This window comes from Streptomyces zingiberis (assembly GCF_012034935.1).
GTDB classification, from domain to species: Bacteria; Actinomycetota; Actinomycetes; order Streptomycetales; family Streptomycetaceae; genus Streptomyces; species Streptomyces zingiberis.
Genome location: NZ_JAATEN010000008.1, coordinates 115,343 through 230,685, shown reverse-complemented (window position 1 = coordinate 230,685; position 115,343 = coordinate 115,343). Strand labels below are relative to the sequence as shown.

At 75.2% G+C, this 115,343-nt stretch carries 93 protein-coding genes, 5 tRNA genes and 1 pseudogene (1 of these 99 cut by a window edge); 29 read left to right on the top strand and 70 right to left on the bottom strand.

Annotated elements, in window-relative coordinates:
- Positions 1-63 precede the first annotated feature (63 nt).
- Positions 64-555: a hypothetical protein gene (locus tag HCK00_RS13345; protein ID WP_168102093.1), complete on the bottom strand. Its 492-nt coding sequence runs from the start codon at positions 553-555 to the stop codon at positions 64-66.
- Between the two features lie 248 nt (positions 556-803).
- On the opposite strand from HCK00_RS13345, the gene HCK00_RS13340 reads away from it, so the two are divergent.
- Entirely contained in the window at positions 804-1,394 is a 591-nt protein-coding gene (locus tag HCK00_RS13340) for a DsbA family protein (protein ID WP_168102092.1), read from the top strand.
- Between the two features lie 262 nt (positions 1,395-1,656).
- Here HCK00_RS13340 and HCK00_RS13335 read toward each other — a convergent pair whose 3' ends face one another.
- The 3 genes from HCK00_RS13335 to HCK00_RS13325 all read right to left on the bottom strand — a co-directional run bounded on the left by HCK00_RS13335 (position 1,657) and on the right by HCK00_RS13325 (position 4,574).
- Entirely contained in the window at positions 1,657-2,496 is an 840-nt protein-coding gene (locus HCK00_RS13335; RefSeq protein WP_168102091.1) for a GNAT family N-acetyltransferase, read from the bottom strand.
- Positions 2,497-2,634: 138 nt separating this feature from the next.
- Entirely contained in the window at positions 2,635-3,459 is an 825-nt protein-coding gene (locus HCK00_RS13330) for an aminotransferase class IV (protein ID WP_168102090.1), read from the bottom strand.
- Positions 3,456-4,574, bottom strand: coding sequence for a chorismate-binding protein (locus HCK00_RS13325; protein ID WP_168102089.1), 1,119 nt, complete (start codon positions 4,572-4,574; stop codon positions 3,456-3,458). Before HCK00_RS13325 ends, HCK00_RS13330 begins: the two co-directional genes overlap by 4 nt.
- 286 nt (positions 4,575-4,860) lie before the next feature.
- Between HCK00_RS13325 and HCK00_RS13320 the strand changes: the two genes are divergently transcribed.
- The 5 genes from HCK00_RS13320 (at position 4,861) to HCK00_RS13300 (ending at position 5,358) form a co-directional block, all read left to right on the top strand.
- Positions 4,861-4,933 (top strand) — tRNA-Gly (locus tag HCK00_RS13320).
- A gap of 30 nt (positions 4,934-4,963) precedes the next feature.
- Positions 4,964-5,034: transfer RNA gene (locus HCK00_RS13315), tRNA-Cys, on the top strand.
- 1 nt (position 5,035) lies between these two features.
- Positions 5,036-5,107, top strand: a tRNA-Val gene (locus tag HCK00_RS13310).
- Between the two features lie 67 nt (positions 5,108-5,174).
- Positions 5,175-5,246 (top strand) — tRNA-Val (locus HCK00_RS13305).
- Between the two features lie 40 nt (positions 5,247-5,286).
- A tRNA-Val gene (locus tag HCK00_RS13300) sits at positions 5,287-5,358 on the top strand.
- 252 nt (positions 5,359-5,610) lie between these two features.
- Here HCK00_RS13300 and HCK00_RS13295 read toward each other — a convergent pair.
- The gene (locus HCK00_RS13295; RefSeq protein ID WP_168102088.1) at positions 5,611-5,841 is read right to left on the bottom strand and encodes a hypothetical protein; all 231 of its coding nucleotides are present in this window, start codon (positions 5,839-5,841) and stop codon (positions 5,611-5,613) included.
- 218 nt (positions 5,842-6,059) lie between these two features.
- A complete protein-coding gene (locus HCK00_RS13290; RefSeq protein ID WP_168102086.1) occupies positions 6,060-6,299 on the bottom strand; it encodes a DUF8836 family protein in 240 nt (79 codons plus the stop codon).
- Between the two features lie 202 nt (positions 6,300-6,501).
- Here HCK00_RS13290 and HCK00_RS13285 point away from each other — a divergent pair, with 202 nt between their 5' ends.
- Entirely contained in the window at positions 6,502-7,887 is a 1,386-nt protein-coding gene (locus HCK00_RS13285) for a serine/threonine-protein kinase (RefSeq protein ID WP_168102172.1), read from the top strand.
- A gap of 147 nt (positions 7,888-8,034) precedes the next feature.
- Here the strand turns inward: HCK00_RS13285 and HCK00_RS13280 are convergent, their stop codons facing one another.
- From HCK00_RS13280 to HCK00_RS13245, 8 genes are all read right to left on the bottom strand, one after another.
- Positions 8,035-8,853: a TrmH family RNA methyltransferase gene (locus tag HCK00_RS13280; protein WP_168102084.1), complete on the bottom strand. Its 819-nt coding sequence runs from the start codon at positions 8,851-8,853 to the stop codon at positions 8,035-8,037.
- A 147-nt stretch (positions 8,854-9,000) separates the two neighbouring features.
- Positions 9,001-10,281, bottom strand: a complete 1,281-nt coding sequence (gene cobA / locus HCK00_RS13275) for a uroporphyrinogen-III C-methyltransferase (RefSeq protein WP_168102083.1) — start codon at positions 10,279-10,281, stop codon at positions 9,001-9,003.
- A gap of 224 nt (positions 10,282-10,505) precedes the next feature.
- Positions 10,506-16,061, bottom strand: a complete 5,556-nt coding sequence (gene cobT, locus HCK00_RS27620) for a nicotinate-nucleotide--dimethylbenzimidazole phosphoribosyltransferase (RefSeq protein WP_311765302.1) — start codon at positions 16,059-16,061, stop codon at positions 10,506-10,508.
- 267 nt (positions 16,062-16,328) lie between these two features.
- Positions 16,329-17,549 carry a precorrin-6y C5,15-methyltransferase (decarboxylating) subunit CbiE gene (gene cbiE, locus HCK00_RS13265; RefSeq protein ID WP_168102081.1) on the bottom strand — a complete coding sequence of 407 codons (1,221 nt, stop codon included), beginning with the start codon at positions 17,547-17,549 and terminating at the stop codon, positions 16,329-16,331.
- Between the two features lie 118 nt (positions 17,550-17,667).
- The gene (locus HCK00_RS13260; protein ID WP_168102080.1) at positions 17,668-18,303 is read right to left on the bottom strand and encodes a GNAT family N-acetyltransferase; all 636 of its coding nucleotides are present in this window, start codon (positions 18,301-18,303) and stop codon (positions 17,668-17,670) included.
- Positions 18,304-18,475: 172 nt separating this feature from the next.
- On the bottom strand, positions 18,476-19,357 hold the full coding sequence (locus HCK00_RS13255) for a MetQ/NlpA family ABC transporter substrate-binding protein (RefSeq protein WP_311765301.1): 882 nt from the start codon (positions 19,355-19,357) through the stop codon (positions 18,476-18,478).
- Positions 19,358-19,566: 209 nt separating this feature from the next.
- A complete protein-coding gene (locus HCK00_RS13250) occupies positions 19,567-20,274 on the bottom strand; it encodes a methionine ABC transporter permease (RefSeq protein WP_168102078.1) in 708 nt (235 codons plus the stop codon).
- On the bottom strand, positions 20,271-21,347 hold the full coding sequence (locus HCK00_RS13245; RefSeq protein ID WP_168102077.1) for a methionine ABC transporter ATP-binding protein: 1,077 nt from the start codon (positions 21,345-21,347) through the stop codon (positions 20,271-20,273). Before HCK00_RS13245 ends, HCK00_RS13250 begins: the two co-directional genes overlap by 4 nt.
- A gap of 587 nt (positions 21,348-21,934) precedes the next feature.
- Between HCK00_RS13245 and HCK00_RS13240 the strand changes: the two genes are divergently transcribed.
- Together HCK00_RS13240 and HCK00_RS13235 are read left to right on the top strand one after the other, a co-directional pair.
- Entirely contained in the window at positions 21,935-22,306 is a 372-nt protein-coding gene (locus HCK00_RS13240; protein ID WP_168102075.1) for a hypothetical protein, read from the top strand.
- Positions 22,299-22,808, top strand: coding sequence for a hypothetical protein (locus HCK00_RS13235; protein WP_375781956.1), 510 nt, complete (start codon positions 22,299-22,301; stop codon positions 22,806-22,808). The genes HCK00_RS13240 and HCK00_RS13235 overlap by 8 nt, the downstream gene beginning before the upstream one ends.
- Positions 22,809-22,941: 133 nt before the next feature.
- On the opposite strand, the gene HCK00_RS13230 is transcribed toward HCK00_RS13235, so the two are convergent.
- From HCK00_RS13230 to HCK00_RS13220, 3 genes are all read right to left on the bottom strand, one after another.
- Positions 22,942-23,445, bottom strand: a complete 504-nt coding sequence (locus tag HCK00_RS13230; RefSeq protein ID WP_168102074.1) for a GNAT family N-acetyltransferase — start codon at positions 23,443-23,445, stop codon at positions 22,942-22,944.
- 113 nt (positions 23,446-23,558) lie between these two features.
- Positions 23,559-24,095 (bottom strand): RNA polymerase sigma factor, encoded by a 537-nt coding sequence (locus HCK00_RS13225; protein ID WP_168102072.1) that lies wholly within the window; start codon positions 24,093-24,095, stop codon positions 23,559-23,561.
- Between the two features lie 244 nt (positions 24,096-24,339).
- Positions 24,340-25,506, bottom strand: coding sequence for a glycerophosphodiester phosphodiesterase (locus HCK00_RS13220; protein ID WP_168102071.1), 1,167 nt, complete (start codon positions 25,504-25,506; stop codon positions 24,340-24,342).
- A gap of 446 nt (positions 25,507-25,952) precedes the next feature.
- Between HCK00_RS13220 and HCK00_RS13215 the strand changes: the two genes are divergently transcribed.
- Positions 25,953-26,621 carry a lysophospholipid acyltransferase family protein gene (locus HCK00_RS13215; protein ID WP_168102069.1) on the top strand — a complete coding sequence of 223 codons (669 nt, stop codon included), beginning with the start codon at positions 25,953-25,955 and terminating at the stop codon, positions 26,619-26,621.
- 262 nt (positions 26,622-26,883) lie between these two features.
- Here HCK00_RS13215 and argH read toward each other — a convergent pair whose 3' ends face one another.
- Both argH and HCK00_RS13205 read right to left on the bottom strand, forming a co-directional pair.
- Positions 26,884-28,365 carry an argininosuccinate lyase gene (gene argH, locus HCK00_RS13210; RefSeq protein WP_168102068.1) on the bottom strand — a complete coding sequence of 494 codons (1,482 nt, stop codon included), beginning with the start codon at positions 28,363-28,365 and terminating at the stop codon, positions 26,884-26,886.
- Positions 28,366-28,549: 184 nt separating this feature from the next.
- Complete coding sequence (locus HCK00_RS13205; protein WP_168102066.1) at positions 28,550-29,746, bottom strand: argininosuccinate synthase; 1,197 nt, start codon at positions 29,744-29,746, stop codon at positions 28,550-28,552.
- A 566-nt stretch (positions 29,747-30,312) separates the two neighbouring features.
- On the opposite strand from HCK00_RS13205, the gene HCK00_RS13200 reads away from it, so the two are divergent.
- The 5 genes from HCK00_RS13200 (at position 30,313) to HCK00_RS13180 (ending at position 35,088) form a co-directional block, all read left to right on the top strand.
- Complete coding sequence (locus HCK00_RS13200) at positions 30,313-31,695, top strand: ferredoxin reductase family protein (protein ID WP_375781960.1); 1,383 nt, start codon at positions 30,313-30,315, stop codon at positions 31,693-31,695.
- A 46-nt stretch (positions 31,696-31,741) separates the two neighbouring features.
- Positions 31,742-32,296, top strand: a complete 555-nt coding sequence (locus tag HCK00_RS13195; protein WP_240965543.1) for an FMN-binding protein — start codon at positions 31,742-31,744, stop codon at positions 32,294-32,296.
- Between the two features lie 31 nt (positions 32,297-32,327).
- Positions 32,328-33,059 carry an FAD:protein FMN transferase gene (locus HCK00_RS13190; protein ID WP_168102167.1) on the top strand — a complete coding sequence of 244 codons (732 nt, stop codon included), beginning with the start codon at positions 32,328-32,330 and terminating at the stop codon, positions 33,057-33,059.
- 195 nt (positions 33,060-33,254) lie between these two features.
- The gene (locus HCK00_RS13185; protein WP_311765300.1) at positions 33,255-34,331 is read left to right on the top strand and encodes a bile acid:sodium symporter family protein; all 1,077 of its coding nucleotides are present in this window, start codon (positions 33,255-33,257) and stop codon (positions 34,329-34,331) included.
- A 535-nt stretch (positions 34,332-34,866) separates the two neighbouring features.
- Positions 34,867-35,088 (top strand): DUF397 domain-containing protein, encoded by a 222-nt coding sequence (locus HCK00_RS13180; protein WP_168102062.1) that lies wholly within the window; start codon positions 34,867-34,869, stop codon positions 35,086-35,088.
- A 95-nt stretch (positions 35,089-35,183) separates the two neighbouring features.
- Here the strand turns inward: HCK00_RS13180 and HCK00_RS13175 are convergent, their stop codons facing one another.
- The 8 genes from HCK00_RS13175 to HCK00_RS13140 form a co-directional block, all read right to left on the bottom strand.
- A complete protein-coding gene (locus HCK00_RS13175) occupies positions 35,184-35,720 on the bottom strand; it encodes an arginine repressor (RefSeq protein WP_168102061.1) in 537 nt (178 codons plus the stop codon).
- 7 nt (positions 35,721-35,727) lie between these two features.
- Positions 35,728-37,005, bottom strand: coding sequence for an acetylornithine transaminase (locus tag HCK00_RS13170; RefSeq protein WP_168102059.1), 1,278 nt, complete (start codon positions 37,003-37,005; stop codon positions 35,728-35,730).
- Entirely contained in the window at positions 37,002-37,907 is a 906-nt protein-coding gene (argB, locus tag HCK00_RS13165) for an acetylglutamate kinase (protein ID WP_168102058.1), read from the bottom strand. The genes HCK00_RS13170 and argB overlap by 4 nt, the downstream gene beginning before the upstream one ends.
- On the bottom strand, positions 37,904-39,085 hold the full coding sequence (gene argJ / locus HCK00_RS13160) for a bifunctional glutamate N-acetyltransferase/amino-acid acetyltransferase ArgJ (RefSeq protein WP_168102057.1): 1,182 nt from the start codon (positions 39,083-39,085) through the stop codon (positions 37,904-37,906). The genes argB and argJ overlap by 4 nt, the downstream gene beginning before the upstream one ends.
- 199 nt (positions 39,086-39,284) lie before the next feature.
- Positions 39,285-40,313, bottom strand: coding sequence for an N-acetyl-gamma-glutamyl-phosphate reductase (argC, locus tag HCK00_RS13155; RefSeq protein ID WP_168102055.1), 1,029 nt, complete (start codon positions 40,311-40,313; stop codon positions 39,285-39,287).
- Positions 40,314-40,462: 149 nt separating this feature from the next.
- Entirely contained in the window at positions 40,463-41,149 is a 687-nt protein-coding gene (locus HCK00_RS13150) for a TMEM175 family protein (protein ID WP_311765299.1), read from the bottom strand.
- Positions 41,150-41,422: 273 nt separating this feature from the next.
- Positions 41,423-43,813, bottom strand: coding sequence for a SpoIIE family protein phosphatase (locus HCK00_RS13145; RefSeq protein ID WP_168102053.1), 2,391 nt, complete (start codon positions 43,811-43,813; stop codon positions 41,423-41,425).
- Positions 43,814-44,157: 344 nt separating this feature from the next.
- A complete protein-coding gene (locus HCK00_RS13140) occupies positions 44,158-45,660 on the bottom strand; it encodes an aminotransferase-like domain-containing protein (RefSeq protein ID WP_168102051.1) in 1,503 nt (500 codons plus the stop codon).
- Here HCK00_RS13140 and HCK00_RS28720 point away from each other — a divergent pair.
- Positions 45,659-46,993 carry a DMT family transporter gene (locus HCK00_RS28720; RefSeq protein WP_168102050.1) on the top strand — a complete coding sequence of 445 codons (1,335 nt, stop codon included), beginning with the start codon at positions 45,659-45,661 and terminating at the stop codon, positions 46,991-46,993. The genes HCK00_RS13140 and HCK00_RS28720 overlap by 2 nt on opposite strands.
- Positions 46,994-47,065: 72 nt before the next feature.
- Here HCK00_RS28720 and HCK00_RS13130 read toward each other — a convergent pair whose 3' ends face one another.
- Positions 47,066-48,316, bottom strand: a complete 1,251-nt coding sequence (locus tag HCK00_RS13130) for a glycoside hydrolase family 10-like protein (RefSeq protein WP_168102048.1) — start codon at positions 48,314-48,316, stop codon at positions 47,066-47,068.
- Between the two features lie 157 nt (positions 48,317-48,473).
- Here HCK00_RS13130 and HCK00_RS13125 point away from each other — a divergent pair, with 157 nt between their 5' ends.
- Positions 48,474-49,334, top strand: a complete 861-nt coding sequence (locus HCK00_RS13125; RefSeq protein ID WP_168102165.1) for a 3-hydroxybutyryl-CoA dehydrogenase — start codon at positions 48,474-48,476, stop codon at positions 49,332-49,334.
- A gap of 392 nt (positions 49,335-49,726) precedes the next feature.
- Here HCK00_RS13125 and HCK00_RS13120 read toward each other — a convergent pair whose 3' ends face one another.
- From HCK00_RS13120 to infC, 10 genes are all read right to left on the bottom strand, one after another.
- Complete coding sequence (locus tag HCK00_RS13120) at positions 49,727-50,266, bottom strand: NUDIX hydrolase (protein WP_168102046.1); 540 nt, start codon at positions 50,264-50,266, stop codon at positions 49,727-49,729.
- 57 nt (positions 50,267-50,323) lie between these two features.
- Positions 50,324-51,664 (bottom strand): NsdA family TPR-like regulatory protein, encoded by a 1,341-nt coding sequence (locus tag HCK00_RS13115; protein WP_168102045.1) that lies wholly within the window; start codon positions 51,662-51,664, stop codon positions 50,324-50,326.
- 133 nt (positions 51,665-51,797) lie between these two features.
- A complete protein-coding gene (locus HCK00_RS28470) occupies positions 51,798-53,390 on the bottom strand; it encodes a PP2C family protein-serine/threonine phosphatase (RefSeq protein WP_311765298.1) in 1,593 nt (530 codons plus the stop codon).
- Positions 53,391-53,848: 458 nt separating this feature from the next.
- Complete coding sequence (locus tag HCK00_RS13105; protein WP_168102044.1) at positions 53,849-56,404, bottom strand: phenylalanine--tRNA ligase subunit beta; 2,556 nt, start codon at positions 56,402-56,404, stop codon at positions 53,849-53,851.
- Complete coding sequence (pheS, locus tag HCK00_RS13100; protein WP_168102043.1) at positions 56,404-57,528, bottom strand: phenylalanine--tRNA ligase subunit alpha; 1,125 nt, start codon at positions 57,526-57,528, stop codon at positions 56,404-56,406. The genes HCK00_RS13105 and pheS overlap by 1 nt, the downstream gene beginning before the upstream one ends.
- A 126-nt stretch (positions 57,529-57,654) precedes the next feature.
- On the bottom strand, positions 57,655-58,782 hold the full coding sequence (locus HCK00_RS13095; protein WP_168102041.1) for a sensor histidine kinase: 1,128 nt from the start codon (positions 58,780-58,782) through the stop codon (positions 57,655-57,657).
- A 40-nt stretch (positions 58,783-58,822) separates the two neighbouring features.
- On the bottom strand, positions 58,823-59,677 hold the full coding sequence (locus HCK00_RS13090; RefSeq protein WP_168102039.1) for a TrmH family RNA methyltransferase: 855 nt from the start codon (positions 59,675-59,677) through the stop codon (positions 58,823-58,825).
- Positions 59,678-59,919: 242 nt separating this feature from the next.
- Positions 59,920-60,303, bottom strand: coding sequence for a 50S ribosomal protein L20 (gene rplT / locus HCK00_RS13085; protein ID WP_006141703.1), 384 nt, complete (start codon positions 60,301-60,303; stop codon positions 59,920-59,922).
- Positions 60,304-60,427: 124 nt separating this feature from the next.
- Positions 60,428-60,622 carry a 50S ribosomal protein L35 gene (gene rpmI / locus HCK00_RS13080; protein ID WP_014175142.1) on the bottom strand — a complete coding sequence of 65 codons (195 nt, stop codon included), beginning with the start codon at positions 60,620-60,622 and terminating at the stop codon, positions 60,428-60,430.
- 149 nt (positions 60,623-60,771) lie between these two features.
- Positions 60,772-61,389, bottom strand: coding sequence for a translation initiation factor IF-3 (gene infC / locus HCK00_RS13075; protein ID WP_311765305.1), 618 nt, complete (start codon positions 61,387-61,389; stop codon positions 60,772-60,774).
- Between the two features lie 453 nt (positions 61,390-61,842).
- On the opposite strand from infC, the gene HCK00_RS13070 reads away from it, so the two are divergent.
- The gene (locus HCK00_RS13070; protein WP_168102038.1) at positions 61,843-62,235 is read left to right on the top strand and encodes a DUF1844 domain-containing protein; all 393 of its coding nucleotides are present in this window, start codon (positions 61,843-61,845) and stop codon (positions 62,233-62,235) included.
- 175 nt (positions 62,236-62,410) lie between these two features.
- Here HCK00_RS13070 and HCK00_RS13065 read toward each other — a convergent pair whose 3' ends face one another.
- The 4 genes from HCK00_RS13065 to HCK00_RS28185 all read right to left on the bottom strand — a co-directional run bounded on the left by HCK00_RS13065 (position 62,411) and on the right by HCK00_RS28185 (position 66,837).
- Positions 62,411-63,166, bottom strand: a complete 756-nt coding sequence (locus HCK00_RS13065; protein WP_168102037.1) for an MIP family channel protein — start codon at positions 63,164-63,166, stop codon at positions 62,411-62,413.
- Between the two features lie 57 nt (positions 63,167-63,223).
- The gene (locus tag HCK00_RS13060; protein ID WP_311765297.1) at positions 63,224-63,973 is read right to left on the bottom strand and encodes an SseB family protein; all 750 of its coding nucleotides are present in this window, start codon (positions 63,971-63,973) and stop codon (positions 63,224-63,226) included.
- A gap of 438 nt (positions 63,974-64,411) precedes the next feature.
- Positions 64,412-65,770: a type VII secretion-associated serine protease mycosin gene (gene mycP / locus HCK00_RS13055; RefSeq protein ID WP_168102033.1), complete on the bottom strand. Its 1,359-nt coding sequence runs from the start codon at positions 65,768-65,770 to the stop codon at positions 64,412-64,414.
- Positions 65,767-66,837 (bottom strand): hypothetical protein, encoded by a 1,071-nt coding sequence (locus HCK00_RS28185; RefSeq protein ID WP_277348230.1) that lies wholly within the window; start codon positions 66,835-66,837, stop codon positions 65,767-65,769. Before HCK00_RS28185 ends, mycP begins: the two co-directional genes overlap by 4 nt.
- 601 nt (positions 66,838-67,438) lie before the next feature.
- On the opposite strand from HCK00_RS28185, the gene HCK00_RS13045 reads away from it, so the two are divergent.
- Entirely contained in the window at positions 67,439-68,644 is a 1,206-nt protein-coding gene (locus HCK00_RS13045; protein ID WP_168102031.1) for an amino acid deaminase/aldolase, read from the top strand.
- Positions 68,645-68,722: 78 nt separating this feature from the next.
- Here HCK00_RS13045 and HCK00_RS13040 read toward each other — a convergent pair whose 3' ends face one another.
- The 4 genes from HCK00_RS13040 to HCK00_RS13025 form a co-directional block, all read right to left on the bottom strand.
- Positions 68,723-69,691, bottom strand: a complete 969-nt coding sequence (locus tag HCK00_RS13040; protein WP_168102163.1) for a DUF2510 domain-containing protein — start codon at positions 69,689-69,691, stop codon at positions 68,723-68,725.
- A 78-nt stretch (positions 69,692-69,769) separates the two neighbouring features.
- The gene (locus HCK00_RS13035) at positions 69,770-70,552 is read right to left on the bottom strand and encodes a 3-oxoacyl-ACP reductase (RefSeq protein WP_168102162.1); all 783 of its coding nucleotides are present in this window, start codon (positions 70,550-70,552) and stop codon (positions 69,770-69,772) included.
- A 195-nt stretch (positions 70,553-70,747) separates the two neighbouring features.
- Positions 70,748-72,112 (bottom strand): aldehyde dehydrogenase family protein, encoded by a 1,365-nt coding sequence (locus tag HCK00_RS13030; RefSeq protein ID WP_168102029.1) that lies wholly within the window; start codon positions 72,110-72,112, stop codon positions 70,748-70,750.
- A 253-nt stretch (positions 72,113-72,365) separates the two neighbouring features.
- A complete protein-coding gene (locus HCK00_RS13025) occupies positions 72,366-73,733 on the bottom strand; it encodes a glutamine synthetase family protein (RefSeq protein WP_168102028.1) in 1,368 nt (455 codons plus the stop codon).
- A 186-nt stretch (positions 73,734-73,919) separates the two neighbouring features.
- Between HCK00_RS13025 and HCK00_RS13020 the strand changes: the two genes are divergently transcribed.
- The 4 genes from HCK00_RS13020 to HCK00_RS13005 all read left to right on the top strand — a co-directional run bounded on the left by HCK00_RS13020 (position 73,920) and on the right by HCK00_RS13005 (position 78,770).
- The gene (locus tag HCK00_RS13020) at positions 73,920-74,681 is read left to right on the top strand and encodes a FadR/GntR family transcriptional regulator (protein WP_168102026.1); all 762 of its coding nucleotides are present in this window, start codon (positions 73,920-73,922) and stop codon (positions 74,679-74,681) included.
- Positions 74,682-74,947: 266 nt separating this feature from the next.
- Entirely contained in the window at positions 74,948-76,450 is a 1,503-nt protein-coding gene (gene eat / locus HCK00_RS13015) for an ethanolamine permease (RefSeq protein ID WP_168102024.1), read from the top strand.
- Positions 76,451-76,798: 348 nt separating this feature from the next.
- Complete coding sequence (locus HCK00_RS13010) at positions 76,799-77,509, top strand: gamma-glutamyl-gamma-aminobutyrate hydrolase family protein (RefSeq protein ID WP_375781955.1); 711 nt, start codon at positions 76,799-76,801, stop codon at positions 77,507-77,509.
- Positions 77,510-77,864: 355 nt separating this feature from the next.
- Entirely contained in the window at positions 77,865-78,770 is a 906-nt protein-coding gene (locus HCK00_RS13005) for a 5'-3' exonuclease (protein ID WP_168102161.1), read from the top strand.
- Positions 78,771-78,914: 144 nt separating this feature from the next.
- Here HCK00_RS13005 and HCK00_RS13000 read toward each other — a convergent pair whose 3' ends face one another.
- The 17 genes from HCK00_RS13000 to arc form a co-directional block, all read right to left on the bottom strand.
- Positions 78,915-81,731 carry a DEAD/DEAH box helicase gene (locus tag HCK00_RS13000; RefSeq protein WP_168102022.1) on the bottom strand — a complete coding sequence of 939 codons (2,817 nt, stop codon included), beginning with the start codon at positions 81,729-81,731 and terminating at the stop codon, positions 78,915-78,917.
- Between the two features lie 126 nt (positions 81,732-81,857).
- Entirely contained in the window at positions 81,858-82,748 is an 891-nt protein-coding gene (locus HCK00_RS12995) for a diacylglycerol kinase (RefSeq protein ID WP_168102021.1), read from the bottom strand.
- 37 nt (positions 82,749-82,785) lie between these two features.
- The gene (gene tatC / locus HCK00_RS12990) at positions 82,786-83,781 is read right to left on the bottom strand and encodes a twin-arginine translocase subunit TatC (RefSeq protein ID WP_168102020.1); all 996 of its coding nucleotides are present in this window, start codon (positions 83,779-83,781) and stop codon (positions 82,786-82,788) included.
- 54 nt (positions 83,782-83,835) lie between these two features.
- Positions 83,836-84,135 carry a Sec-independent protein translocase subunit TatA gene (tatA, locus tag HCK00_RS12985; protein WP_168102019.1) on the bottom strand — a complete coding sequence of 100 codons (300 nt, stop codon included), beginning with the start codon at positions 84,133-84,135 and terminating at the stop codon, positions 83,836-83,838.
- A gap of 211 nt (positions 84,136-84,346) precedes the next feature.
- A complete protein-coding gene (locus HCK00_RS12980; protein ID WP_168102018.1) occupies positions 84,347-84,556 on the bottom strand; it encodes a hypothetical protein in 210 nt (69 codons plus the stop codon).
- A gap of 141 nt (positions 84,557-84,697) precedes the next feature.
- The gene (locus tag HCK00_RS12975) at positions 84,698-84,955 is read right to left on the bottom strand and encodes a hypothetical protein (RefSeq protein WP_168102017.1); all 258 of its coding nucleotides are present in this window, start codon (positions 84,953-84,955) and stop codon (positions 84,698-84,700) included.
- On the bottom strand, positions 84,952-85,914 hold the full coding sequence (locus tag HCK00_RS12970) for a helix-turn-helix transcriptional regulator (protein ID WP_168102016.1): 963 nt from the start codon (positions 85,912-85,914) through the stop codon (positions 84,952-84,954). The genes HCK00_RS12975 and HCK00_RS12970 overlap by 4 nt, the downstream gene beginning before the upstream one ends.
- A gap of 124 nt (positions 85,915-86,038) precedes the next feature.
- A complete protein-coding gene (locus HCK00_RS12965) occupies positions 86,039-86,989 on the bottom strand; it encodes a helix-turn-helix transcriptional regulator (RefSeq protein WP_168102015.1) in 951 nt (316 codons plus the stop codon).
- Positions 86,990-87,116: 127 nt separating this feature from the next.
- A complete protein-coding gene (locus HCK00_RS12960) occupies positions 87,117-87,491 on the bottom strand; it encodes an FKBP-type peptidyl-prolyl cis-trans isomerase (RefSeq protein WP_168102014.1) in 375 nt (124 codons plus the stop codon).
- A 60-nt stretch (positions 87,492-87,551) separates the two neighbouring features.
- Positions 87,552-88,463 (bottom strand): FKBP-type peptidyl-prolyl cis-trans isomerase, encoded by a 912-nt coding sequence (locus HCK00_RS12955; RefSeq protein WP_168102013.1) that lies wholly within the window; start codon positions 88,461-88,463, stop codon positions 87,552-87,554.
- 171 nt (positions 88,464-88,634) lie between these two features.
- Entirely contained in the window at positions 88,635-89,996 is a 1,362-nt protein-coding gene (gene pafA / locus HCK00_RS12950) for a Pup--protein ligase (RefSeq protein WP_168102012.1), read from the bottom strand.
- Positions 89,997-90,005: 9 nt separating this feature from the next.
- Entirely contained in the window at positions 90,006-91,457 is a 1,452-nt protein-coding gene (locus HCK00_RS12945; protein WP_311765296.1) for an MFS transporter, read from the bottom strand.
- A 343-nt stretch (positions 91,458-91,800) separates the two neighbouring features.
- Positions 91,801-92,556 (bottom strand): proteasome subunit alpha, encoded by a 756-nt coding sequence (prcA, locus tag HCK00_RS12940; protein WP_168102011.1) that lies wholly within the window; start codon positions 92,554-92,556, stop codon positions 91,801-91,803.
- Positions 92,557-92,613: 57 nt separating this feature from the next.
- On the bottom strand, positions 92,614-93,459 hold the full coding sequence (prcB, locus tag HCK00_RS12935; RefSeq protein ID WP_168102010.1) for a proteasome subunit beta: 846 nt from the start codon (positions 93,457-93,459) through the stop codon (positions 92,614-92,616).
- Between the two features lie 339 nt (positions 93,460-93,798).
- Positions 93,799-94,017 (bottom strand): ubiquitin-like protein Pup, encoded by a 219-nt coding sequence (locus HCK00_RS12930; protein ID WP_168102009.1) that lies wholly within the window; start codon positions 94,015-94,017, stop codon positions 93,799-93,801.
- 154 nt (positions 94,018-94,171) lie between these two features.
- Positions 94,172-95,683 carry a depupylase/deamidase Dop gene (gene dop, locus HCK00_RS12925; RefSeq protein ID WP_168102008.1) on the bottom strand — a complete coding sequence of 504 codons (1,512 nt, stop codon included), beginning with the start codon at positions 95,681-95,683 and terminating at the stop codon, positions 94,172-94,174.
- Between the two features lie 217 nt (positions 95,684-95,900).
- Complete coding sequence (arc, locus tag HCK00_RS12920; RefSeq protein WP_168102007.1) at positions 95,901-97,667, bottom strand: proteasome ATPase; 1,767 nt, start codon at positions 97,665-97,667, stop codon at positions 95,901-95,903.
- Positions 97,668-97,909: 242 nt separating this feature from the next.
- Between arc and HCK00_RS12915 the strand changes: the two genes are divergently transcribed.
- The gene (locus HCK00_RS12915) at positions 97,910-98,233 is read left to right on the top strand and encodes a ferredoxin (protein WP_168102006.1); all 324 of its coding nucleotides are present in this window, start codon (positions 97,910-97,912) and stop codon (positions 98,231-98,233) included.
- 62 nt (positions 98,234-98,295) lie between these two features.
- Here the strand turns inward: HCK00_RS12915 and HCK00_RS12910 are convergent, their stop codons facing one another.
- The 3 genes from HCK00_RS12910 to HCK00_RS12900 all read right to left on the bottom strand — a co-directional run bounded on the left by HCK00_RS12910 (position 98,296) and on the right by HCK00_RS12900 (position 101,468).
- Entirely contained in the window at positions 98,296-98,925 is a 630-nt protein-coding gene (locus tag HCK00_RS12910; RefSeq protein WP_168102005.1) for a hypothetical protein, read from the bottom strand.
- A gap of 282 nt (positions 98,926-99,207) precedes the next feature.
- Entirely contained in the window at positions 99,208-100,116 is a 909-nt protein-coding gene (locus tag HCK00_RS12905) for a tRNA (adenine-N1)-methyltransferase (RefSeq protein ID WP_168102004.1), read from the bottom strand.
- 71 nt (positions 100,117-100,187) lie between these two features.
- Positions 100,188-101,468, bottom strand: coding sequence for a site-2 protease family protein (locus tag HCK00_RS12900; RefSeq protein ID WP_375781959.1), 1,281 nt, complete (start codon positions 101,466-101,468; stop codon positions 100,188-100,190).
- Between the two features lie 248 nt (positions 101,469-101,716).
- Between HCK00_RS12900 and HCK00_RS12895 the strand changes: the two genes are divergently transcribed.
- Positions 101,717-102,814 carry a RecB family exonuclease gene (locus tag HCK00_RS12895; protein WP_168102003.1) on the top strand — a complete coding sequence of 366 codons (1,098 nt, stop codon included), beginning with the start codon at positions 101,717-101,719 and terminating at the stop codon, positions 102,812-102,814.
- Between the two features lie 18 nt (positions 102,815-102,832).
- The gene (locus HCK00_RS12890) at positions 102,833-103,504 is read left to right on the top strand and encodes a response regulator (RefSeq protein WP_168102002.1); all 672 of its coding nucleotides are present in this window, start codon (positions 102,833-102,835) and stop codon (positions 103,502-103,504) included.
- A 130-nt stretch (positions 103,505-103,634) separates the two neighbouring features.
- On the opposite strand, the gene HCK00_RS12885 is transcribed toward HCK00_RS12890, so the two are convergent.
- The 4 genes from HCK00_RS12885 to metH form a co-directional block, all read right to left on the bottom strand.
- On the bottom strand, positions 103,635-105,224 hold the full coding sequence (locus tag HCK00_RS12885; RefSeq protein WP_168102001.1) for an ABC transporter substrate-binding protein: 1,590 nt from the start codon (positions 105,222-105,224) through the stop codon (positions 103,635-103,637).
- Between the two features lie 64 nt (positions 105,225-105,288).
- Positions 105,289-106,887 carry an ABC transporter substrate-binding protein gene (locus HCK00_RS12880; RefSeq protein ID WP_168102000.1) on the bottom strand — a complete coding sequence of 533 codons (1,599 nt, stop codon included), beginning with the start codon at positions 106,885-106,887 and terminating at the stop codon, positions 105,289-105,291.
- A 427-nt stretch (positions 106,888-107,314) separates the two neighbouring features.
- Positions 107,315-108,016 carry an HAD family hydrolase gene (locus HCK00_RS12875; RefSeq protein ID WP_168101999.1) on the bottom strand — a complete coding sequence of 234 codons (702 nt, stop codon included), beginning with the start codon at positions 108,014-108,016 and terminating at the stop codon, positions 107,315-107,317.
- A 280-nt stretch (positions 108,017-108,296) separates the two neighbouring features.
- Positions 108,297-111,806, bottom strand: coding sequence for a methionine synthase (gene metH / locus HCK00_RS12870; protein WP_168101998.1), 3,510 nt, complete (start codon positions 111,804-111,806; stop codon positions 108,297-108,299).
- 247 nt (positions 111,807-112,053) lie between these two features.
- Between metH and HCK00_RS12865 the strand changes: the two genes are divergently transcribed.
- From HCK00_RS12865 to glpK, 3 genes and pseudogenes are all read left to right on the top strand, one after another.
- Entirely contained in the window at positions 112,054-112,818 is a 765-nt protein-coding gene (locus tag HCK00_RS12865; RefSeq protein ID WP_168101997.1) for an IclR family transcriptional regulator, read from the top strand.
- 243 nt (positions 112,819-113,061) lie between these two features.
- Positions 113,062-113,853: an MIP/aquaporin family protein gene (locus HCK00_RS12860; protein WP_168101996.1), complete on the top strand. Its 792-nt coding sequence runs from the start codon at positions 113,062-113,064 to the stop codon at positions 113,851-113,853.
- A 65-nt stretch (positions 113,854-113,918) separates the two neighbouring features.
- A pseudogene (glpK, locus tag HCK00_RS12855) lies at positions 113,919-115,343 on the top strand (glycerol kinase GlpK) (its annotated part continues 102 nt past the right edge of the window); the annotation flags it as partial.

The window sequence follows — 115,343 nt, the reverse complement described above, 5'->3', positions numbered from 1 at the left end:
TCCGGGACGGGGTTTCCCGGCCCGGCTCCCCGGCCGGTCCGCCGTCCCGGCTGCCCTTCCCGCTCAGATGCCGTGCTTCTTGAGGATCGCCTCGATGTCCTCGAAGTCCTCCAGCCCGGTGCCCTGGTCGCGGCCACCGCGGGGCCGCGCGGCCGGGGCGGCCCGGCCGGCCGCCCCCGCGCCCTCCCCGCTCCCGGCGGTGTGCCCGGGGCCCAGGGACGGCGCGCGGGTCCCCGGCTCCACGGCGGCGCGCCCGCCGGCCCCCCGGCGGCGCCGGCCGGCCACCCGCGCGGCGACGAACAGCACGGCCGAGACCCCGAGGACCGCGAACCCGGCCCACACGGACGGCCGCAGCACCAGACCGGCGGCCCAGTCGGCCGCCGCCACCGCGATGTCCTTCGCGAGATCCACCAGCCCGGCCATGGCCAGCCCGACCGGTACGAGGGCCAGCGCCGCGATCCGCGTCGCGGCCAGGAAGCGTCTGCGCCAGGCGGTGAGCAGGGCGGCGGCCAGGCCCGCCGCGGAGAGCGCGATACAGACGGTCGTGGTCAGCACGGCGTGCCTCCACCGGTGATCGCGGACATGCCACTCCCCTTCCCCGTGTTCCCCGTGCTGCGTGCGTGGTGCGCGCTCCGTGCCCTCCGGGCGGGTCCCACCTGCCGGTGGACGGCTCGCCCCTCCATCGTGCACCGGACACGACCGCGCGGGCCATGCCGGGGTACCGGACTCCGGGTCTTCCGGGGGCCGGGGTCCTCCCCCGGTACCGGACCGGGGCACCCGGCTCCTCCTGGGAGACTGTTCCGATGAACGACACGACCACCGGCTCCCCCGTCGTCCTCGACGTCTGGTGCGAACTCCAGTGCCCCGACTGCCGGACCGCCCTGGACGACCTCCGGGCGCTGCGGGCCGCGTACGGCGGCGCCCTCGACATCCGCCTGCGCCACTTCCCGCTGGACAAGCACCGTCACTCCCACCCGGCGGCGCAGGCCGCCGAGGAGGCGGCCGCGCAGGGCCGGGGATGGGAGTTCGCGGAGGCCGTGCTGGAGCGCGCCGAGGAGCTGGGGCGGCGCGGTGAGGCGCTGCTGGCCGAGGTGGCCGGCGGACTCGGCCTGGACGCCGGGGAGGTGGAGACCGCGCTCGTCGACGGCCGCCACATCCTGGCCGTGGACGCGGACCAGGCCGAGGGGCGGGCGATCGGTGTGACCGGCACGCCCACCTACGTGATCGGCGGCGAACGGCTGGACGGCGGGCGGAGCCAGGAGGGGCTGCGGGAGCGGATCGCGGCGCTCGCGGACGGGCTGCTCGCCGGGGACGGCCCGGCGGCCCGGCCGCCCGCCCAGGCCCCGCCCGGGCCCGGTCCGGCGGGCCCGGAGGAAACCCCCGGCGCACGGTGACCCGGGGGAGCGGGGTCCGGCGCGGCCGGCCGGACGGCCGAGGGGCGCGCCGGCGCGGTGGGGCACCTCCCGGCCGGCGGTGGGGAACCGCGGTGGCCGGAGGCGGCACCGGGACGGGCGCACCGCACCTCACGTCCCCGGCGTGATCCATCCGGGCGGGCCCTCACCGCCACCCCCGGTGCCACCCCCGGTGCCGCCGGCGGGCCGGGACCGCTCGCCCGCCGGGCGGGCCCGCCGCCGTGCCGCCGGCCCGGGCCCGCGCTCAGAGCAGGGGCTTTTCGAGGCAGTGCAGGACGGGCCGGTAGCCGAGTGAGGCGTAGAGCCGTACCGCCGGGGTGTTGTCGGCGAAGACGTGGAGGCCGAGGGTGTCCGCGCCCGCCGCCCGGGCCTCCCGCTCGGCGAGCAGCATCAGGGAGCGGCCGTGGCCGCGGCCCCGCACGTCCTCGTCGACCGCGACCTCGTAGACGTAGGCGCCGCTGCCCTCCGGGACGTGGTGGCCGGTGGCGAGCCAGACCATGCCCACGTCGCGGCCCGCGTGGGAGAGGATCCGCAGCAGGGCCCCGGGGGTGCGGGCCCCGTCCGGCAGATACCGCGCCCAGTCGGCCTCGGCCTTGGCGCGCGCCCGTTCCCCGTCCATCCCGCGCGTGGCCCAGGAGTGGGCGAACCGGGTGACGGCGCCGGGCCGCCAGGCGGCGAACTCCGCCTCGTCCATCGGGCGTGCGGCGCTGCCGGCGGGCAGGTCCGGCGGGCGGGCGGGGAGGTCCTTCCGCAGCACACGGCCGCGCTCGCGGTAACCGAGGGCCTCCGCCATCCGGAGGGCCGCGCCGCCGGTGGCGGGAACGTCGGCCGCGGCGCGTACGCAGCCCCAGCCGCGGAGCACCTCCTCGGCGGCGAGGACCGCCACGGTGCCGCGGCCGCGCCGCCGGTCGGGCACGGCGATCCGCAGCCCCTCGATCCGGCCCACCGACGGCCCGAAGCGGCGGTCCGTGGTGAGGCCGACGGTTCCCACGGGACGGTTGTTGACGCGGACCTCGTAACCGCGGGCCCGTGAGCCGTCCTGGTCGCGCCGCTCCGGCCCGGTGGGCCGCAGAGTTGTCGTCATCTCGACGTTCTACCCGGCGGGGCGGCCCGGCGTCACCCCCACCGGGCACGGGGCGCCCCGGTCACGGGGCGCGGCCGGGGCACGGCAGGGTGCGGTGACCGGGGCCGGGCGGTGGCGCGGGGTCAGCGCGGGTCGGGGTCAGCGCGGGTCGGGGTCCGCGGCGGCGCGCTCGGCGAAGACCCGCATGGCCTCCGCCGTCACCGGTCCGGGGGCGGCGGGCAGCGCGCGGCCGTCGACCCGGTGCACGGCCTGCACGTCGCGGAGGGTGGAGGTCAGGAAGATCTCCTCGGCCCGCTCCAGGACGTCCCACGGGAGTTCGGTCTCCCGGGCGCCGGTCCACTCGGCGGCCAGCGCCCGGGTGACGCCGGCCAGGCAGCCGGAGGAGAGCGGCGGGGTGTGCGCCACGCCGTCGAGGACGACGAAGACGTTGGAGCCGGTGCCCTCGCACAGCTGTCCCACCGTGTTGGCGAACAGCGCCTCGGAGGCGCCCTGTTCCCGGGCGCGGGAGAGCGCCAGCACGTTCTCCGCGTAGGAGGTGGTCTTCAGCCCGGTGAGCGCGCCGCGTTCGTTGCGGACCCACGGGACGGTGATCACAGCCGTGCTCGGGGGCGCGGGGGTGGCCTCGCCGAGGGCGACGACCAGGGTGGGCCCGGCGGCGCCCCGGTCGGAGCCGAGCGGGGAGGGACCACCGGTGTAGGTGACGCGCAGCCGCCCGAAGGGCAGCGGGTTGGCGGCCAGGACCGCGGCGCAGGCGTGGCGGACCTCGTCGCGGTCGGGTTCGGGCAGGCCGAGGCCGCGGGCGGAGGACGCCAGCCGGTCGAGATGGCGGCTGACCGCGAACGCGCGTCCGTGCTCGGCCTTGAGGGTCTCGAAGACGCCGTCGCCGACGGTCAGGCCGTGGTCGAGCACGGAGACCCGCGCGTCCGCGGCGTCCCGCAGCATGCCGTCGAGCCAGATCTTCACGGTGTGTCTCCTCGCGTTCCCCGGGCCGCGGGGCGGTCCGCGGCCGGCGGACTCCCGGGCTCCCCGGTCCCGGCGGGCGCCGGGGGATCTTCCGACGCTATCGCGAGCAGGCGGGCGGCCTTCAGCTCGGTCTCGGCCCACTCCCGTTCGGGGTCGGAACCCCAGGTGATGCCGGCGCCGGTGCCGAAGCACAGCCGGGGCCCGCCGGTGGCGGCCCGGTCGATCCAGAACGTGCGGATGCCGACGGCGAGCGCGCCGGTACCGCGGTCGGCGTCGACCCACCCGATACCGCCGCAGTAAGGGCCGCGGGGGGCCGTCTCCAGCTCCTCGATGAGGCGCAGCGCGCTCCTCTTGGGGGCGCCCGTCACGGAGCCGGGCGGGAAGGTGCGGGCCAGGAGCCCGGGCCAGCCCACGCCGCCGGCGAGTTCGCCGCGCACGGTGGAGACCAGGTGGACCAGGCCCGGGTGGCGCTCCACGGCGCACAGCGCGGGCACCGTCACCGAGCCGGTGGCGCAGACCCGGCCGAGGTCGTTGCGGACCAGGTCGACGATCATCACGTTCTCGGCGTGGTCCTTCTCCAGCAGATCGTCCGGGGTGCGGCCGGTGCCCTTGATGGGCCCGGACTCCACGGTGCGGCCGGCCCGCCGCAGATACAGCTCCGGCGAGGCACCGGCGATCTCGACGCCGTGCGCGGGAAGCCGCACGGTGGACGCGTACGGGGCCGGGTTGCCCCGGGCCAGCAGGGCCGCGAGGGCGTCGGGGTCGGCGCCGGCCGGCTCGGGCAGCGGGGCGGAGAGCACCCGGCACAGGTTGGCCTGGTAGACGTCGCCGGCCGCGATGTGCTCCCGGATGCGGCGGACGCCGGCGACGTACGCGTCCCGGCCGAGGGAGGAGCTCCACGCGCCGGGTGCCGGGCCGCGCCAGGCGCCGGCGACCGGGGCCGGGGGCCGGACGCGGCGCACGTCACCGAAGCGGGCGCAGACCAGCCGCCCCTCGAAGTCGGCCACCACGGCCCAGAAGCCGGCGGATTCCAGGGCGGCGGGATCGCCGGTGACGTCCCGCAGGTCCGTGGCGAGGAGCCCGCCGAAGCGGGCCAGAGGGGCAAGTTCGGACACAGGTGCGATTCTATGGGCACCCGCCGTGGCCGGGCGGGCCCGGGACGGACGCCGTCCCGGGCCGGCGCTCCCGGCGGGGGCTCCGGCCGCCAGGGACCGGCGGCTCCTGGCCGGCTCCCCGGCGGCTCACCGCAGTTCGGCGGGGGTCCGGCGGTGACGAGGGCAGCACGCTGGGCAAACGGAATTTGAGCTGGCCCGGTAATCCGCTAGAGTTCGGAACGTCACCGGGGCGCGGGAGCGACCCGGGGGCGAGGGTGGATCCCGGAGCGATCCGGGAGAGACCACTGCGGACGTGGCTCAGTTGGTAGAGCATCACCTTGCCAAGGTGAGGGTCGCGAGTTCGAATCTCGTCGTCCGCTCGGAGTGGGGACCCCCGTGGTCCCCACGCTGGTGGAGTGGCCGAGAGGCGAGGCAACGGCCTGCAAAGCCGTCTACACGGGTTCAAATCCCGTCTCCACCTCGGACGATTAGCTCAGCGGGAGAGCGCTTCCCTGACACGGAAGAGGTCACTGGTTCAATCCCAGTATCGTCCACCGGTCCCCATCGGACCGCGCACCATCCGCGGTTCCGCGGCCGCCCCCGGGCGGCCCGGGCCGCCCCGCGCGATTAGCTCAGCGGGAGAGCGCTTCCCTGACACGGAAGAGGTCACTGGTTCAATCCCAGTATCGCGCACGCACACCTCACCCCGGGTCTCCCGGGCGGGTGCGGCCCAGGACGATTAGCTCAGCGGGAGAGCGCTTCCCTGACACGGAAGAGGTCACTGGTTCAATCCCAGTATCGTCCACCGGTCCCCACGGGACCGCGGTCTCCGCAGTACACGGCTGAGGGCCGGAAGCGTCTCGCTTCCGGCCCTCAGCCGTTCCCCGGCCCGGTGCGCGCGGGCCGGGGCGGCGCCCGGTGGTTCCACCGGCCGGGCAACACAACGCCCGGACAGCTTCCCGCTGTCCGGGCGTCCGTGCCGTCCGCCGTACCCCCGTCCCCACGGGGTGTTGCAAGGCCGGACCACCTCCCGGGCCGCTCTCCCGGGATGGCGCGCTCAGCGCCCCAGCAGTCCGGCCACGGACGACGCCTGTGTGACGACGGCGTCCCAGCCGCCGAAGGCCACGGTCAGCAGCACCGCGCAGGGCAGCACCATCGCCGCGGCGACCAGGGGGTGGCGCGAGCCGGAACCGGCGGACCGGACCGGCGCCATCCTGAGGAGGACCCCCAGGGCGGGCGCCCTGCGCCCACCGCCGCGGCCCACCGCGCGTTCCGCCGTACCCGCCATCGCCCCCGCTCCCGTCGTGGTCGTGGGCGGCGGGCGTGTGACCTCGGGGGACGAGTGCGTCCGCCCGCCGCTTGACTTCCACGGTAGGTGCGCGGCGGGGTCCGGGGCGTCACCCCGACGTACCGGATCACGGCCTCCCGCAGGATGACCCCGGGCCCCTCCGGCTACTCCTGTGGGTGGACACCGGCCCCCGGGAGGTGCGGGTCCTCCCCCAGGGGTCAGCCCTCGCGCTCGGACTCCTCCACCGGCGGCGCCGGGTGCTCGACCAGGGCCAGCACCCGGTTCGCCATGAAGCGGGCGGTGCGCACCGGGGTGCCGTTGCGGGTGACTTCGCTCACCTCCACCACGCCCCGGCGCACCGCCGTCTCCACCCTGCGGCCGGCCCGGCCGGCCACCATCTCATACGTCCGTGTCGTGTCGCCGGCATCGACGACGATTTCCACGCGGTCACCCTTCACCGGATCAAACCCCCTTGTGCGACGGGTCGTTGGGCCGGGCGGACCCCGGCTGCCGGCCGCGCGGCGCGCGGCCCCGTCCACCCTTGAAGGATCCCACGCGGCACTGACATTTCCCGGAGCCGTGATGCGCGGCCTGTGCGCGCCCGGCGCCGTCGATCCGTAAGCTGTGCCCCGTCAGACGGCAAGGGCAGCGGGGATGGACATGGCGATGATGCGGCTCCGGCGCGAGGACCCGCGTGTCGTCGGCTCGTTCCGGATCCACCGCCGGCTGGGCGCGGGCGGCATGGGCGTGGTCTACCTCGGCTCCGACCGGCGCGGCCAGCGGGTGGCGCTGAAGGTGATCCGCCCCGACCTCGCGGAGGACCAGGAGTTCCGCTCCCGCTTCGCCCGCGAGGTGTCCGCGGCGCGGCGCATCCGCGGCGGCTGCACGGCCCGGCTGGTCGCCGCCGATCTGGAGACGGACCGGCCGTGGTTCGCCACCCAGTACGTGCCCGGGCCCTCGCTCCACGACAAGGTGGTGGAGGAGGGCCCGCTGTCCGCGGCGCGCACGGCGGCCGTGGGCGCGGCGCTCGCGGAGGGACTGCTGGCGGTGCACGAGGCGGGGGTCGTCCACCGCGACCTCAAGCCGTCGAACATCCTCCTCTCCCCCAAGGGCCCGCGCATCATCGACTTCGGCATCGCCTGGGCGACGGGGGCGAGCACTCTCACACATGTCGGCACGGCCGTGGGCTCGCCCGGCTTCCTCGCACCCGAGCAGGTACGCGGCGCCGCCGTCACACCGGCCACGGACGTCTTCGCGCTCGGTGCCACCCTCGCCTACTGCTCGACCGCCGACTCCCCCTTCGGGCAGGGCAGCTCGGAGGTCATGCTCTACCGGGTGGTGCACGAGGAGCCTCAGCTGGGCACGGTTCCGGACGCGCTGGCCCCGCTGATCCGGGCCTGCCTCGCCAAGGACCCGAAGGAACGGCCGACGACCCTTCAGCTGTCGCTGCGGCTCAAGGAGATCGCCGCGCGGGAGACGCACGGGGCGCTGCCGGACGGCCGCCCGGCGCCGCAGCAGCGGCTGCCGGCCGCGCGCCCGCACGCCGAGCCGCAGCCGCAGCGCGCGGAGCGCCCGGCCGGCTCCGGAAGCGGCCCGTCCCGGCCGCGCGCCTCCGGGACGGGGACGCCGGGCTCCCCCCGCGCGTCCCGCGACGGGCGTCCGGTGCGTCGGCCGTCCCCGTCGCGGACGCGGCGTGAGGGGGCGCCGTCCTCGCGCCCCGGATCGGGGCCGCGCCCGGCGCCGCGGACGGGACCGCGGGGCGGCGGCTCCGGCCGGCGGCCCGGACCTGACCGGCGGCTGCTGCGGCAGCGGCTGGTGGTGTTCGTGACGGTGACTCTGCTGGTGGCGCTGGGGATCGCCGCCGCCCAGGGGTGTGAGGGTCCCTCCCGCGGGCTGCACGGGCCGTCGCTCCCCTTCGGCTCCGGCCAGGTGAGCGCTCCCCTTGGCCCGAACGGCGCGGACGGCGCGGACGGTTCCCAGGCTCCGGGGGGCCCCGCGGACGCGGCCGGGCCCGGCGACGGACGCGGGGCGGGCCCGTCCCGCTGAACCCCGCGCGGGGCTCCGGCGGGGCGGGGCCGGCCCGCCGCGCCCCGTCCTCCGGTCCGGGGGCGGGCCGGTGCGGCGGCTCGCGGAGAAGCGGCCGGGGCACGGGCGGGACCGGGACCGGGGAGACCGCACCGCCCGGCGCGCGGTTCAGTCCGCCGGGCGCCCGGCCGTGACCGCGTAGAACGCGACGGCCGCCGCGGCGGCCACGTTCAGCGAGTCCACGCCGTGTGCCATCGGGATGCGCACCTGGGCGGAGGCGGCGGCGAGCGCCTGCCGGGTGAGTCCCGGCCCTTCGGCGCCCAGCATCAGTGCCACCCGCTCCCGCCGGTGCGGCGCGGCCTCGTCGAGGGTGGCCGCCTGCGCGCCGGGGGTGAGGGCGAGCAGGTCGAACCCCGCGTCCCGGACGGCCGCCAGCCCGCCCGGCCAGGGCTCCAGCCGGGCGTAGGGCACGGAGAAGACGGCGCCCATGGAGACCTTGACCGAACGCCGGTACAGCGGGTCCGCGCAGTCCGGGGAGAGCAGCACGGCGTCCATGCCGAGCGCCGCCGCGCCGCGGAAGACGGCGCCCACGTTGGTGTGGTCGTTGACGGACTCCAGGACGGCGACGCGGCGGGCGCCCGCCAGCACTTCCCCGGCCCGGGGCAAGGGCTTGCGGTGCATCGCGGCGAGCGCCCCGCGGTGCACGTGGTAACCCGTCACGCGCTCCGCCAGTTCCGGCTCCACCAGGTAGACGGGGGCCGTCGCCGTCTCGATCACGTCGCTCAGTGCCGCCGCCCACTTGGCGGTCAGCAGCAGGGAGCGCATCGGGTAGCCGGCCGCGAGCGCCCGCCGGATGACCTTCTCGCCCTCCGCGATGAACAACCCCTCGGCGGGCTCCCTGCGCCGCCGCAGGTGCACATCGGTCAGGTCCGTGTAGTCGCTCAGCCGGGGGTCGCCCGGGTCGCCGAGGGTGAGGGGTTCAGCCACCGGGTGTCGCCGCCTTGTCCGCCGTATCAGCCGTGTCCGCCGTGTCCGCCGCTTCCGGTCCGGCCGGCCGGGGCGCCGGGCCCGCGGGGCGCGCCGGCACCGCCGCCGTGCCGCCCGCCGGGCCCGTCCCCCCGCGCCTGAGCCGCGTCACCGCGGGTCCGCCCACGGGCCGACGGCGACGACCTCGCCGATCACGACGACCGCGGGGGGCCGCACGCCCTCCTCGGCGACGCGGCGCGCGACGGTCTCCAGGGTCGCGTCCACCCGCCGCTGCGCCGCCGTGGTGCCCTCCTGGACGACGGCGACGGGCGTGCCCGGCGCGCGGCCGTGCGCCATCAGCGCCCCGGCGATCGGCCCGATCTTGTCCACCGCCATCAGCAGCACCAGGGTGCCGTGCAGCCGGGCGAGCGCCGCCCAGTCCACCAGCGACCGCGGGTCGTCCGGCGCGACATGGCCGCTGACCACCGTGAACTCATGGGCGACACCCCGGTGGGTGACGGGGATCCCGGCCGCCGCCGGGACGCTGATGGAGCTGGAGATGCCGGGCACGACGGTGCAGGGGATACCGGCCTCCGCGAGCGCCTCGGCCTCCTCCATGCCCCGCCCGAAGACGTACGGATCGCCGCCCTTGAGGCGGACCACGGCGCGGCCCGCCTTGGCGTGCTCGATCAGGGCGCTGTTGATGGCCTCCTGCGCCATGGCCCGCCCGTAGGGGATCTTCGCGGCGTCGACCACCTCGACGTGCGGGGGGAGTTCGTCCAGCAGGTCGCGCGGGCCGAGCCGGTCGGCGATGACGACGTCCGCCTCGGCGAGCAGCCGCCGGCCGCGCACCGTGATGAGGTCGGGGTCGCCGGGACCGCCGCCGACCAGGGCCACGCCGGGGGTGCGCGCGCGGTGGCGGGGCGCGGCGAGCGTGCCGTCCCGCAGGCCTTCGACGATGGCGTCGCGCACGGCGGCGGAGCGGCGGGGGTCCTGGCCGGTGAGGACGGCGACGGTGACCCCCTCGCTGCGGCCGGTGGCCGGCGTCCAGGCGGTGGCCGCGGCGGCGTCGTCGCTGCGGACGCACCAGACGCGGCGGGACTCGGCCTCGGCGGAGGCGGCGGCGTTGGCCGCCGGGTCGTCGGTGGAGATCAGCGCGTACCAGGCGCCGTCGAGATCGCCCGCGCGGTAGCGGCGCCGTTCCCAGCGGACCGTGCCCGCGGTGGCCATGGCCTCCACGGAGGGGGTCGCCGAGGGCGAGATCAGCGACACGTCGGCGCCGGCCGCGACCAGGCCGGGCAGCCGCCGCTGGGCGACCTGCCCGCCGCCGAGCACCACCACGCGCCGGCCGGCGAGGCGCAGTCCGACGGGGTACGCGGTGGCGGGCGCGGACTCCTCCCGGGCGTCCGGGGCGGTGTGGTCTGCCGGGTCGGGGCTCTGTGCGGTCATGGCGGTGCGGCTCCTCGGGGCGGCAGGGGGCGTCGGGCCGCTACTGCGCTGGAGCGGCGGGCGGGGCGGCCGGGGCCGGGGGGACACGGCGGGGCGGCCGGTCCCAGCCTATGCGGTGTCCGGCCGCCCGCGGCGGGCGTCCCCCACGGGCCGGGACCGCGGTGGCCGTTTCCGGCCGGTACGGCGCCGGTCACGGGCCGGGGACGGGAACGGCCGGGCGCCCGTCAGGACTTCTCCGTGACACCGGCCGAGTCGAAGGTGGCCACCTCGTGCATCGCGCGTGCCGCGCTCTGCACCAGCGGGAGGGCCAGCAGCGCGCCCGTCCCCTCGCCGAGCCGCAGGTCGAGGTCGACCAGGGGCCGCAGGCCCAGCTTCGTCAGCGCCGCGACATGGCCGGGCTCGGCGCTGCGGTGCCCGGCGATGCAGGCGGCGAGGGCCTCGGGGGCGATCGCGCGCGCGGCCAGGGCGGCCGCCCCGGCGCTGACCCCGTCCAGGATCACCGGGGTCCGCAGCGAGGCTCCGCCGAGGATGAGCCCGGCGAGCGCGGCGTGCTCCAGCCCGCCGACCGCCGCGAGCACGCCCACGGGGTCGGCGGGGTCCGGCGCGTGCCGCTCCAGGCCCCGCCGCACGACCTCGACCTTGCGGGCGTGCGTCTCGTCGTTGACGCCCGTGCCGCGGCCGGTGACCTCGGCCGGGTCCTTGCCGGTGAAGACGGCGATCAGGGCCGCGGAGACGGTGGTGTTCGCGATCCCCATCTCGCCCGTGAGCAGTGCCTTGTTGCCGGCCGCGACGAGGTCCCGGGCGGTCTCGATACCCACTCCGATCGCGCGCAGCACCTCCTCGCGCTCCAGCGCCGGGCCGGCGGTGAAGTCCCCCGTACCGGCCCGGATCTTGCGTGGCAGCAGGCCGGGCGCGGCGGGCAGGTCCGCCGCCACGCCGATGTCGATGACGCAGATCTCGGCGCCGATCTGGCGGGCGAAGGCGTTGCAGACCGCGCCCCCGCCGAGGAAGTTGGCGACCATCTGGGCGGTGACCTCACGCGGCCAGGGCGTCACCCCCTGCTCGTGCACGCCGTGATCACCGGCGAAGACCGCCACCACGGCGGGCTCGGGCACCGGCGGCGGGCACTTGCGGGAGAGGCCGCAGAGCTGCGCGGAGATGATCTCCAGCATGCCCAGCGCGCCGGAGGGCTTGGTCATCCGCTTCTGCCGTTCCCAGGACTCCCCGAGCGCCTTGGCGTCCAGCGGGCGGATCCCGCGCAACGTCTCCGCCAGCAGGTCCTCCGGTTCCCCGCCGGGGAGCGCCCGGCGGCCGTAGGTCTCCTCGTGGACCGCCCAGGAGAGCGGGCGCCGCCTGGACCAGCCGGCCCGCGCCAGCTCCGGCTCGTCCGGGAACGCGTCGACATGGCCGACGCAGAGGTAGGCCACCACCTCCAGGTGGTCCGGCAGACCGAGGAGCCGGGCCAGTTCCCGCTCGTCGAAGAAGCTCACCCAGCCGACGCCGAGCCCCTCGGCGCGCGCGGCCAGCCAGAGGTTCTCCACGGCGAGCGCGGCCGAGTACGGCGCCATCTGCGGCTGCGTGCGGCGGCCGAGGGTGTGCCGGCCGCCGCGGGTGGGGTCCGCGGTGACCACGATGTTCACGGGCGTGTCGAGGATCGCCTCGACCTTCAGCTCCGTGAACTGCTTGGCCCGGCCCTTGGGCAGCGACTTGGCGTACTCCGCGCGCTCGTGGGCGACGAGGTCGTGGACGGCCCGGCGGGTGTCCTCGGAGCGGATGACCACGAAGTCCCAGGGCTGGGAGTGGCCGACGCTCGGCGCGGTGTGGGCCGCCTCCAGCACCCGGCGGAGCACCTCCGGCTCCACCGGGTCCTTGCGGAAGCCGTTGCGGATGTCGCGCCGCTCGCGCATCACCCGCAGGACGGCCTCGCGTTCGGCGTCGCCGTAGCCGCCGGCACGGGGGCCGGCCGGGCCGGCGGCGGCGTCCGCGGCGGAACCGGGGCCCGTCGGGGCGGGTGGGTGGTGCGGGACGGTGAGGGACGGGGCGGGTCCGGCTCCGGGGCGCGGTTCGGGTTCCTCGGCGGTCCGAGGGGGCTCGGTGGCGGTCTCCGCCACGTCAGGCGCGAGCCCGGCCTCTCCGGCTCCGGACACCTCCGGCGCGGGCTTCTCAGCCGTGGGCTCCTCCGGCGCGGACTCCTCCGGCGCGGGCTCCTCCAGCGGGGTCTCCTCCGGCGCGGCCTCCTCGGACGCGGACTCCTCCGGCGCGGTGACGGCGTCCTCGGTGGACTCGGCCTCGGTGACGGCGGTCTCCACCAGGGTCGTCTCCACCACGGTCTCCTCGGATTCGGTCTCCTCGTCCCCGGCCGTGCCGGTCCGGGCCCCGGCTTCGGGGGCTCCGGCTCCGCCGGCCACGTCCGTCCCGGCGGCGGCCCCGGCCCCGGCACTCGCCTCCGCGTCCGCGCCGGTTCCGCCGCCCGTCACGGCCTCGGCCACCGCTGCGGCTCCGGCCCGGGCGCCGGGGGCGTCCCCTGCCTCCGGTCCGGTGGCGGCACCGTCCCGGCCGGCGTCCTCCTGGCCCGCCGGCTGCTCCGCCCTGGGCCCCTCCGCCGCCGGCTGCTCCGCCGTGGGCTCCTCCGCCGTGGGCTCCCCGGGCCCGGCCGCCCCGGCTGCGGAACCGTCCGGGGCGGCGGCCGGCTCCGGGGCGGACGCCTCCGCCGACGTCTCGCCCGCGTCCTCGGCGGCCGGCGCCGCGGGGTCCTCGGGGGTGCCGGTGGTGTCCTCCGCGGCAGGTGAGGGCGCGTCACCGTCCCCGGCGGTCGCGGGCGGGACCGGCGGGGTGGTGCCGTCCTCGTCCGGCGCGCCGGACGCCGCGGCCGTCCCGTCCTGCGGCGCCACCGCCCCGTCGCCCGGCGGCTCGGTCCCGGGGGCGGGGTCCGCGGGGCCGGCCGGCGCCGGGACGGCTTCCCGTGCCGCCTCGGCGTCCGGGGGCGTTCCCGGTTCCCCCGGCTCCGGTGCCTCCGGGGCACCCGGCACCGGCTGCCCGGCGGGGGCGGGTCCGCTCTCCACGGCCGGGGCGGGGCCTCCGTCACCGGATTCCGTGGCGGCGCCGGCGGGCTCCGCGCCGTCCTCGCCGTCCTCCGGGCCCGCCGGAGCGGGCTCGCCGGCCGCGCCCTGAGCGGCCACCGTTCCCGCCGTGTCACCGGACGGTTCCGGGGCGACGGGTGCGGTGGACGGGTCCGGCGTGGCGGCGCCGTCGAGCGGTGTGGTGAGCGGGGCGGGGTCCCCGGGGCCGGACGGGCCGGTGTCCCCGGCGTCCCCGGCGTCCTGGGCGTCCTGGGCGTCCTGGGCGTCCTGGGCGTCCGCAGCGTCCTCCGCCATAGCCTCCTCGCCCGCCGGGTCCTCCGCCACGGCCTCCGCGTCTGCCGCCTCTCCGACCTGCGGCTGCCCGGTGACGGGCTGTTCGCCGGCAGGCAGCCCGGCGTCCGCGGGCTCCGCGGGGGCGGCCGATCCGTCCTCCGCCGTCGCCTCTCCCTCCGGAGCGTGCGCGGCCGCGGTGTCCGGTGCGGACGGCGCCTCGCCCTCCGCTCCGGCGGGTGCGGCAGCGGCCGGCTTGCGGCGGCGCCCGGTCCCGGGGCCGACCGGCTCGGGCCCGGCGGCCTCCGCGGGGACGGCCTGCTCGGGAGCGTCCTGCTCCGGGGCGGCCGGCGGGTTCCCGGGCCCTGCCTCCGCCTCGTCGGGCGGCTCCGCCGCGGCGCTCGCCGCGGTGTCCTCCTCCGGGGCCGCGAACGGCTGCCCGGCCTGCTCCTCCGCGCCGTCCGCCCGGGCGCCGTCCCCGGGCGCGGGCGCGGCCCTGCGCCGCCCCCGCCTCCCCGCCGCACGCCGCGGCGCGTCCTGCGGTTCCGGGTCGGCGGCGCCGGCCGTCTCCGCCACGGGGTGCGCGGCGGGCGCGTCCGGAGCCGGGACATCCGGCACCGTCACTGTCTCCTCGGCCGCGGGCTCCGCGAGGGTCTCTTCGGACGGGGCGTCAGGGCCGGGGACGGGGGTGGACGGCTCCTCCTCCCGGCCGGACGGGTCCCCGTCACCGTCCGTCCCACCGCCGCCGGACTCCTCCCCCGCGGCCGGCTCCCCCGGACCGGGGTCTTCCCCCGGCGCGGCGGAGGCCCCGTCAGTGAGGGTTTCCGGGGTGGCGGTGGAGGGCGGCACCACGTCGGCCCCGGGTGCCGTCGTCTCCTGCGGACCGGCCGGGGGCAGCGGTTCGCCGCCGCCGTCCACGGCCCCGTCGGGGGCCGTGGTGCCCCCGGCATCACCGGCTCCGGGCACGCCCGACGCGGTCCCGGGGAGGGGCGCGGAGGTCTGCTCCGGGCCGGACGCGGTCCCGGTGGGGGTCTCCCCGTCTCCGGCCGGGGCGGCGGGAGCGGCCTCGGCCGTCCCGGCGGCCGGGTTTTCTCCCTGCGGGGTCGCCACGGGGCCCGGGGACGCCGCCACGTGCTGCGCGGGGATCTCGCCGAGCTGCGGGCCGGGCAGGGTGGACGCGGGGTGCTGGGCGTACGAGGGGATGCCCGCCGACTGGTGCGGCACGCGCGGAGGCGCCGCGGCCGGTGCCACGGGCGCCTGCGCCGGTGCGGCACCCGGGAACTGACGGGCCGGCGCGCCCGCCGGGCCGCGATCGGCCAGGGAGCGGACGATCCCGCCGGTGGGGGCGTCGGGCGTCGGCGGCCCCAGGTGGAGCGGGCGCCGCGCGGGGGTGCGGCGCGGCACCGGGCCCTGGCTCCCCCGGGACGGGCCACGTCCCGGAGGGGTGGCGCGCCCCGGGGTGGCCGGCGGAGCCGGGGAGGGGGATGGGACCACCGGTTCCTGCCCGGCGGCCGCGGGAGCGGACCCGGGCGGCTCCGTGCCCGGAGCCAGCGCCTCCCCGGAGGTGTCCGGCGCGCCCACCGGGGCCGCGGCAGCGGCGCCTGCGCCGCTCCCACCGTCCCCGGTGCCCTCACCCGCGCCCTCGCGGGGCGGCTCCGCGACCGGACCGGAGACCGGACCGGACGGCACTGCCGGCGCCGGCGGTACCGGCGGCACCGCCTGTACCGCGGACGCCTCGGCGAGCGGCGGCTCCGGTGCCACCGGCCCGGGTGCCGCCCCTTCCGGTGACGGCGGCTCCGCGCCGGCGGTGGGCGCGCCGGTGTCTCCCGGGCCGGACGCCAGGACGTCCACGCCCACCGGCGGCGGCTCCGGGTACGGCTGCCCGCCCGTTGGGTGCGGGTGTGGCTGGGGTTCGCTCAGATCCGCGCCGTGCGGCGGCAGTTCCGCCCCGGCCTCCGCCGGTGCGGGGTACGCCGGGCCGCTCCCGGCCGGATCCGCCGCGTCCTGCGGCAGCCCGGGGTACGGCGGCCCGGCCGGCAGGTGTCCGGGCACCTGCGGCCCGTACGGCGGCTGTTCGTGGCCCGCGGGCGGCTGCGCCGGGTACTCCGCCGGATATCCCCCGGCTCCCACCGCTCCCCCGGCGCCTCCGGCCGTTCCCCCGGCATGGCCCTGGTAGCCGTATCCCTCGTACGGCACGGCCGGGCCGGGGGCCGGCAGCGGGCCGGTCAGCGGGTCGTGCGGGGGGTGCTCGCTCCAGGCGCCCTGGGTGGCGGGCATCAGCAGCAGGTCGTCGTCCTCGGCGGGGACGGCCGGGTCCACGGCGGAGTGGTAGGGGTAGGCGACGGGGCCCGGGTAGGGCGGGGAGCCGGGCCGCGGCCCGCCGGCGTTCTCCGGCTGTTCCTCGCCCGGGATCCGGCCGGTGTCAGTCATGCGTACCCCTCGCCCATCGGTGGTGCTCCCTGGACCCGCCCGCCCGGCGTGTCCGGCCGCGACGCGATGGCCGCCCCCCGGTGGAACGAGCGCCCCGCCCCGGCCGGTGCGTCACCGCCCGGTCCGGGCCCCCGTGCCGAGCCCTGGCACGCACGGCTCGGTCCGGTTCCCGCGAACGCGGCGTCCGGACGCCGTCGCGTCACAACGATCCGCCAGCCTACCTGCTCACAAGGTCGCGCACGTCCGGGGCGGAGCAGCCGGCACGGGTCATCCGACCCGGTGGCCGCAGAGGAAGAAGCCCACGTCACGGCCGCGTTCGTCCCAGCCGGAGGAGCGCGACGTGTCCAACTCCACAGTCTGGATCAGCGCGCACTCGACGCCGTATCCGCCGTCGGTCAGCGCCCGGCCGACGGCCTCCGCCGCGTCCCGGGTGGCGGCGTGGGTGACGATGCGCTCGGGCCGCCGCGCGGCGCACGCCGCGACGACGTCCGGGCCTCCGCCGCCGATCCGGATGGTGTCCGGTTCGGGGAGATCCTCCAGGATCTGCGGGGCGGTGCCGTGCGCGGTCTGGATCTGCACGCCGTAGCGGCGGGCGTTGTCGGTGACCCGGGCCAGCGCCCCGGGGTCGCGGTCCACGGCGATGACGGCGGCGCCGAACCGGGCCGCCTCCACCGCGGCGGCGCCGCTGCCGCAGCCGATGTCCCACACCAGGTCTCCCAGGCGCGGACCGAGCCGGGCGAGTTGGACGGCGCGCAGCTGGGCGTTCTCGGACTCGGCGAGGGCGCCGCCGTAGCCGTGTCCGGGCAGTCCCCAGCCCCGTGGGCCGGTGGCCGCCGGGATCTCCCCACCCGCCAGCCAGCCGGGCTGCCCGCCGGAGGGTGAGCTGAGTCCGCCGACGGAGAGGACGACGTTGGGGTCGCGCCAGGTGTGGTCGGCGACCTTGTCCGAGGTGAGGACGGTGACCTGTTCCCGGTCGGTGCCGAGCGCCTCGCAGATGACGAAGGTGCGGTGCACCGGGCCCAGCAGCAGGGCCAGTTCGGCGGGGCCGGCGCCGGGCGAGGTGAGCACGGCGACCTTGCCGTGGGCGCGGCAGACGTTGACCGCCCGGCGCAGGTCGCGGCTGTGCGCGGTGACGACGCGGGCGTCGTCCCAGGGCATCCCGGCGCGGGCGAAGGCGGCGGCCACGGCGGAGACGGCGGGGACCACCTCCACCTCCAGGCCGTGTTCCGGCACCCGGAGGGTGCGGACCACGCCGAAGAAGCCCGGGTCGCCGTCGGCGAGGACGACGGCGGTGCCGCGGTGGGCGACGATCCGGCGGGCGGCGAGATCGAGGCTGCCCAGCCGGATCCGCTCGGCGGCGGGCGGCACCTCGGGCAGGTCGAGGTGGTGGGCGGCGCCCGCGACGAGGGTGGCGGCCCCCAGGGCGGAGCGGGCCGCGCCGGTCAGCGGCGAGCCGTCCCATCCGATCACCGTGACCCGGTCGGCCATCGTCGTCCGTCTCCTGGGATGTTCGCGCTGGGGCGCCCGCGGGGTCGTCGGGCACCGAGAGGGTACCCCGCCCACGGCCTCTCACCCCGCGCCGGGGCCACCGGTCGGCGGCCGGGCGTCAGTTCCAGTCGGCCAGGGCGGCCCGGTCGCGGCGGTCCGCGTCCTCGTCGAGGTCGTCGAGGTCCTCCGGGAGCAGGCTCCAGACGATGAGGTCGGTGCGGATGTCGGCCCACCCGCCGTCCTCCGTGCGGGTGCGGGCTATCCAGGCGTTGCGCAGCACGCCCTCGTTGATGCAGCCGGTCTTCTGGGCGACCTGCTGGGAGGCGGTGTTGCCGGCGGCGGTGCGCAACTCCAGCCGTTCGAAACCCTGGCGGAGGAAGAGCCACCGGGCGACGGCGCGCACCGCCTCGCTGGCGTATCCCTCACCGCGGGCCCAGGGGGCGGTGACGTAGCCGATCTCGGTGGAGCGGCAGCGCCAGTTGGTGTTCCGCAGGTGGACCGAGCCGACCAGCCGCTGGGTGAGGAACTCGGTCACGGCGAAGACGACACCGCGCCCCTCGGCCCGTTCGGCGGGGGCGGCGCGGGTGATCCAGTCGGCGGCGTCCTCCCGGGTGTACGGGTGGGGTACGGACGTCCAGGCCGTGACCAGCTCGTCGTTCATCATCTCCGCGAGCGCGGGCACGTCACCCTCCTCGAACGGGCGCAGCACCAGGCGGTCGGTGCCGATCGTGATGTCCGGGAAAGTGGGGGTCATGGGCCGCTCCGGGTCCGGGGACTGCTGAAGGGCCAAGCATGCAGCATCGGCGCGGGTCGGCGCAGCGCCGGGTGGAACGGGGCGAGTCCGGCGGCGGGGCCCGTCCCGCCCCGCGGGGCGCGCCGGTCCGCCGCGGCGCCCGGTGCGCCGGGTGCCGCGGCGGACCGGGGGCTCAGGAGCCGGCGGGCCCGAAGGCGGGGAGGACGGATCCCTCGAACCGCTTCTCGATGAACTCCTTCACCGAATCGGAGGTGAGGAGCTTCGCGAGCTTCTTGATGCGCGGGTCGTCCTCGTTGCCGCGCTTCACCGCGAGGAAGTTGGCGTAGGGGTTGTTCTCCGCCTCCTCCAGCGCGAGGGCGTCCTTCGCGGGCTTGAGCCCGGAGCCGATGGCGTAGTTGCCGTTGATCACGGCGGCGTCCACGTCCCCGAGGCGGGTCGGTATCTGGGCCGCCTCCAGCTCCTTGAACTCCAGGCCCCCGGCGTCGGCGACGTCGCCGAGGGTGGCCTCGCTGCCGACGCCCTTCTTGAGGGTGATGACGCCGTTGTCCGCGAGCAGCTTCAGTGCGCGGCCCTCGTTGGTGGCGTCGTCCGGGAGCGCCACGGTGGAGCCGGACCTCAGGTCCTTCACGTCCTTCAGCTTCTCGGAGTAGAGGCCGAGGGGCTCGATCTCGACGTTCACCACGGGCACGATGTCGGTGCCCTTCTGCTCGTTGAAGTCGTCGAGGTAGGGCTGGTGCTGGAAGAAGTTGGCGTCGACCTCACCGTTCTGGGTGGCGGTGTTGGGGAGGACGTAGTCGTCGAACTCCTTGATCTCCAGCTTGAGTCCGGCGTCGGCGGCCAGTTCCTTCTTGACGTGGGCGAGGATGTCGCCGTGCGGGGTCGGCGACGCGGCCACGACCAGGGGCGCGTCGGCGTCCCCGGAGGCGCCGGAGGAGCCGGAGTCCGCGTCGGACGGGGCGGAGCAGGCGCCGAGCCCCAGGGTGAGGGCGGCGGCGGCCACGGCGACGGTGAGCCGCAGCGGGGTGCGGTGGGCGTGCTTTCCTGCGATACGCACGAAGAGTGCCTCTTTTCTCGGTTTCCTGAGGTTCCCGGCCCCCGCACGCCGCGGTGTCGGCGCGGGGTGTGACGGGGGTTCCGCCCGGCGAAGGGTCCGGGCTCCGGGGCGCCGGCCGCGCCCCCGGGAGGGTGGCGCGGCCGGGGTCGTGGGAGGGCCCCCGGCGGGGCCCGGTGGTGCCGGCGCCGGCGTGGTGTGGCGGCGCGGTGTCAGCGCGGCAGGAGGAACCGCCACCGCGCGGACGGGGTGTCGGAGGTCCGGGTGCGCCGGGCGAGCCGGCGGACGACGAGGTCGCCGGCCAGCTGCACCACGCTGACCAGCACGATCAGCAGCACCACGGTGATGATCATGAGATTGGTCTCGAACCGCTGGTAGCCGTAGGTCTTGGCGAGGTTGCCGAGTCCGCCGCCGCCGACGGCGCCGGCCATGGCCGAGTAGCCGATCAGCGCGATGACGGTGGTGGTCAGCCCCGCGACGAGCGAGGGCAGGGACTGCGGCAGCAGCACCTTGCGCACCACCGTCCAGGTGGAGCCGCCCATCGCCTGCACCGCCTCGACCAGCCCGGCGTCAACTTCACGCACGGCGGTTTCCACCAGCCGGGCGAAGAACGGTATCGCGCTGACGGCGAGCGGCACGACGGCCGCGGTGGGGCCGATGGACGTGCCCACCACCAGGGTGGAGAACGGGATCAGCGCGATCATCAGGATGAAGAAGGGCAGCGAGCGGCCGACGTTGACGACCGCCCCGATGACCTTGTTCACCGGCCCGTTGCGGAGCAGGCCCCCCTCCCCGGTCAGGACGAGGAGCACCCCCAGCGGAAGCCCGCCGAGGACGGCGTACACCGTCGACCAGCCGACCATGTAGAGGGTGTCCAGACAGGCGGCGTAGAGCAGCGGCTGCATCGCGGACCAGGTCATCGTCCACCTCCCTGGGTGAGCGCCGGCGCGGCGTCCCGTCCGTCGGTCCCCTCGGCTCCGGGCGCGCCGGGCGCCTGGACCACCTCGATCCCCAGGCCCTGTTCGCGCAGGTAGCCGATGGGGACGACGTTCTCCTCGAACGGGCCGGGGAGTTCGATCCGCATCCGGCCGACCTGGCGGCCGGCGACGGTGTCCATCGCGGCGCCGAGCACGGCGATGTCGATGGTGTAGGTGCGCGCCAGCCGGGAGATCACCGGCTGGGTCGCGGTCTCGCCGTGGAAGGTGATGTCCACGACGGTGCGGTCGTCGCCGGAGGCCTGGCCGCCCACCGGGAACAGCTCCCGGGCCAGCTCGGAGCCCGGGGTGGCGAGCAGTTCCGGCACGGTCCCGGCCTCGGTGATCCGGCCGCCCCGCATCAGGGCGGCGGAGTCGCAGACGGCCTTGACGACGTCCATCTCGTGGGTGATGAGGAGGATCGTCAGGCCGAGCTGCCGGTTGAGGTCGCGGAGCAGCTGGAGCACGGAGCGGGTGGTCTCCGGGTCGAGCGCGGAGGTCGCCTCGTCGGAGAGGAGCACCTTGGGGTCGCCGGCCAGGGCGCGGGCGATCCCGACGCGCTGCTTCTGGCCGCCGGAGAGCTGCGCCGGGTGGACCCGGGCCTTGTCGGCGAGGCCGACCAGGTCGAGCAGGTCCAGCGCCTTGCGGGCGCGTTCCCGGCCGGAGAGGCCGAGGATCTCCAGCGGGAGTTCGACGTTGTCCTGCACCGTGCGCGAGGAGAGCAGGTTGAAGTGCTGGAAGACCATGCCGATCCGGGTGCGGGCCCGGCGCAGCTCACCGCCGGCGCGGGGACCGCGACCGGCGAGGGCGGTCAGCTCCCGCCCGTCCACGATGACCGTGCCGGCGGTGGGGCGCTCCAGCAGGTTGACGCAGCGGATGAGGGTGGACTTCCCGGCGCCGCTGCGGCCGAGGACGCCGTACACCTCTCCCTCGCGGACGTGGAGGTCCACACCGTCCAGGGCGGTGATCTCCCGGCCCCGGGAACGGTAGACCTTGGTCAGGTCCTTGGTGGTGATCACAGGAAATATCCGTCACTGTCGGGTGCGCGGCGCGGCGGGCGCTCATCGCACGGGGCGTGGGTACGGGATGGGGGTGACGCGGGAGCCCTGGGCGGTTCGCGCGGCACGGCGCGGCCCAGCCCCGTCAGGTCAGGGCGGGGGCGGCGCTCAGGGCGCGGGGCGTACGCGGGCCGCGCGGGGCAACGCCGGGGCGCGGCCGGGCGGCGGTGAACTCGCTTCGGGGCGCGAGAATCCGGTCAGGGGCCCTCAGCGGCGACACATTCGACACATGCGGCGAGCACCGGGCGGCTGGATCGCCTCGGTCGCAGGGATGCGGTCGCTCGTCGTGGTCATGGCTCCCAGTTAAACAGACGCGCCCCTCGATCCGCCGGGGACATCCACATCATGGACACCTCTGCCCGCTCACCGGACGGTACGGGGCGGGGCGCGTACCGCTCCCGGGCCCGGCGGCGGCCCGGGTCCCCGCCGGTGGTCCGGGCGGGGCCGGGCGCGGGGGCCTGGATCCGGCGGACTAGAGTCGGGCCCATGCTCCTCCGTCCGCCCGGCGGCCCGCGGGCCGCTTCGCGCCACCGCCGGAGGCGGTACCGGTGATCACCGCACTGACCGTGGCGGTCTCCGCGGCCGCCCTCGCGCTCGCCGCCTGGTGCGGCCTCGCCGCCGCCCGCTCCGTCCCCACCAAGGACTGGCACTTCGCCGGGATGGCCGTGGTGACCCTGCTGGCGCTGGCCCAGCTCGCCGTCGGCGCCGTACGGCTGGCCGGTGGCGAGCGGCCCGACGGCGGTATGGGGATCTTCCTCGCCTATCTGCTGGGCGCGGCGGTCACCGTGCCGGCCGCGGGTTTCCTCTCGCTGGCGGAACGGACCCGCTGGGGCTCGGCGACGGTCGCGGCCGGGGCCGTGGTCCTCGCCGTGCTGGAGGTACGGCTGTACGACATCTGGGGAGGCGGCACCGGTGGCTGACCCGACCGGTTCACCCGGCACCACACCGCGCGCGGCCGGGGGCGGCGGCGCGGAATCCGGCACGGTCCCCCGCGGGACCACGACGCGGCCCGGGGCCGCCCCGCCCGCGGGCCGGCTGCCGCTCTCCTCCGGTCCGGGCCGGCTGCTGGTCCTGCTCTACGGGGTCTTCACGGTGGGCGCCGCCTCCCGCTCCATCGCCCAGATGATCATGAAGTTCGGCGAGGCGCCGCTCGCGTACGTCCTCTCCGCCGTCGCCGCCTGCGTCTACGCGGTGATCCTGCTCTCCCTCGTCCGGGGCGGGGAGGGCGCCCGGCGCGTCGGGCTCGTCTGCTGCGGGGTGGAGCTGGCCGGGGTGCTGGGCGTGGGGACCTGGACGCTGGTGGAGCCCTCGGCCTTCCCCGACGCCACCGTCTGGTCGGACTACGGCATGGGGTACCTCTTCCTGCCGCTGGTGCTGCCGGTGGTGGCGCTGTTCTGGCTGCGCCGGGCCCGCTCCTCCTGAGCCCGGGGCCGGTGCCGGGCGCCGCGGCGGGGCGCCACCGGGTCACCGGGCCCGAGGGGGCTCCGGCGGCCGGACGCACGCGCGGGCCCGCCGGCCCGGGTTGGTCCCGGGCGGGCGGGCCCGCCGCGTCGGGTCAGGCGCTGGCCATCAGATCGCCCAGTTCGGCGCCCTTCTCCAGGGTCACCAGGTTCAGCCCGCGCGTCACCTGCTCCGTCGAGACGGGCGCGTAGCCGCAGCGCCGGTAGAGCCGCAGATGTCCCTCGCTGCGGTGGCCGGCGAGCAGCCGGTAGCGCGTGGCCCGGGACTCCTCCGTGAGCCGGCCCTCCACCGCGGCGAGCAGCCGGCCGCCGAGACCGTGGCGCTGCATCCGGGGGTGGACGATGAGCCGGGTGATCCCGGCCGTGCCGTCCTCGTCCACGGTGCCGCGTACCGAGCCGACCACCTCCGCGCCCAGCCGGGCCACGAGGACGGTGGACCGGGCCAGTTCGGCGCGGAGGTCGGCCAGGGTCTGGGTGAGCGGTTCGATGCCGTAATCACCGTAGATCTCGGCCTCGCGCTGGTAGCAGAGGTACTGGAGTTTGAGGATCTGCTCGGCGTCCTCATCGGTCGCCGCCGAGATGGTCACGCTCATGCCCATACGCGCACGCCTCCCCTTGTGTGATCGCCCGGGCGCGGGCTGAGGGTGGGCGCCCGGGCGGGATGCCCTGACCGGTACGGCAAAAGGATTCACCGCGCCGTGGCTCCGGCCGGCTACCGCTCCCTTCCCCGAAGTTCGGGAGCCGCAACCTCCGCCGTGAGCATTCTGCGCAGACATCCCAGGCACCGGGAACGCATCGGTCCGAGACTGCCCTGTGAGATTCCCAACGTGCCCGCGATCTCACGGTAGGTCAGATCGTGGGGCGACAGCATCACCGCCAGCAGCCGGGGGCACCGGCCGGGCAGCCGGCGCACCGCCCCCCGGAGCGCGCGCCGGAGTTCGGCGTCCAGGACGCGCTCCTCGACGGCGGAGGCGGCGGGCGCGGCCGGCTCGCCCCCGCCCACGGCGGCGTACGGCACCTCGCGGCGGGCCCGGATCCTCGCCCCGCGCCCCTCGGTACGCACGGCGGCCCGCAGCCAGGCCGCCGCCGCGTGGTCCGGCAGGGGGCCGGCCCGCCGGCGGTGTTCCAGCAGCCGCAGCCAGGCGCCCTGTTCGAGATCGGCCGCCTCGGCACCGGTGCCGTGGGCCTCGGCCGCCGCCTCGGCGGCGAGCAGGGGGCGCAGCCGGAGCGGGAGATCACTCACTGTCATGCCGTCCGGGACTCCGGCGGGCGGGCCCCCGGTTTCGCGGGCCGCCGGAACTCACCCGTCCGTGTCATGAACCGCGCGGCAGTCCGGCGGGGGCGGGCCGGCCGCCGGCCGCGTCCCCCGCCGGCACGGGCGTCCGCGGGGGCGGGCCCCGCTCATCGCGCTCCCCCGCACCGGCTCCGCGCCACGGCCGTTCACCCCGGGCCCGGCGGCCGGGACCGCCTGCCCCGGCCGCCGGGCCCGCCGGTCAGCCGGCATCCGCGCCGGCGCGGGCGAGCAGCGCCGTGTCCGGCTGGTCGGTGAAGAGACCGTCGATGCCCGTGGCGAACCAGACAGCGAGGGCGCCGAAGGCGTCCCCGTAGCGGGCCGGGTCGGTGCCCTTGCGGAAGTCCGCCGGCAGGAAGGTGTTCTCGTTGCGCATGGTGTAGGGGTGGACGACCAGCCCGGCCCGGTGGGCGTCCCGCACCAGGGTGGTCGGGGAGGTCAGCCGGCCCGCCGCGTCCCGGGGGATGATCAGGTCGAGGGTGGGCCCGATCCCCTGCGCGAAGCCGGCGATCCACGCCAGCCCCTCGGGCGTGACCAGGTCCGCGACGGTCCTGGCGTCGCCGGCCTGCTCGAAGTCCCACGGCCGGGAACCGGCGTCGGAGAGCAGCACCACCCGGGGGCTGCGCACCAGCCCGGCCAGCCGGCGGATGGACCCCGGCTCGAAGGACTGCAGGAAGACGGGCGAGTCCGCCCGGTCCCGGCCGTACCGGCGCAACAGCTTCGCCAGCGGCTCCTCCAGGCCGAGGCCGAGGCCGCGGAAGTAGCTGGGGTGCTTGGTCTCCACATGGAGCCAGACGGGGCGGCCCCGGCGGCGGCCCTCCCGGTCGGCCCAGCGGAGCACCTCCTCGAAGGAGGGCACCTCCCAGCGGCCGTCGTAGAGGGTGTTGTGCGGGCGGGTGCCGGGGATCCGTTCCTTCGCGCGCAGGGTCTTGAGTTCGGCGAGGGTGAAGTCCTCGGTGAACCAGCCGGTGTAGGCGACGCCGTCCACGGTCCTGGTGGTCTTCCGGCCCGCGAACCGGGGGTGGTCGGCGACATCGGTGGTGCCGGTGATGTCGTTCTCGTGACGGCACACCAGGTGGCCGTCGCGGGTGGGGACGAGATCCTGCTCGATCACGTCCGCGCCCATGTCGAGCGCCAGCTGGTAGGCGCCGAGCGTGTGTTCGGGCCGGTAGCCGCTGGCGCCGCGGTGCGCGATCACGGCCGGCTTCGGCAGCCCCCGGGGCCCGCCGCGGCCGGACGCGGCGGCGGCTTGCCCGGGGGCGGCCGCGGCCGCCGTACCGGCCCCGGTGAGGACGGCCGCTCCGGCGCCGAGTGCCGCGGCTCCGAGGAGGGCGCGTCTGGCCGGACCGTGCTCCTGCGACTGCTCCATGGGTACCCCTGTCTCCCGTTGTCCGCCGCCACGGCGGGTCTGCCGGGCGGCAGAGCGCGATCGTAGGGGGCCGGACGGGACGCGAGGGAGACCTGCGGCCGAACGGGGGGCGAACTCGGCCCGCACACCGGCCACCTCGGCCACGGCTGCCACGGCGGCCACTGGGGCCCCCGGCCGGGGTGACCGCGTTCCCCCGTACGAGCCCGGCGTCCCGGCCTTCCCGGACGCCAGGGCCCTCCCGGAGATCACGAGGTCGCGGGGATCGCGGGGATCGCGGGGATCACCACCGCGGCATTCGCCACACGGAGCACGGCCGTCCCGGCCGCCGAGCCGGGTGTGCGTCCGCCCCGCTCCCGCGAGTACCGTACTCACCTGCAGACTCCTGGGGCGCGGCGGCGCCCGGGGGCTGTCTCGTCCGACGACCAGGACCAGGACCGGAGGGCCCGTTGTCCCGCATTGCGCTCAAGGCGTTTCTCGGATTGCTGGTGCGCGTCCTGTACCGCCCGCGGGTGGAGGGTGCGGAGCACGTCCCCGCGAGCGGGCCGGTGATCCTCGCCGGGAACCACGTCACCTTCATCGACTCGCTCTTCCTCGCCCTGGTGATGAAGCGCCAGGTGTTCTTCATCGGCAAGGACGAGTACGTCACCGGGCGGGGGGTCAAGGGCCGGCTGATGGCGTGGTTCTTCACCGTCTCCGGGATGATCCCCGTCGACCGGGACGGGGGGCACGGCGGGGTCGCCGCGCTGATGACCGGCCGCCGGCTGCTGGAGGAGGGCCGCGCCTTCGGCATCTACCCGGAGGGCACCCGCTCCCCCGACGGCCGGCTCTACCGCGGCCGGACGGGCGTCTCCCGGCTGACGCTGATGACCGGCGCGCCCGTGGTGCCGTTCGCGATGATCGGCACCGACAAGGTGCAGCCCCGCGGCAGGGGCATCCCGCGCATCGCGCCGGTGACCGTCCGCTTCGGTGAGCCGCTGGACTTCTCCCGTTACGAGGGGATGGACCGGGACCGCTACGTGCTGCGCGCGGTGGCCGACGAGGTGATGAACGAGATCATGCGCCTTTCCGGCCAGGAGTACGTGGACATGTACGCCACCAAGGCGAAGGCGGCCTGAGCCCACGCCGGGAGGGCCACCCGCTCCCGGGCCCGGCCCCACGGCCCGGGGCCCGGGGCCCGGTGAACCGAACCCCGTCCCGGCGCCCGGTTCACCGGGCCGCGCCGGCCGCCGCCGCGCCCGGAAGCCCGGCCCCCCGCCCCCGGACACGCCACGGGCCCCACGCATCCGGCCTGGGTTCAAGCGGTGCGTGGGGCCCGTGGGCCCTCGGCGGCACGCCGGGAAGGGAACCGCCGGGTCTCCGGGTCGCGGGAGCGTCCGGTCAGGCGCCCGGGGTGCGCGGCCCCGCCACCGCCGCCGCGCGGGCCGTGGCCCACTGCTGCTGCACGGCCAGGTCGGCCTTGACGCCGGCGAGCTGGACGGCGACGGCCTCGGGCGCCGTGCCGCCGCGGCCGTTGCGGGCGGCCAGCGCCCCCGGCACGTCGAGAACGGTCCGCACCTCGGGGGTCAGGTGGGGGGAGATCTTGGCGAACTGCTCGTCGGTGAGCCGGTCCAGCGTGATGCCGTTCCGCTCGCACTCCTGGACGCACTCACCCGCCGTCTCGTGCGCCTCCCGGAACGGCACCCCCTGCCGCACCAGCCACTCCGCGATGTCGGTGGCGAGGGAGAAGCCCGCCGGGGCCAGCTCCTCCATCCGCTCCCGGTGCACGGTGAGGGTGGCCATCATCCCGGTGAACGCCGGGAGCAGCACCTCCAGGGTGTCGCAGGAGTCGAAGACCGGCTCCTTGTCCTCCTGGAGGTCGCGGTTGTAGGCGAGCGGCAGGGCCTTGAGGGTGGCGAGCAGCCCGGTGAGGTTGCCGATCAGCCGGCCGCTCTTGCCGCGGGCCAGCTCGGCGACGTCCGGGTTCTTCTTCTGCGGCATGATCGACGAGCCGGTGGAGAAGGCGTCGTCCAGGGTGACGAAGGAGAACTCCTCCGTGGACCAGATGATCACTTCCTCCGCGATCCGGGAGAGGTCGATCCCGATCATCGCCGTGACGAAGGCGAACTCGGCGACGAAGTCCCGGGAGGCGGTGCCGTCGATGGAGTTGGCGGAGGACCCGTGCTCGAACCCGAGGTCCGCGGCGACCGCCTCGGGGTCCAGGCCCAGCGAGGAACCGGCCAGGGCGCCGGAGCCGTAGGGCGAGACGGCGGTGCGCGCGTCCCACTGGCGCAGCCGCTCGGCGTCCCGGGAGAGGGCCTGGACGTGCGCGAGCACGTGGTGGGCGAAGAGCACGGGCTGGGCGTGCTGCAGATGCGTCCGGCCGGGCATGGCCACCGCGGGGTGGGCCTCGGCGAGGCCGACGAGCGCCTGCTGCAACTCGGCGAGGAGCCCTCCGATGATCCTCGCGTGGTCGCGGAGGTACATGCGGAAGAGGGTGGCGATCTGGTCGTTGCGGGAGCGGCCGGCCCGCAGCTTGCCACCGAGGCCGGGCCCGAGGCGCTCCAGCAGCCCGCGCTCCAGGGCGGTGTGGACGTCCTCGTCGGCCACGGTGCCGGTGAAGCTGCCGTCGGCGACGTCCGCCTCCAGCCGGTCCAGGCCTTCCCGCATGCGGGCCAGTTCACCGTCGGTGAGCAGGCCCGCGGTGTGCAGGGCGCGGGCGTGGGCGCGGGAGCCGGCGATGTCGTAGGGGGCGAGCCGCCAGTCGAAGTGGACGGAGGCCGAGAGCTGGGCGAGCGCCTCGGCCGGCCCGGAGGCGAAGCGGCCGCCCCACAGCCGGACGCCGCCGCCTTCCGGGGTGGGATCCTGCCGGCCGTCGGTCATGGGGACTCCTCGTGTGGGGCTGGGTGTGCCGTGGTGCGGGGGCGGTACGCGCGCCGGGCCGCGCACCGGGGGACGGTGATGCGAACCGCCCCCGCGTCCCGTGGGGGCGCGGAGGCGGGGGGTCTGCACAGGCCGGTCCTGGGACCGTGCGCCCGGCCGCCGCTCGGGGCGGCCGGGCTCCACGTTACTGCGCCAGGTCCCGCTTGGCGGCGATCCGGGAGCTCATCCCGAAGATCTCGATGAAGCCCTTGGAGAGCGACTGGTCGAAGGTGTCGCCGGAGTCGTAGGTGGCGAGGTTGAAGTCGTAGAGCGACGACTGCGAGCGCCGGCCGGTCACCGTGGCCCGGCCGCCGTGCAGGGTCATCCGGATGTCGCCGGAGACATGCTCGTTCGCCTGCTCGATGAAGCCGTCCAGGGCGCGCTTCAGCGGGGAGAACCACAGGCCGTCGTAGACCAGTTCGCCCCAGCGCTGCTCGACCTGCCGCTTGTACCGGGCGAGTTCCCGCTCGACGGTGACGCTCTCCAGCTCCTGGTGGGCGGTGATCAGCGCGATGGCGCCGGGGGCCTCGTAGACCTCCCGGGACTTGATGCCGACGAGACGGTCCTCGACCATGTCGATCCGGCCGACGCCCTGGGCGCCCGCCCGCTCGTTGAGCTGCTGGACGGCCTGGAGGACGGTGACGGGCCGGCCGTCGAGGGCGACGGGCACGCCGCGCTCGAAGGTGATGACGACCTCGTCCGCCGCACGGGGCTGCGCGGGGTCGGAGGTGTACTCGTAGACGTCCTCGATGGGTGCGTTCCAGATGTCCTCCAGGAAGCCGGTCTCCACGGCCCGCCCGAAGACGTTCTGGTCGATGGAGTAGGGCGACTTCTTGGTGGTCGCGATCGGGAGGTTCTTCTCCTCGCAGAAGGCGATGCACTTGTCCCGGGTCATGGCGTAGTCGCGGACCGGGGCGATGCAGGTGAGGTCGGGGGCGAGGGAGGAGATGCCGGCCTCGAAGCGGACCTGGTCGTTGCCCTTGCCGGTGCAGCCGTGGGCGACGGTGGTGGCGCCGTGCTTCCGCGCGGCGGCGACCAGGTGCTTGACGATGGTCGGCCGGGAGAGGGCGGAGACCAGCGGGTAGCGGTCCATGTAGAGGGCGTTGGCCTTGATCGCCGGGAGGCAGTACTCGTCGGCGAACTCGTCCTTGGCGTCGGCGACCTCGGCCTCCACGGCGCCGCAGGCCAGCGCACGCTTGCGGATGACGTCCAGGTCCTCACCGCCCTGGCCGACATCCACGGCGACGGCGATGACCTCGGCGCCCGTCTCCTCGGCGATCCAGCCGATGGCGACGGAGGTGTCCAGGCCGCCCGAGTAGGCGAGTACGACGCGCTCGGTCACGGGATTCTCCTTACGATGCATGCGCTGACTGGCATAAGTATGCACTCCCTCGTATGTTTCGTCAACGCGCTCCCGGGGGAAGTGGGGACGCCACTCGCCAGGAGCGGGGCCATGACGGCGCCCCGGCGGGGAGAGGCGGCGGCCGGTGACCGCCACCCCGCCCTCCGCGGCCCGCGGCGGCTGCCCCGCTCACCCCGGGCGCCGCTCCCGCGGGCCGCCCGGCCGTACCCGGTGCCGGGCACTGCGCCACCCCCGGTGCGCGGGGAGGCCCGGCGGTCGTCCCCCGGCCGGCCCCTGCCCCGTGTTCCCGCCCCGTTCCCGCCCCATCGGAGTCCCGCCGCCCGTGCCCGGTGACGTGCGGGGCGGCGCCCTCCGCCCCGGAAACCCCCGCCGGGATCGCCGCCGGCCTGAGCACACCCGGGTTTTTCCCCGTATCTCTGGTCGAGCCCTGGAACCACTGCCGAGCGGCGCATCAGGGGAAGGACGGGGACGTGAGCATCACCACCGAGACACAGGGCACGGCGGCGCCGCCGGCACAGGCCGCCGGGCCGGACCGGGCCACGGCGATCCAGACGATGGCCGACATCGGCCGCGCGGCGCGGCGGCGTGCGGAGATCCGGATGCGCCCCCGGCGCACCCAGGCCGCCCCCGTGCTGACCCTGCTGTGGGGCGGGGCACTCGCGGTGCTCGGCCTCTGGTGGTACAACACCGGGCTGATCACGGCGACCTCCGGGTGGATCATCGGGGCCGGGCGGATCACCGGGCTGCTGGCCGGCTACGCCACCGCCGTGGTGGTGCTGCTGATGGCCCGGGTGCCGATCCTGGAGCGGCGGATCGGCTCGGACCGGGTGGCGCGCTGGCACGCGATGGCCGGCCGCTACGCGATCTGCCTGATGGTCGCGCACACGCTGCTGATCGTGTGGGGGTACGCCCGGCAGTCCGGCACGGACCTGGTGGGCCAGTTCCTCACCGTCGTCCAGGACTTCCCCGACATGGTCGAGGCCCTGATCGGCACCGTGCTGCTGGTCGTCATCGGGCTGGTCTCGGCGAACGCCGCGCGCCGCAAGCTGCGCTACGAGGTCTGGTACTACCTGCACCTGCTCACGTACGCGGCGGTCTTCCTCGCCTTCTGGCACCAGCTCTCCACCGGCGCCGAGTTCGCCGCCCTGCCGGCCGCGAAGACCGCCTGGTACGCGCTGTACGGCGGGGTGACCGCGCTGATCGTCTGGTACCGGTTCATCACGCCCGTCCGGCTCAACCTGCGCCACCGGCTCCGGGTGGAGGCGACCATCGAGGAGGCGCCCGGCGTCACCTCGGTGATCATGAGCGGGCGGCGGCTGGAGGCCCTGGACGCCGAGGCCGGGCAGTTCTTCCGGTGGCGGTTCCTCGCCCCGAAGCTGCGCTGGACGTCCAATCCGTACTCCCTGTCGGCCACGCCGCGCGGCGACCGGCTGCGCATCACCGTGAAGGCGGCGGGCGACCACAGCGCGGCGCTGGTCGCCCTCCGGCCCGGCACCCGGGTGTGGGCCGAGGGGCCCTACGGGGCGATGACGGCCGCCCGGCGGCAGCGGGGACGCGGCAACAAGGTGCTGCTGATCGCGGGCGGGGCGGGGATCACCCCGATGCGCGCGCTGTTCGAGACGATTCCCGCCGCTCCCGGCGGCCTGACCCTGCTGTACCGGGCCCGTGCCGCGGAGGACCTGGTGCTCTGGGAGGAGCTTCAGGTCATCGCCGAGCGCCGGCAGGCCCGGCTGTTCTCCGCGGTGAACGAGCCGGACGGCACCCGGCCGCAGATCACCGCGGAGGGCCTGGCGCGGGTGATGCCGGACATCGACAAGCACGACGTCTACCTCTGCGGGCCCCCCGGGCTGGCCGGGGAGTTCCAGGCCCTGCTGCGCAAGGCCGGGGTACCGGCCCGCCGCATCCACCACGAGTCCTTCGAGCTGTGAGCCACCACGAGAGCGAGCCGGAGCCGAACCCATGAGGAAACACCCGATGCGCCGCATCCTGCTGAGCAGTGCCGCCACCGTCTCCGGTGTCGTCCTGCTCCTCGCCCTCAAGGCGCCGGCGCCCCCCTGGGCACCGCAGCAGACGGCCGGGGACAACCCGGTCGCCGCCGCGCCGCCCGCGCCGCAGGCCCCACCGGCGGCCGGCGGGGAGACGGCGGGCGGCGGGCAGCCCCCGCAGGGGGGCGGACAGGACGGCCAGGGCGCGCAGGAAGACCAGGGGGGCCAGGGAGACCAGGCAGACCAGGGCGGCCAGGGCGCCGCCCGGACCCGGACCGTCATGGGTGACGTGGTCCGCACCCAGTACGGCCCCGTCCAGGCGCGGATCACCCTCACCGGCGGCCGGATCACCGCGGCCGACGCCGCCCAGGCGCCGTCCGGGGACGCCCAGACGGACTCCGTCACCGCGCGGGCCGTGCCGGAGCTGGGCAAGCGGGCGGTGCAGGCGCAGAACGCCGACATCGACACCGTCTCCGGTGCCACCTTCACCAGCGAGGGGTACAAGACGTCCCTGCAGAGCGCCCTGGACCGGGCCGGTGGCTGACCCCCCGGGGCTCCGCCGCGCCGAGGAGGCGATGGGCACGGTCTTCTCCTTCGACCTGCGCGGGGCGGGCGCCCGGGAGGCAGGACCCGCGGTGGCGGAGGCGGTGGCGTGGCTGCACCGGGTGGACGAGCTGTTCTCCCCGTTCCGCCCGGAGAGCGAGCTGAGCCGGCTGGTGCGCGGCGAACTCTCCCCCGGTGACTGCGACCCGCTGGTCACGGAGGTGCTGATGCTCTGCGAGGGCGCGGAGGAGATGAGCGACGGCTGGTTCTCCCCCCGCTTCGGGGGCGTCACCGACCCGACCGGGCTGGTCAAGGGGTGGGCGGTGGAGCGCGCCTCGGAGCTGCTCGCCGACGCCGGAGCGGTGGACAGCTGTGTGAACGGGGGCGGCGACGTCCAGCTCCGGGGCCGCGCCGGCCCCGGGCGGCCCTGGCGCACCGGCGTCGGCGACCCGCTGCGGCCGGGCCGCGTCGCCGTCGTCGTGGAGGGTGAGGGACGGCTGGCGGTGGCCACCAGCGGCACCGCGGAGCGCGGCTGCCACATCGTCGACCCGCACACCGGGGCGGCGCCGCGCCACGGGCTGGTGTCGGTCACCGTGCTGGCGGAGGGGCTGACCGCGGCGGACGCGTGGGCGACGGCCGCCTTCGCCCGCGGCGACGGAGCACGTGACTGGCTGGAGAGCCTGCCCGAGGTGGAGGGGTTCGCGATCGCCGCCGACGGCACGACGTGGAGCACCACCGGGTTCGGGAAGTTCACCGCCGGCTGAGCGGGCGGGCCGGTCCCGGCCTCCCGTCCGGGCATGGCCGGCCACCCACCGCGGTCCTCTCCCGTCCGCGCGCCCGAGGTGACCCCGGCCCGGCGCCCCGCCTCACCCGCGCACGCCGCGGAGGTGGCGGCCGCGTGTTTCCGCATCGCGGGACGGGACTTGCGGAACGCACCGGCCAGGGCGTTGCATCGCGGGGTGCCGAACGAACCACGGAACTCCCCCGCCCCTCCCGACCCCGGCAGCCCTTCCCCCGGCTCCCCCGGGCACGCCGGTCCCGCCCACCCGGCGTCCGGGCCCGCCGGCGCCCCGGACGCCCCGGGTGCGCCGAGTTCACCCGGCGCGCCCGGCTCCACCGCCCGGCGGGGCGCGCGGATCGCCGTCACCGTCTTCCCCGTCCTGGTGCTGGCCGCGGGCGCGACGGGGCTGCTGGCCCCCTCGGCCTTCACCGGCTGGGGGCCCGCTGTGCCGTATCTGCTCGGCGTGGTGATGTTCGGGATGGGCCTGACCCTGACACCGCCGGATCTGCGCGGTGTGGCCCGGCGCCCGTGGGTTCTGCTGCTGGGGCTGTCCGCGCAGTATCTGATCATGCCGGGGCTGGGCTGGCTGATCGCCCACGCGCTGGGGCTGCCGCCCGCTCTCGCGGCGGGTCTGGTGCTCGTCGGCTGCGCCCCGGGCGGGACGGCGTCCAACGTGGTGACGTACCTGGCGCGCGGGGACGTCGCCCTGTCCGTCTCGGTGACCAGTGTCTCCACCCTGCTCTCCCCGCTGGTGACACCGCCCCTGGCGCTGCTGCTGGCCGGGGAGTTCCTGCCGGTGGACGCCGGTTCGATGGTGACGGACATCCTGCGCACCGTGCTGCTGCCGGTGCTCGCCGGGCTCGCCGTGCGGCTGCTGGCCGGGCGGCGGGTGGAACGGGCGCTGGGCGTACTGCCCTGGCTGTCGGTGGCCGCCATCGGGGTCATCGTGGCCGTCGTGGTCGCGGGCAGCGCGGACGCGATCGGGGCCGCCGCCGGGACCGTGGTCCTCGCCGTCATCCTCCACAACGGGCTGGGGCTGGCGCTCGGCTGGGCCGCGGGGCGCGCGGCGCGGCTGGACGCGCCGGCGGGACGGGCACTGGCGTTCGAGGTGGGGATGCAGAACTCGGGACTCGCCGCGTCCCTCGCCGCGGGCCACTTCGGGGCGGTCGCGGCACTGCCCGCGGCGGTCTTCTCGGTCTGGCACAACGTCTCCGGCGCCCTGCTCGCCACCTGGTTCTCCCGCCGCCCCCGGTGACGGGCGGCGGGATTCCGCGCCTGCCCGGCCGGTGACCGCCGGTCCCGTTCCCCCGGCTGGGGCGGCGCGGGAGCGCTCGCGTCTCCTCCGCCCCCACGGGGTGACCGTGCCGGGCACGGCATGAGCGGCCGCCCCGGCGCTCCCGGCGCGGCGGGTCACCGGCCCGCGCCGGGTCCGCCGCAGCTCCGTCCCGCGGTCCCACCGCCCGGCGGCCCCCACGGGCCCGGGACGGAGCGGGCCGGTCCGGCAAGCCCACGCGGCGGCGCCCGTCCCGCCCACCACGGGCGAGGCGGATCCGCCTCCGCCCTCCGCCGGCGGGACGCGCGGCACGGCGACGCGGGCCCGGGGGTGGAGATCCCTCCCGGAAGCAATGTGGACCGGAGCATTCTGGTCCGTCCTCCCCGCGGGTAGCCTCTCAGCAGACGGCCCGCGCGGGGCGGCCGCCGCCGGGCGGCCCGTCGACCGGCTCCTGGTCAGGCCGGGTTGGCCGCGCGGACTCCCGCCCATGGCCAGGGGAAGCAGGCACCCAACCCTCATGAGCTGTTTCGTCCCCGATGCCTCGGCCCTGGCGGTGCGGTGGACCGCCTCCTCGTACAGCGGTGGCGAGGACACCTGCGTCGAAGTGGCCCCGTACCAGGAGGCCACCGTGGCGGTGCGGGACTCCCAGGACCCGTCCGGGCCCGCGCTGCTGCTGCGATCGGAGGAGTGGGCGGCGTTCATCGCCGACATCCGGGCGGGCGGGTTCGACCTCCTCTAGGCGCTCCCGCCGCTTCCGCCGGGGCCCCGGCCCCGCCGCCACGCGCCCGGCGGGTCCCGTCACCGGAGCGCCCCGGCGCTCTCCGCGCGGGGCCGCTACCGCGCCCGCTGGGCGAGGCGCAGCAGGTGGTCGGCGAGCGCCTGCCCGCCGGCCGGGTCGCGGCTGATGAGCAGCACGGTGTCGTCCCCCGCGATGGTGCCGAGGATCTCGTGCACCTCGGCCTGGTCGATGGCCGAGGCGAGGAACTGGGCGGCGCCGGGCGGGGTGCGCAGCACCACGAGGTTCGCCGAGGCCTCGGCGGAGATGAGGAGTTCACCGGCGAGCCGGGCCATCCGCTGTTCCTTCGCCGACTCCCCCAGCGGCGCCCGCGGGGTGCGGAAACCGCCCTCCGAGGGGACGGCGTAGATCAGTTCGCCTCCGGCGGAGCGGATCTTCACCGCGCCGAGCTCGTCGAGGTCCCGGCTGAGGGTCGCCTGGGTGACCGTCAGCCCGTCCTCGGCGAGCAGCCGGGCGAGCTGGCTCTGCGAGCGCACCGGCTGCCGGCCGAGGATGTCGACGATCCGCCGGTGGCGGGCCGTCCGGGTCTGGGGAACGGCCGGCCCGCCGTGTTCGGTGCCCTGCGCCTGGCCCATCGTGTCGTCAGTCTCCGGATCGTCGGTCGGTGCCGTCGCCCGCGGCCTCGTCCAGGACCGCCGGGAGGGCCCCGAGCAGCGCGTCCACCTCGTCGTCACCGATGATCAGCGGGGGTACGAGGCGTACCACGCCGGGGGCGACCGCGTTGACCAGGAGCCCGGCCTCCTGCGCCGCCTGCTGGACGCGCGGGGCCACGGGTTCGGTGAGCACGATACCCAGCAGCAGCCCGGCGCCGCGCACCTGTGCGACGAGCGGGTGTCCGAGCGTTTCGATGCCGCCCCGCAGCCGCTCCCCCGTCCGCTTCACCCGGTCCGGGATGTTCTCCGCGGCGAGGGTGTCGAGTACGGCGAGCGCGGCGGCGCAGGCCACCGGGTTGCCGCCGAAGGTCGAGCCGTGCTGACCGGGCCCCATCAGCTCCGCGGCCTCGCCGAAGGCGACGGTGGCCCCGATGGGCAGCCCGCCGCCGAGCCCCTTGGCCAGGGTGACCACGTCCGGCTCCACGCCCTGTGCCTGGTGCTCGAACCAGTGCCCGGTGCGGCCGATGCCGGTCTGCACCTCGTCGACGACGAGCAGGGTGCCGGTGGCCGAGGTGATCTCGCGGGCCGCCGCGAGATAGCCGGCGGGCGGGACGACGACGCCGTTCTCCCCCTGGACCGGTTCGACGATCACCAGCGCCGTCTCCCCGGTGACGGCGGCCCGCAGCGCGTCCGCGTCTCCGTAGGGCACATGGGTGACGTCCGGGGCCAGTGGCAGGAAGGGGTCCCGCTTGGCGGGCTGCCCGGTGAGCGCGAGGGCGCCGGTGGTGCGGCCGTGGAAGCCGCCCTCGGTGGCGACCATGTGGCGCCGGCCGGTGCGCCGCCCGATCTTGAAGGCGGCCTCCACGGCCTCGGCGCCCGAGTTGGAGAAGAAGACCTTGCCGCCGGGGCGGCCGAGGAGCCGCAGCAGCCGCTCCGCGAGCGCGACCGGCGGTTCGGCGGCGAAGAGGTTCGAGACATGGCCCAGGGTGGCGACCTGCTCGCTCACCGCGCGGACGACGGCCGGGTGTGCGTGGCCGAGGGAGTTGACGGCGATCCCGCCGACGAAGTCGAGGTAGGCGCGCCCGTCGGCGTCGCGCACGGTGGCGCCGGAGCCGCTCACCAGCGGCAGGCCGGGGGTGCCGTAGGTGTTCATCACGGCGCCCTGCCAGCGGCGCGTGAGGGCCGCGTTGCCGCCCGCCTCCTGCTCCTGTGCGCCGTCGCCGCCCGGCTGCCGGCCGGTACCGGTCGTTCCGCTCGTGACGCTCATGCGGTCTCCCCCTCCGCGTCGGGCACGACCATCGTGCCGATCCCTTCGTCCGTGAAGATCTCCAGCAGGATGGAGTGCGGCACCCGGCCGTCGATGACGCGAGCGGTGCGCACCCCGTTCCGCACGGCGTGCAGACACCCCTCCATCTTGGGCACCATGCCGCTGGCCAGGTCGGGCAGGAGCTTCTCCAGCTCGGCCGCGGTGAGCCTGCTGATCACCTCGTCGCTGTGCGGCCAGTCCTCGTAGAGGCCCTCGACATCGGTGAGCACCATCAGGGTCTCCGCGTTCAGCGCGGCGGCGAGCGCGGCGGCGGCCGTGTCCGCGTTGACGTTGTAGACGTGCCCGTCGTCGGCGCTGCGGGCGACGGAGGAGACCACGGGGATACGGCCGTCGTCCAGCAGGGCCTGGATCGCGCCCGTCTCCACCCCGGTGATCTCGCCGACCCGCCCGATGTCCACGCTCTCGCCGTCGACCTCGGCGTAGCGCTTGACGGCGGTCAGGGTGTGCGCGTCCTCACCGGTGAGGCCGACGGCGAGCGGGCCGTGCCGGTTGAGCAGCCCGACCAGCTCCCGCTGCACATGCCCGGCGAGCACCATCCGGACGACGTCCATCGCCTCCGGCGTGGTGACCCGCAGCCCGGCCTTGAACTCCGAGACCAGGCCCAGCTTGTCGAGGTGCGCGGTGATCTGCGGCCCGCCGCCGTGCACGACGACGGGCTTCAGGCCGGCGTGGCGGAGGAAGACGACGTCCTGGGCGAAGGCCGCCTTCAGCTCCTCGTCGACCATGGCGTTGCCGCCGAACTTGACGACGACGGTCCTGCCGTGGTGCCGGGTGAGCCAGGGCAGCGCCTCGATGAGGATGCGCGCCTTCGGCAGGGCGGTGTGTTTCCGGGTGGCGGTCATGTGGAGTACGCGCTGTTCTCGTGGACGTAGTCGGCGGTCAGGTCGTTGGTCCAGATGACGGCCGACTCGGTGCCGGACGCCAGGTCGGCGGTGACGCGGACCTCGCGGTAGCGCATGTCCACCAGCTCGCGGTCCTCGCCCACCGCGCCGCCCTTGCAGACCCAGACGCCGTTGATGGCGACGTTCAGCCGGTCCGGCTCGAAGGCGGCGGAGGTGGTGCCGATGGCGGCGAGCACCCGCCCCCAGTTGGGGTCCTCGCCGTGGACGGCGCACTTGAAGAGGTTGTTGCGGGCGATGGAGCGGCCGACCTCCACCGCGTCGTCCTCGCTGGCGGCGCCCGTCACCTCGATCCGGATGTCCTTGGAGGCGCCCTCGGCGTCGCCGACGAGCTGCCGGGCGAGGTCGGCGCAGACGGCGTGGACGGCCTCGGCGAAGGCGTCCGGTGCGGGGGCCGTCCCGGACGCGCCGGAGGCCATCAGCAGCACCATGTCGTTGGTGGACATGCAGCCGTCGGAGTCGACCCGGTCGAAGGTGGTGCGGGTGGCCGCGCGCAGCGCCCGGTCCAGCTCGTCCGCGGCCACGTCGGCGTCGGTGGTGAGGACGACGAGCATGGTGGCGAGGCCGGGGGCGAGCATCCCCGCGCCCTTGGCCATGCCCCCGACGGTCCAGCCGCCGGGGTGCTCCACCACGGCGGTCTTGTGCACCGAGTCGGTGGTCTTGATCGCCAGGGCGGCCTTCTCGCCGCCGTGCGGGGAGAGCTGCGCGACGGCGCGGTCCACGCCCGGCCGCAGCTTGTCCATGGGCAGCCGGACGCCGATCAGCCCGGTGGAGGCAACGGCCACCATGGCGGCGCTGTGGCCGCCGGTGAGGTCGTGGCCCGCGGAGTTGAGCGACTCCGCCGTCTTCTCCGCGGTGGCGTGGGTGTCCTGGAAGCCGAGCGGGCCGGTGCAGGCGTTGGCACCGCCGGAGTTGAGGACGACGGCGGAGACCTGGCCGCCCTTCAGGACCTGCTCGGACCACAGGACGGGGGCCGCCTTGACCCGGTTGCTCGTGAACACCGCCGCGGCGGCCAGGTTCGGCCCCTCGTTGACGACGAGCGCCAGGTCCGGGTCCCCGCTCTGCTTGAGGCCGGCGGTGACCCCCGCCGCCTTGAAGCCCTTGGCTGCTGTCACGCTCACTGCGTCCTGGTCCCTTCCGTCTGCGCCGCGGCCGTGGAGCCGGCGGGGCCGCGCGTGCTGTGGTTTCCGTGCCCGCTGTGACCGCCCGCGTGATCCGGAGCGCTCCCGGCGCCGGGGTCCTCCGGACCGCGGTACCCGGGCAGCCCGCCCGGGCCGGGGGCTGACGGGGCGCCGGCCGCCTTGGTGGTGCCCGGGCGGCTCACGGGGCGGTCCCGGCCGCGGAGAGCCCCAGCTCCTCCGGGAGCCCCAGGGCGAGGTTCATGCTCTGCACGGCGCCACCGGCGGTGCCCTTGGTCAGGTTGTCGACGGCGGCGATCACGACGATCCGCCCGGCGTCCTCGTCCAGCGCGGTCTGGAGCTGGACGGCGTTGGAGCCGAGGACCGCGCCGGTGGAAGGCCACCGCCCCGCGGGCAGCAGCCGCCAGAACGGCTCCCCGGCGGTGGCCTTCTCATACGTCTCGCGCAGCGCCGCCGCGGTGACCCCGGGCCGCGCCCGGGCCGTGCAGGTGGCGAGGATGCCGCGGGGCATCGGGGCGAGGGTCGGGGTGAAGGAGACGGTGACCGGCTCCCCCGCGACGGCGGAGAGGTTCTGCACCATCTCGGGTGTGTGGCGGTGGACACCGCCGACCCCGTACGGGCTCATCGAGCCCATCACCTCGCTGCCCAGCAGGTGCGGCTTGAGCGCCCGCCCGGCGCCGGAGGTGCCGCTCGCGGCGACGACCACGGCCTCGGGCTCGGCGAGCCCGGCCGCGTAGGCGGGGGCGAGGGCGAGCGAGACGGCGGTCGGGTAGCAGCCGGGGACGGCGATCCGGCGGGCCCCGCGCAGCGCGTCGCGGGCGCCGGGGAGTTCGGGGAGGCCGTAGGGCCAGGTGCCGGCGTGCGGGGAGCCGTAGAACCGCTCCCAGGCGGCCGCGTCCCGCAGCCGGAAGTCGGCGCCGCAGTCGATGACCAGCGTCTCCTCGCCCAGTTCGGCGGCGACGGCGGCGGACTGCCCGTGCGGCAGCGCGAGGAACACCGCGTCGTGCCCGGCCAGCGCCTCGGCGGTGGTCGGCTCGAGTACCCGGTCCGCCAGCGGCAGCAGATGCGGCTGGAGCGCGCCGAGCGGCTGCCCGGCGTTCGACCCGGCGGTCAGGGCGCCGATCTCCACCTCCGGATGCCCGAGCAGCAGGCGGAGCACCTCACCGCCCGCGTACCCGCTCGCCCCCGCCACTGCAACGCGCGTCGCCATACCACTCCTCCGTTCGATGGCATGACTATACGAAGCGCCGCACTTTTATGCAAGACCGGGCCCCGGCCACCGCGCGGGGAGACCGGGTGACGCGGGCACCCCGCCGTGTCCGGCGGCGGGGGGTGGTGGCCGGGGCCGGGCCGGCGCCGTCAGCCGCCGTGCCCTCGGCCGCGCGGCAGGAAGCGGCGGAGCGGGCCGGAGAGTTCGGTGAGGCCGTGACTGGTGACCCCGTAGAAGAGCGGGAGGAAGCAGAAGACCGCCAGGGCCGTGAGCGGGTGGAGGAGCGCGCCGACGAGGCCGGCGGCGGTGTAGAGGACGATCCCGACGAGGGCGCGCACCCGCTCCAGGGAGAAGAAGTTCTCCGCCACGTGCTCCCAGGCCAGTTCCGGGTGGCGGCCGAGGTGATGGAAGAGCGCGAGCCAGGCCAGCGAGGTCAGGACGCCGACGAGCGCGTAGACCGCGACCGCCACCCGGGCGTCACTCCCGGCACCCTCGGCGATGGCCGTGGAGACCATCGCGGTGGGCCACGGCAGCAGCGCCGTGGAGAAGAGGACGGCCAGGTTGGCCCAGTGCAGGCCGCGGTCCATGACCCGGACCCGGCAGAAGGCGGCCTTGTGGTTGAGCCACACCACGGCGACGTAGAGGTAGGACGCCACATAGGCCACATAGGTGGGCCACTGGTGGAGCAGCTTCGTCAGCAGGGTCCCGGGCCGCTCCGGGGGCGGGTGGAGGTCGAGGACGAGCAGGGTGATGACGATCGCGAGCACGGCGTCGCTGAACGCCTCCGCCCGCCGGGTGTCCGGGTCGGAGATCCGCTGCTCCCACGCCTCCGTCACGGCGACCTCCGTCCGCCGGGCTCCGGCGCGGTCGCGGCGCTCCGGCAGGATCCGGCCGGGCCGGGTCCGCCGAACCGGCGCAGCTGCGGCGGAGACCGGACCGCGGCCCTATTTCTCACTCATATCCAGATTCATGGCACAGGTTCCACGTGTCCACTCCGCCGTCCGTCCCGGTGCGGCTCGCTCACGGGGTTCCGGCTCGCGGGGTTCCCGGCCCCGCCGGTCCACCCACCGGCGGGGCCGCCGCCCCGGGGCGGCGGTGCGCCGGCTCCGTCAGCCGGGGCGGTGGACCAGGAGGACGGCGATGTCGTCGGCGGCGGTCCCGGCCGCGGCGCACGCGGTGACGCGGTCGGCCAGTGTCTCAGTGGCGGTCCGGACCGCTCCGCCGGGATCCGGCGGGGCCACGCCGCCCGTGCCCGCCGCCACTCCCGCTGTGCCCGGGCCCGCCGGGGTTCCCGACCCGTCCGCCCCGCCTGCACCGCCAGAACTGTCCGCACCCTCCGCCCCGTCCGCGCCGCTCGTCTGCTCGCCCCCGGCCACCCGTTCCGCGGCCCAGGCACCGAGCGAGCCCTTCACCCGCGCCACCCCGGCGTCGAAGTCGTGGCCGGCGCCCTCGACCAGGCCGTCCGTGTAGAGCAGCAGGGTTCCGCCCGGGGGCAGTTCCCCGGCCGACACCGGGTACGGGCCTTCCTGGCCGCAGCCGAGCGGCAGCCCGCCGGCGCACTCCAGTTCGCGTACGGTGCCGTCGGCCGTCAGCAGCAGCGGGTAGGGGTGGCCGGCCCGGGCGATCCGCAGCGCCCCCGTGGCCGGGTCGAGTTCCACCACGCAGGCGGTGGCGAAGAGATCGGTGTCCAGCCCGCGGAGCATCCGGTCCCCGCGGGCCATCAGCTCGGCCGGGCCGTGCCCGTCGTCGGTGTAGGCGAGCAGCGCCGTCCGGATCTGGCCCATCACGGCGGCGGCCTCGGCGCTGTGCCCCTGGACGTCACCGATCGTGAGCCCCACGCGCCCGCCGGGAAGCCGGGCCACGTCGTACCAGTCGCCGCCGACGTCGAGCCCCTCCGAGCCCGGCAGGTAGCGCACCGCGATCTCCAGGCCGGGCACCTCCGGGAGGGTGCGCGGCAGCATCACCCGCTGGAGGGCCGTCATGTCCGTCCGGCGCCGGTCGAAGAGGCGGGCGCGGGCCAGGGACTGCGCCAGGATCGAGGCGACGGCCGTGGCCAGTACCTCGTCCTCGGCGGTGAACGTCCGGGGCCGGTCGTAGGAGAGGACGCAGGTGCCGACCGTGCCGTCGGCGGTGGCCAGCGGCAGCAGCGCCCACGCGTGGTGGCCCCCGGCGGGGAGGTACCGCTCGTCGGGGAAGGCCGCCCGGTGCTCCGCGCGGGACTCCAGGAAGAGCGGGCCGCCCGCGCGCAGCGCGGCGGACAGGGGGCTGCCCGGCTCGGCCATCGCGGCCGAGTCCAGCCGGCGGAGGACGTCCGGCGGATATCCGGCCGCCCCGGCGAGCACCACGTCCCCGTCCTCGACCAGGTGGACGGCGAGCGCGACGGCCTCCAGGGCGGGGAGCACCGTGCCGGTCATGGTGTCCACGACGTCCTGGGTGGAGAGCGCCGACCCGAACGCGCCGGTGACGTTGAGCACGAACTCCCGGCGGGCGAGCCGTCCCTCCTCGCGCTCCCGCTCCTCGGTGCGGTCCTGGACGACGCCGACGAGGCCCTGTGGGCGGCCCGCCGGGTCGGTGACGACCCGCGCCTTGGCGTCGATCCAGCGCACACCGGCGCCGGGGTGGACGACCCGGTGGACGGCCGCGTAGTGGCCGGTGCGCAGGGCGGCGCGGGCGGCCGTCCGGACGGCGGCGCGGTCCTCGGGGTGCACCAGCTCGTAGAAGGTGTCGATCCGCTCGTCCCAGGTCTCGGCGTCCACCCCGAACAGGCGGCAGGTCCGCTCGTCCCACACCAGCCGGCCAGAGGCGAAGTCCCAGTCGAAGGCACCGATGTCCGCGCTGGCCAGAGCCAGTTCGAGGCGGGCGGCGCGGGCCCGGCCCTCCACCAGCCGGACGGCCTGGTCGAGCCGGGGGACCCCGGCGGGCAGGGCCCTGACCTCCCGGGAGAGAAGGTGCTCCAGGCGCTGCCCGGCGACGGCGGCGATCAGGGTGAGGGTCCGCTCCTCGTCCGGGGAGAGCGGCCGGTCCCCGTCGAGTTCGGCGGTGACGACGGCCAGGCAGCGGTCGTCGGCCATCAGCGGCAGCGAGGCGAAGGCCCGGGGCGCGGGGAAGCGGGTGGCGTCGCCGCCGAGGCCGGTGTACTCGTGGGCGGGCCGCCACACCAGGCGGCGCGCGCGGGCGGCCTCGGCGGCCGGGAGGTCGGCCCCGGGGTCGAGGGAGCCGTAGCGCTCCACGATGTACTCCCCGTAACCGGTGGTGGTCGCCAGCCGGAGCCGGCCGTCGTCCTGCCGGATGTACACGGCGCCGGCCCGGGCTCCGAGGGTGGTGAGCGCGGCCTCCTTGGCGGCGGTGAGCAGACCGGAGGCGCTGGTCCGGTTCAGCAGGCGCATCACCGTGCCGGCGGGGTCGGCGGTGCCGTTCACTTCCGTGCCGTCCCGCCCGTCCGTCCCGCCGGTCCCGTTCGTCCCGGCGGACGCCGGCACCAGGTGCGGTTCCGCCGCCACACGCGCCCCCTTGCCTCGCCCACCGCGTCGCTGTGCCCATGGTCCGTCACGATGGCGTGAATCGCATCCATGAAGGACGGCCGGATTTCCCGGGCGGGGGTGATCCGCCCTCGTCAGCCGGTGGGGGACCGCACGGAGCGGGGTGGCGTTCCGGCCGGACGGGCGCGGGGTGGCGCCCCGGCGGGCCGCCCGCGACGGGCCTCCGGCGGCCCCGTCGTGCCGCCGCCCATACCCCGGCCTCGGCACGGCGGACGACGTACGCGCCGGGCGGCGGGCCGTCGGGGCTCCCGGCCCGATACGGTGCCGGCCCCGGTCGTGGCCCGCTCACCGCCCGGCCCGCCCCGTCAGCGGGGCGCGCCCCCGGTGGCCCGGACACTCTCCACGGCGGTCCGGAGCCGCCGCACCCCCTCGGCGATCTCCCCGGTGCTGGCGACGGCGGCGAACGCGACCCGGAGGTGCGCGCCGGGTGGTTCGGCCGCGAAGTAGTGGCGGCCCGGGGCCACGGCCACGCCGGCACGGAACGCCTCCGCCGTGACCGCCTCCTCCTCGTGATCGGCCGCGCCGGCGCCGGCGCCGCCCGTCCCGGCAAGCCGCAGCCACAGGTGGCCGCCGCCGGAGGGCACCAGCGCGGGCCGGTCCCCGGGCAGTTCCCGGGCCAGCGCGGTGGCCAGCGCCTCCCGCCGGAGCCGCAGCCCCGCGCCGACGGCCCGCAGATGGCGGCGCCAGGCCGGCGAGCCGACGAGTTCCAGCGCGGTCTCCTGGAGCGGCCGGGCGACGAAGAAGCTGTCGGTGATCTGGATGGCCCGCAGCCGCCGCAGCACCGGCCCGCGCGCGGCCAGCGCCGCGACCCGCAGGCTCGGCGAGGTGACCTTGGTGAGGGAGCGGATGTGGACCACCACGCCGTCGGGGTCCTCGGCGGCCAGCGGCGGTGGCAGCGGTCCGGCGTCCTCGTGGGCCAGGCCGCGCGCGTAGTCGTCCTCGACGACGAAGGCCCCGGCCGCGCGGGCGGCGCGCAGCACCCCGGGCCTGCGCTCCGGGGAGAGCACCGCGCCGGTGGGGTTCTGGAAGAGCGGCTGGCAGACCAGGACCCGGGCGCCGGTGGCGCGGAACGCCTCGCCGAGCAGGTCCGGCCGGATCCCGTCGCTGTCCACCGGGACGGGCACCGGCCGCAGTCCGGCGGCGCGGGCCACCGCCAGCAGCCCGGGGTAGGTCGGCGACTCCACGAGGACGGGCGCGCCGGGCGGCGCCAGCGCGCGGAGCGCGGTGGTCAGGGCGGGCTGGCCGCCCGCGGTGATCAGCACGTCGGCCGGGGTGAGCGCGGAGCCGGGCCCGCCGATCTCCCGGGCGAACCAGGCCCGCAGCTCCGGCAGCCCTTCCATCGGCGGCCGGTCCCAGGCACCGGGACGGCGGCCGGCGCGGGAGAGGGCCGCGGCGAGGGCCCGCTCGGGGGTCAGGGAGGGGTGCGGGTAGCCGCCGTTGAGCTCGATCACACCGGGCGGGGGCGCCGCGAGGGTGGCCAGCAGCCCCGAGGGGTCCACGGCGCGGGGCAGCGGCTCGCCGGCGGCGGTGGTGGCCGGTTCGGCGCTGAGCGCGACCTCCTGCCAGGAGGTGTCGGCGGGCCGGGGCGGCGGGGCGGCCGGCCGGGCGCGGAAGGCCCCGGCGCCGGGGCGGGTGGTGACGAGTCCCTCGGCGACGAGCGCGGACAGCGCCCGGGAGACGGTCACCGGGCTCACCCGGTGGCGTTCCACCAGGACCCGGCTGGACGGCAGCTTCTCCCCGGGAGAGTAGCGCTCGATCTCCTTCCGGAGAATTCCCGCCAACTCCGCCACACTGCTACTCTGCTGCATGAGAGCAGATGATAGCGCTACCGACTCCCGGACGATAGCGGCCGGCACCGGTTCCCCCACCGGCACGGCGCCGCCCACCTCCGGCCCCGCTTCCGGGGACCGGCGGCGGCCCGCGCCCTCCGCGGCGGCCGGGGCGGCTCTGGCCCTGCTCGGCGTCACCGCCTTCTCCCTGACCTTCCCGGCCACCGTCTGGGCCCTGGAAGGGCTGGGGCCCTGGACGGTCGTCACCGCCCGCGGAGTGCTCGCCGGGCTGATCGCCACGGGGTGCCTCATGGCGCTGCGCGTCCCGCCGCCCGCCCGGCGCCACTGGCCCGGCCTGCTGACCGTCGCGGCCGGCGTCGTCCTCGGCTTCCCCCTGCTCACCACGCTCGCGCTGCGCACCGCGACGGCCGCCGACGCAGCCGTGGTGGTGGGGCTGCTGCCGCTGACCACGGCCGTGTTCGCCGCGGTGCGGACGCGGACCGGGCACCCTCCGCTGTTCTGGGCCGCCGCCCTCGCCGGGGCCGCCGCGGTGACGGCCTTCGCCCTGACCCGCGGTGGCGGCGGCCCCGGTGCCGGCGAGGGGTACCTCGCCGCGTCCCTGCTGGTCTGCGCCGCGGGATACACCGAGGGCGGCCGGCTGGCCCGGCTGATGCCGGGCTGGCAGGTGACGGCCTGGGCCCTGGTGGTCAGCCTCCCGCTGACCGTACCGGGGCTCGGGATCGCGCTGGCCGTGGAACCGGCCTCGTTCACCGGGCACACGGTGGCCGGGCTCGCGTGGCTGGCCGTCGGCTCACAGTTCCTGGGCCTGGTCGTCTGGTACCGGGGGATGGCCGCGATCGGCGTGGCCCGGGCGGGTCAGTTCCAGCTGGCGCAGCCGCTGCTGACCCTGGTGTGGGCAGTGCTGCTGCTGGGCGAGCGGCCGGACGCCGCGGCACCGGTCACCGCGGCCGCCGTGCTCGTCTGCATCGCCGTCACCCAGCGGGCACACCGGGTCTCCCCCGGGCGGCGGGTCTCCCCCGGGCGGTGGCGCCTCCGCCCGCCGTCCGAATGGCGGGCGCGCGGCAGCGGTCCCGGGACCGGAGGGGAGCCGTCCGCGCCACCCCGCTCCCCGCTCCACCACGGGGGACGCCCGCCGGGTGACCCCGCCGCGACCGGCCCGCCGGTGACGCCCGGCGGAGGCGCCGGGCGGACGGACGCGGCGGCGGAGGACGGCGCGGCGCCGGACGCGGACCGCGCGAGGCCGCACCGGGCGCGGTCCGGGGGCGGCCCCGGGACACCGCTCCCGCCCCGCGGCCCGGCCTCCCCGGGGGCCGGCGGCCGGCAGGCCCCACGCGGCACCGGACCGGCGTGAGGGCCCGGGCCCGGCCACGCGGGCCCCGCACGCCTCCTGGCGCCCCGGAGCAGCCGGTGGCGCCCCGACCGCTCAGCCGCCCCGCGTCGCCGGCGAGCGGTAGTGGTCCCGGACCACGCGGTCCATCGCGCCGACGCGGTCGGCGGCCACCTCCCGGGCGGCGAAGAAGACATGCCCGCGCACCTCGGGGAAGCCCCGGGCGAAGGTCAGATGGCGGGAGAGTTCGGCCGGGTCCTGCCAGGCCGCGGGCTGGGCCGGGTCGCCGGCCTTGTAGAGCGCCTCCCCGATGTGCAGGTCGACGCCGGTGCCCCGGACCGTCCTCGCCCACCAGGGCACCAGCGCGGCGTAGTCGGCGGCCTCGAACCCCAGGTTCCAGTAGACCTGGGGCACCACGTGGTCGATCCAGCGTTCGCGGACCCACTTGCGGGTGTCGGCGTAGAGGTCGTCGTAGGTCTGCACCCCGGCGCGGGTGGCGGAGCCCTCCGGGTCGGTGGCCGCGTTGCGCCAGACGCCGAACGGGCTGATGCCGAAGCGCGTCCCGGGCCGGATCTCCCGGATCCGCGCGGCCGTCTCGCGCACCAGCCGGTCGGTGTTGTCCCGCCGCCAGGCGGCCCGGTCGGGGAACCCGCCGCCGTGCGCGGTGAAGGCCGCGTCGTCGTCGAAGCGCTCCCCCGCCACCGGGTACGGGTAGAAGTAGTCGTCCCAGTGGACGGCGTCCACCGGGTAGCGCCGCACCGCGTCGAGCATCGCGTCCTGCACGAAGCGGCGCACCTCGGGCAGCCCGGGGTTGTAGTAGAGCTTGCCGCCGTAGCGCACCACCCAGGCGGGGTTGCGGCGCGCGGGGTGCCCGGCGGCCAGCCGCCCCGGGTCGGTGTGGTTGGCGACCCGGTAGGGGTTGAACCAGGCGTGCAGGCGCAGCCCCCGCCGGTGCGCCTCCTGGACGGCGATACCCAGCGGGTCCCAGCCGGGGTCCCGGCCCTGGACACCGGTGAGGCACTCGGCCCAGGGCTCGTGCGGGGACGGCCACAGGGCGTCGGCCGTGGGGCGCACCTGGAGGATGACGGTGTTCAGCCGCCGCCGCACCGCCTCGTCGAGCACGGCGAGCAGCCCGGCCCGCTGCTCGGCCGCGGGCAGCCCCGGCCGGGCGGGCCAGTCGCGGTTGGCCACGGTCGCCACCCAGACGCCGCGGACCGGTGGCCCCGGAGCGGCGCCGCCGCCGCTCCGCGCCTCCTCCGCCAGGGCGTCGCCCGAGGTGAGCAGCGAGAGGCTGCCCGCGGCCGCCGCGGCGAAGCGCCGCCGGCTCATCCGTTCCCTGTCCCGCATGTCCGCCCCTTCCCGTCCCCGGTCCGGCGCCGGGGCCGTCTCCAGCATCCCGCCCCGGGGACCGCGACACGCCGGAGCGGCGGGTAACGTCTGGGCCGGGACCGCCGGCGGGGACCCCGGCGGCGGCCGACCGATGAGGACCAGCGAAAGGGACGATGTGACCGACATCGAACGCGTCGGCGTGGTGGGCTGCGGACAGATGGGCGCGGGGATCGCGGAGGTCTGCGCCCGGGCCGGCCTGGACGTGCTGGTCGCCGAGACCACCGGCGAAGCCCTGGAGCTCGGCCGGACCCGCCTGACCAGCTCCCTGGAGCGGGCCGCCGGGCGCGGCAAGATCACGGAGGAGGAGCGGGACGCCACCCTGGAGCGGCTGGCCTTCACCACCGATCTCGGCGCGTTCGCCGACCGCGATCTGGTCATCGAGGCCGTCGTGGAGAACGAGCAGGTGAAGACCGAGATCTTCCGGGTGCTCGACCAGGTGGTGACCCGCCCGGACGCGATCCTCGCCTCCAACACCTCCTCCATCCCGCTGGTGAAGCTGGCCGTCGCCACGTCCCGCCCGGACCAGGTCATCGGCATCCACTTCTTCAACCCGGCCCCGGTGCAGCGGCTCGTCGAGCTGATCCCGGCGCTCACCACGGGCGACGAGACGATCAAGCGCGCCGAGGAGGTGGTCTCCGCCGTCCTCGGCAAGCACGCGATCCGCGCGCAGGACCGCTCCGGGTTCGTCGTCAACGCGCTGCTGATCCCCTATCTGCTCTCCGCCATCCGCATGTTCGAGTCCGGCATCGCCAGCCGTGAGGACATCGACGACGGCATGGAGATGGGCTGCGCCCACCCGATGGGCCCGCTGAAACTGGCCGACCTGATCGGCCTGGACACCGTGGCCTCGGTGGCCGACTCGATGTACACGGAGTACAAGGAGCCGCTGTACGCCGCCCCGCCGCTGCTGCAGCGCATGGTCGACGCGGGCCGGCTGGGCCGGAAGTCGGGCTCGGGCTTCTACCCGTACTCCTGACCGGGCGGCTGCCCGCCCTCCTGGCGAGGAGGCCCCCGGCCCGTCCCCGGCGGGGCGGCGCCCGGCGGTCCCTGGATCGGGCACGCCTCCCGGGTGGGGCGGGGCGGCGCCACCGGACAGGGCTCCGCCCCGTCCGTCAGGAGGTACGAACGGGGCGGCGGGGACGCGCGGGTCAGGGGGAAGTCCCGCGCTGGGGTGACCGTGTGCGGCTCCGGACCCGCTTCCGACTGCACCACGGACGGGGGCGCCGGTCCAGCGTGTGCGCGGGCGCGATGTGGGTGCGCGTTTCACACGGGGTGTGCGTCACCGCGCCGGCGCCCCGCTCCCGCACGCCCCCGCACCGGCCGCCCGTCCGCCCGGGCCTCCCGTGCCGGGTGTCCCGGCGGGCCCGGTCACCCGGCGCCACCACAGCGCAGGTGGTACAGCATCAGCAACGCGGCGGCCGTGTTGGCCGCCGGGACCTCGCCCCGGGCCACCAGATCCGGCACCACCTTCAGGGGCACCCACTCCCGCCGGTCCGACTCGAACGCGTCCGCCGGCTGCCCGATGTACTCGGCCTCCTCCGCCCAGTAGATGTGGTGCCGGGCGTCGCTCAGCCCGTTGGAGGGCTCCACGGACAGCAGATGGCGCAGCCGCCCCGGCCGCCAGCCGGTCTCCTCCTCCATCTCCCGGGCCGCGGCCAGGACGCAGTCCTCGCTGTCCTCCACCACTCCGGCCGCCAGCTCCCAGCCGTAGGTACCGGTGATGAACCGGTGCCGCCACAGCAGCAGCACCTCGTTCGCCTCGTTGACCACGGTGGCGGCGGCGACCGGCCGGAGCCGGATCAGGTAATGGTCGAGACGGCGCCCGTCGGGGAGTTCGACATCGGCGAGATTCACCCGGAACCACCGGTTCTCGTACACGGTCTCTTCCCCGATGTTCTTCCATCGCACGAATCCGCACCCTTCCGCCCCCGTCTTGACGGCACAACGGACCCCGGTCCGGGTCCGTCAGAGCGGTACGCGCAGAGTCCGGTCGATGAGCTCGGCGGCCTCGGCGCTCGCGGCACACCTGCTCGCCACGAGGTGTTCCCGCACGGAGCGGAGCCGGTCCCGGAGCCGGCGCGACTCCATGCCCCGCACCCGTTCGGTCATCTCCACCGCCGTGGCCACGGCCTGGTCGGCCGCGCCCCGGCGGAGCTCGATCTGGGTGAACAGCGCGAGCCGGTGCACCCGCCCCCGGTCGTGCGCCGGGGTGCCCACGGCGGCCACGGCGTGCTCCCGCGCGGCGCCGAGGTCACCGAGGCTCAGCAGCGCCTCCGCGATCTGCACGTTGACCAGCCCCGGCTGGACATAACCGGTCTCGGCGGGCTCCTGGCCGCGGCGGATGTCCTCCGCCTCCCGCTCCGCGCGCCGGATGCAGCCGAGCGCGGCCGGCCCGTCCCCGAGCCGCGCGTACGCCTTGGCCTGCATCGCGTACAGGTCGGCGGCGAGCGCAGGGGTGATGTGCGGCCCGGCGGCGCGCAGCGCGGACTCCGCGAACGCCACGGCCTGCCGGAACTCGCGCGTGAACAGCGACTGGTTGACCAGCAGGGCGATGGTGTACGCCCCCAGCCCGCGGTCGCCGCTGGCCTTGGCGAGCCGCAGCGCCTGGTGGAAGTAGCGCTGCGCGAGCCCGTGCGCGTCCGAGTCGTAGGCGCAGATCCCGGCGACGGCCACCAGCCCGCCGACGGCGCGGTGCAGCAGCCGCCCGGTGGCGTCGGGGTAACTGCCGCGCAGCAGCGGCGCGGTCTCGGCGTTGAGGAAGCCGACGATCCGGAAGCGGGTCGCCACCCCGCCGGTCTTGCGGTACATCTGCTCGTAGTGGGAGCGGGCCGTGCGCAGCATCTCGATGTCGGAGAGTTCCACACCGAGCTGCCCGCGGCGGGAGACGTCCTGGTCCTCCGGCGGGTTCTCCCACTCCCAGACGGGCATGACCGCCGGGGTGCCGGTGACGGCCGGGGCGCCCACGACATGCGGCCGCCGCTGCTCGTCGGAGCGCCACAGGGCGGTCGCCCGGTCGACGAAGCCGCTCAGCGGCGTGCCCGGCGGCGCGTGGTGCGCGCCGGGCGGGCCGAAGCCGAGGTCGTCGAGGGTGAGCGCGCGGTTCAGCCGCTCGCCCAGCACCTCGCAGATCAGGTCGGGCACCCGGCCGCGGGGGCGCTGGCCCTTCAGCCAGCGGGCCACCGAGGTGTGCTCGTAGCGGAGCGTCAGACCCAGGGCCCGCCCCGCCTCGTTGACGTGCGCGGCGAGCCCGGCGTGGGAGATCCCGGCCTCGTCCAGCACGGCGTCGAGCAGGGTGTTGGGCTCCATCGTGCCCCTCCCGGTGCGCTCGGGTGACCACAGGGTAGTGCGCGGCGCGGGCGTGCGGGTGGGGAACCGGCCACCGGCCCCCGGCCCGCTGTCCCGGGCTCCGGGCCCCCGCCGGCCCGGCGGACGGCGGGGGTCAGCCGCCGGGCGGGGGCGGCGGCCCGGCGGGGCCGGGGGAACCAGGAGAGAGAACAGGGCCGGAGGAATCGACGGGACCGGCGGGAGCGGGGACGGCGGGACGGGCGGGACCGCCGGGATCCACGGGCGCGGCGGGCGCGGCGTGAGGAGCGGGATCCGCGGGACCGGCGGTGTCCCGGGAGCCGCCGGGCGGCCGTCCCCACGGGTGCCCGGCGGCTTCCGCGCGGCCGGCACCGGCGCCTCCGCGCTCTCCCCCGGCCGTGCGCGCGGCCGGCACCCGGGGCCCGTCCTGCCGCAGGGCCAGCAGCGCGACATCGTCCGTCAGCCGCCCCCCGGTGTGGCGCAGCAGCGCGGACTGCACCCGCTCGACGATCTCGGCGGGGCTCATGGCGCCGGCCGCCGCGGCGGCCGCCAGGACGTCCGCGAGCGGGAAGAAGCGCCGCCCGGTGTCACGCGCCTCCTCCGCGCCGTCGGTGTGGAGGAGCAGCAGCTCGCCGGGGGCCGGTGCGGGCAGGACCAGCACCGGGAGCGGGTCGGGCAGCGGGAACGCCCCCAGCGGCGGCAGCGGCTCCGCCTCACTCAGCTGTTCCACCGGGCCGGTCGCGCACGGGCCGTCCGGCAGGACCCGGCCGCCGCCGGGCCGGGCGTCCCGCGTGGCGTCCCCGCCCCCGGCGCCGTCCGGGGATTCCCCGCCGTCCCCGCCGTCCCCACCGTCCCCGCCACCCCGGCGGTGCCCGGCGTGTACCCGGTAGGGCCAGGGGTGGCCGCAGTTGAGCACCGTCATCCCGGTCCCGGCCGGGCACAGCTCCAGCAGCAGCACGGTGACGAACTCCTCGGCGTCCGGGGCCTCCCCCGCGCCGTCCGGGGCCCCTCCCGGCTGGGCCCGCTCGTGGCTCACGGCGCCGCGTTCCCGCAGATGGCGGGTGAGCGCCCGGTCCAGCCGGCGCAGCACACCCGCCAGATCCGGCTCGTCGTGGGCGGCCTCCCGGAAACAGCCGAGGAGGGCGGCCACCGTCCCGACCGCGTCCAGCCCGTGGCCACGGACGTCCCCGATGACCACCCGCGGTCCGTACGGGGTCACCACCGCCTCGTAGAGGTCCCCGCCGACGGTGGCGCCGCGCGTGGCGGAGAGATGGCGCGCCGCGGTGGTGTACCCGCCGAGCGCGGCGGGCGGCGGGCGGAGCAGCGCCTCCTGCGCGGCGACGGCGACGGCCCCGGCCCGCTCCAGTTCCCGGAGCAGCCGCTGCCGCCGGCCGGTGGCCAGGTACGCGGCGACGACGATGGTGACGACGGCGCCGCAGGCCCCGGCGCGGACCCCGGCCGGCGGAGCGTCGCCCACCTGCCCGAGCAGCAGGTACGCGGCGAGGGCGGCCACCCCGCTGCCCACCACGCAGGACCGCCGGCCGCTGCCCGCGCAGGCGATGGCCGGCGCCGCGGCCAGCAGCGGGGCGAGGCGCGGCCCGCCGGTGCGGAAGAGTTCCCATCCGGCGATGCCCACCACCCACAGGCCGGGCAGCGCCGCGAGAAGGGCGCGCCGGACACGGCCGGCCGGGCCGGCGGAGTCCGCGGCCCACGGACGGAGACGGTTCATGCAGGGCGCTCCCCCTCGGTCGTCGGGCCGCCCGCCCGGACCGAGGGACTCGCCGGGCCGCGGCATGCGCCGTGGCCGGGTTTCCCGCGGCGGCCGCCGGCGGTCACCCGGCGGGCGGGCCCCGGAGACTCGGTGGGGCCCACGACGATCGGGACGATTCTGACGGTTCTCCCGGGGAACGAACCCGTATCCGGTGGGACTTCACCCGATCGTGCGAGCGTCCGCTTGACAGCGGGAGGCCCGCGGGCCGGTCCGCCCATCCACTTCCCGGCCTGGCCACCCGGTGTTCGCACGGTGGCCGCCGCCGCGCCGCGGCCCGGTTCCGCTTCCGGTCCGGGCACACGCGAAGGGCGCCGGGCACGCGCGAGGGGCGCCCGCCCGTACCGCGTCATGTCCGCGGTGCGGGCGAGCGCCCCTCGCCGGATGCCGGGTCCCGGCGGACGCCGCCGGGACGGCCATCAGCCGCCGCGCAGTACCGCCCCGGTCCGTTCGGCCGCCGCCGCGACCGCGCCGTCCCGGGCGGCGGTGATCTCCTCCGCGGTCAGCGTGCGGTCGGGGGCGCGGAAACGCAGGGCGTACGCCAGGGACCTGCGGCCCGCGCCGAGCTGCTCACCGGTGAAGACGTCGAACAGCCGCAGGGACTCCAGGAGGTCGCCGGCGCCGGAGCGCAGCGCGGCCGTCACCTCGGCCGCGGGCACCGAGGCGTCCACGACCAGGGCAACGTCCTGGGTGGCCACCGGGAAGGCGGAGATGCCCGGCGCCTGCGGCAGCCCGCCGCCGGCCCGCTCCAGGAGGTCCAGGTCGAGCTCCAGGGCGCAGGTGCGCTCCGGCAGACCGAGCGCCTTGACGACCCGCGGGTGCAGTTCGCCGGCGTGGCCGAGCAGCCGCTCCTCACCGTCGACGGCCGTGTACAGCGCGGCACAGCGGCCCGGGTGCCAGGGGGCGTACCGGGCCTGGCGCACGACCGGCTCGATCCCGGCCTCACGGGCGGTACGGCGTCCCGCCTCGACGGCGTCGGCCCAGCTCACCGGCTGGCCCTCGCCCCACCAGCCGCCGGGGCGGCGGAGTCCGCAGAACACGGCGGCGGCATGGCGCGGCTGCTCCGGCAGCGCGCCGGTCAGGGCCGCGAGCTCCTCGTCCGTGGGACGGCGGTCGACGGGGAGCCGCGCTCCGGGCCTCCCGGCACCGGCCGGGCGGAACACCAGACCGGTCTCGAAGAGGGCCAGGTCGTGCTCGCCGCGTCCGTGGTTGCGGCGCAGCGCGGCCAGCAGGCCGGGCAGCAGCGTGGTGCGCAGCGCGGGCTCGGTGTCGGCGAGGGGGTTGACCAGCCGCACCAGGGAGCGGCGCGGGTCGTCCGCGTCCAGGCCGAGCTGGTCCAGCGCGGCCTCGCCGAGGAACGGGTAGCTCAGCACCTCGGTGCAGCCCGCGCCGGCCAGGGCGCGGCCCACCCGGCGGTGGAGCCGCTGGCGCCCGGTGAGGCCGCGGCCGGCGGGCGGGCGGGGCAGGGTGGAGGGGAGGTTGCCGTACCCCTCCAGCCGGATGACCTCCTCGGCCAGGTCGTTGGGGTCGGTGAGGTCGGGGCGCCAGCTCGGCGGGGTGACGGTGAGCTCGTCCTGGCCGGTCACCTCGCAGCCGACGTCCTGGAGGCGGCGGACGACGGTGGCGCGGCCGTAGCCGACCCCCGCCACGCGGTCCGGGTGGTCCGCGGGGATGGTGAGGGTGCGCGGCGCGGCGGCCACGGCCACCTCGGTGACCCCGGCGCCGGCCGAGCCGCCCGCGAGCAGCACCAGCAGGTCCACGGCGCGCTGCGCGGCGGCCGCGGCGGCCTCCGGGTCGACCCCGCGCTCGAAACGCCGGGACGCCTCGCTGGACAGCCGGTGGCGGCGGGCGGTGCGGGCGACGGTCACCGGGTCGAAGTGCGCGGCCTCGACGACGACCTCGGTGGTGCCGCCCGTTTCCTCGCCGGGTGCCCCGGCCTCACCGGGCTCACCGGGCTCACCGCCGGCCGCCGCCCCGGTGATCTCCGTCTCGGCGCCGCCCATCACGCCCGCCAGGCCGATGGGGCCACGGCGGTCGGTGATGACCAGGTCCTCGGGGTCGAGGGTGCGGCGGACGCCGTCGAGGGTGGTGAGCTTCTCGCCGGGCGCGGCGCGGCGGACGCCGATGGGGCCGTCGAGCCGGGCCCGGTCGTAGGCGTGCAGCGGCTGGCCGAGCTCCAGCATCACGTAGTTGGTGATGTCCACGGCGAGGGAGACCGGGCGCATCCCGGCCTTCTGGAGCCGGCGGGTGAGCCAGACCGGGGACTGCGCGAGGGGGTCGAGCCCGGTGACGGTGCGCGCGGTGAACCGGTCGCACCCGGCCTGGTCGGCAACCTCCACCGGGTGGCCGTGCGCGTTGGGCGGCGCCACGTCGAGCAGCGCCGGGTCGCGCAGCGGCACCCCGTAGGCGGTGGCCGTCTCGCGGGCCACTCCGCGCAGCGACAGGCAGTAGCCGCGGTCGGGGGTGACGGCGATGTCCAGCACCTCGTCGGCCAGTTCGAGCAGCGCGATCGCGTCGGTGCCCGGCCGGTGGCCCGGCGGGAGGACGATGATGCCCGCGTGGTCCTCGGACATGCCCAGCTCGGCGGCGGAGCAGATCATGCCCTCGGAGACCTTGCCGTAGGTCTTGCGGGCGGCGATGGCGAAGTCGCCGGGGAGCACCGCGCCGGGGAGCACCACCACGACGCTGTCGCCCACCTGGAAGTTCCGCGCACCGCAGACGATGTTCTGCGGCTCGCCGGTGCCGTTGGCGCCGCCGACGTCCACCTGGCAGTAGCGGATCGGCTTGCGGAAGCCGGTGAGTTCCTCGATGGCCAGCACCTCGCCGACCACCAGCGGGCCCTTGAGCCCGGCACCGTGCTGTTCGACGGTCTCGACCTCCAGGCCGGCGTCGATGAGCCGGGCCTGTACGTCTCGTCCGGTCTGGCCGGCGGGCAGGTCGACGTACTCCCGCAGCCAGCTGAGCGGGACCCGCATCAGATCTCCATCCCGAAGGGCCGGGTGAAACGCACGTCACCCTCGACCATGTCTCGCATGTCCTCGACGTTGTGGCGGAACATCAGCATCCGTTCGATGCCGAAGCCGAAGGCGAACCCGCTGTACCGCTCCGGGTCGACCCCGCAGGCGGTCAGCACCCGGGGGTTGACCATGCCGCAGCCGCCCAGCTCGATCCAGCCCTCGCTGGAGCAGGTGCGGCAGGGACGGTCCGGGTCACCGACGGACGCGCCGCGGCAGACGTAGCACTCCATGTCCATCTCGGCCGAGGGCTCGGTGAACGGGAAGTAGTTGGGCCGCAGCCGGGTCCGCATGCCCGCGCCGAAGAGGGACTGCACCATGTGGTCCAGGGTGCCCTTGAGGTCGGCCATGGTCAGGCCCTCGTCCACGGCGAGCAGCTCGACCTGGTGGAACACCGGGGTGTGGGTGGCGTCCAGCTCGTCGGTGCGGTAGACGCGGCCCGGGCAGATGACGTAGACCGGGGGCTCCCGGTCCAGCAGGGAACGGACCTGCACCGGGGAGGTGTGGGTGCGCAGTACGACACCGGACTCGTCGCGGCCGCCGCCGGCGGACTCCACGAAGAAGGTGTCCTGCATGGTGCGGGCCGGGTGGTCCGGGGCGATGTTGAGGGCGTCGAAGTTCAGCCACTCCGACTCGGCCTCGGGACCCTCGGCCACCTCGTAGCCCATGGCCACGAAGACGTCCTCGATGCGCTCCATGAGCGTGGTCAGCGGGTGGCGGGCGCCGGCCGGGTCGCGGTCGTAGGGGAGGGTGACGTCCACCGCCTCCTCGACGAGCACGCGCTCGTCGCGCTCCGCCTCCAGCTCCGCCTGCCGGGCCTTGAGGGCCCGGCTGACCTCGCCGCGGGCGCCGCCGACGCGCTTGCCGGCGTCGGCCTTGGCGTGCGGCGGAAGGGCGCCGATCTCGCGGTTGGCGAGGGCGAGCGGCGAGCGGTCGCCGGCGTGGGCGACCTTCGCCTCGTGGAGGGCGGTGAGGTCACCGGCCGCGGCGATGGCGGCCAGCGCCTCGTCCCGCATCCGGGCGACCGTTTCCGGTTTCAGTGCCTCGACCTCTACGGGGTCATAGGACTTGTTGGGTGCCGACATCTCTTCCCGTGTCTCCGAAGTGGCTGGCTGCGCTCCCGCTGCCCGGCGGCCGCTCGCTGCCGAGCAGCCCAGGGTGCCGTTCGCCCGAGTCTACGGGGCGCCGGGGGCGGAGGTGCCCGCGGCCGCTCAGCCCAGGAAGGCCGGGGCGGCGACGGGCAGGACGAATCGGAAGCGTGCGCCGCCGCCCGGGGCGCGGCCCACCTCGATCGTCCCGCCGTGGGCCTCCACGATGCCCTTGACGATGTAGAGGCCCAGACCCGTGCCGCCGCGCTTGCTGCCCCGCCAGAAGCGGGTGAAGACACGGCTCATGGACTCCTCCGGGATGCCGGGGCCCTCGTCGCTCACGGTGACGGAGGTTCCCTCGTGCGGCGGGTGCGCGGCCGCCACCTCGATGGTGACGGTTCCCTCGCCGTGGCGCACGGCGTTTTCCAGCAGGTTCCCCAGGACCTGGTCCACCTTGTCCGGATCCGCCCAGAGCACCGGCAGCGGGCCGGCGGTCCGGACCACGAAGCGGCCCTCCGGCTCCCCCGCCCCGACATGGGCCGCGACATGGCGGCGGACGGCCGCGGCCATGTCCACCGGCTGCCGGTGTATCTCCAGCCGCCCGGAGTCGATCCGGGAGATGTCGAGCAGCTCGGCGATGAGCCGGGTGACGCGGTCGGCGTCGGCGTCGACCGTCTCCAGCATCAGCCGCTTCTGGTCGTCGGTGAACCGTTCCCACTTGGCGAGCAGGGTGGCGGTGAAGCCCTTCACGGAGGTGAGCGGCGAGCGCAGTTCGTGGGCGACCGTCGCGATCAGCTCGGCGTGGCTGCGCTCGGTACGGCGGCGGGCCTCGGTCCCCCGCAGGGAGATCACCAGCCGGTGCACCGGGCCCAGCCGGTGGCGGCGTATGTAACGGGCGGAGACCAGCACCTCACGGCCACCGGGGAGTAAGAGGTTCCGCTCGGGCTGCCCGACCCGGGTGGCCAGGCCCCCGTACGGATCCGTACACGCCCACCAGCGGCGGCCGTCCATGTCCTCCAGCGGCAGGGCACGCTCCAGCGGCAGGCCCACCACCTGGGCGGGGCGCAGCGCGGTGATCCGGGCCGCGGCGGCGTTGAAGCAGATCACGCGGCCGTGCTCGTCCGCGACGACCAGGCCGTCCGGCAGGTCGTCCGGCTCCAGGCCGAGGGCGGTGAGCGAGGGCGTCCAGTCGGCGGCGGAGACGGACCCCCCGCTGCCCGGCAGGGCCGGGCCCCGCGTCCTGACGTCCATCACGCACCCCCTCAGTCGGCCCCCGAGAGCCGCAACCCTACTAGCTCGTGGTGACGCTGCGGCACCCTCCGGACGCGCGCTGCGCACGGGCCGAGCCATAGAGGCATACGGCCGCGGCGGTCGCCAGGTTCAGACTTTCCGCCTTTCCGTGGATCGGGACCTTCACGACCGCGTCGGCCAGGGCCCGCGTCTCCTCCGGCAGCCCCCACGCCTCGTTGCCGAAGACCCAGGCCGTCGGGGAGCCCATGGTGCCCTCGTCCAGCTCGCGGTCGAGGTCGCGGTCGCCCGCGCCGTCGGCGGCCAGCACCCGCAGCCCGGCCTCGCGCAGGCCGCTCACCGCCCGCCCGACGGGGACGCCCACGGCCACCGGGAGATGGAAGACGCTGCCGACCGAGGCCCGTACCGCCTTGGGGTTGTAGAGGTCGACGGAGGCGTCGGTGAGGACGACGGCGTCGGCGCCGGCGGCGTCCGCGCAGCGCAGCACCGTGCCGGCGTTGCCGGGGTCGCGCACGTGGGCCAGCACGGCCACCAGCCGCGGCCGGGCGGCGGTGATCTCCTCGAACGGCGAGTCCAGGAAGCGGCAGACGCCGACCAGCCCCTGCGGGGTGACGGTCTGCGCGATCGACGCCAGGACCTCGGGCGCGGCGGTGTGCACCCGGGCGCCGGCGGCGCGGGCGGCCGCCACCAGGTCACCGTGGCGGCCGGCGGCCTCCGCGGTGGTGAACAGCTCGGTGAGGGTGGGCTCCCCGCCCGCGCGGTGCGCGACCGCTTCCCGTACCGCCTGCGGCCCCTCGGCGATGAACCGGCGCTCCCGGCCGCGGACGGCGCGGCGCGCCAGCCGGCGTGCGGCGGCGACGCGGGGGGAGCGCGGGGAGATCAGCTCGGGGGTGCCCATGGGTGGCGGCTCGCTTCTGTCGGACGGGCGGGCCGCGGCCGCCGTCCGGTGCGGCCGGCTGCCGCGGCGGCGCCGCGGGGGATCGGGACGGGTGGCGGGGCGGAGCGCGGCCGCGGGACGCCGCGCGGGGGAGGCGGGCGGCGGAGACGGGGCCGACGGCGGGGCGGGGGCCGCAACGACAGCGGACCCACAGGCCGGGGGCCTGCGGGTCCGCTGGTGGTCCGTGGGCTGCCGACCGGCGGTCAGGCGGCCTTCGGGGCGTTGACGTCGCTCGGGAGCGCCTTCTGGGCGACCTCGACGAGCGCGGCGAAGGCGTTCGCGTCGTTCACCGCGAGCTCGGCCAGGATCTTGCGGTCCACCTCGACGTTGGCGGCCTTCAGACCCTGGATGAAGCGGTTGTAGGTGATGCCGTTGGCGCGGGCCGCGGCGTTGATCCGCTGGATCCACAGCTGACGGAAGTCGCCCTTGCGCTTCTTCCGGTCGTTGTAGTTGTAGACCAGGGAGTGGGTGACCTGCTCCTTGGCCTTGCGGTAGAGGCGGGACCGCTGGCCCCGGTAACCGCTGGCCTGCTCGAGGATCGCCCGGCGCTTCTTGTGGGCGTTGACTGCCCGCTTGACGCGTGCCACTTGATTTAACTCCTTGTACGGGGCCGTGCGGGGACATCACACACGGCCCGGATCGACGGGGTCCCGGTCGGCGACGCACCGCCCCGGCCCATGCCCTCTGCGGGGGCACCCGGGGCGGCCTGCGTCACTTGCCGAGAAGCTTCTTGATCTTCTTGGCGTCGGCCGGGGCCATCTCGGTCTTGCCGGCGAGACGGCGCGTCAGCGTGGACGGCTTGTGCTCGAGAAGGTGACGGCGACCGGCGCGCTGGCGCATCACCTTGCCGGAGCCGGTGAGCTTGAAGCGCTTGCTGGCACCACTGTGCGTCTTGTTCTTCGGCATGTCGCCGTTCTCTCCTCGTAAGCGGCGCTCCCCCGGTCCGGGGACCGGCGGGCGGGAGCGTCAGTTGGTTCGGTCGGTGCCGGGGCGGTGCCCCGGCGACGGGCCTCCCGCTCGGACCCGATGGTCTCGTGGCGGCGGGGCGCCCGGTGTCACGACGCCTCGGCGGGCTCCTCGGAGGGCGCCTCGGCGGCGGTCCCCTGGCTCTCCGCCTTGCGGGCGGCCTTCAGCTCGCGGGCTTCGGCCATCGCCTCGGTCTTCTTCTTGTGCGGACCGAGGACCATGATCATGTTGCGGCCGTCCTGCTTGGGGTTGGACTCCACGAAGCCCAGGTCCTGGACGTCCTCCGCGAGCCGCTGGAGCAGGCGGTAACCCAGCTCGGGGCGGGACTGCTCACGCCCGCGGAACATGATCGTGATCTTGACCTTGTCGCCCTGCTTGAGGAACCGGACGACGTGACCCTTCTTGGTGTCGTAGTCGTGCGGGTCGATCTTCGGCCGGAGCTTCATCTCCTTGATGACCGTGTGCGCCTGGTTCTTGCGCGCCTCACGGGCCTTCATGGCCGACTCGTACTTGAACTTCCCGTAGTCCATGAGCTTGCACACGGGGGGGCGGGCGGTGGCCGCCACCTCGACGAGGTCGAGGTCGTACTCCTGTGCAAGCTCCAGTGCCTTGGCAAGCGGCACGATGCCGACCTGCTCACCACTGGGACCGACGAGTCGTACCTCGGGGACTCGGATCCGGTCGTTGATGCGGGGCTCGGCGCTGATGGGGCCTCCTCGGTTGCACCCACGCGACCGCCTGGCGGGCAGCCGCGTTACGTTCTGGTTCGGGCGACCACCGCGCGACGCGAAAAACGCCCCGTGCGGGACACAGGCGGAGCTCCGCGGAAACCGGGAGCACCGCCACGGCTCACCGCGGGGCGCAACGGCCGCACCTCGGCCCGTGTGACGGGCGGGGCACTGCCTGACCGGTGACCCGCCGGCCGCGAGGCCGGGCAGGTGGGAGAAACGGAGCCTCCACTTGCGGGCCGGCCGCCACCCTCACCCACCCCAACGGTTCCGCGTGAACGGTGCCGTGTGGTTGCGGTGATGCCGGCGTCCGACCGGTCGTACAGCCAGCATACCAGCGTCCGGGCCGCCGGTCGCACCGTCCGCCCGGGAGCATAGGCTGAGGCCGACCCCTCCCGACCCTCCCACGCGCCCACGGAAGTGAACCCAGCGATGAGCGACGGCATCCCGCAGCAGCCCCCCTCCCCCGGCCCCGGGGAGCCCGAGCCGGGACCGGACTTCGACAGCATGACGCGGGACATCGCGGAGGTGCCCGCGGTCGAGGTGATCACCACGGTCGCGGTGCACCTGATGAGCGCCGCCGCGGTCAACCTGGGCCTGGCCGAGGAGGGCCCCGAGCACAAGGACCTGGACGAGGCACGGAAGCTGATCACGGCGCTGGCGGGGCTGGTCACGGCGAGCGCCACCGAGGTCGGCTCGTACCACGCCTCACCCCTGCGGGACGGGCTGAAGTCGCTGCAACTCGCCTTCCGCGAGGCGTCGGCCGTGCCGGACGAGCCGGGCCAGGGGCCGGGCGAGAAGTTCACCGGGCCGGTCTTCGGCTGACGGCACGACCACGGGGTGCCGCGCCCGCCCGGCCGGCCGGCCCGACCGGCGCCTCGCCACCCGCCCCGGCGGGCCGGCCGGCGGCTTGCGCCGGCCCCTCGGCAGGACCGCCCCCCGCAGGACCGGGCCGTCCTGCGTCGGTGCCCGGAGGACGGGCGCCCCGGGGCCGTCGCGCTCACCGCTCCCGGCTCCGGGCCCCGGCCGAGGCGTCCCCCGGCGCCTCCTCTCCGCCCGCCCCGGCCTCGCGCGGCCCGCCCCGGGGATGGGTCAGGCCGTGCACGACCGCCGCGAGGGCACCGCCCACCAGCGGTGCCACGATGAACAGCCAGAGCTGGCTCAGCGCGCTGGTCCCGGCGAAGATCGCCGGCCCGATGGACCGCGCGGGGTTGACGGATCCCCCGGTGAGCGGGACACCGACCAGCATGAGCACGCTCAGCGTCACACCCATCGCCAGCCCGTCGAAGCCCTTGGCCGGCCCCTTACGGGTGACCGCGAGGATCACGTAGACCAGCAGGAAGGTCAGGACGCACTCGGTGAGCAGCGCTCCGAAGATCGAGACGCCGACGGGTGAGCGGGTGCCGTAGCCGTTGGTGCCGAAGGCGCCGCTCGTCCCCAGCCCCGGTACCTGCTTGGCCAGGATGAACAGCAGCAGTGCGCCGAAGAAGGCGCCGAGCACCTGGGCCACCCAGAACTCGATCGCCGTGCGCCGGGGGATGCGCCCGGCGATCAGCATGCCCAGGGTGACGGCCGGGTTGATGTGACACCCGGACACCGGGCCCAGCGTGTAGGCCAGGGCCAGAAGGGTGAACCCGAACGCCAGGGCGATGCCGACGGTGCCGATGTACTCGGCGCCGATGACCACCGAGCCGACCCCGAAGAACACCAGCAGCAGCGTGCCGAGAAACTCGGACACCGCGGTACGCGTATCCATGACGCCCTCCTCGCGGGGATCGTGATGACTCCCTGCATTGTGGGGCGAACCCGGACACTACGCCTCCCGGGTGACGAGGGGCTCCCCCGGAAGAGGGGTGCCCGCCGGCAGCAGCGCCAGGTCGAGGCCCTTCACCAGCCGGGCGCGCAGCACCTCGTCGGCCGCCAGGGCGCCCGCCACCCGCCGCGCGGTCCCGCCCGGGTCCGCGCCCCGGGCGAGGACCAGGGCCAGGGTGCCGTCCGTCTCCGCCGCCCCGGAGGGCGGGAGGAATCCGGCGGTGGCGACCCCCGCCTCGCCCGCCAGCAGCGACCGCACCGCCTCGCGGACGGCCGGGTCGGCCCGCGGGTCCGTGACGTCGCGGCCCTCGGCCAGCGCCAGCAGCGCCGGGCCGGTCAGTTCGAAGGGCACCGGGCCGGCCAGGTCCAGCACCACGGTGTCGGCCCGCTCCTGGGCGGCGGCGTGCAGCGCCTGGCGGAGCGGCACCGCGACCGGCCGGGCCGCCGGGTCCCAGCGGGCGAGGGTCTCGGTGGAGGTGAAGGCGGGCAGCGCGCGGCGGCCGCCGGGCCCCTGGAGGGTGGGGACGGCCATGTCGCTGGACTTCTCCCGGCGCAGGCCGTCCGCCCCGGTCTCCGTCTCACCGAGCACGGCGACCACCGGGACCAGCAGGCGGGTACCGGGCAGCGCGGCGAGCACCCCGTCCCCGGCTCCGCGGTCGCCGGCGTAGGCCGCGAGCGCCGCGGCCAGCCGGGGGTCGGCGGAACCGTCGTCGTCGGGGAAGAGGGACTCGGGGAGGGTCGTCGGAGGCACGCGACCGAGGGTATCGGCCGGGGCGGACGGGTCCGCGGGGTGGCCCGCCGGCCCCATGGGCCACGCGGACGGAAGGACGGGCCAGGGCCGGGGCCGGAGCCGCTCCCGGGGCCAGGCCGGGACCAGGGCTGGGTCCGGGGCCAGGCCGGGGCCGGGGCCGGGGATCGGTCGCGGGGGCCGGTCGCGGGGCCAGCGCCGAGGTCAGGCCGGAGCTGGGGCTGGGGCGAGGCGGGGGCCAAGGTCAGGGCCGGGCTTCCCCTCGCGGCCGGCCGGTTCCCGGGGTGATCCGCCCGGTGGGACCGCGGCCGCCGCGGTCGGCAGGCCGCCCGGGACCGGCAGGACCGGCCGCGGCCGGACGCGGCCGCGCGATCCGGCCCGGGCTGTGGGCCACCGGTGGCGCGGGCCAGGGAGCGGAGTCCGGTGCTCCGCCGGGCGGGATCAGCGGAGCGGGAAGGGAAGGTCCGCGCGGCGGGTACGGCGGCCGGAGCGCCACAGCACGCCGGCGGTGGTGAGCAGCGTCGCGCCCGCGACCGCGGCGGACAGCGCGGGGAGACCGGCGCCGTCCTCCTCCGTGCTCGTGTCCGGGCCCGCGCCGAAGTACCGCTGTCCGTACCCGGCGGGGACGGGCCGCTGCGGGCGCGGGCTGACGGCCGCCCCCGCCTCGACGGCCCCCGCCGGGTCGACCAGCCCGGCGCCCAGGGCGTCACTGCGGCCGCCCGGCGGGGTGTCCCGGGCCGTGTCCTCCAGCAACCGCTTGACCTGGGCGGGGCTCAGCTCCGGGTGGGCGGAGCGGACCAGCGCGGCGGAGCCGGAGACGAAGGCGGCGGCGGCGCTGGTGCCCCAGCCCTCGTAGTAGCGCCGGTCGGGGTCGGCGATGACGATGTCCACGCCGGGGGCGCACACGGTGGCGTACCAGCGGCGGGTGGAGAAGGGGGCGCGGCTGCCGTCCCGGTCCACCGCGGTGACGGCGATCACCCCCGGGTAGGCCGCCGGGTAGGAGACCCGGTCGCCGTCCTCGCCGCCGTTTCCGGCGGAGGCCACCACGACGGCGCCCTTGGCGAGCGCGTACTGCACGGCGGAGTCCTCGCCCGGCTCGGGGTGGGCGGACTCGCTGTCGTCGCCCAGGGAGAGGTTGATGACGTCGGCGCCCTGGTCGGCGGCCCAGCGGATGCCCTCGGCGAGCGCGCCGCCACGGTTGCCGCGGGCCCGCTTACGGGCCGGGTCGCTGTCCTCCAGGATCACCCGGACGGGCAGGATCCGGGCGCCCGGGGCGATGCCCAGCACGCCCTCGGTCCCGTCCGGGCCGTGCCCCTTGCCCGCGATGATCCCGGCCATGGCGGTGCCGTGACGGGCCCAGGAACGGTCACCGCGCGCGGCGCCGAAACCGATGAAGTCCCTGCCCTCGAGGACCTGCCCGGAGAGGTCCGGATGGGAGTCGTCGACGCCGGTGTCCAGCACGGCGACCGTGACGCCCTCGCCGCGGGTGGTCCGCCACGCCTCCTCGGCACGGAGCGCCTCCAGACCCCACTGCCGGTCCCGTATCGCGTCGGCGTGCGCGGGGGACGCGCCGGCCAGCCCGGTGGAGACCACGGCGGTCAGGGCGAGGACGGCGGCGCAGCGGCGCAGCGCGCCCGCGAACCGCCGGACCCGCCGGGGGCGTGAGCGGGCCGGGCGGCCCGGGTCACCGGCGCGAGAGGCGGTGCCGGAGCCGCGCGGTACCGGACGGGACGCGGCGCCGCGGGCCGCCGAGGCGGGTACCGGTGCGGTCTCCCGCGGTGCGGGCTGGTGCGGCGTCATCGGAGGCTCTCCTGCTGTGTCTCGGCGGCCTTGCGGTAGCCGCGGGTCACGCGGTCGGCGACGCCGCGCGCGTCGTGGCCGAGGCCCGCCTGGGCCGGGGTCTCGGTCGCGCCCTCGGCCACGGCCTCCTCGGCGGCGAGGCGGTCGCTCACCACACGGCCGTCGGTGAACCCGGAGACCGCGTAGACGACGGCCGGGAGATCGGTCAGCACCCGGACGGTCCAGGATCCGCGCTGGCGGTCGCCGAACCCGGCGGCCGGGGAGGACTCGGGGGCGTACGGGCGCGGGATCAGATCGCGGCGGCCGCCCAGGCCCTCCTCCTCGAAGCGGTCCCGCAGCTCCTCGCTGACGGCCGGGCCGGCCCGGGTGACGACCACGCCGACGGTGGTCAGGGTGGTCCCGGTGACGTCCACGTAGGTGGCGCGCAGCAGGCGTTCACAGCCGACCGGGGAGAGGACGTCGGCCAGCAGCGGATCGAACGCCTCGGCGCAGTCACCGTCGCGGGCGACGGCGACCCGGACCCAGGTGCGGTCGGTGGAGCCCGGGCCCGCGCCCTCGCCCTCGAGGGTGCGGGGGAAGATCCGGTCGACGGGGACGCTGTGCCACAGGGCGCGGGCGGCGTCGAAGCGGCTCTCGTCGGCGCTCCGTTCCCCGGAGCCGCCGGTCAGCCAGGTGCCCGCGGCGGCGCCGCCCAGCAGGCCCAGCCCGAGGACCAGGCAGACCGCGACGGCGGCGGTGCGCACCGGCGGGCGTATCCGCCCCAGGCGCTCGGCCACGGCCCGGGGGGCCAGCCGCCGCAGGCGGGTCCGCAGGTCCGGCCCGGTGGCGCGGGGCGCGGGGGTGCGACCGCGCTCCCATCGGTCCCACTTCTCCCAGTCCTCCCAGGTGAAGCGGGGGCGGCCGGTCTCAGGACCGGTGGCGCCGGGCGCCGGTTCCGGTCGCCCGGTCCACTCCGGGACCGCGAACGCCTCCGGTCCGGGCGGCGGGAAGGCGGAGGGCTCGGGGAACGCCGGCGGCGTGCCCGTCCCCTCGCCGCGGCCCGGCTCCGCCCGCCGGGGGGCGGGCACCTCCGGGGCAGGAGCGGTGTACGGACCGGCGGCACCGGGCCATCCCGCCTCCGGTGGCTCCGGTGGCCGCTGGGGGCGCGGGGGTGTCTCCGCCGGGGCGGACCACCCGGCGGGCGCGGGTGGCACGGGCGGCGGGCCCGGCGCGGTCCGCGCCGCCGGCCGGTCCGGCGGATACGCGGACGGAGCGGAGGGCGGGAACGGCGGTGGGTACGGCGGCGGGCCGGACGGCTGCGGCGGCACCGCGGGCCGTGGCGGTGTCCGGCGGCCGGGGGCGGCCTCCGGGACGGGTGCCGGGTGTCCGCCGAACCAGGACGGCTCGTCGTCGGGCACGCGATCCCCCGGGTGCGGGGCGGACGCGCGCGGGGCCTCGGCGCTCATCCGCCCCCCTTGGTCGGTCTTGGTCGGTGTTCGTCCGGTCCGCCGATCGCCGTGCGGGGCAGGTCCGTTGATGCCGGTACAGACGCCTGACGGCCGGATGACCGTGGGCGTGGCGTCACTTTACGATGACCGGCCGCCCCCGCGGCAACCGATCCGGCGGCTTGGCCGGTTTGCCCCGAGCATCCCCTACCCGCCGGTAGGGGGTTCTGGCAGGGTGATCCCCATGGATGCCGCGTCCCCGGACCGTGACCGCTACGACCGCGCCACCGCGCGGTTCGACCCCCCGCTGGCCGTCGTCGACCTCGCCGCCTTCGACGCGAACGCCGCCGATCTGGTGCGGCGGGCGGGTGGCAAGCCGGTACGCCTGGCGTCGAAGTCGGTGCGGTGCCGGGCGCTGCTGGAACGGGCGCTGTCCCGGGAGGGGTTCGCCGGGGTGATGTCGTTCACTCTCGCCGAGTCGCTGTGGCTGGCCCGCTCCGGGGTGACGGACGTGCTGCTGGCCTATCCGTCGGCGGACCGCGCGGGCTTCGCCGAGCTGACCGCCGACCCGGATCTGGCGGCGGCGGTCACGGTGCTGGTCGACGACCCCGGGCAGCTCGACCTGATCGACGCGGCCCGCGCGGCGGGCGGCGGCGCGGAGGTCCGCGTCTGCCTGGAGCTGGACACCACACTGCGGCTGCTCGGCGGGCGGGTGCGGTTCGGCCCGCGCCGCTCCCCGGTGCACGCCCCCGAGGAGCTGGCCGCGCTGGCCGGGGCGGTGGCCGCCCGCCCCGGCTTCCGCCTGGTGGGGCTGATGGCCTACGAGGGGCATGTGGCGGGGGTCGGTGACGCGGTGGCCGGCCGGCCGCTGCGGTCGCGCGCGGTGCGGCTGATGCAGGCCGTGGCGCGGCGGGAGCTGACGGCCCGGCGCGCGGCGGCGGTCCGCGCCGTGCGGGAGGTCGTGCCCGGCCTGGAGTTCGTCAACGGCGGCGGGACGGGCAGCGTGCAGCACACCGCGGCCGAGGAGGCGGTGACGGAGATCGCCGCGGGCTCGGGGTTGTTCACCCCGCGCCTCTTCGACGACTTCACCTCCTTCCGGGGCCGTCCGGCGGCGCTGTTCGCGCTGCCGGTGGTGCGCCGGCCGGGGCCCGGGGTGGTGACGGTGCTCGGCGGCGGGTACCCGGCCTCCGGCCCGGCCGGCCTGGACCGGCTGCCCCAGCCCTACCTCCCGGCGGGGCTGCGGTACGACCCGCTGGAGGCCGCGGGCGAGGTGCAGACCCCGCTGCTCGGGCCGGCCGCGGACCGGCTGCGGATCGGGGACCGGGTGTGGTTCCGGCACGCCAAGGCAGGTGAACTGTGCGAGCGCTTCGACCGGTTGCTGCTGGTGGAGGAGGACCGGGTGGTGGCGGAGGTGCCGACCTACCGGGGCGAGGGCCGGACTTTCCTGTGACGGGGCGACCGCCGTGGGCCGGACCCGGCGCCCGGCGGGACCGGGTGCCGGATGGCGGCCCGGCCGCCCGGTGACACCTCAGACCTCGCGCCCCCCGGAGCCGCCGGCGCCGGCCACCGCTTCGACGCCCGCCACGATGGCGTCCATCTCGGCCGGATCCGGCGCCTTGTCCCCGGCGTCGAAACCGAAGCGGATGAGGGCGAACCGATCCGGGTCCTGTGGCGAGGGGAAGGCCACCGACTGCACGTAGCCGCCGTCACCCTGCTCCGTCTCCAGCTTCCAGCGGACCAGGTAGCCCTCCGCCCCCGCGACCGTCACGGGCTCGGACCTGACCTCCTCGTGGGAGGCGATCCCCCCATAGGCGTCGTCCCCGGTGCGGGGGCTCTTGCCGTAGGACGCCTCGGCGTTGAGCGGGATGTCCTCCTCGGCGACCCCCTTGGCCGTTTCGGCCTCGTACCCCTCGGCCGCCAGCGAACTCACCCCGCCGCGCACGCAGTTGAGCTCCTCGTCACCGGGGCAGGGGTAGGGCCCGGTGGTGAGGCCCGCGCCCTCGCTGCCGCTGCGGCCCTCCCAGCCCTCGGGCACCGGGAGGGAGATGCCGTTCAGGGCGTCCAGCGCGCGGCCGCCGGTGCCCGGGGGCTCGCCGGGCGGCTCGCCGTACGGGCCGCCGTCCTGCCCGCCGGAGCCGCCCTCACCGGGCAGGGACGGCGGGACGGGGCGCGTCGGCGCGGGCGCCGCCGTGCCCCCGCCGTCCCCGCTGCCGAGCAGCACGATGCCGCCGGCGATGGCCGCGACCAGCACCACGGCTGCGGCGACCAGGACGGCGATCCGGGTGGAGCGGGAGCCGCCGGGCCGGGCCTGCTCGGCCCGGAAGCCGTACGCGGGCGGGCCGGGCGGCGGTCCGAAGCCACCGGAGGGCGGGAAGGTGCCGCCGGCCTCGGCCTCGCGGGTGTGGTCGGTCCATCCGGACCCGTCCCACCAGCGTTCCGACGCCGGTCCGTCACCCGGCTGTCCGGGGTCGGGATACCAGCCGGGGGGTGTCGTCATGCTCACCCGCTCAGCCTACGGTGACGGTCACCGTTCGTACACCGGTCCCCCCGGCGGACCGGTGTCCCGGACCCGGGGTCAGAGGGGGGTGACGTAGGCGCCGGCGATGCCGCCGTCCACCAGGAACTCCGCCGCGTTCACGAATGAGGAGTCGTCACTGGCGAGGAAGGCCACCGCGGCGGCGATCTCCTCCGGCTCGGCGAAACGGCCGCCGGGCACGTGCACCAGGCGCCGCGCGGCCCGCTCCGGGTCCTTGGCGAACAGCTCCTTCAGCAGCGGGGTGTTGACCGGTCCCGGGCACAGGGCGTTGACGCGGATCCCCTCCCGGGCGAACTGCACGCCCAGTTCCCGCGAGAGGGCGAGCACCCCGCCCTTGGAGGCCGTGTAGCTGATCTGGGAGGTGGCCGCGCCGACCCGGGCCACGAAGGAGGCGGTGTTGATGACGGAGCCGCGCCGCTGCCGGCGCATGTACGGGATGGCGTGCTTGCAGCAGAGGAAGACGGAGGTGAGGTTGGTCTCCTGGACCCGCCGCCAGGTGTCCAGGTCCGTGGTGAGGACGGAGTCGTCCTCGGGGGGCGAGATCCCGGCGTTGTTGAAGGCCACGTCCACCGAGCCGTAGGTCTCGTGGGCGGTGCGGAACAACGCCTCGACCTGGCCCTCGTCGGTGACGTCCACGGGGACGAAGAGGCCGCCGGTCTCCTCGGCGGCGGCCCGGCCGGCCTTCTCGTCGACATCCGCGCAGACCACGCGGGCGCCCTCGGCCGCGAGCCGGCGGGCGGTGGCGAGCCCGATGCCGCTGCCCGCTCCGGTGACGACGGCGGTCCGGCCGGGGAGGCGGCGGCACTGGGGCTGGTCCGTCAACTGGGTCACGGCGGTTCTCCTCGCTGCTCCGGGGTGGTGGCGACGGCCGGGACGGTCCCCGGCCGGGGGTCTGCGGTGGCGGGGCGCACCGGCGTGCGGGCACCCGGTGGCGGGCCGGTGCGGGGACGGGACGCGCGCGGATCGGCGCGGCGCGGCGGCTCAGCGTCCCGGTGGGGTGGCCCGGCCCGGGGGCGGTCAGCCGGCGTCGGTGGCGATGAACACGTTCTTGGTCTCGGTGAAGGCCGCGAGCGCCCCCGGGCCCAGCTCCCGGCCGAGCCCGGACTCCTTGTAACCGCCGAAGGGGGTCGCGTAGCGCACGCTGGCGTGCGAGTTGACCGAGAGGTTCCCGGCCGCGACGGCGCGGGAGACCCGCAGGGCGCGTCCGGCGTCCCGGGTCCAGACCGACCCGGAGAGCCCGTAGCGGGTGGCGTTGGCCAGCTCCACGGCCTCGGCCTCGTCCCCGAAGGGCTGCACGGTGGCGACGGGCCCGAAGACCTCGTCCACGGCGGCGGCGCCCGCGCCGGCGGCCTCCAGGACCGTGGCGGGGTACCAGAAGCCCTTCCCCGCGGGCGCCGTGGCGCGGATGGCGGCCGGCGCGTCCTCGGCGACGTAGGACCGTACGCGCTCCCGCTGGGCGGCCGAGATCAGCGGGCCCATCCGGGTCTCCGGGTCGGCCGGGTCCCCCGCGGTGAAGGCGTGCACGGCCGGCTCCAGCAGTTCCATGAAGCGCTCGTACACCGAGGACTCCACCAGGATGCGGCTGCGGGCGCAGCAGTCCTGGCCGGTGTTGTCGAGGAAGGAGGCGGGGGCGCTCGCCGCGGCCCTCTCGAGGTCGGCGTCGGCGAAGACGAGGTTGGGGCTCTTGCCGCCGAGTTCCAGCGTCACGCGTTTCACGCCCTCGGCGCACCGGGCCATGATGCGCTTGCCGACGGCGGTGGAGCCGGTGAAGACCACCTTGGCCACACCCGGGTGGTCCACCAGCGCCTCGCCGGTGACCGCGCCGGTACCGGGCAGCGTCTGGAGGAGCCCTTCGGGCAGCCCGGCCTCCAGGGCGATCTCGGCCAGGAGCAGAGCGGTCAGCGGGGTCGTCTCGGCGGGTTTGAGGAGGACGGCGTTGCCCGCGGCCAGGGCCGGGGCCGTGCCCCAGGCGGCGATCGGCAGGGGGAAGTTCCACGGGGCGATGACGGCGACCACCCCCAGCGGCTCCGCGAAGGTGAGGTTCACCCCGCCGGCCACCGGGATCTGCTGCCCCGTCAGCCGCTCCACCCCGCCGGCGGCGTAGTCGAGGAGGTCGCGGACGTTACCGGCCTCCCAGCGGGCGTTGCCGATCGGGTGCCCGGCCTCGCGGACCTCCAGCAGCGCCAGTTCCTCCAGCCTTCCGTCGACGGCGGAGGCGAAGCGGCGCAGGAGCCGGGCGCGGTCGGCGGGGGCGAGGGCGGCCCAGCCGCGCTGGGCCTCGCGGGCCCGCGCCACGGCGCGCCCGACCTCCTCGGGGGTGGTCTCCGCGACGGTCGCGACGGTCTCCTCGGTGGCCGGGTTGACCACACGCAGCTGGTGCATCGGTGCCCTCCCTGGGGCGCGTTCGGGGGCCCGCGCCCCTGTCGTGCCGTGGTGCCGTGTGCCCGTGCCGGGTGCCGGCGTGGTGGTGCGGTTGGTGCGGTTGGTGCGGTTGGTGTTCTTCGTGTCGCAGGTGCCGCGGGCCGCTCCGCCCCGGAGGCGCGTGCGGCCCGTGGGCCTCACGGCCCGGCTCCGTCCCCCGCCCGCCGCGCCGCATCCGCCGGGCGGGCGGGCTCGGCGGACGGACGGGGCCGGATCACATCCGTTCGAAGGAGCGGTACCGCTCCCAGTCCGTGACCGTCGCGTCGTACGCCTGCTGTTCGATCCGCGCCATGTTCCGGTAGTGGTCCACCACCTCGTCGCCGAACGCGGCGCGCGCCAGCTCGCTGGACTCCCAGCGCTCGGCGGCCTCCCGGAGGGTGGTGGGGACGTGCTCGGCGTCCGAGGTGTAGGCGTTCCCGGTGCAGGGCTCGCCGGGCTCCAGCTCCTCGTCGATGCCGTGCAGCCCGGCCGCGATCATGGCGGCCACCGCCAGGTAGGGGTTGACGTCCCCGCCGGGCAGCCGGTTCTCCAGCCGGTGGCCCGCGCCGTGCCCGACGACCCGCACGGCGCAGGTGCGGTTGTCCGGGCCCCAGGCGACGGCGGTCGGGGCGAAGGAGCCGGGGCTGTAGCGCTTGTAGGAGTTGATGTTGGGTGCGTAGAGCAGGGTGAAGTCCTTCAGGGCGGCCATCTGGCCGGCGAGGAAGTGCCGCATCGTGCGCGACATCCCGTAGGGACCGGACTCGTCGGCGAGTATCGGCCGGCCCTCGCTGTCGAGCAGCGAGAGGTGGATGTGGCAGGAGTTACCCTCGCGCTCGTCGAACTTCGCCATGAACGTGAGGGAGTACCCCTCCTGGGCGGCGATCTCCTTGGCGCCCGTCTTGTAGACGGAGTGCTGGTCGCAGGTGGTGAGGGCGTCGTCGTAGCGGAACGCGATCTCGTGCTGGCCGAGGTTGCACTCGCCCTTGGCGGACTCGACGGTGAGCCCGGCCGCCGCCATCTCGTTGCGTATCCGGCGCAGCAGGGGCTCGACGCGGCTGGTGCCGAGGATGGAGTAGTCGACGTTGTACTGGTTCGCCGGGGTCAGATTCCGGTAGGCGCCGTTCCACGCCTCCTCGTAGGAGTTCTTGAAGAGCATGAACTCCAGCTCGGTACCGGCCTGCGCGGTCCAGCCGCGCTCGGCGAGCCGGTCGAGCTGGCGGCGGAGGATCTGGCGCGGCGAGGCGACGATCGGCGAGCCGTCGTGCCAGGCGAGGTCCGCCGTGAGCAGCACCGTGCCCGGGTTCCAGGGGGTGCGGCGCAGGGTGCTGACGTCCGGGATCATCCGCAGATCGCCGTAGCCCCCCTCCCAGGAGGACATCGCGTACCCGTCGACGGTCTCCAGCTCGACATCGACGGCCAGCAGGTAGTCACAGCCCTCGGCGCCGTCCTCCAGCACCTCGTCGAGGAAGAAGGGGGCGGCGAACCGCTTGCCCTGGAGCCGGCCCTGCATGTCGGTGAAAGCCAGCACGACGGTGTCGATCTCGCCGTCGGCCACCAGCTTCCGCAGTGTGTCGACGCTGAGCGGGGGCGTGCGTCCTGCCACGGCGGTCCTCCTGGGCTCGTCCGGCTGCTCGTCCGGTGCGATGGTCGGTTCGCGGGGGTCACCCCGCGTCGAGCGGCGGCTACCCCGCGGCCTGACGGTCACACCAGGGCCCCGGCGCCCTCGTACCGCCCCGGCGCCGGAAGCCATAAGGTAACCCTCAGGACCATTGCCTGGGAAGAGGTGACCATGAACGGCGGCGGGACGCCGGCGGAGGGCCGGCCGTCGGACGCCCCGGCGGACGGGCCGGCGCATCCGCTCCGTCCGGTGCGGGCGGGCAACGGCTTCGAGGAGGCGCTGGAGCGGATCCTCCAGATGCTGCGGCTCGGCCTGGTGCCCGAGGGCGGCCGGCTGCCGCCGGAGCGGGAACTGGCCGGCCGGCTCGGCGTCAGCCGGGTGACGCTCCGCGAGGCGCTGAAGGTGCTGGCCGACCAGGGGCTGGTGGAGAGCAGGCGCGGCCGCTACGGCGGCACGTTCGTCCTGCCCCGGCCCGCCCCCGGCACCGCCGCGGCGTACCCCCCGGTCACACCGGCGGAGCTGACGGACACCCTGCGCCTGCGGGAGGTGCTGGAGACCGGCGCGGCCGCGCTCTGCGCCGGGGACCGCCCGGCCGGCCCGGCGGCGGAGCGGCTCCGCGCCGCGCTGGCCGCCACGCACGACGCCCCGCTGACGGAGTACCGGCGGCGGGACACCCTCTTCCATCTCACCCTCGCCGAACTCTGCGGCTCCCCCTCGCTGGCGGCCGATTACGCCCGGGTGCGGGCCACCCTCAACGGCCTGCTGGACGGCATCCCGCTGCTGGTGCGGAATCTGGAGCACTCCCAGCACCAGCACGCGGCGCTGACCGAGGCGGTGCTGGCGGGTGACACGGAGGCGGCGCGCGCCGTGGCACGGGAGCACTGCGCCGCCACGGCGTCCCTGCTGCGGGGCTTCCTCACCCGGTCCGGCTGAGGGGCCGCGGCCCGGCACCGTTGGGAGGGGCCCGCCGGGACGGGCGGCCGGGACGGGCCGCCTGCCCGGCCGGGAGGGGACGGCGCCGGCGGAGCGGCATGGAGCGCCTCCGGCGGGGAAAGGAGACTCCGTCCGCCCTGGAGCCCCCGGGCGCCCGGTCCGTGCCCCCAAGATCCTGCCGGGAGGTGCGTGCCCCTTGCGCCGGCCCCGCCGCGAGCGCAATGGTATGGCGCTCAACCATTGGCTCCCTCAGGCAGGAGCGGCTCATGGCCGACGGCATCGACTCGCGACCCGCGTCACCCGACCCCGCCCCGCGGACCGGCCCCGCCCCCGGCGGGCCCCATGGCGATGGCGGCCCCGGCGGTGAGGGATATCTGGAACGGCGGGCCCTGCGCCGCGGCAGCGCCGGCTGGCTGCTGCTGACCGGCCTCGGCGTGGCCTACGTCGTCTCCGGCGACTTCTCCGGCTGGAACTTCGGCCTCGCCGAGGGCGGTTTCGGCGGGCTCGCCGTCGCCGCCGTCCTCATGGGCCTGATGTACACCTGCCTCGTCTTCGCCCTGGCCGAACTCGCCTCGATCCTGCCCACGGCGGGCGGCGGCTACGGTTTCGCCCGCCGCGCCCTCGGCACCTGGGGCGGCTTCCTCACCGGCACCGCCATCCTCATCGAGTACGTCCTGGCCCCCGCCGCCATCTCCGTCTTCATCGGCGACTACGTCGAGTCCCTCGGGCTGTTCGGCCTGGAGGCCGGGTGGCCGCTCCAGCTGGCATGCTTCGCGATCTTCGTGGGCATCCATCTGTGCGGCGTGGGTGAGGCGCTGCGCTTCAGCTTCGTGGTGACCGGTGTCGCCGTCGCCGCCCTGCTGATCTTCGCCGTGGGCGCGTTCACGGAGTTCGACTCCGCGGGGCTGACGGACATCCCCGTCGACCCGGACGCCTTCGGCGCCAGTTCCTGGCTGCCGTTCGGGCTGCTCGGCATCTGGGCCGCGCTCCCCTTCGGCATGTGGTTCTTCCTCGGTGTGGAGGGGGTGCCGCTGGCCGCCGAGGAGACCCGGAACCCGGCCCGCACCCTGCCACGGGCGATGGCCCTCGCCATGGGCGTCCTGCTGCTGCTCGCGCTCCTCACCTTCCTCGCGGCGACCGGGGCACGCGGCGCCGCGGCCATCCAGGACACCGGCAACCCCCTGGTCGTCGCGCTCCAGGGGGACGGCGACCCCACCCCGCTCAGCCGCTTCGTCAACTACGCCGGGCTGGCCGGGCTGGTGGCCTCCTTCTTCTCCCTCGTCTACGCCGGCTCCCGGCAGCTCTTCGCGCTCTCACGCGCCGGTTACCTGCCCCGCCCGCTCTCCCTCACCAACCGCCGCAAGGTGCCCTACCTGGGGCTGCTGGTGCCGGGCGCGATCGGCTTCTCGCTGGCCGCGGCGACGGGCGACGGCGCGCGCATGCTCAACGTCGCCGTCCTCGGCGCGACCATCTCCTACGCGCTGATGGCGCTGTCGCACATCGTGCTGCGCCGCCGGGAGCCCGGCCTGGAGCGGCCCTACCGCACCCCCGGCGGCGCGGCCACCTCGACGGTGGCGCTGGTGCTCGCCGCCGCCGCGCTGGTGGCCACCTTCCTGGTGGACCCGGGCGCCGCGGTGGTGGCCCTGGGGGTGTACGCCGTGGCGGTGGCGTACTTCGCCTTCTACAGCCGGCACCGGCTCGTGGCCACCGCCCCGGAGGAGGAGTTCGCCGCGCTGGCGGCCGCCGAGGCCGAGCTGCGGAAGGACTGACGCCACGGGAGATCCCCGGGCCGCCGTCCGGGGCCGGCGCCGGTCGCGCCCGCCCCGGGCGGCGGCCCGCGGACGCGTGACGTAGCGTGAGGGATCAGGGCCCGGAGGAGACCACGGGGGCCCGGGGCGCCCCGCGGGACGGGGGAGGCCGAGGTGAGGGGGAACCCCGGCGCCGAGGAACCGGAGAGCCGGTTGCCGCCGGGGCCCGGGGGACCCCCGGCGCACCCGCAGCCCCACCCGGGGGAGCCCGCGAGCCCCGGCGGTCCAGAGCCCCGGGCCCGCGGCGAAGCCCGGCGCGATCCGATGACATCCGATGAACCCTGATGAACCCCGATGAAAGGAGCCACCGTGCCCCACCCCCGCCCGCTCGTCGGTGTCAGCACCTATCTCGAGGACGTGGCGCGCTGGGGTGTCTGGGAGCAGAGCGCCGCCCTCCTCCCGTCCGGCTACCACCGGCACGTCCAGCGGGCCGGCGGGCTGGCCGCGCTGCTGCCCCCGGACGATCCCGGGGCCGCTGACGAGGCCGTCGCCCGGCTCGACGCCCTGGTCGTCGCGGGCGGCCCGGACGTGGAGCCCGTGCGGTACGGCGCGGAGCGCCACCCGATGACCGGCCCGCCCGCCCGCGAACGGGACGTCTGGGAGGGCGCGCTGCTCCTCGCGGCGCTGGAGCGCGGGATTCCGGTGCTCGGCATCTGCCGGGGGATGCAGCTGCTCAACGTGGTGCTGGGCGGCACCCTCGTCCAGCATCTGCCAGAGGCCGTGGGCCCGGGCTGCGCGCACGGCGGGCCGCCCGGGGTGTACGGGTCGCACGTCGTGAAGCCGGTGCCGGGCACCGCGCTGGGGGAGGCGCTGCCCGAGGCGGTCGACGTGCCGAGCTACCACCACCAGGCGGTGGACCGGCTGGGCCGCTCCCTGGTGGCCTGCGCCCACGCCGAGGACGGCACCGTGGAAGCGGTCGAACGGCCCGGCGCGCCCGCGCTGGTGCTCGGGGTGCAGTGGCACCCGGAGGCGGGGGACGACACCCGGGTGATGGAGGCACTGGTCCGGGCCGCCACCTGACGGCCCGTCCGCCCCCTCCCTCATCCCCCGCCGGGCCCGCCGGGCGGGCCCGGCGTGCGGGCCCGGGACGAGACGGCCACGCGCGGCGCGCCGTTCCGCCCGGGGCGGGCACCCGCCGGTGGGCCCCGGCGCCGGCCGCACCCCCGTGACGGCCGGGCCGGGCGGGACCGCACCGGCCTCGCCCCGACGGGCATTCTGGCCCGCCGGGGCGGGCCACCCCAACCGATTTCCGGGCCTCCGCCGCCCGGGCCCCCGCCGCGGACGCCGTCCCGTGCCGGTCCGCGCCGCACCCGCCATACGGACGGACCCGCTGTCGGCGGGGTACGGCATCATCGTGCGCGTGACCCGACGCCTCATGCTTCTCGACACCGCCTCGCTCTACTTCCGTGCCTACTACGGCGTACCGGACTCGGTGCGGGCCCCCGACGGCAGCCCCGTCAACGCCGTGCGCGGCCTGCTGGACTTCGTCGCCCGCCTGGTCCGGGACCACCACCCGGACACTCTGGTGGCCTGCATGGACGCCGACTGGCGGCCCGCCTGGCGGGTGGCGCTGATCCCCGGGTACAAGGCGCACCGCGTCGCGGAGGAGGTGCCCGGCGGCCCGGACACCGAGGAGGTGCCGGACGCCCTCTCCCCCCAGGTCCCGGTGATCGAGGAGGTGCTGGACGCCCTCGGCATCGCCCGGGTCGGCGCCCCGGGCTACGAGGCGGACGACGTCATCGGCACCCTCACCACCCGCGCCACCGGCCCGGTGGACGTGGTCACCGGCGACCGCGATCTCTACCAGCTCGTCGACGACGCCCGCGGGGTGCGGGTGCTCTACCCGGTCCAGGGCGTGGCCACCCTGCGGGTGGTGGACGAGCCGGCGCTCCGGGAGAAGTACGGGGTGGACGGCGCCGGTTACGCCGACCTGGCCCTGCTGCGGGGCGACCCGAGTGACGGACTGCCCGGTGTCCCGGGGATCGGCGAGAAGACGGCCGCCAAGCTGATCGGCGCCTACGGCGGCCTGGCGGAGATCCTCGCCGCCGTGGACGACCCGCGCTCCGGGCTCACCCCGGCGCAGCGCAAGCGGCTGGACGCGGCCCGGGAGTACCTCGCCGTGGCGCCCGAGGTGGTCCGGGTGGCCACCGGCGTCCCGCTCCCGGAGTTCGACCCGGCCCTCCCCCGCGCCCCGCGCGACCCGGCCGCGCTGGACCGGCTCGACGCTCGCTGGGGTCTCGGCGGGTCGCTGCGAAGGGTACTGGCCGCCCTGGAGCCCTGAGCCGGCCCGCCGCCGGTGCGGCGACGGCCCCGCCGCCGCACCCGGCGCGACCGCCGGGCCGGCCCTGGGCGAGGAGGCACGCCCGCCCCGCGGGGCGGGCGGCCGGCGGCCGAGGACGGAACGGCGGCGGGCCGGCCCGCTCCCTCAGCCCACCGAGGAGTAGGCGACGACCCCGCGGAGCATCCCGTCCACGGCGCGGCGCGCGGTGCGGCGGATCCCGGTGCCCTCCGGGGCCGCCTCGGCGATCTGCCCGAGGACGTCGATAACCTGCTTGCACCAGCGCACGAAGTCCCCCGCGGGCATCTCCGCCTCACGCAGCACCTCGTCCAGGCCGTGCCCGGAGGCCCAGCGGTGGGCCGACCGGGCGAACCCGAGGTCCGGCTCGCGCTGGCCGACCCCCTCGGTCTGGCTGATGCGGTGCTCCTCCTCCAGCGCGTCCAGCCGCCCCCAGATGCGCACCATCTCCTTCAGCGCGCCCTGGGCGGCGCCGCCGGGCAGCTGCGGCGGCAGGGCGTCCTCCGCGGTCCGGGCCTCGTAGACCAGGGCCGAGGCGCACGCGGCCAGGTCGGCGGGGCCGAGTTCGTCCCAGACCCCGGCGCGCAGGCACTCCGAGGCCAGCAGGTCCAGTTCGCCGTAGAGCCGGGCCAGCCGGCGTCCGTCACCGGTGACCTCGTCACCCTGGAGATACCCCAGACCGGTCAGGAGGGCGCAGACCCGGTCGAAGGTGCGCGCGATGGTGTTCGTCCGGCCCTGGATCCGCCGTTCGAGCTGGTGGTTGTCCCGGCGCAGCCGGTGGTAGCGCTCGGCCCAGCGCGCGTGGTCCTCCCGGTCGTCACAGCCGTGGCAGGGGTGGGCCCGGAGCGCGGCGCGCAGCCGGGCGATCTCGGTGTCGTCGGCGGCCGGGGCGCGGCCCTTGCGGTGGCGCTGCGGGGTGAGGTGCCCGGCCCGGCTGCGCAGCGCGGAGGCGAGGTCCCGGCGGGAGTGCGGGGAGCGGGCGTTGAAGGTACGCGGGATGCGCATCCGGTCGAGCGCCTCGACGGGGACCGGGAAGTCCACCGCGGCGAGCCGCTTGACCTGGCGCTCGGCGGTGAGCACCAGCGGGCGCGGGCCGTCCTGGTGGTCGAATCCGCGGTGGCCGCCGGACCGGCCGGCCGGCACCCCCGGGTCCAGCACCAGCGCCAGCCCGGCGTACTTGCCGGCGGGGACGTGGATGACGTCACCAGGGCGGAGCTTCTCCAGCGCGGCGGCGGCGGCCGCGCGGCGCTGGGCGACGCCCTCCCGGGCGAGTTCGGCCTCCCGGTCCTTCAGCTCGCGGCGGAGCCGGGCGTACTCCTCGAAGTCGCCGAGGTGGCAGGTCATGGCGGAGAGGTAACCCTCCAGCCCCTCCTCGTTCTTCTGCACCTGCCGGGAGATGCCGACGACCGAGCGGTCGGCCTGGAACTGGGCGAAGGAGGTCTCCAGCAGCTCCCGGGAGCGGTGCCGCCCGAACTGGGAGACGAGGTTGACCGCCATGTTGTAGGAGGGCTTGAAGGAGGACCGGAGCGGATAGGTGCGGGTGCCGGCGAGCCCGGCCAGCGCCTCGGGGTTCATGGCCCGCTGCCACAGCACCACGGCGTGGCCCTCGACGTCGATGCCCCGCCGCCCGGCCCGCCCCGTGAGCTGGGTGTACTCACCGGGGGTGATGTCGGCGTGCTGCTGGCCGTTCCACTTGACCAGCTTCTCCAGGACCACCGAGCGGGCGGGCATGTTGATGCCCAGCGCGAGGGTCTCGGTGGCGAAGACGGCCTTCACCAGCCCCTGGACGAACAGTTCCTCGACGATCTCCTTGAAGGTGGGCAGCATCCCCGCGTGGTGGGCGGCGATGCCCCGCTCCAGCCCTTCCAGGAACTCGAAGTAGCCGAGGACGTGCAGGTCCTCGTCGGGAATGGTGGCCGTGCGCCGTTCGACGACCTCGCGGACGCGGCGGCGGGCCGCCTCGTCGTTGAGCCGCAGCCCGGCGGCCAGGCACTGCTGGACGGCCGCCTCGCAGCCGGCCCGGCTGAAGATGAAGGTGATGGCGGGCAGCAGGCCCTCGGCGTCCAGCCGGTCGATGACCTCGACCCGGCTGGGCGTCCAGACGCGGCTGCGCTGCCGCCGTTCCCGCTCGCGGTCGGCCTCCCGGAGGTTGCGGCCGCGGCGCCGGTCGCGGGGGCCGGTGGGGCGGCTGTTCTCCGTCCGGGCGAGACGGACCAGGTCGGGGTTGACCTCACGGCGCCCGCCGCCCTTTCCGCTCTTCTCCTCGAACAGGTCGTACATGCGGCGCCCGGCCAGGACGTGCTGCCACAGCGGGACGGGACGGTGCTCGGAGACGATCACCTCGGTGTCGCCGCGGACGGTGTCCAGCCAGTCCCCGAACTCCTCGGCGTTGGAGACCGTGGCCGAGAGGGAGACCAGCGTCACCGACTCGGGGAGGTGGATGATGACCTCCTCCCAGACGGCGCCGCGGAAGCGGTCCGAGAGGTAGTGCACCTCGTCCATGACGACATGGCCGAGACCGGTCAGGGACTGCGAGCCCGCGTACAGCATGTTGCGCAGCACCTCGGTGGTCATGACGATCACCGGGGCCTCGCTGTTGACGCTGTTGTCGCCGGTCAGCAAGCCGACCGAGGCCGGGCCGTAGCGCTTCACCAGGTCGTTGTACTTCTGGTTGGAGAGCGCCTTGATGGGGGTGGTGTAGAAGCATTTGCGGCCCTGGGCGAGGGCCAGGTGGACGGCGAACTCGCCGACGATGGTCTTGCCGGAGCCCGTCGGCGCGGCGACCAGGACGCCCTTGCCGGCCTCCAGGGCCCGGCAGGCGTCGATCTGGAACGGGTCCAGGCCGAAGTCGTACATCTCACGGAAGGAGGCGAGCGCGGTGGCCTGCTCGGCCGCCCGGGCACGGGCGGCGGCGTAACGCTCGGCTGGGGACATGTCGTCGGTCATCGTATCTACGAGACTACCGGCCGCCCCGGACAACACCGCGTTCCCGCGGGCCTTCCACCGCCCGGCCGCCACCCGGCGGCCACCCGGCGGCCGCCCATCCCCGAAAGGCGGCCGCCTCCCGCGCCCTCAGGGGACCAGCAGCCGCACCGCGCCGGGCACCGACGTGACGTCCAGCGGCAGCGGGCCCAGGGGCTCCCCGTCGGCGTAGGCCGTCACCCCGGGCGCGTCCAGCGTCACCGTCCGCGCGCGGAGGGTGCGCACGGCGGGGTGGGAGACGTGGGTGCCGCGGTAGACCCGGGGGAAGACGCCCAGCAGCGTGGCGCGCGAGCAGGGGCCGACCACGGTGAGATCGAGCAGCCCGTCGTCGTCCCGGGCGCCGGGGCAGATGCGCATCCCGCCCCCGTAGGCCGGGCCGTTGCCGACGGCGACCAGGGTCGCCTCGATCTCCTCGGCGGGCTCTCCGTCCCGCCGGATCCGGTACCGGAACGGGCGCAGCGCGGCGAGCTCGGCCAGCAGCGCGAGGTCGTAGCGGAGCCGGCCGCGGGGCCAGGGCAGCCGGTTGCCCCGGTCGTTGACGCGGGAGTCGAAGCCCGAGGCCAGGACGGTGCCGAACCAGCGGCTCCCCGCACGGCCGAGGTCGGCGGGGCGCCCGCCGTGCGCCTTCAGCGCCGTGGCGGCGGTCCGGGCGGCGGCGGCCGGGTCGCGGAGCGGCAGGCCGTGGGTGCGGGCGTAGTCGTTCCCGGAGCCGACGGCGATGACCCCGAGCGGCACCGGGGTCCCGGCGACGGCGCCCAGCGCGAGGGAGACCGTGCCGTCGCCGCCGACGGCCAGCAGGGCGCCGGTTCCGGCGGCCACCGCCTCCCGGGCACGGGCACCGGCGCCGGCCGCGTCGGCGCCGAGGACGGTCCGGACGGTGTGGCCGGCGTCCCGCAGGACGCGGGCGGCGGGGCCGACGGCGCGCGCTCCCCCGCCGCGGCCCGCGGCGGGGTTGACGAGAAGGGTGATGTCGCTGGTCAAGAGGGCTCCCCCGAGATCGTCGGAGGAGCGTACCGGGTCAGGTCGCGTCGTCGAAACCGTTGACCCGGGTGTTCCTCTCTCCGTGGTCCCCGCGGTCCCCGCGGTCCTCGCGTGTCTGCTGCGGCGGCAGCGCGGGGCGCCCGGAGGCTCCGGCCGGTTCCGAGGGGGCGATCTCGCCGTACGGCAGGTCGAGTTCGGAGGCCTCGTCGGGCGAGAGTTCCGCGTCCTCGCGGGCCCGCCGGCGGGAGTCGTTGAGCAGGGAGAGCGCCACCGCGGCGAAGTACAGCACCCAGATCGGCATCGCCAGGGCGAGCATGGTCAGCGGGTCCGTGCTGGGGGTGGCGATGGCCGAGAAGAGCGTGATGCCCAGGACCATGCCGCGCCACCAGCCGAGCATGCGGCGGCCCGAGAGGACGCCGCCGAGGTTGAGCATGACCAGCAGCAGCGGCAGTTCGAAGGAGAGCCCGAAGACGATCACCATGCGGGTGACGAGGTCCAGCAGGTCGTCCAGCGGCAGCAGGTTGTCCACGCCGCCCGGGGTGAACTCGATGAGGACCTTGGCCGTGGTCGGCAGGACGAGGTACGCGAACCAGCCGCCGCCCAGGAAGAGCGGGAAGCCGGCGCCGACGAACGCCAGCGCGTACTTCTTCTCCTGCCGGTGCAGCCCGGGTGCCAGGAACGCCCAGAGCTGGTAGAGCCAGACCGGCGAGGCCAGCACCAGGCCGGCCATCAGGGAGACCTTGAGGGCGAGGGTGAAGGGCGTGATCAGACCGTTGATGGTGATCTGGGCACAGGTGGTTCCCTCGTCCTTCTGCGCGAGTTCGGCGAAGGACTGCCTGCAGCCGACCGAGTTGAGCACGGGCCGGGTGAACAGCTCGATGATGTCGTTGTAGAAGAACGCCGCGACGATCGTGACCGCCAGGATGCCCAGCAAGGCCTTGACGAGCCGGTTGCGCAGCTCGCGCAGATGCTCCGCGAGGGGCATCCGCCCTTCGGGGTCCTTCTCCTTCTTACGGCGGGCGGACTTGAGCAACCCACGTCCTCATTCTCGCGCGGCGGGCCCTCCCGGGCCGCCTGTCCGGGTCGGTCAGCGCTGGGTCGTGCGGTCACCCGGCTCGCCCACGGGGCGGGCTCCGGTGACGTCGCCGGGCGCCGCCTTGATGGTGCGGTGCGGCTGGTCGGACTGGTCGGACTGGTCGGCGGGCGGGTCGGACGGGGCGCTCTCGGACTGCTTGCCCTCGGACTTCATCGCCCGCGCCTCGCTCTTCAGGATGCGGGCCGACTTGCCCAGGGAACGGGCCATGTCGGGCAGCTTCTTCGCCCCGAACAGCAGGATGACGACAACGAGAATGAGGATGATCTCGGCCGGACCGAGCCTTCCGAACATAAGCCTTTACCTTCTCACCGGGACGTCGTGGGTGGGGCCACCGGGCGAATCCGGGCAGATGTCCGGACTGCGGCCCGCCAGCGATCGTAACCCGCAGGTGTGAACACCGGGCAAGCCCCCGGTGCCCTCCCGTTCGCGCGGCCCCGTCCCGTACCGGGCCGCCCCAGCAGCGTACCGGGACGGGCCGGGCACCGGGAGTGGGGCTCCGGCCTCAGCCCGGGCGGTGCGCCTGGGCCCGGGAGGCGAGGGGGACGGCGGCGCGTTCCAGGTCGTCCGCGGCGCGGTCGATCCGCCGCGACGCCTCGGCCACCTGCCGCGCCAGCCGGCGGGTCTCGATCAGGACGCGGGCGGCGAGGACGCCGAGCACGGCGAGACCGCAGAAGGCGAGGGCGACGGCGGCGATGGGCCAGGTCCAGGACATACGGCGAGCCTAGCCGAGCGGCCCGGCCCGGCCTCCGGCGCGGGAGGAGGGACAGGGAGGGAGGAGCGGTGCCGCCGGAGACCGGGAACAGGAATGCCCCCGTCGCTCCGCCCTTCGCGCGAGGGCCCGGGCGGGCGGCCGTCAGACGGTCGAGTACAGCCGCAGGGTGCGCACGCCGCCGCCGGTCAGCAGGGCCACGATCCGCTCCCCCGCCGGCTTGCGCACGGCGGTTCCGCAGTCGGGGCAGGTGAAGGAGTAGAAGGTGGTCCGGTCCGTGGCGCCGATGGCCAGCCGTATGGCGTCGGAGGCCAGTTCGAACCGGCCCCGGCAGTCGGGGCAGGCGGCCCGGAAGAGCACCGCCCTCGTCACCGTGTCCATCCGCCCGCTCCTCACGCTCATTCCCCGTAGGCGGCCAGCGCCCGGCACGCGCTCTCCCGGGCGCTCTCGGCCAGGCCGGGCGGGGAGGCGATGCGGCCGTCACCGCCCAGCCGGAGGGCGAGGCGGCGCAGCCCGGCCGGATCGGGGGTACGGAGGGTGATCCGCAAACCGCCGTCGGGGAGTTCCTCGGCGCTGTCGTGCGGATAGTACTCGGCCACCCAGCGTCCGCCGGGCCCCGTCTCCACGACCACCTCCGGGTCCCCGGCGGCGGGCTGCACCAGCCCTTCGGAGAGGTCACGGAGCTCGAGCTGGGGCGGGTCGGCCGCCTCGTCCAGCAGCCGGATCTCGGCGACGCGGTCCAGCCGGAAGGTACGCCGGGCCTCGGAGGTCCGGCACCAGGCCTCCATGTAGGTGTGGCCGACGGCGAAGAGGCGGATGGGGTCCACCTCGCGCTCGGTCAGCTCGTCCCGGGCGGGCGAGTAATAGCGCAGCCAGAGCCGGCGCCGCTCGGAAATGGCCCGGTCCACGTCGGCGAAGACACCGCCCTCGGACTCGAAGGTCACCGAGAGACGGGAGCTGGCGCCCGCGGCCTCACCGGCGGCGGCCTCCAGCTTGGCGGTGGCCCGCAGCAGCGCCTGCCGGTCGCTCTCCCGCAGACCGGGGAGGGTGGCCACGGCGCGCGCGGCCACCAGCAGCGCGGTGGCCTCGTCGGCGGCGAGCCGCAACGGCGCGCCGGAGCTGCTGCCGGCGGCGTCGGGATTGCGCCACCAGATGTGCTCACCGTCGGTGTCGATGTCGAGCAGGTCGCCGCCGCGGAAGCTGGTGCCGCACATCGGCAGCACGGTGAGGTCGGCGATGAGCTCGTCCTCGGTGATGCCGAATGCCCGGGCGACGTCGGCGACGCGGGCGCCGGGGCGCTCGCGCAGATACGTCACCAGCGAGAGCATCCGGCGGGTCTGGTCGATCGCGTTGGTGGCCATCAGCGGTTCCGCGGTTCCGTTCCCTGTTCTTCGGGTTCTCGGGTTCTTCGGTACTGCCGGGGTCCACCCGGTGCTCCGGCCCCGCCGGGCCGCGCCGGACCGTTCCCCGTCCTGTCGGTTTCCGTCAGCCCTTGGCCACGGCGCGCAGCCGTTCGACCACGTCCGTGCGCAGCTCGTCCGGTCCGAGGACGACCACGTCGGGCCCGAACTCCACGAGCCAGGCGTCGAGCCCGTGCCCGTAGGGGATCTCCAGCTCGTCCCAGCCCGCACCGGTCTCCCGGACGGCGACCGCCCGGGCCCGCAGCGGATACCCCGCCCCGGTCCGCAGCCGGATCCGGGCCGTGCTCGTCGCGACCTCGCCGGCCCAGCGCTCCACCGTCTCCCGCACGGTGACCTGGTCGGGCACCGGTGCGGTGAAGGCGCCGGCGCGGGAGCGGACCCGGCCCGTGATCCGGGAGAGCCGGAAGACGCGCTCGGCGCGGCGCTCACGGTCCCAGCCGGCGAGATACCAGTGGCCCCGGCAGCACTCCAGGACCCAGGGCTCGACGTGCCGGCTCTCCGGGCGGACGGCGCTGGACTTGCGGTAGTCGAAGACGACGGGGCGCCGGTCACGGCAGGCCAGCATCAGCGGCTCGAACGCGGGCTCGTGCGCGGGGATGCGCGGCTCCAGCGGGCTGTGGCCGTAGCCCTCCCCGGCGAGCGGCATCCCGGCCGCCCGCAGCTTCTGCAGCGCGCCGCTGGCCGCGCCGGCCAGCCGGGCCTGCTGCCACACCTTGGCCGCCAGACTGAGCGCGGCGGCCTCCTCCGCGTCGAGGGAGACCGGCGGGAGGCGGTTGCTGTCGCGGGCCGCGCGGTAGCCGATCTCGCCGTCGACGCTCTCCACCGTCTCGATGACCAGGCCGAGTTCCCGCAGATCATCCTTGTCCCGCTCGAACATGCGGTTGAAGGCGTCGTCGCCGCCGGCCTCGATGTACGCCTCGATCGAGGACCGGAGCTCGCGCTTGCTGAGCGGGCGCCGGGTGCCCAGCAGGCACAGCGCCAGGTTCATCAGCCGCTCGGCCTTGGCAATGGCCATCGACGCCCTCTCTCGTTGTCTCCCCGACGGACGACCGTACCGCCCCGGAGGGCACCGGTGAAAGCGAGGGCCCGTGCCGGTGACGGCACGGGCCCTCGGGGGCGGCCGCGGACGGCCCGCCGGTCGTTCAGACCGCGACCAGGTCGCAGACGAAGATCAGCGTCTCCCCCGGCTTGATGCGGCCGCCGCCGGCGCCGCGGTCACCGTAGGCGAGGTGGGCCGGGATGGTCAGCTGGCGGCGCCCGCCGACCTTCATGCCCTGCACGCCCTGGTCCCAGCCGGAGATGACCTGGCCGACACCGAGCTGGAACTGGAGCGGGGTACCGCGGTTCCAGCTCGCGTCGAACTCCTCACCGGTGCTGAAGGCAACCCCGACGTAGTGGACGGAGACGGTGTCCCCGGCCTGGGCCACGGGTCCGTCGCCCTCCCAGATGTCCTTGATCTCCAGATCGGCCGGCGGCTCGCCGCCCGGGAAGTCGACCTCGGGCTTCTCGATGCTCACTGAAGTGCTCCTAGAGAGAATGTGCGTCGGCGGAACCGTAACAGTCCGGTACGGCGGCGATCACTTCACGTCCAGGATGTCCACGACGAAGACCAGGTCCGACTTGATCTGCTTCCGCTGCTCCTTGGTGAGCTCGTCCTGCGGGACGATCAGCATGACCCGGCTGCCGGCCTTCTGGCCCTTCAGCCCTTCACTCCACCCCGGCATCTGCGCGATGGGGACGTCCTGCGGGGTGCCCTGCGCCCAGGTGTCACCGCCGGGCTCGCCGCCCTTCCAGAGGGTGAGCCCGTAGTGGACGCTCAGGGTGTCCTTGGCCCCGACCTCCTTGCCGGAGCCCTGGATGATCGTCTTGGCGGTGACCTCGCCCGGCGCCTTCCCGTCCTCGGGGACGGTCACCTTCGGCACCGTGCCGTCGGTCTTGGTGGACACCTTCGGCAGGGCCGCGTCGTTCTGCGGCACCTCCTCGCCCTTGGGCTCGGTCGGCATGACCTTCTTCAGGTCGACGACGAAGACGAGCGTGGAGTTGGCGGGGATCTTCTCCTGCTTCTGCTCGCCGTAGCCCTTGTCCGGCGGGATGACCAGTTCGACACGGCTGCCGAGCTTCTGGCCGACCAGGCCCTCGTCCCAGCCCTTGATAACCTTGCCGGCGCCGATCTGGAAGGTGGCCGCCTCGCCGCGGTCGTAGCTGTTGTCGAAGACCTTGCCCTCCCAGGTCTGACCCAGGTAGTGGGCGTTCAGCGCCTCGCCCTTCTTGAGCACGGCGCCGTCGCCCTCCTTGAGGACCTTGACCTTCAGTTCCTTGGGCGGGTCACCCTCGCCCTTGGCGACCTTGGGCTTCTCGCCCTCACCCCCCGTCACGGCGGGGACGGAGCCGGACTTGCCGTTGGAGGTGTCGGCGTCGTCCCCGCCGCCGCAGGCAGCGGCGGAGACGAGCAGCAGGGGGACAGCCAGCAGGGCTGCGATTCGGCGCACGGTGATTCCTCGTGTGGGGGCTGCGGTGGGTGGGGAACGGACGGTGCCACTGTAACCACGGTGGGCGCCGCGGCGGGGAATCCCGGCCCGCCGGGACCCCCGCCACCCGTTCCGCGTCCGCCGCCGCGCCCCGGGGCGGGCGCCGCGCCGGCCCCCGGCCCGGCGCCAGGGTCACATGCCGGCGATCAGCTTCTCCACGCGGTCGTCCACCGACCGGAAGGGGTCCTTGCAGAGCACCGTGCGCTGGGCCTGATCGTTGAGCTTGAGGTGCACCCAGTCCACCGTGAAATCCCGCCGCTGCTCCTGCGCCCGGCGGATGAAGTCGCCCCGCAGCCGGGCCCGGGTGGTCTGCGGGGGCACCGACTTGCCCTCGAAGATCTTGAGGTCATTGCAGATGCGTGCCGCCTGACCACGCCGTTCCAGCAGGTAGTACAGCCCCCGGCGGCGGTGGATGTCGTGGTAGGCGAGGTCTATCTGGGCGACCCGCGGGTGGGACATGGTGAGGTTGTGCTTGGCCCGGTAGCGCTCCAGGAGCTTGTACTTCATCACCCAGTCGATCTCGGTGCCGATGCGGTCCAGGTCCTCGTCCCCGATCGCGTCCAGGGTGCGGCCCCACAGCTCCAGCACGCGCTCGACGACCCCGGTGCGGATGCCCCGGCGCTCGCAGAAGTCGACCGCCTTCTCGTAGTACTCCTGCTGTATCTCCAGGGCGGACGCCTCCCGCCCGCTGGCCAGCCGCACCTTGCGGCGCCCGGTCATGTCATGGCTGACCTCGCGGATCGCCCGGATCGGGTTCTCCAGGGTGAGGTCGCGCATGACGGTGCCCGCCTCGATCATGCGCAGCACCAGGTCGGTGGCGCCGACCTTGAGCAGCATGGTCGTCTCGGACATGTTGGAGTCGCCCACGATGACGTGGAGACGGCGGTAACGCTCCGCGTCGGCGTGCGGCTCGTCCCGGGTGTTGATGATCGGCCGGGACCGGGTGGTCGCGGAGCTCACACCCTCCCAGATGTGCTCGGCGCGCTGGCTGACGCAGTAGACGGCCCCGCGCGGGGTCTGCAGCACCTTGCCCGCGCCGCACAGCAGCTGCCGGGTGACCAGGAACGGGATGAGGATGTCCGCCAGCCGGGAGAACTCCCCGTGCCGCGCCACCAGGTAGTTCTCGTGACAGCCGTAGGAGTTCCCGGCCGAGTCGGTGTTGTTCTTGAAGAGATAGACGTCGCCGGCGATGCCCTCCTCGTGCAGCCGGCGCTCGGCGTCGACGAGCAGCCCCTCGAGGATGCGCTCGCCCGCCTTGTCGTGGGTGACCAGCTCGATCACGTTGTCGCACTCGGGAGTGGCGTACTCGGGGTGCGAGCCCACGTCCAGGTAGAGGCGGGCACCGTTGCGCAGGAAGACGTTGCTGCTCCGGCCCCAGGAGACGACACGGCGGAAGAGGTACCGCGCCACCTCGTCAGGGGACAGCCGGCGTTGCCCCCTGAACGTGCACGTGACGCCGTACTCGTTCTCCAGCCCGAAAATGCGGCGATCCATGCCTGAACATTACGCCGTGCCGCCCCGTCTGAAACCGTGTTCGGGGTCGCCGTCCCGGTCCTTTTCCCGATCAGGCCCCTGATCGGCGCGCGGCCCGCCCTCCTGGCCCCGGGCGGAGGGCACCGCCGCGCGGGGCACGGCGTACGGGGCGTCGAGGATCCGCCGGGTGGCCAGCAGCACCAGCAGCGCGGCGCAGCCGGACGCCCCGGCGACGGCGAACCCCGCCGGGCTCCCGGCGTACTCCACGGCGGGCCCCGCGGCGGCCGTCCCGGCCGCCGCGCCCACCCCGAAGGTGGTCACCAGCCAGGAGAACGCCTCGGTGACCGTGCCCCGCGGGGCGTGCCGGTCCACGACGACGAAGGCGCAGGCGAGCGCCGGGGCGAGGAAGACCCCCGCCAGCACGGCGAGCGCGGTCATCGCGACCGGCCCCGGGGTGAGGATCAGGGGGAGGTAGCCCACGGCGAGCAGGGCGGCGAGGACCCGCAGCCTCCGCTCCGGGGCGCCCGTCCAGCTCCGGGCACCGTACGCCACCCCGCCGATCAGCGCCCCGAGGCCGAGGGCCGACATGATCAGGCCGTAGACGGTGTTCCCCCCGCCGCCCCCGCCGTACCCGTCGGCGTACGCGACCGCGGCGACCGTGATCGAGCCGAGCGCCGTACCGACGAAGAAGAAGGCACCCAGCAGGGACAGCAGCCCCCGGGAACGGAGCGCGCCGAGCCAGTGGGACTCACGGGGCGCCGAGCGCCAGGCGCGGGAGGGCGCGGAGAGCACCACCGAGAGGGCGCCGAGGACACCGACGGCGTTGACCGCCACCAGGGCGCCCGCCTCGGACCACAGCGCCACCCCCAGGACGAGGACCAGCGGCCCGGCGGTGAACATCACCTCCTGGGCGACGGCGTCCAGGGCGTAGGCGGTCTGTACCCGGCCGGCGGGGTCCGGCCGGCCGGACGGGGCGGGCCGGTCCCGCTTCCGGTCCCCGCGGCGGGCGGCGGCGCCGTCCCCAGCGGCCCGGCCGCCGCCCGCGCCGGTCCCGCCGCCGCCCGGCGGTGTCCCACGGGCGCCGGCGGCCAGGACATCCGGCCAGAGCGCGCGCAGGCCGCCCTCCAGCGGCGGTGTGCAGAACCCGGCCGCCACGACGGTGGCACAGGCCAGGGGGAGCGGCTCGGGGCCGGTGACGGCGAACCCCACCATCGCCAGGGCCGAGAGGACCGCGGCGGGCAGCATCACCCGGGGCTGCCCGTAGAGGTCGGCGGCGCGCCCCAGCAGGGGCTGGCCGGCGGCGTTGGCGAGGCCGTAGGCGGCGGCCAGCGCTCCGGCGAGGGCGTAGCCGCCGCCCTCGGCCCGTACCAGGAGCACGATGGCGACATGCCCGGTGGCGTTGGGCAGCCGGCCGACGAGGGTGCCGGTCAGCAGCCGCGCCGCGTGCGGGGTGCGCAGCAGTTCGGCGTATCCCGAGGCCACCGCGGGTCCCTTCTCTCGATTCCTTCCCGGGTCCCGGGTCCGGGGTCCGGGGTCCGGGGTCACCGGTCACGGGCCTCGCGCCCCGGCTCTCCCGGGGCCCGGTCATGCCCTGCGTGGCGGGCCACGCCCGGCTCCCGCGTTCGCAGGCCCGGGCCGCCCGGGGAACGCCCCGGGGCCCCGCACCGGGCCCCGGGCCACCGTCCCGGCCCGGAGGCGAGGGCCTCCCGGGCCACCCCGGCAGCAGGCGGACGGCGGACGGGGGCCGCCTCCCGGAGCCGGGCGCGCCGGTGCCCCGGCGGCCGGTGTTCACCGCCGGGGCACGGGGCCGCTCACCGCGGCCGGGCTACTCCTCGCCGTCCGCGGACTCCGCCGGCTCATCTGCCGGCTCCTCCGCGCCGGCGTCCGGCTCCAGCAGCCGGGACAGCTGCCGGCCCTCGACCCGGCGGAACTTGCGCTGCTGCGGGCGGGTACGGTCCAGCACCGCAACCTCCAGCCGTTCGGCGGGGATCTCCCGCTCCCCGCCGTTGGTGTCGCGCGAGAGGGCCTGCACGGCCAGCTTGAGCGCCTCCGGGAGCGTCATGCCGTCCCGGTGGCGCTGGTCGAGGAAACCGCTGATCTGCTCCGCGTTGCCGCCGACGGCCACCGAGCCGTGCTCGTCGACGATGGACCCGTCGTGCGGCAGGCGGTAGATCTGGTCGCCCTCGGGGGTCTCCCCCACCTCGGCGACGACCAGTTCCACCTCGTAGGGCTTCTCGCCGGCGCTGGAGAAGATGGTGCCCAGGGTCTGCGCGTAGACGTTGGCGAGCCCGCGGGCGGTGACATCCCCGCGGTCGTAGGTGTACCCGCGCAGGTCCGCGTAGCGGACCCCGCCGATGCGGAGGTTCTCGTACTCGTTGTACTTGCCCGCCGCGGCGAAGGCGATCCGGTCGTAGATCTCGCTGAACTTGTGCAGCGCGCGGGACGGGTTCTCCCCGACGAAGACGATGCCGTCGGTGTATTGCAGCACGACGAGGCTGCGGCCGCGCGCGATGCCCTTGCGGGCGTACTCGGCGCGATCCGCCATGGCCTGCTGGGGTGAGACATAGAACGGTGTCGACACCGGCTATCCGTCCCTTTCTGTCCGTGTCGGTGACCAGTGCGTGCCGGTGACCCGGCCTCAGAGCAGTGCGGCCCGGGGGCCGTCGGGCTCCTCCAGCCGGCGTTCGTGGATCGACCGGACGATCCCGGACGCCTCCTCCTCCGAAAGCCGCCGGTAGCCCTGGCCGGTGATGACCGAGACCACGGGGTAGATGCGGCGGGCCAGATCGGGGCCGCCGGTGGCCGAGTCGTCGTCCGCGGCGTCGTAGAGGGCCTGGACGACCGCCGTGACGGCGTCCTGCTCGCCGAGGTCCTCGCGGTAGAGCTTCTTGAGCGCTCCGCGGGCGAAGACCGAGCCGGAGCCGGTGGCGGCGTAGCCCCGCTCCTCGGAGCGGCCGCCGGTGACGTCGTAGCTGAAGATGCGGCCCCGCTCACGGTCGACGTCCCAGCCGGCGAAGATGGGGACGACCGCCAGGCCCTGCAGGGCCATCCCGAGGTTGCCCCGGATCATCGTGGAGAGCCGGTTGGCCTTGCCCTCCAGTGAGAGAAGGGTGCCCTCGACCTTCTCGAAGTGCTCCAGCTCCAGCTGGAAGAGTTTCACCATCTCCACCGCGAGGCCCGCCGTTCCGGCGATGCCCACGGCGCTGTACTCGTCGGCCGGGAAGACCTTCTCGATGTCCCGCTGGGCGATGATGTTCCCCATGGTCGCCCGGCGGTCACCGGCCAGCACCACTCCGCCCGCGAAGGCCGCCGCGACGATCGTCGTGCCGTGCGGGGCCTCGACGGCGCCCTGGACCGGGGGGAGCGGACGCCGGCCGGGCAGCAGCTCCGGCTGGTGGTCGGCGAGAAAGTCCATGAAGGAGGGCGAGCCCGGCGTCAGGAAGGCAGCCGGCAGACGCCCGGGCATACGAGGGTTGGCTTCCACGCGTTTCCTTCCGCAGATGCGGCCCGGGCACATCCGTCGGGCCGGTAGCTGAACAGTCCGTCATGCCGTGTGTTCCGGGGAACCGGCACGCTCGGGACCTTACCCTTCTCCCGGCCGTGATCCACATGTTCCCCCGTTCCCGCGAACGGAGGCCCGCGCTCCACCGCCGCGCGGGCCACCCGGACACCTTCCCGCCACGCGCCGTGACCGGCCGGGGCCGCGCCGGAGTCCCTCCGGCTCCGGCGGGCGCCCGTCCGCCACGGCGGCTTCCCGCCCCGTGCGGGGCGCCACGCCTGGTGACGCCCCGCACGGCAGGCCGGAGGCCGGGGATCGGCCCGGTTACTCGCCGCCCTTCTGGACGAAGCTGCGCACGAAGTCCTCCGCGTTCTCCTCCAGGACGTCGTCGATCTCGTCGAGGACGGAGTCCACGTCGTCGTCGAGCTTCTCCTGGCGCTCCTTGAGGTCCTCCGAGACCTGCGCGTCCTGCGCGGTCTCCTCGGTCTCCTGTGTGGGACGGGTGGCCTTCTGCTGGCCGCCGCCGGTGTCCTTGGTCGCCATTTCCCTCACCCCGCTCGGTTCGACCCAGCTTGACTGGAACGGTCGAGTTCAGACCCTACACAGCGGGTCCGACATCGGCTCGCTGCTCGCTCGCCCTCCTCCCGGGCCCAAAGGCCCACCCGATGAATCCCTGCTCCCGGGCCTTCGGCCGCCGTCAGCCGCCCGACAGCACCCGGACCAGCTCCTCCGCCGTGCGGCAGCGGTCCAGGAGTTCCTTGACGTGATCCCTCGTGCCGCGCAGGGGCTCCAGGGTAGGTACCCGCTGAAGCGAGTCCCGACCCGGCAGGTCGAAGATCACCGAATCCCAGGAGGCGGCCGCCACCTCGTCGGCGTACTGTTCCAGGCAGCGGCCCCGGAAGTAGGCGCGGGTGTCCTCCGGCGGGGCCGTGACGGCCCGCTCCACCTCGGCCTCGTCCAGCAGCCGCTGCATGCGGCCGCGGGCGGCCAGCCGGTTGTAGAGGCCCTTGTCGGGGCGGACGTCCGCGTACTGCAGGTCCACCAGGTGGAGCCGCGGGGCGTCCCACTCCAGGCCGTCCCGGCGCCGGTAGCCCTCCAGCAGTTCCCGCTTGGCGACCCAGTCCAGCTCGCGGGAGAGGCTCATCGGGTCCCGCTCCAGCCGGTTCAGGACGTCCTCCCAGCGGGCCAGCACGTCCCGGGTCTGCTGGTCGGCGTCCGAGCCGTAGCGGTCCTCGACGTACTTGCTCGCCAGCTCGTAGTACTCCATCTGGAGCTGGACGGCGGTGAGGGTGCGCCCGCTGCGGAGCGTGACGGGACGGCGCAGCGTGGTGTCGTGGGAGACCCGGTGGAGGGTCCGGACCGGCTGGTCGACGGCGAGGTCCACCGCGATGAAGCCGTCCTCGATCATGGAGAGCACGAGCGCGGTGGTGCCGAGCTTGAGGTAGGTCGAGATCTCGGAGAGGTTGGCGTCCCCGATGATCACATGCAGCCGCCGGTACTTCTCGGCGTCCGCGTGCGGCTCGTCCCGGGTGTTGATCAGGGGCCGCTTGAGGGTGGTCTCCAGGCCGACCTCGACCTCGAAGTAGTCGGCGCGCTGGCTGAGCTGGAAGCCGTGCTCATGGCCGTCCTGCCCGATGCCCACCCGGCCGGCGCCGGTGACGACCTGGCGGGAGACGAAGAAGGGCGTCAGGTGGCGCACGATGTCCGAGAACGGGGTCTCCCGCTTCATCAGGTAGTTCTCGTGCGTGCCGTACGAGGCGCCCTTGTTGTCGGTGTTGTTCTTGTAGAGGTGGATGGGCTGGGCCCCGGGGAGCTGGGCGGCGCGCTCGGCGGCCGCCGCCATGATCCGCTCGCCGGCCTTGTCCCAGAGCACCGCGTCGCGCGGGCTGGTGACCTCGGGGGCGCTGTACTCGGGGTGCGCGTGGTCGACGTAGAGCCGGGCGCCGTTGGTCAGGATGACGTTCGCCAGGCCGATGTCCTCGTCGGTCAGCTGGCTGGAGTCCGCCGTCTCCCGGGCGAGGTCGAACCCCCGGGCGTCGCGCAGCGGGTTCTCCTCCTCGAAGTCCCAGCGGGCCCGGCGGGCCCGGTGCATCGCCGCCGCGTAGGCGTTGACGATCTGGGACGAGGTGAGCATGGCATTGGCGTTCGGGTGTCCCGGGACGGAGATCCCGTACTCCGTCTCGATGCCCATTACTCGCCGTACGGTCATGCGGCCCTCCTTGCCCGGCGCCGGCCCCGGGCGGGGCCGGTGCTCACGTACCGCAGCCACCGCGGTACGTGTGCGGTGCCCGTCCCCACGTCCCGTGGCCGGGCGGTCACCGCAAGCCTAGAACGCCGTGGGGACGGCGGGGAGATCATTTGCTCCATTGCCGAAAACGCACTCGGCTGCGGATGCCCGCCGGGGACATCCGCAGCCGGGGCGTGGCCTACAGGTACTGGCCGGTGTTGGCGACGGTGTCGATGGACCGGCCGGTGTCGGCCCCCTGCTTCCCGGTGACGAGGGTGCGGATGAAGACGATCCGCTCGCCCTTCTTGCCGGAGATGCGGGCCCAGTCGTCGGGGTTGGTGGTGTTGGGGAGGTCCTCGTTCTCCTTGAACTCGTCGACGCAGGCGGCGAGCAGGTGGGAGACGCGCAGACCCTTCTGGTCGTGGTCGAGGAAGGCCTTGATGGCCATCTTCTTGGCCCGGTCCACGATGTTCTGGATCATGGCGCCGGAGTTGAAGTCCTTGAAGTAGAGGACCTCCTTGTCACCGTTGGCGTAGGTGACCTCCAGGAAGCGGTTCTCCTCGGACTCCGCGTACATCTGCTCGACGACGGACTGGATCATGCCGTCGACCGCGGCCGCGGGCGAGCCGCCGTGCTCGGCGACGTCCTCCGCGTGCAGCGGGAGCGTCGGCTTCAGGTACTTGCCGAAGATGTCCTTCGCCGCCTCCGCGTCCGGGCGCTCGATCTTGATCTTCACATCGAGGCGGCCGGGGCGCAGGATCGCGGGGTCGATCATGTCCTCGCGGTTGGAGGCGCCGATGACGATGACGTTCTCCAGGCCCTCCACGCCGTCGATCTCGGCGAGCAGCTGGGGGACGATGGTGTTCTCCACGTCCGAGCTGACGCCCGACCCCCGGGTACGGAAGAGCGACTCCATCTCGTCGAAGAAGACGATGACGGGCGTGCCCTCACTCGCCTTCTCCCGGGCCCGCTGGAAGACCAGGCGGATGTGGCGCTCGGTCTCGCCCACGTACTTGTTGAGCAGCTCGGGGCCCTTGATGTTGAGGAAGTAGCTCTTGCCGGCGGGGCGGCCGGTGACCTCGGCGACCTTCTTGGCGAGGGAGTTGGCGACGGCCTTGGCGATGAGCGTCTTGCCGCAGCCGGGCGGGCCGTAGAGCAGGACGCCCTTGGGCGGCCGCAGCTCGTGCTCCTTGAAGAGGTCGGGGTAGAGGTATGGCAGCTCGACGGCGTCCCGGATCAGCTCGATCTGGTTGCCCAGGCCGCCGATCCGCTCGTAGTCGATGTCCGGCACCTCTTCGAGGACGAGCTCCTCGACCTCGCTCTTGGGGACGACCTCGTAGACGTAGCCGGAGCGGGGCTCCAGCAGCAGGGCGTCACCGGCCCGGATGGTGGCTCCCATCAGCGGCTCGGCGAGCCGGACCACCCGCTCCTCGTCGGTGTGGCCGATGACCAGGGCGCGCTCGCCGTCCTCCAGGATCTCCTTGAGGGTGACGATGTCCCCGGCGCGCTCGAACTCCATGGCCTCGACCACGTTGAGCGCCTCGTTGAGCATGACCTCCTGGCCGCGCCGGAGGTCGTCGAGTTCCACACCGGGGCTGACATTGACCCGGAGCTTGCGCCCTCCGGTGAAGATGTCGGCCGTGCCGTCCTCGTTGCCGTGCAGGAAGACCCCGAAGCCGGCCGGGGGCTGTGCGAGCCGGTCGACCTCCTCCTTGAGGGCCACGATCTGGTCGCGGGCCTCACGGAGCGTGTTGGCCAGCCGTTCGTTCTGGGCGGAGACCCCGGCCAGATTGGTCTGCAGCTCGACGATCCGCTCCTCGAGAATCCTCGTGTGCCGCGGAGAGTCGGCGAGCTTGCGGCGCAGGACGGCGATCTCCTGCTCCAGATAGGCAACCTGACCGGCGGGGTCCTCGGACCCCCGCCCCGGCCGGAAGCCGCGGTCGATGTCGTCGTCGTGGGCTGCCACGGTCCTCACCTCCTCCAAGGGGAGCTGGACGCTTCCTGACCCTACCTGGACCGGTGGAGGTTGAAACCCCTAGATCACAAAGACGGTCGGGGTGTGTCCGATCTTCACCCTTGCGTACTCCCTCACGCCAGCAGATACCCACCCAGCAACATCGGAAAGCGGGCGGTTGTATCGTCGGGACGGTCAACACCCGTCAAAGCTGGCTTCAATTGATCCACCGACCCAGGGAAACGGCAGGCGAGATGAGCGTGCAGGACGAGGCGGCCCCCGGCGCTACGGCGGGCACGGCCCCGGCCGAGCTGGAGGTCTGGATCGACCAGGATCTGTGCACCGGCGACGGCATCTGTGCCCAGTACGCGCCCGAGGTCTTCGAACTCGACATCGACGGCCTCGCATATGTGAAGGACACGGAGGACGAACTGCTGACGGCGCCCGGGGCCACCACCCGGGTACCGCTGCCCCTGCTGCGCGAGGTGGCCGACTCGGCCCGGGAATGCCCCGGGGAGTGCATCCACGTCCGTCGGGTTTCGGACAAGGTGGAGATCTACGGCCCTGACGCGGAGTGACCGCCCGGTGACCGTGCCGGCCCGGCGGCCGGCGCGGCCGACGGTCAGACCGGTCAGACCGGTCAGACGCTGCCGGGAGCGGCGAGGGCGGCCAGCCGGAAGGAGCCGTCCCGCCACCGCCAGATCACCTCGCGCCGCTGGTCCGGGCAGCAGCGGGGCACCTCGGCCGAGGAGTAGCCGAGCAGCGTGGCGGAGATGCCGCGCCCGGTGACGGCGAGATCGGCGACGTTCATCCGCTCCGCGGGGTCCAGCAGCGTCTCCAGGACCTCGGGCCCCGCCGCCCCGTGCGCCAGGACGTAGAGCCCGTGCGGCGGAGTGCCCATGCCGGCGGCGCAGCTCACCACCGCCACCGTCTCCGGGCGGCCGTCGCCGTCCAGGTCGGCCGACCCCTTCTCCACGACCTCGGTCCCGGCCGTCCCGCACTCCAGCGGGTAGCGCGCGGACTCCGCGTCGGGCGCCCCGCCGGTACGGCCCGCCGGCTCGGCGGACGTCCGGTCCCCGGTGTCTCCCGAGGCCCCGGAGGACGCCGCCGGCGCCGTGGTGGCCGTCGCGCCGGACGGCTGGAGGAAGGCGGCACCGCCGACCACGGCGGCCAGGGCGGTGGCGGTGACGAGCCAGTGCACCGGGCGGGAGCGGGCGTGCGCCCGCGCCGGGCGGGGGGCGGACGGCTGAGGGCATGCCGGGGCCTGCACGCGCTGAGCCTCCTGGAGGTGCGGAGCCGGTGGGATGGCCTGCATCGTGCCATATCTCACACCGGCCCGGAACGCCCGGGCCCCCCGTGCCGCGAAGAGTGGCCAAAGGTTTACCGGGCCGCCGCGGGGCGGTCACGGCTCCGCCGCCCGGCCCCGGCGGAACCGGCGGGAGGGGCCGCCTCCCACCCGACCCGGCGCGGGAGCACCGGGCCGTTTCCCGGTCTCCTGGGACGGGGCGAGTGAGGACGGCCGGCCGGGCCGGGGGCGGCGGAGCGCTGCCGTTCAGGCGCGGGCGGCGCCCCCGCTGCCGGACCCCGGGCCGGTGTAGTCCTCGCCGTAGGCGCCCTTCGCGGGGCGGCGGCGGCGCAGCGGCGGTTCCACGCCGTCGGCCAGGCGGCGGGCGGTGAGCAGGAAGCCGGTGTGGCCGACCATGCGGTGGTCGGGGCGGACGGCCAGCCCTTCCACGTGCCAGGTGCGGAGCATGGTCTCCCAGGCGGTCGGCTCGTTGAAGGTGCCGTGCTCGCGGATCGCCTCGACGGTGCGGGCGAGCTGGGTCGTGGTGGCCACGTAACAGCAGACGATGCCGCCGGGCACCAGGGCCTTGGAGACGGCCTCCAGGCACTCCCAGGGGGCGAGCATGTCCAGGATGACGCGGTCGACCTCGGTGTCGGAGAGGTTGTCCTGGAGGTCGCCGACGGTGAGCCGCCAGGCCGGGTGCTCGGCCCCGAAGTAGCGGCGGACGTTCTCGGCGGCGATCTCGGCGAAGTCCGCCCGGCGCTCGTAGGAGTGGAGCATGCCCTGGTCGCCGATGGCGCGCAGCAGGAAGGTGCTGAGCGAGCCGGAGCCGACGCCCGCCTCGACGACACGCGCGCCGGGGAAGATGTCGGCCATGGCCAGGATCTGCCCCGCGTCCTTGGGGTAGACCACGGCGGCGCCGCGGGGCATGGACAGGACGTAGTCGGGGAGCAGCGGGCGCAGCGCGAGATACGCGACGTTCCCGGTGGTACGGACAACACTGCCCTCGGGAGCGCCGATCAGCTCGTCGTGCGGGAAGGCACCCTTGTGGGTGTGGAAGCTCTTCCCGGCTTCGAGCGTGAACGTGTAGTGGCGTCCCTTGGGATCGGTGAGCTGGACCTGGTCCCCGACCTCGAAGGGCCCGCGACGGCGGGCGGCACCGGTCGGTTCGGACATGTGACCAGCCTACCGGTCCCGGCGGCGGCCTCCCGCCACGGCCGGGAGCCCGGACCAGGGCCCTCGGCGGGTCAGGAGTGGCGGGCCATGGCCGAGACGAAGGCGCGTTCGACGTCGGCGGTGGAGAGCACCCCGTAGACCTCGCCGGTCTCCTCGACCACCAGGTACTCGGTGGCGGGGGTCGTCCGGAGGCTCTCCAGCAGGTCCTCCCCGCTGAGTTCGGCGGAGACCCGCATGCCCGGCCTGAGTTCCTGCGCGAGCCCGCCGGTGGCGACCCAGGGGCGGCGGTGCTCGGGCACTCCCGCGATCGACGCCTCCCGCACCAGCGCCGTGGGCTCCCCCTGGCCGTCCACCACCACCAGGGCGCGCGCGCCCGCCTCGTTGGCCCGGCGGAGCGCCTCGGAGAGCGGGGTGTCGGCCGATACGGGTACCGCCCGGCGGGTGAGGTTGCGGGCCCGCAGCTCCGGCAGGCGCTCCCGGAGCCGGGCCATGCGCAGGCTGTTGCCGGCACCGGTCCAGATGATCCCGGCGAGGATGGCGGCGAGCAGCGCGTCGGTGACGGTGTCGACCCCGCCGAACTCCTCGGGCGCGTTGCCGAGCCGCCCCGAATGGGTGAGCAGCGGCAGCCCGGCGAGGACGACGATGGCGAGCGCCCGCCCGGTCCAGGCCGCGGCGACGGTTCCGCTCATCGGCCGCCCGGTGACCTTCCAGACCACGGCGCGCAGCATCCGCCCGCCGTCCAGCGGCAGTCCGGGCAGCAGGTTGAACGCCGCGACGATCAGGTTGGAGATCATCAGACCGGCCATCAGCACCCCCGGGACCGTGCCCGGCTCGACCGCGTACATGCCGAGGTAGAACAGGCCGGCGAGGACGAGGGAGAGCAGCGGGCCGACGAAGGCGAGGACGAACTCGCGCCCGGGGGTCTCCGACTCCTTCTCGATCTCCGAGACACCGCCGAAGAACTGCAGCTGGATCCGGCGGACGGGGAGCTTGTAGCGGAGCGCGACGACGGTGTGCGCCAGCTCGTGGACGAGCACCGAGCCGTAGAAGGCGACGGCGAAGAAGAGCGAGACGAGATAGCGCAGGTTTCCGAGCTCCGGCAGGACCCGTTCCAGCTGCCCGCCGAAGACCCAGGTGATGAGGGCGGCCACCAGGAACCAGCTCGGCGCCACATAGACCGGCACCCCGAACGGACGGCCCATCAGGATGCCGCCTCCGGTGCCGGGCGGGCGCTTCCGCTCGCGGTCACCGCCCGGGGCGTTCCCGCCGCCGGGGCGCGGGTACCCGTTCCCGGCAGGGCCGCCGCTCTCGGGGCCCTCGCCGCTCTCGCCGCTCTCGCCGCTCTTGTCCACAGGGGCCTTTCGTCGCTGCGTCACCCGGTCGCCTGCCACCCGTCCGCTCCACACCCCGGGGCCGGCCGCGGGGCCGGCCGGGCGCGGCCCCGTCCCCCGGGCGGGCCCCCGGTGTCCCGCCGGGTGTCCCGTCGGTCGGTTCCGCTCCCGCCCCGCGGCCGGTCCCGGGCGGGGGCGCGCGGTACGGGAAGCTCTGCGGTCGATGGTATGCGGACGGGTGTCGGTCCCGGGCCGTAGGGTCGTACGCCATGGGAACCAGCACCGAGCACGCGGGCACCGGCGGAACCGGCCGGGGCCCGGACGGCGGCCCGCCGGCGCCGGCGGCCGCGCAGGGCGCTCCGGGCAGCGCCCCGGGCGCCACCAGCGCCGCGGGAGAGGGCGCACAGCGCTCCTCCGGGGCACCGGCGCGCCCGAGGACGCCGGGGGGCCCGGCGGCCCTCACGTCGCTGTCGCCGTCCCGCGCCGCCGACTTCATGACCTGCCCGCTGCTCTACCGCTTCCGGGTGATCGACAAACTGCCGGAGCGTCCCAGCGCGGCGGCCACCCGGGGGACGCTGGTCCACGCGGTGCTGGAACGCCTCTTCGACGCCCCGGCCGCGGAGCGCACGGCGGGACGGGCCCGCTCGCTGCTCCCCGGGGAGTGGGAGCGGCTGCTGGCGGCCCGGCCGGAGCTGGCGGAGCTGTTCCAGGAGGAGGACGGCGCCCGGGACGGCGGCGCGGGCCCGGTGGACCCCGCCCGGCTGGCGGAGTGGCTCGCGGAGGCGGAGCGGCTGCTGGCCCGGTGGTTCACGCTGGAGGACCCCACCCGGCTGGAACCCGCGGAGCGTGAGCTGTTCGTGGAGACCACCCTGGAGTCCGGGCTGCGGCTGCGCGGCATCATCGACCGGGTCGACGTGGCGCCGGACGGCGCGGTGCGCATCGTCGACTACAAGACCGGCAAGGCCCCGCGCCCCGAGTACGCGGGGGACGCGCTGTTCCAGATGAAGTTCTACGCGCTGGTCCTGTGGCGGCTGCGGGGCACGGTGCCGCGCCGCCTCCAGCTGGTCTACCTGGGCAGCGGTGACGTGCTCAGCTACGACCCGGCCGAGGAGGACCTGCGCGCCACGGAGCGGAAGGTGCTGGCCCTGTGGACGGCGATCCGCCGGGCGGCCCGGACGGGCGACTGGCGGCCCCGGCCGGGCAAGCTGTGCGGCTGGTGCGACCACCGGGCGGTGTGCCCGGAGTTCGGCGGGACTCCCCCACCGTGCCCGCCCGTCATCCCCGCGCCGGTACCTCCGCCTGCGCAGGCGGAGGCGGAGCCGGGCGGCCCCGCGGGAAGCGGCCAGGGCACAATGGGCGGGGTCTGAGTGAAGGGGAGTTCCACCGTGGCCATCCGTGTCCTCCTGGTCGACGACCAGCCGCTGTTGCGCACCGGTTTCCGGATGATCCTGGAGGCCGAGCAGGACATCGCCGTGGTGGGCGAGGCCGGGGACGGCCTCCAGGCCCTGGACCAGGTCCGGGCGCTCCAGCCCGACGTGGTGCTGATGGACATCCGGATGCCCCGGATGGACGGCGTCGAGGCCACCCGCCAGATCACCGGCCCCGGGCGGGACGGCCCGGCCAAGGTGCTCGTCCTGACCACGTTCGACCTCGACGAGTACGTGGTGGAGGCGCTGCGCGCGGGGGCCAGCGGCTTCCTGCTGAAGGACGCCCCCGCGCAGGAGCTGGTGCAGGCGATCCGGGTGGTCGCCTCGGGTGAGGCGATGCTCGCGCCGAGCATCACCCGCCGGCTGCTCGACAAGTACGCCGCCAAGCTCCCCTCCGGCGAGGAGCCGGTTCCGGACACGCTGCACACGCTGACGGACCGCGAGGTGGAGGTGCTGAAGCTGGTCGCCAAGGGGCTGTCCAACGCGGAGATCGCAGCCGATCTGTTCGTCAGCGAGACCACGGTGAAGACCCATGTCGGCCATGTCCTGACCAAGCTCGGCCTGCGGGACCGGGTACAGGCGGCCGTCTACGCGTACGAGAGCGGGCTGGTGCGGCCGGGCGGGCACTGAGGCCGCCGGGCGGGCTCCGCCCACGGCCGGAGCGGGAGCCGGGACCGGGGGCCGGTGCTGAGGGCTCCCCGCGGAGGGCGCCCTCAGCTTCCGGCCGGCCGCCGGGCGCCCCCGGGCCGCCCGGCGCGGATCACTCCTCTTCCGCCTCGGCCTTGCTGATCTCCCAGAAGCGGAACACCGTGGAGGCGTCCAGAGACCACTCCAGGCCGGCGATGTCACCGCGCGCCACGGCGTACTGCTTGCCCTGCCACAGCGGCAGCACCGGCAGCTCCTCGGCCACGATGTCCTGCACCTCGCCGAAGTTCGACGCGGTGGCGGCCCGGTTGGCCTGCGCGGCGGTGCTGGGGATCAGCTGCCGGACGATCCGCTCGGAGTCGTAGTTGTTGCCGAGGACGTTGCCCTCGCCGAAGAACGGCGCGGTGAAGTTGTCCGGATCCGGGTAGTCGGGCACCCAGCCCTTGACGTAGACGCCGTAGTCGCCGTTCCTGATGCCCTTTTCGTAGGCGCCCAGTTCGGTGGACTCGACCTTGGCGTCGAACAGGCCGCCGGCGTTGAGCTGCTCCGCGATCTCCTCGAAGGCGGGGACCGTGCCGGGGCCGTAACGGCTGGGGGTGGCGTGGAGGGTGAGCTCGACCGGCTCGGTGATGCCCTCGTCGCGCAGGGCCGCCTCGGCCTTGGCGGGCTGCGGCCGGTCGCCGTACAGGTCGAAGAAGGCCGTGTTGTGCGCGGTGATCCCGGAGGGGACGATCGAGTACAGCGGCTTGGCGGTGTACTTGTAGACGTCGCGGACGAGGGCGCTGCGGTCGACGAGATAGGCGACGGCCTTGCGCACCGCCTCCTTGCCGGCGACCGGGTGGTCGAGGTTGAAGACCAGGTGCTGGACCTCGGCGCTGGTCCCCTCGATCACCTCCAGCCCGTCCTTCTGGTCCGTCGTGGCGGTCTCCAGATCGCTGATGTCCTCGATGGACAGGCCGCGGTAGGCGAGGTCGAGGTCCCCCCGGCGCAGCGCCTCCTTCAGGGCGCCCTGGTTCCCCCGGTAGAACTTCATGGTCATCCCGGAGTTCTTGACCCTGGCGGGCCCCTGGTAGTCGGGGTTGACGGAGAACTTCGCCTCGGACCCGGCGTCGAAGGAGTCCAGCGTGTAGACGCCCGAGCCGACCGCCTTGCCGTCGGTCCGCAGCCGGTCCGCGGGGTACTCGCGGTGGTCGACGATGGAACCGGCGCCGGAGGCGATCTTCATGGGGAAGGTCGCGTCGGAGGTCTTCAGCCGGAAGATCACCGTCTTGTCGTCCGGCGTCTCGACCTTGTCGAGCGAGGACAGCAGGACGGCCGGGCCGTTCTCGTCGTCGATCCGCAGCGTCCGGCGGAAGGAGAAGGCGACGTCCTCGGAGGTCAGGCGGTTGCCGCCGGAGAACGTGAGGCCGTCCTTGAGGGTACAGCGGTAGACCTTGCTGGCGGAGTCCTCGAAGCCGCAGCGCTCGGCCGCCTCCGGCTGCGGGGTCGTCCCGCCGCGGGGGAAGCTGATCAGGGACTGGAAGACGTTGTTGAACAGCAGCCAGGAGCCCGGGTCGTAGCCCGAGGCGGGATCGACCGCGGTGACCTCGTCCGTCATTCCCATGACGACCGGCTCACCCGTACCTGCCGCGGAACCCCCGCCCCCGCATCCGGCCAGCAGCCCCGCCAGGGCCGGGACCACGAACAGGTGCTGACGTGCCCTCATGCGCAATGCTCACACCTCCTCGCTGGACTCCGGCCCCCGTCGGCGTCTCGGCCTGCCGGATCGGTCAGCCGGCGGAGCGGCCGAGCTCCCACAGTTGCAGTACCGACGACGAGTTGAGCGCCCACTCCACACCGGTGACGCTGTTCCGGGACGCCACGTACTGCTTGCCCTGCCAGAGCGGCAGGACGGGCACGTCCTCGGCGACGATGTCCTGGACCCGCTCGAAGCTCTTGGACGCCCCGGTCCGCTCCGCCTGCTGCCGGGTCTCCGGGATCAGCTGGCTGTGGATCTCCTTGTTGTCGTACGGGCTGTTGAGGAAGTTGTCCGGGGAGAAGAACGGCGCCGTGAAGTTGTCGGGGTCCGGGAAGTCCGGGTACCAGCCCATGCCGTAGACGGCGTAGGCGCGCTCGCTCTGGCTGGGGCGGAAGGTCTTCCATTCGAAGCCCTTGATGGTGACGTCGAACAGCCCGGTCTCGTTGAGCTGCTTGCGCAGGGTCTCGAACTCCGCCTTCGTGGCCGGCCCGTAGTGGTCCGTGGTGTAGGCGAGCTGCAGCTTGACGGGGATCTCGACGCCCGCGGCCTCCAGAGTGCGGCGCGCGGCCTCCGGGTCGGGCTCCCCGTAGCGGTTGAAGAAGGAGTTGACGTGGGAGCCGACGCTCCTGGGGATGATCGAGTAGAGCGGCTCGGCGCTGCGCTCGTAGACGTCCCGGACGAGTTCCTGGCGGTCCACGACCTGGGCCATCGCCCGGCGGACGGCCTTGTCGCCGGCGACCGGGTCCTCCGTGTTGAAGGCGAGGTAGCGGATCTCCTGGCCGGGGGTCTCCAGGAAGTTGATCTCCTTCGAGCCCTTCCGCTGCAACCGGGCTATCTGCTCCGGCGACATCGTGCGGCTCATCACCTCGATCTCGCCGTCCATGAGCGCCTTCTCCATGGCCTCGGCGTCCTCCAGGACCCGCAGCTCCACCTTCTCGTTGCGGATCTCGATCTGGCCCTGGTAGTTGGGGTTCTTGGTGAAGGTGAGCGTCTTGGCGACGCCGTCCTCCTCCTCCGTCTCCAGGGCGTACGGCCCGGAGCCGACCAGGTCGAAACCGTCGCGGAGCTTCTTGGCGTCGTAGCTCTCGGCGTCCACGATCGCGGCGGCCGGGGTGGCGAGCTTGTGCGGGAAGGTGGCGTCCGGCTGCTTGAGGTGGAAGACGATCTCGCGGTCGCCGAGGGTCTCGACCCGGTCGATGTTGGAGATCAGGGAGACGGGGCCGTTGGGGTCCTTGATGGCCAGCGTCCGCTCCACCGAGAACTTGACGTCCTCCGCGGTGAGGTCGTTGCCGTTGGAGAACTTCAGGCCCTCCCGGACCGTGCACCGGTACTGCTCGTTCTGCCGGTCGGTGAAGCCGCACTTGGAGGCCGCCTCGGGGACGGGCTCGCTGCCGGAGCGGGGCAGGGCCATCAGCGTCTGGAACGTGTTGCGCATGACGTTCCACAGGGCCATGTCGTACGCCAGGGCCGGGTCGAAGGGCGCCGGGGCGTCCTCGGTGACGACGAAGTGGTCCGTGGTACCGACGACAATCGCGTCCGCGCCGTCACCGCCTCCCGTGGCCCCGCAGGCGGCCAGGGCCGGGGCCAGCAATGCGATTGCTGCCGGCAGCGCCAGAGTCTTGCGGTTCATCTCGGGAGTCTCCTGCATTGCGATCCGTGCCCGGGACCTTACCGACGCCGGCGCCGCCGCCCCAGGGAGTGTGGTGAAGTTCTGGCGAAACATTAGTCCGCCGGGCCAGCGGCATTGGCACGGGGCGAAGTTGACGTCGGATAACACCCTGGTAACAGCCAGGACCCGTCCGATATACGGACGCCGGGTCGATTACCGCGTTCGGCGACCTATACGGACAGAAAGGCGCGGCGAGCACCCTCACGGGAGGGGTGAGAACACCCGGCGCCACCCCTGTCGACCGGCTGGCGCGTGAGAAACGTCACGGCCGCTTTCCGGACGAGTGGCCGGAAATTCCGTTAGCGCATTCGGGAAGCGTAACGGAAATCAACCGGGGTGGTCGCCCAGTGTCCCCGTCCCATACCGCGGGGTACGGAACGTGCACGGTTCAGTGCATTACCGTGATCAATCCCCGGAGAAAGGCGAGGTCGACTTCTTCCAGGGAAGTGACCACGGTGCGCCCCGGACCGGGGGCGACGGGGACCACCGAGGGCACCGCCACCACCGGGCAGCCCGCGGCCACCGCCGAGGCCACGCCCGTCGGGGTGTCCTCCACCGCCACGCAGCGGGCCGGGTCCGCGCCCAGCCCGGCGGCCGCCGTCAGATACGGGTCCGGGTGCGGCTTCGTCCGCTCCAGCTCGTCGCCGGCGAGCGTGAGGTCGAACCGGACGGAGCCGAGGGAGAGCAGGACCCGGTCGATCACCCGCCGGTGCGAGGCGGAGACCAGGGCCGTCGGCACCTTCTGCGCGGCCAGTTCCGCGAGCAGCCGGGCCGCTCCCGGCATCAGCGGCACCCCACGCCCCAGCATCTCCTCGAACCGGTCGTTGAGCAGCACGGACAGTTCCGGGACGGTGATGTCGGCCCCACTGGCCTCGATGAGGAGGGCGGCGGAGCGGGACATCGGCCCGCCCACGACCGCCTGGCGGAGGCGGGGGTCGAGCACGTGGCCCAGCTCGGCGAAGACCTCCACCTCGGCGTCCCACCAGAAGTCCTCGGTCGCCACCAGGGTGCCGTCCATGTCGAGCAGGACCGCCTGGAGGGCAGGTCCTCCGGTCCTGCCGGTGGCGAGTGCCGGGGTGCCACTGGTCATCCTTGCCCCTTCCGTCGAGGTCGCCGGCGGCACGCGCCTCCCCGCGGATACCGCGGATACCGCGGGGATTCCGGCCCCGGAGGCGCGACCGGCCGGCCACGGCCCCGGCGGGGCGTGGCCGGCCGTGCCGGACCGACCAGTCTACGACGGCCGCCGCGCGCGGTCGCGGCGAATCCGGGGCGCCCGGCCCCGTTCCCCCGCCCCGTCTCCCCGCTCCGTCCCTCCGCACCGGACCGACGGGGCGGGGGAACGGGGCCGGGCTGGAGCCGCCGCGGGGGAACTACCGGGCGTTGAAGTACTTGGCCTCGGGGTGGTGGAGGACGATGGCGTCCGTGGACTGCTCCGGGTGGAGCTGGAACTCCTCGGAGAGACGGACGCCGATGCGCTCGGGCTCCAGCAGGCCGGCGATCTTGGCCCGGTCCTCCAGGTCCGGGCAGGCGCCGTACCCCAGGGAGAAGCGGGCCCCGCGGTACCGGAGCGCGAACATGTCCTCCATGGCCTGGGGGTCCTCCCCGGCGAAGCCCAGCTCCGCGCGGACCCGCGCGTGCCAGTACTCGGCCAGGGCCTCGGCCAGCTGGACGGAGAGACCGTGGAGTTCGAGGTAGTCGCGGTAGGAGTCGGCGGCGAAGAGCCGGGCCGTCTCCTCCCCGATCCGGGAACCGACGGTGACGATCTGCAGACCGACGACGTCGGTCTCGCCGGACTCCTCGGGGCGGAAGAAGTCGGCCAGGCAGAGCCGGCGCCCACGGCGCTGGCGCGGGAAGGTGAACCGGGTGCGCTCGCCGCCCTTGTCGTCCAGGATGATCAGGTCCTCGCCCTTGGCGACACAGGGGAAGTAGCCGTAGACCACCGCGGCTTCCAGGAGATTCTCGGTCTGCAGGCGGTCCAGCAGTCCGCGCAGCCGGGGCCGCCCCTCGGTCTCCACCAGCTCCTCGTAGGAGGGACCGCCGCCGGTACGGGACTCCTTCAGCCCCCACTGCCCCTTGAACAGCGCGCCCTCGTCCAGCCAGGAGGCGTACTCCTTGAGCTGGATGCCCTTGACGACGCGCGTGCCGGAGAACGGCGGGGTGGGCACCGGGTTGTCGGTGGCCACGTCCGAGCGCGCGCCCTCGGCCGGATCCGCCTCGGCGGCGGGGGCGTCCCGGCGGGGGACGCGGCGCTGCCGCAGCTCGGGCAGGGAGGCACCGGGGACGCCGCGCTTGACGGCGAGCAGGGCGTCCATCAGCCGCAGCCCCTCGAAGGCGTCCCGGGCGTAGCGGACCTCGCCCTCGTAGACCTCGTGCAGGTCCTGCTCCACGTAGGCGCGGGTGAGGGCGGCGCCGCCGAGGATCACGGGGAAGTCGGCGGCCAGCTTGCGCTGGTTGAGCTCCTCCAGGTTCTCCTTCATGATCACGGTGGACTTCACCAGCAGCCCGGACATGCCGATGACATCGGCCCGGTGTTCCTGGGCCGCCTCGACGATGGCGGAGACCGGCTGCTTGATGCCGAGGTTGACCACGGTGTAGCCGTTGTTGGACAGGATGATGTCCACCAGGTTCTTGCCGATGTCGTGGACGTCGCCACGGACCGTGGCCAGCACGATGGTGCCCTTGCCCTCCTCGCCCTCGGCCTTCTCCATGTGCGGTTCCAGATGGGCCACGGCCGTCTTCATGACCTCCGCGGACTGCAGGACGAACGGGAGCTGCATCCGGCCGGAGCCGAACAGCTCGCCGACCACCTTCATCCCCGCCAGCAGCGTCTCGTTGACGATCTCCAGCGCGGGCCGGGACTCCAGGGCCTCGTCCAGGTCGGCCTCCAGGCCGTTGCGCTCGCCGTCGATGACGCGCCGCTGCAACCGCTCGTCCAGCGGCAGCGCCGCCAGTTCCTCGGCCCTGCCCGCCTTCAGGGTCTTCGTGTCCACGCCCTCGAACAGCTCCAGGAAGCGCTGGAGCGGGTCGTAGCCCTCGCGGCGGCGGTCGTAGATCAGGTCGAGGGCGGTCTCCCGCTGCTCGTCCTCCAGCCGCGCGATCGGCATGATCTTCGACGCGTGCACAATGGCCGAGTCCAGGCCCGCCTTGACGCACTCGTCCAGGAAGACGCTGTTGAGGACCGCGCGGGCGGCCGGGTTGAGCCCGAAGGAGATGTTGGACAGGCCCAGTGTGGTCTGGACGTCCGGGTGGCGGCGCTTGAGTTCCCGGATCGCCTCGATGGTGGCGATGCCGTCCTTGCGGGACTCCTCCTGACCGGTGGCGATGGTGAAGGTGAGGCAGTCGATGACGATGTCGCTCTTGCGCACCCCCCACTTCCCCGTGAGGTCGGCGATGAGCCGCTCCGCGACGGCGACCTTGTGTTCGGGGGTGCGGGCCTGCCCCTCCTCGTCGATGGTCAGCGCGATCAGCGCGGCGCCGTGCTCGACGGCCAGCTCGGTGATCCGCGCGAAACGGGACTCGGGGCCGTCGCCGTCCTCGTAGTTGACGGAGTTGATCAGCGCCCGGCCGCCGAGGCGCTCCAGGCCGGCGCGGATGACGGCCGGCTCGGTGGAATCCAGCACCAGGGGCAGGGTGGAGGCGGTCGCCAGCCGCCCGGCCAGCTCCGCCATGTCCGCCACGCCGTCCCGGCCGACGTAGTCCACGCAGACGTCGAGGAGGTGGGCGCCCTCGCGGATCTGCTCCCGCGCGATCTCCACGCAGTCGTCCCAGCGGCCGTCGAGCATCGCCTCCCGGAACTTCTTCGACCCGTTGGCGTTCGTGCGCTCGCCGATCGCGAGGTAGGAGGTGTCCTGCCGGAACGGGACGCTCTGGTAGAGCGAGGCGGCCCCGGGCTCCGGCCGGGGGTCACGGGGGGCGGGGGCCAGGCCCCGGACCCGCTCGACCAGCTGCCGCAGATGCTCCGGCGTGGTGCCGCAGCAGCCGCCGACCAGGGAGAGCCCGTAGTCCCGGACGAACGTCTCCTGGGCGTCGGCCAGCTCCCCCGGGGTGAGCGGGTAGTGGGCGCCGTCCTTGCCGAGGACGGGGAGACCGGCGTTCGGCATGCACGACAGCGGGACGCCCGCGTGGCGGGCCAGATGGCGCAGGTGCTCGCTCATCTCGGCCGGGCCGGTGGCGCAGTTGAGGCCGATCATGTCGATGCCCAGCGGCTCCAGCGCCGTGAGGGCGGCGCCGATCTCCGAGCCGAGCAGCATCGTGCCCGTGGTCTCCACGGTGACCGACACCAGCACGGGCAGCCCGGTGCCGGTGGCGCGCAGCGCGCGCCGGGCGCCGATCACCGCCGACTTCGTCTGCAGGAGGTCCTGGGTGGTCTCCACCAGCAGCGCGTCCGCGCCGCCGGCGATCAGGCCCTCGGCGTTGCGCTGGTAGGCGTCGCGCAGGACGTCGTAGCCGACGTGGCCGAGGGTGGGCAGCTTGGTGCCGGGGCCGATCGAGCCGAGCACCCAGCGGGTCCGGCCGTCCTCGGCGGCGAGACCGTCGGCGGCCTCGCGGGCGATGCGGGCGCCCGCCTCGGACAGCTCGTGGACGCGGTCGGCGATGTCGTACTCGGCCAGCGCGGCGTGATTGGCCCCGAAGGTGTTGGTGCCCACGCAGTCGACGCCCGCGGCCAGATACTCCTCGTGCACGGAACGGACGATGTCCGGGCGGGTGACGTTGAGGATCTCGTTGCACCCCTCCAGGTCCTGGAAGTCCTCCAGGCCGGGCTCCCGTGCCTGGAGCATGGTGCCCATCGCCCCGTCCGCCACCACCACGCGGCTGGCGAGCGCCTCCCTCAGGGCGGAGACCCTGTCGACGGTACTGGTCGGTGGCTGGAACGAGCCCATGGAAAACTCCCTGAGGTGCGACGGCTGTCGGCTTTGCGCCTTCCCTGCCGGGAGAGCGCACCTGGCCAGCGTAGCCCCGATGGCGCCGGCACTCCCTGGTGTTCCACTGGGCGGACCGCGCAGGGGTCGTCTTCCGGCCGTTTCGGGCGGCCGGAACGGAGGCCGTTACGCCGTGCGTGGTACCCAGCGGTCGGCAGTGGCAGCTAGTGTTCAGCATCGCCGAATCAGCAACGATGGAGGTTGCCCGATGGCTCGGAGCATCCAGTCCCTGGAGCGGGCCGCGGCGATGCTGCGGCTGCTCGCCGGCGGCGAGCGCAGGCTCGGCCTGTCCGAGGTGGCCGCCGCGCTGGGGCTGCCCAAGGGGACCGCACACGGCATCCTGCGCACCTTGCAGCAGGAGGGCTTCGTCGAGCAGGACCCCGCTTCCGGCCGCTACCAGCTGGGCGCCGAGCTGCTCCGCCTGGGCCAGAGCTACCTGGACGTCAACGAACTCCGGGCACGGGCCCTGGTGTGGACCGACGACCTGGCCCGCTCCAGCGGGGAGAGCGTCCATCTGGGCGTGCTCCACCAGGGTGGGGTGCTGATCGTGCACCACGTCTTCCGGCCCGACGACAGCCGCCAGGTGCTGGAGGTCGGCGCGATGCAGCCGCTCCACAGCACCGCGCTGGGCAAGGTGCTGGCCGCCTTCGACCCGGTGGCCCACGCGGAGGCCGCGGAGGGCGGCCGGGAGGCGTTCACGGACCGGACGGTGACCGGCGCGGCCCCCTTCGAGCAGGTGCTGGAGCTGACCCGGGCGCGGGGCTGGGCGGCGGACGTGGAGGAGACCTGGACCGGGGTGGCCTCGGTGGCCGCCCCCATCCACAACGGCCGCCGGATGCCGGTCGGCGCGGTGGGCGTCACCGGAGCGGTGGAGCGGGTCTGTGAGGCGGGAGAACTGCGATCACGGCTGGTCGCGGCCGTGCGGGACTGTGCGCGGGCGGTCTCCCGGGACCTCGGCGCCGGGCGGTTCTGAGCACCCTCTGTCACCCTGTCCCTACATACCGGTCAGATAAGCGGCTTTTTCCTCCCGGGGCTCTTGACGCGTCGTGCCGGGTGAAGAAAACTGCCGTTCTCTGGTCGGCATTGTCGAACACCTGACGGCAATAGTGGAGGTGATCTCCTCTCCTGTCGACCGGTGATCGCCTCATCACGGGTGCGGGCCGCGGGCGGGACCCGGGGCCGGCCCTCCCCTGGACGAAGGACAAAGGAGTCGCGGGTGTCCAGCTCCGACATCTTCATCGGCGAGACCGTCGGTACCGCCGTACTCATCGTGCTCGGTGGCGGTGTCGTCGCCGCCGTCACCCTGAAGCGTTCCAAGGCCCTCAACGCCGGCTGGGTGGCCATCACCCTGGGCTGGGCCTTCGCGGTCCTCACCGGCGCCTACATCTCGGTGGGCCTCTCCGGCGCCCACCTCAACCCGGCCGTCACCCTCGGCCTGGCCATCCAGGGCACCACCCCCTGGTCGGACGTCCCGCTCTACCTCGGCTCGGAGCTGCTCGGCGCCATGATCGGCGCGGTGCTGGTCTGGCTGGCGTACTACGGCCACTTCAAGGACCACCTCACCGACCCCGAGGTGCTCGCGCAGGCGCGCACCGGCCAGGAGGGCATGGTCGACGAGGACTCCGCGCCCAAGGCCGGCCCGGTGCTCGGCATCTTCTCCACCGGGCCGGAGATCCGCAACAGCGTGCAGAACCTGATGACGGAGATCATCGGCACCTTCGTGCTGGTGCTGCTGATCCTCACCCTGGGCCTCACCGAGGGGCTCGGACTGTCCGGCACGGGTGTGCTGATCGTCGCCCTCACCGTGGGCGGCATCGGCCTCTCGCTGGGCGGCCCGACCGGTTACGCCATCAACCCGGCCCGTGACCTCGGCCCCCGGATCGTGCACGCGCTGCTGCCGCTGCCCAACAAGGGCGGCTCCGACTGGACCTACGCCTGGATCCCCGTCGTCGGCCCGCTGATCGGCGGCGCCCTGGCGGGCGGCCTCTACCAGCTCGGCTTCGCCTGACCGCGGCCGGCGCCCGCCTCCCGCGCCCCGTCCCCCGCCCACACCGTGGATTCCAGGAGCACACCGTGACCGACGCGCACACCTCCGGCCCCTTCATCGCCGCGATCGACCAGGGCACCACCTCCAGCCGGTGCATCGTCTTCGACACCGACGGCCGCATCATCGCCGTCGACCAGAAAGAGCACGAGCAGATCTTCCCCCGGCCCGGCTGGGTCGAGCACGACGCCGCCGAGATCTGGGCCAACGTCCAGCAGGTGGTCGACGGCGCCGTGGACAAGGCCGGGATCACCGCGGCCGACGTCAAGGCCATCGGCATCACCAACCAGCGCGAGACCACCCTGCTGTGGGACCGGGCCACCGGGGAGCCGGTGCACAACGCCATCGTCTGGCAGGACACCCGCACCGACGCGCTCTGCCGCGAGCTCGGCCGCAACGTCGGCCAGGACCGCTTCCGGCGGGAGACGGGCCTCCCCCTCGCCTCCTACTTCGCCGGCCCCAAGATCCGCTGGCTGCTGGACAACGTGGACGGCCTGCGGGAGCGGGCCGAGGCCGGCGAACTGCTCTTCGGCACCATGGACTCCTGGGTCATCTGGAATCTCACCGGCGGTCCCGACGGCGGCATCCACGTCACCGACGTCACCAACGCCTCCCGCACCATGCTGATGAGCCTCCGCACCCTCCAGTGGGACCCCAAGATCTGCGACTCCATGGGCGTGCCCATGGCGATCCTGCCGGAGATCCGCTCCTCCGCGGAGGTCTACGGGGAGGCGAAGGGCGGCGCGCTGGCCGGGGTGCCGGTGGCCTCCGCCCTCGGCGACCAGCAGGCCGCCCTGTTCGGGCAGACCTGCTTCGAGAAGGGCGAGGCCAAGTCGACCTACGGCACCGGCACCTTCCTGCTGATGAACACCGCGGACACGCCCGTCAACTCGTACCACGGGCTGGTCACCACCGTCGGCTACCGCATCGGCGACCAGCCCCCCGTCTACGCGCTGGAGGGGTCGATCGCCATCACCGGCGCCCTCGTGCAGTGGATGCGCGACCAGATGGGCCTGATCAACTCGGCGGCGGAGATCGAGACCCTCGCCAGCTCCGTCGAGGACAACGGCGGCGCCTACTTCGTCCCCGCCTTCTCCGGGCTGTTCGCCCCGTACTGGCGGGACGACGCCCGCGGGGTCATCGCCGGCCTCACCCGCTACGTCACCAAGGCGCACATCGCCCGCGCGGTGCTGGAGGCCACCGCCTGGCAGACGCGCGAGATCACCGACGCCATGCGCAAGGACTCCGGCGTGGAGCTGACCTCGCTCAAGGTCGACGGTGGCATGACCTCCAACAACCTGCTGATGCAGAAGCTCGCCGATGTCCTCGACGCCCCCGTGGTGCGGCCGCTGGTCGCCGAGACCACCTGTCTCGGCGCCGCCTACGCGGCCGGTCTCGCGGTGGGCTACTGGCCGGACACCGACGCGCTGCGCCGCAACTGGCGCCGCGCCGCC

What these genes read in the sequence shown, in the direction of transcription:
- HCK00_RS13340 (WP_168102092.1), top strand. Translation starts at nt 804, where the DNA reads ATGAACGACACGACCACCGGCTCCCCCGTCGTCCTCGACGTCTGGTGC.
- HCK00_RS13335 (WP_168102091.1), bottom strand. Translation starts at nt 2,496, where the DNA reads ATGACGACAACTCTGCGGCCCACCGGGCCGGAGCGGCGCGACCAGGAC.
- HCK00_RS13295 (WP_168102088.1), bottom strand. Translation starts at nt 5,841, where the DNA reads ATGGCGGGTACGGCGGAACGCGCGGTGGGCCGCGGCGGTGGGCGCAGG.
- HCK00_RS13285 (WP_168102172.1), top strand. Translation starts at nt 6,502, where the DNA reads ATGGCGATGATGCGGCTCCGGCGCGAGGACCCGCGTGTCGTCGGCTCG.
- cobA (WP_168102083.1), bottom strand. Translation starts at nt 10,281, where the DNA reads ATGACCGCACAGAGCCCCGACCCGGCAGACCACACCGCCCCGGACGCC.
- cobT (WP_311765302.1), bottom strand. Translation starts at nt 16,061, where the DNA reads ATGACTGACACCGGCCGGATCCCGGGCGAGGAACAGCCGGAGAACGCC.
- cbiE (WP_168102081.1), bottom strand. Translation starts at nt 17,549, where the DNA reads ATGGCCGACCGGGTCACGGTGATCGGATGGGACGGCTCGCCGCTGACC.
- HCK00_RS13260 (WP_168102080.1), bottom strand. Translation starts at nt 18,303, where the DNA reads ATGACCCCCACTTTCCCGGACATCACGATCGGCACCGACCGCCTGGTG.
- HCK00_RS13250 (WP_168102078.1), bottom strand. Translation starts at nt 20,274, where the DNA reads ATGACCTGGTCCGCGATGCAGCCGCTGCTCTACGCCGCCTGTCTGGAC.
- HCK00_RS13230 (WP_168102074.1), bottom strand. Translation starts at nt 23,445, where the DNA reads ATGGGCATGAGCGTGACCATCTCGGCGGCGACCGATGAGGACGCCGAG.
- HCK00_RS13225 (WP_168102072.1), bottom strand. Translation starts at nt 24,095, where the DNA reads ATGACAGTGAGTGATCTCCCGCTCCGGCTGCGCCCCCTGCTCGCCGCC.
- HCK00_RS13220 (WP_168102071.1), bottom strand. Translation starts at nt 25,506, where the DNA reads ATGGAGCAGTCGCAGGAGCACGGTCCGGCCAGACGCGCCCTCCTCGGA.
- argH (WP_168102068.1), bottom strand. Translation starts at nt 28,365, where the DNA reads ATGACCGACGGCCGGCAGGATCCCACCCCGGAAGGCGGCGGCGTCCGG.
- HCK00_RS13195 (WP_240965543.1), top strand. Translation starts at nt 31,742, where the DNA reads ATGCGCCGCATCCTGCTGAGCAGTGCCGCCACCGTCTCCGGTGTCGTC.
- HCK00_RS13190 (WP_168102167.1), top strand. Translation starts at nt 32,328, where the DNA reads ATGGGCACGGTCTTCTCCTTCGACCTGCGCGGGGCGGGCGCCCGGGAG.
- HCK00_RS13180 (WP_168102062.1), top strand. Translation starts at nt 34,867, where the DNA reads ATGAGCTGTTTCGTCCCCGATGCCTCGGCCCTGGCGGTGCGGTGGACC.
- HCK00_RS13175 (WP_168102061.1), bottom strand. Translation starts at nt 35,720, where the DNA reads ATGGGCCAGGCGCAGGGCACCGAACACGGCGGGCCGGCCGTTCCCCAG.
- HCK00_RS13170 (WP_168102059.1), bottom strand. Translation starts at nt 37,005, where the DNA reads ATGAGCGTCACGAGCGGAACGACCGGTACCGGCCGGCAGCCGGGCGGC.
- argB (WP_168102058.1), bottom strand. Translation starts at nt 37,907, where the DNA reads ATGACCGCCACCCGGAAACACACCGCCCTGCCGAAGGCGCGCATCCTC.
- argC (WP_168102055.1), bottom strand. Translation starts at nt 40,313, where the DNA reads ATGGCGACGCGCGTTGCAGTGGCGGGGGCGAGCGGGTACGCGGGCGGT.
- HCK00_RS28720 (WP_168102050.1), top strand. Translation starts at nt 45,659, where the DNA reads ATGAGAGCAGATGATAGCGCTACCGACTCCCGGACGATAGCGGCCGGC.
- HCK00_RS13140 (WP_168102051.1), bottom strand. Translation starts at nt 45,660, where the DNA reads ATGCAGCAGAGTAGCAGTGTGGCGGAGTTGGCGGGAATTCTCCGGAAG.
- HCK00_RS13130 (WP_168102048.1), bottom strand. Translation starts at nt 48,316, where the DNA reads ATGCGGGACAGGGAACGGATGAGCCGGCGGCGCTTCGCCGCGGCGGCC.
- HCK00_RS13115 (WP_168102045.1), bottom strand. Translation starts at nt 51,664, where the DNA reads ATGGAGCCCAACACCCTGCTCGACGCCGTGCTGGACGAGGCCGGGATC.
- HCK00_RS28470 (WP_311765298.1), bottom strand. Translation starts at nt 53,390, where the DNA reads ATGAACCGTCTCCGTCCGTGGGCCGCGGACTCCGCCGGCCCGGCCGGC.
- HCK00_RS13105 (WP_168102044.1), bottom strand. Translation starts at nt 56,404, where the DNA reads ATGCGGGTCCCGCTCAGCTGGCTGCGGGAGTACGTCGACCTGCCCGCC.
- pheS (WP_168102043.1), bottom strand. Translation starts at nt 57,528, where the DNA reads ATGTCGGCACCCAACAAGTCCTATGACCCCGTAGAGGTCGAGGCACTG.
- HCK00_RS13095 (WP_168102041.1), bottom strand. Translation starts at nt 58,782, where the DNA reads ATGGACGTCAGGACGCGGGGCCCGGCCCTGCCGGGCAGCGGGGGGTCC.
- HCK00_RS13090 (WP_168102039.1), bottom strand. Translation starts at nt 59,677, where the DNA reads ATGGGCACCCCCGAGCTGATCTCCCCGCGCTCCCCCCGCGTCGCCGCC.
- rpmI (WP_014175142.1), bottom strand. Translation starts at nt 60,622, where the DNA reads ATGCCGAAGAACAAGACGCACAGTGGTGCCAGCAAGCGCTTCAAGCTC.
- HCK00_RS13070 (WP_168102038.1), top strand. Translation starts at nt 61,843, where the DNA reads ATGAGCGACGGCATCCCGCAGCAGCCCCCCTCCCCCGGCCCCGGGGAG.
- HCK00_RS13065 (WP_168102037.1), bottom strand. Translation starts at nt 63,166, where the DNA reads ATGGATACGCGTACCGCGGTGTCCGAGTTTCTCGGCACGCTGCTGCTG.
- mycP (WP_168102033.1), bottom strand. Translation starts at nt 65,770, where the DNA reads ATGACGCCGCACCAGCCCGCACCGCGGGAGACCGCACCGGTACCCGCC.
- HCK00_RS13045 (WP_168102031.1), top strand. Translation starts at nt 67,439, where the DNA reads ATGGATGCCGCGTCCCCGGACCGTGACCGCTACGACCGCGCCACCGCG.
- HCK00_RS13040 (WP_168102163.1), bottom strand. Translation starts at nt 69,691, where the DNA reads ATGACGACACCCCCCGGCTGGTATCCCGACCCCGGACAGCCGGGTGAC.
- HCK00_RS13030 (WP_168102029.1), bottom strand. Translation starts at nt 72,112, where the DNA reads ATGCACCAGCTGCGTGTGGTCAACCCGGCCACCGAGGAGACCGTCGCG.
- HCK00_RS13020 (WP_168102026.1), top strand. Translation starts at nt 73,920, where the DNA reads ATGAACGGCGGCGGGACGCCGGCGGAGGGCCGGCCGTCGGACGCCCCG.
- eat (WP_168102024.1), top strand. Translation starts at nt 74,948, where the DNA reads ATGGCCGACGGCATCGACTCGCGACCCGCGTCACCCGACCCCGCCCCG.
- HCK00_RS13005 (WP_168102161.1), top strand. Translation starts at nt 77,865, where the DNA reads ATGCTTCTCGACACCGCCTCGCTCTACTTCCGTGCCTACTACGGCGTA.
- HCK00_RS13000 (WP_168102022.1), bottom strand. Translation starts at nt 81,731, where the DNA reads ATGACCGACGACATGTCCCCAGCCGAGCGTTACGCCGCCGCCCGTGCC.
- tatA (WP_168102019.1), bottom strand. Translation starts at nt 84,135, where the DNA reads ATGTTCGGAAGGCTCGGTCCGGCCGAGATCATCCTCATTCTCGTTGTC.
- HCK00_RS12980 (WP_168102018.1), bottom strand. Translation starts at nt 84,556, where the DNA reads ATGTCCTGGACCTGGCCCATCGCCGCCGTCGCCCTCGCCTTCTGCGGT.
- HCK00_RS12975 (WP_168102017.1), bottom strand. Translation starts at nt 84,955, where the DNA reads ATGAGCGTGAGGAGCGGGCGGATGGACACGGTGACGAGGGCGGTGCTC.
- HCK00_RS12970 (WP_168102016.1), bottom strand. Translation starts at nt 85,914, where the DNA reads ATGGCCACCAACGCGATCGACCAGACCCGCCGGATGCTCTCGCTGGTG.
- HCK00_RS12965 (WP_168102015.1), bottom strand. Translation starts at nt 86,989, where the DNA reads ATGGCCATTGCCAAGGCCGAGCGGCTGATGAACCTGGCGCTGTGCCTG.
- pafA (WP_168102012.1), bottom strand. Translation starts at nt 89,996, where the DNA reads ATGGATCGCCGCATTTTCGGGCTGGAGAACGAGTACGGCGTCACGTGC.
- HCK00_RS12930 (WP_168102009.1), bottom strand. Translation starts at nt 94,017, where the DNA reads ATGGCGACCAAGGACACCGGCGGCGGCCAGCAGAAGGCCACCCGTCCC.
- dop (WP_168102008.1), bottom strand. Translation starts at nt 95,683, where the DNA reads ATGACCGTACGGCGAGTAATGGGCATCGAGACGGAGTACGGGATCTCC.
- HCK00_RS12915 (WP_168102006.1), top strand. Translation starts at nt 97,910, where the DNA reads ATGAGCGTGCAGGACGAGGCGGCCCCCGGCGCTACGGCGGGCACGGCC.
- HCK00_RS12905 (WP_168102004.1), bottom strand. Translation starts at nt 100,116, where the DNA reads ATGTCCGAACCGACCGGTGCCGCCCGCCGTCGCGGGCCCTTCGAGGTC.
- HCK00_RS12895 (WP_168102003.1), top strand. Translation starts at nt 101,717, where the DNA reads ATGGGAACCAGCACCGAGCACGCGGGCACCGGCGGAACCGGCCGGGGC.
- HCK00_RS12885 (WP_168102001.1), bottom strand. Translation starts at nt 105,224, where the DNA reads ATGAGGGCACGTCAGCACCTGTTCGTGGTCCCGGCCCTGGCGGGGCTG.
- HCK00_RS12880 (WP_168102000.1), bottom strand. Translation starts at nt 106,887, where the DNA reads ATGAACCGCAAGACTCTGGCGCTGCCGGCAGCAATCGCATTGCTGGCC.
- HCK00_RS12875 (WP_168101999.1), bottom strand. Translation starts at nt 108,016, where the DNA reads ATGACCAGTGGCACCCCGGCACTCGCCACCGGCAGGACCGGAGGACCT.
- metH (WP_168101998.1), bottom strand. Translation starts at nt 111,806, where the DNA reads ATGGGCTCGTTCCAGCCACCGACCAGTACCGTCGACAGGGTCTCCGCC.
- HCK00_RS12865 (WP_168101997.1), top strand. Translation starts at nt 112,054, where the DNA reads ATGGCTCGGAGCATCCAGTCCCTGGAGCGGGCCGCGGCGATGCTGCGG.